114 protein-coding genes, 1 riboswitch and 1 other annotated feature are annotated in these 98,378 nt (G+C 56.1%); of the genes, 105 read left to right on the top strand and 9 right to left on the bottom strand.

Annotated features, from left to right (window positions below):
• Positions 1–154: 154 nt before the first annotated feature.
• The 5 genes from FX155_RS08105 to FX155_RS08085 all read left to right on the top strand — a co-directional run bounded on the left by FX155_RS08105 (position 155) and on the right by FX155_RS08085 (position 4,139).
• Positions 155–340 carry a Flp family type IVb pilin gene (locus FX155_RS08105; protein WP_195839638.1) on the top strand — a complete coding sequence of 62 codons (186 nt, stop codon included), beginning with the start codon at positions 155–157 and terminating at the stop codon, positions 338–340.
• Between the two features lie 117 nt (positions 341–457).
• Positions 458–889 (top strand): TadE/TadG family type IV pilus assembly protein, encoded by a 432-nt coding sequence (locus FX155_RS08100; RefSeq protein ID WP_154488373.1) that lies wholly within the window; start codon positions 458–460, stop codon positions 887–889.
• 51 nt (positions 890–940) lie between these two features.
• Positions 941–2,341: a CpaF family protein gene (locus FX155_RS08095; protein ID WP_022487376.1), complete on the top strand. Its 1,401-nt coding sequence runs from the start codon at positions 941–943 to the stop codon at positions 2,339–2,341.
• Between the two features lie 2 nt (positions 2,342–2,343).
• Positions 2,344–3,273, top strand: coding sequence for a type II secretion system F family protein (locus tag FX155_RS08090; RefSeq protein ID WP_154488372.1), 930 nt, complete (start codon positions 2,344–2,346; stop codon positions 3,271–3,273).
• Between the two features lie 497 nt (positions 3,274–3,770).
• Positions 3,771–4,139 (top strand): DUF192 domain-containing protein, encoded by a 369-nt coding sequence (locus FX155_RS08085; protein ID WP_154488371.1) that lies wholly within the window; start codon positions 3,771–3,773, stop codon positions 4,137–4,139.
• Between the two features lie 241 nt (positions 4,140–4,380).
• Here the strand turns inward: FX155_RS08085 and FX155_RS08080 are convergent, their stop codons facing one another.
• Positions 4,381–5,043, bottom strand: a complete 663-nt coding sequence (locus FX155_RS08080; RefSeq protein ID WP_154488370.1) for a methionine ABC transporter permease — start codon at positions 5,041–5,043, stop codon at positions 4,381–4,383.
• Positions 5,033–6,070, bottom strand: a complete 1,038-nt coding sequence (locus tag FX155_RS08075; protein ID WP_154488369.1) for a methionine ABC transporter ATP-binding protein — start codon at positions 6,068–6,070, stop codon at positions 5,033–5,035. The genes FX155_RS08080 and FX155_RS08075 overlap by 11 nt, the downstream gene beginning before the upstream one ends.
• A 72-nt stretch (positions 6,071–6,142) precedes the next feature.
• Positions 6,143–6,253: riboswitch (SAM riboswitch) on the bottom strand.
• Positions 6,254–6,450: 197 nt separating this feature from the next.
• Here FX155_RS08075 and FX155_RS08070 point away from each other — a divergent pair.
• The 28 genes from FX155_RS08070 (at position 6,451) to FX155_RS07935 (ending at position 37,149) form a co-directional block, all read left to right on the top strand.
• Positions 6,451–7,314, top strand: a complete 864-nt coding sequence (locus FX155_RS08070) for a LysR family transcriptional regulator (RefSeq protein WP_154488368.1) — start codon at positions 6,451–6,453, stop codon at positions 7,312–7,314.
• Between the two features lie 115 nt (positions 7,315–7,429).
• Positions 7,430–9,376: an FAD-dependent oxidoreductase gene (locus FX155_RS08065; RefSeq protein WP_154488367.1), complete on the top strand. Its 1,947-nt coding sequence runs from the start codon at positions 7,430–7,432 to the stop codon at positions 9,374–9,376.
• Between the two features lie 238 nt (positions 9,377–9,614).
• The gene (locus FX155_RS08060) at positions 9,615–9,917 is read left to right on the top strand and encodes a YerC/YecD family TrpR-related protein (protein ID WP_022487858.1); all 303 of its coding nucleotides are present in this window, start codon (positions 9,615–9,617) and stop codon (positions 9,915–9,917) included.
• A complete protein-coding gene (gene hisZ, locus FX155_RS08055) occupies positions 9,914–11,089 on the top strand; it encodes an ATP phosphoribosyltransferase regulatory subunit (protein ID WP_154488366.1) in 1,176 nt (391 codons plus the stop codon). Before FX155_RS08060 ends, hisZ begins: the two co-directional genes overlap by 4 nt.
• A 12-nt stretch (positions 11,090–11,101) precedes the next feature.
• A complete protein-coding gene (gene hisG / locus FX155_RS08050) occupies positions 11,102–11,752 on the top strand; it encodes an ATP phosphoribosyltransferase (protein ID WP_022487856.1) in 651 nt (216 codons plus the stop codon).
• Positions 11,749–13,098, top strand: coding sequence for a histidinol dehydrogenase (gene hisD, locus FX155_RS08045; protein WP_154488365.1), 1,350 nt, complete (start codon positions 11,749–11,751; stop codon positions 13,096–13,098). The genes hisG and hisD overlap by 4 nt, the downstream gene beginning before the upstream one ends.
• Before the next feature lie 206 nt (positions 13,099–13,304).
• Entirely contained in the window at positions 13,305–14,456 is a 1,152-nt protein-coding gene (locus tag FX155_RS08040; RefSeq protein WP_154488364.1) for a pyridoxal phosphate-dependent aminotransferase, read from the top strand.
• A gap of 17 nt (positions 14,457–14,473) precedes the next feature.
• A complete protein-coding gene (hisB, locus tag FX155_RS08035) occupies positions 14,474–15,061 on the top strand; it encodes an imidazoleglycerol-phosphate dehydratase HisB (RefSeq protein WP_154488363.1) in 588 nt (195 codons plus the stop codon).
• A 1-nt stretch (position 15,062) separates the two neighbouring features.
• Positions 15,063–15,677, top strand: coding sequence for an imidazole glycerol phosphate synthase subunit HisH (gene hisH, locus FX155_RS08030; RefSeq protein WP_154488362.1), 615 nt, complete (start codon positions 15,063–15,065; stop codon positions 15,675–15,677).
• Positions 15,674–16,402 (top strand): 1-(5-phosphoribosyl)-5-[(5-phosphoribosylamino)methylideneamino]imidazole-4-carboxamide isomerase, encoded by a 729-nt coding sequence (gene hisA, locus FX155_RS08025; RefSeq protein ID WP_154488361.1) that lies wholly within the window; start codon positions 15,674–15,676, stop codon positions 16,400–16,402. Before hisH ends, hisA begins: the two co-directional genes overlap by 4 nt.
• A 3-nt stretch (positions 16,403–16,405) precedes the next feature.
• Complete coding sequence (gene hisF / locus FX155_RS08020) at positions 16,406–17,164, top strand: imidazole glycerol phosphate synthase subunit HisF (protein ID WP_022487850.1); 759 nt, start codon at positions 16,406–16,408, stop codon at positions 17,162–17,164.
• A complete protein-coding gene (hisIE, locus tag FX155_RS08015; protein ID WP_022487849.1) occupies positions 17,161–17,811 on the top strand; it encodes a bifunctional phosphoribosyl-AMP cyclohydrolase/phosphoribosyl-ATP diphosphatase HisIE in 651 nt (216 codons plus the stop codon). Before hisF ends, hisIE begins: the two co-directional genes overlap by 4 nt.
• A gap of 34 nt (positions 17,812–17,845) precedes the next feature.
• Positions 17,846–19,189 (top strand): phosphoglucosamine mutase, encoded by a 1,344-nt coding sequence (glmM, locus tag FX155_RS08010; protein ID WP_154488360.1) that lies wholly within the window; start codon positions 17,846–17,848, stop codon positions 19,187–19,189.
• 382 nt (positions 19,190–19,571) lie between these two features.
• The gene (gene glmS / locus FX155_RS08005) at positions 19,572–21,401 is read left to right on the top strand and encodes a glutamine--fructose-6-phosphate transaminase (isomerizing) (protein WP_154488359.1); all 1,830 of its coding nucleotides are present in this window, start codon (positions 19,572–19,574) and stop codon (positions 21,399–21,401) included.
• Positions 21,402–21,601: 200 nt separating this feature from the next.
• Positions 21,602–22,507, top strand: a complete 906-nt coding sequence (gene nadA, locus FX155_RS08000) for a quinolinate synthase NadA (RefSeq protein WP_154488358.1) — start codon at positions 21,602–21,604, stop codon at positions 22,505–22,507.
• 118 nt (positions 22,508–22,625) lie between these two features.
• Positions 22,626–24,245, top strand: a complete 1,620-nt coding sequence (nadB, locus tag FX155_RS07995) for an L-aspartate oxidase (RefSeq protein WP_022486798.1) — start codon at positions 22,626–22,628, stop codon at positions 24,243–24,245.
• The gene (gene nadC, locus FX155_RS07990) at positions 24,223–25,062 is read left to right on the top strand and encodes a carboxylating nicotinate-nucleotide diphosphorylase (protein WP_022486799.1); all 840 of its coding nucleotides are present in this window, start codon (positions 24,223–24,225) and stop codon (positions 25,060–25,062) included. Before nadB ends, nadC begins: the two co-directional genes overlap by 23 nt.
• A gap of 125 nt (positions 25,063–25,187) precedes the next feature.
• Positions 25,188–26,249 (top strand): sugar-binding transcriptional regulator, encoded by a 1,062-nt coding sequence (locus FX155_RS07985; protein ID WP_022486800.1) that lies wholly within the window; start codon positions 25,188–25,190, stop codon positions 26,247–26,249.
• A gap of 21 nt (positions 26,250–26,270) precedes the next feature.
• Complete coding sequence (gene gap / locus FX155_RS07980; protein WP_154488357.1) at positions 26,271–27,275, top strand: type I glyceraldehyde-3-phosphate dehydrogenase; 1,005 nt, start codon at positions 26,271–26,273, stop codon at positions 27,273–27,275.
• A 24-nt stretch (positions 27,276–27,299) separates the two neighbouring features.
• Entirely contained in the window at positions 27,300–29,225 is a 1,926-nt protein-coding gene (gene tpiA / locus FX155_RS07975; RefSeq protein WP_154488356.1) for a triose-phosphate isomerase, read from the top strand.
• A gap of 8 nt (positions 29,226–29,233) precedes the next feature.
• Positions 29,234–30,763, top strand: a complete 1,530-nt coding sequence (gene gpmI / locus FX155_RS07970) for a 2,3-bisphosphoglycerate-independent phosphoglycerate mutase (RefSeq protein WP_154488355.1) — start codon at positions 29,234–29,236, stop codon at positions 30,761–30,763.
• A gap of 105 nt (positions 30,764–30,868) precedes the next feature.
• Entirely contained in the window at positions 30,869–32,152 is a 1,284-nt protein-coding gene (eno, locus tag FX155_RS07965) for a phosphopyruvate hydratase (protein WP_154488354.1), read from the top strand.
• Between the two features lie 98 nt (positions 32,153–32,250).
• Complete coding sequence (locus tag FX155_RS07960) at positions 32,251–33,018, top strand: HD domain-containing protein (RefSeq protein ID WP_195839637.1); 768 nt, start codon at positions 32,251–32,253, stop codon at positions 33,016–33,018.
• Between the two features lie 134 nt (positions 33,019–33,152).
• On the top strand, positions 33,153–33,764 hold the full coding sequence (locus FX155_RS07955) for a GTP pyrophosphokinase (protein ID WP_154488380.1): 612 nt from the start codon (positions 33,153–33,155) through the stop codon (positions 33,762–33,764).
• A gap of 34 nt (positions 33,765–33,798) precedes the next feature.
• A complete protein-coding gene (locus FX155_RS07950) occupies positions 33,799–34,479 on the top strand; it encodes a response regulator transcription factor (protein WP_154488352.1) in 681 nt (226 codons plus the stop codon).
• A gap of 12 nt (positions 34,480–34,491) precedes the next feature.
• Positions 34,492–35,751: a sensor histidine kinase gene (locus FX155_RS07945; RefSeq protein ID WP_154488351.1), complete on the top strand. Its 1,260-nt coding sequence runs from the start codon at positions 34,492–34,494 to the stop codon at positions 35,749–35,751.
• Positions 35,752–35,772: 21 nt separating this feature from the next.
• A complete protein-coding gene (locus FX155_RS07940; protein ID WP_154488350.1) occupies positions 35,773–36,786 on the top strand; it encodes a Gfo/Idh/MocA family protein in 1,014 nt (337 codons plus the stop codon).
• A gap of 216 nt (positions 36,787–37,002) precedes the next feature.
• A complete protein-coding gene (locus FX155_RS07935; RefSeq protein WP_022486810.1) occupies positions 37,003–37,149 on the top strand; it encodes a hypothetical protein in 147 nt (48 codons plus the stop codon).
• Between the two features lie 690 nt (positions 37,150–37,839).
• On the opposite strand, the gene FX155_RS07930 is transcribed toward FX155_RS07935, so the two are convergent.
• From FX155_RS07930 to FX155_RS07915, 4 genes are all read right to left on the bottom strand, one after another.
• Positions 37,840–38,913 (bottom strand): tyrosine-type recombinase/integrase, encoded by a 1,074-nt coding sequence (locus FX155_RS07930; protein WP_154488349.1) that lies wholly within the window; start codon positions 38,911–38,913, stop codon positions 37,840–37,842.
• A 146-nt stretch (positions 38,914–39,059) separates the two neighbouring features.
• Entirely contained in the window at positions 39,060–40,067 is a 1,008-nt protein-coding gene (locus FX155_RS07925) for an Abi family protein (protein WP_154488348.1), read from the bottom strand.
• Between the two features lie 128 nt (positions 40,068–40,195).
• Positions 40,196–40,573, bottom strand: coding sequence for a hypothetical protein (locus FX155_RS07920; protein ID WP_154488347.1), 378 nt, complete (start codon positions 40,571–40,573; stop codon positions 40,196–40,198).
• A gap of 84 nt (positions 40,574–40,657) precedes the next feature.
• The gene (locus tag FX155_RS07915; RefSeq protein WP_154488346.1) at positions 40,658–41,335 is read right to left on the bottom strand and encodes a helix-turn-helix domain-containing protein; all 678 of its coding nucleotides are present in this window, start codon (positions 41,333–41,335) and stop codon (positions 40,658–40,660) included.
• Between the two features lie 121 nt (positions 41,336–41,456).
• On the opposite strand from FX155_RS07915, the gene FX155_RS07910 reads away from it, so the two are divergent.
• The 65 genes from FX155_RS07910 (at position 41,457) to FX155_RS07595 (ending at position 87,151) form a co-directional block, all read left to right on the top strand.
• Positions 41,457–41,660, top strand: a complete 204-nt coding sequence (locus FX155_RS07910) for a helix-turn-helix transcriptional regulator (RefSeq protein ID WP_154488345.1) — start codon at positions 41,457–41,459, stop codon at positions 41,658–41,660.
• A gap of 34 nt (positions 41,661–41,694) precedes the next feature.
• Complete coding sequence (locus FX155_RS07905; protein WP_154488344.1) at positions 41,695–41,949, top strand: hypothetical protein; 255 nt, start codon at positions 41,695–41,697, stop codon at positions 41,947–41,949.
• 14 nt (positions 41,950–41,963) lie between these two features.
• Positions 41,964–42,287, top strand: coding sequence for a helix-turn-helix domain-containing protein (locus FX155_RS07900; RefSeq protein WP_014128517.1), 324 nt, complete (start codon positions 41,964–41,966; stop codon positions 42,285–42,287).
• A complete protein-coding gene (locus tag FX155_RS07895; protein ID WP_014128516.1) occupies positions 42,268–42,444 on the top strand; it encodes a hypothetical protein in 177 nt (58 codons plus the stop codon). The genes FX155_RS07900 and FX155_RS07895 overlap by 20 nt, the downstream gene beginning before the upstream one ends.
• Positions 42,445–42,449: 5 nt before the next feature.
• Positions 42,450–42,866, top strand: a complete 417-nt coding sequence (locus FX155_RS07890) for an XRE family transcriptional regulator (protein WP_229778494.1) — start codon at positions 42,450–42,452, stop codon at positions 42,864–42,866.
• A gap of 37 nt (positions 42,867–42,903) precedes the next feature.
• A complete protein-coding gene (locus FX155_RS07885) occupies positions 42,904–43,182 on the top strand; it encodes a LysM peptidoglycan-binding domain-containing protein (protein WP_229778493.1) in 279 nt (92 codons plus the stop codon).
• 79 nt (positions 43,183–43,261) lie between these two features.
• A complete protein-coding gene (locus tag FX155_RS07880) occupies positions 43,262–44,251 on the top strand; it encodes a YqaJ viral recombinase family protein (protein ID WP_154488342.1) in 990 nt (329 codons plus the stop codon).
• Positions 44,238–45,110 carry a recombinase RecT gene (locus FX155_RS07875; protein WP_154488341.1) on the top strand — a complete coding sequence of 291 codons (873 nt, stop codon included), beginning with the start codon at positions 44,238–44,240 and terminating at the stop codon, positions 45,108–45,110. Before FX155_RS07880 ends, FX155_RS07875 begins: the two co-directional genes overlap by 14 nt.
• 21 nt (positions 45,111–45,131) lie before the next feature.
• Positions 45,132–46,004, top strand: a complete 873-nt coding sequence (locus tag FX155_RS07870; RefSeq protein WP_326831127.1) for a DnaD domain protein — start codon at positions 45,132–45,134, stop codon at positions 46,002–46,004.
• Positions 45,991–46,608 carry a hypothetical protein gene (locus tag FX155_RS07865; RefSeq protein ID WP_229778491.1) on the top strand — a complete coding sequence of 206 codons (618 nt, stop codon included), beginning with the start codon at positions 45,991–45,993 and terminating at the stop codon, positions 46,606–46,608. Before FX155_RS07870 ends, FX155_RS07865 begins: the two co-directional genes overlap by 14 nt.
• The gene (locus tag FX155_RS07860; protein WP_154488339.1) at positions 46,556–46,843 is read left to right on the top strand and encodes a hypothetical protein; all 288 of its coding nucleotides are present in this window, start codon (positions 46,556–46,558) and stop codon (positions 46,841–46,843) included. Before FX155_RS07865 ends, FX155_RS07860 begins: the two co-directional genes overlap by 53 nt.
• Positions 46,840–47,145 carry a RusA family crossover junction endodeoxyribonuclease gene (locus tag FX155_RS07855; protein ID WP_154488338.1) on the top strand — a complete coding sequence of 102 codons (306 nt, stop codon included), beginning with the start codon at positions 46,840–46,842 and terminating at the stop codon, positions 47,143–47,145. The genes FX155_RS07860 and FX155_RS07855 overlap by 4 nt, the downstream gene beginning before the upstream one ends.
• On the top strand, positions 47,142–47,585 hold the full coding sequence (locus tag FX155_RS07850; RefSeq protein WP_154488337.1) for a hypothetical protein: 444 nt from the start codon (positions 47,142–47,144) through the stop codon (positions 47,583–47,585). Before FX155_RS07855 ends, FX155_RS07850 begins: the two co-directional genes overlap by 4 nt.
• Entirely contained in the window at positions 47,582–47,779 is a 198-nt protein-coding gene (locus FX155_RS07845; protein WP_106787535.1) for a hypothetical protein, read from the top strand. Before FX155_RS07850 ends, FX155_RS07845 begins: the two co-directional genes overlap by 4 nt.
• Positions 47,757–47,939 carry a hypothetical protein gene (locus FX155_RS07840; protein ID WP_106787534.1) on the top strand — a complete coding sequence of 61 codons (183 nt, stop codon included), beginning with the start codon at positions 47,757–47,759 and terminating at the stop codon, positions 47,937–47,939. The genes FX155_RS07845 and FX155_RS07840 overlap by 23 nt, the downstream gene beginning before the upstream one ends.
• A gap of 18 nt (positions 47,940–47,957) precedes the next feature.
• Entirely contained in the window at positions 47,958–48,398 is a 441-nt protein-coding gene (locus tag FX155_RS07835) for a hypothetical protein (protein WP_154488336.1), read from the top strand.
• Entirely contained in the window at positions 48,395–48,550 is a 156-nt protein-coding gene (locus tag FX155_RS07830; protein ID WP_154488335.1) for a hypothetical protein, read from the top strand. Before FX155_RS07835 ends, FX155_RS07830 begins: the two co-directional genes overlap by 4 nt.
• A 6-nt stretch (positions 48,551–48,556) precedes the next feature.
• Positions 48,557–48,775: a hypothetical protein gene (locus tag FX155_RS07825; RefSeq protein ID WP_154488334.1), complete on the top strand. Its 219-nt coding sequence runs from the start codon at positions 48,557–48,559 to the stop codon at positions 48,773–48,775.
• A gap of 233 nt (positions 48,776–49,008) precedes the next feature.
• Positions 49,009–49,131 carry a hypothetical protein gene (locus FX155_RS11635; RefSeq protein ID WP_267895112.1) on the top strand — a complete coding sequence of 41 codons (123 nt, stop codon included), beginning with the start codon at positions 49,009–49,011 and terminating at the stop codon, positions 49,129–49,131.
• Positions 49,132–49,158: 27 nt separating this feature from the next.
• Entirely contained in the window at positions 49,159–49,671 is a 513-nt protein-coding gene (locus FX155_RS07820) for a DUF722 domain-containing protein (RefSeq protein WP_154488333.1), read from the top strand.
• Positions 49,672–49,952: 281 nt separating this feature from the next.
• The gene (locus tag FX155_RS07815) at positions 49,953–50,408 is read left to right on the top strand and encodes a hypothetical protein (RefSeq protein WP_154488332.1); all 456 of its coding nucleotides are present in this window, start codon (positions 49,953–49,955) and stop codon (positions 50,406–50,408) included.
• A gap of 1 nt (position 50,409) precedes the next feature.
• Complete coding sequence (locus tag FX155_RS07810; RefSeq protein WP_154488331.1) at positions 50,410–51,666, top strand: PBSX family phage terminase large subunit; 1,257 nt, start codon at positions 50,410–50,412, stop codon at positions 51,664–51,666.
• An 8-nt stretch (positions 51,667–51,674) separates the two neighbouring features.
• Positions 51,675–53,078 (top strand): hypothetical protein, encoded by a 1,404-nt coding sequence (locus FX155_RS07805; protein WP_154488330.1) that lies wholly within the window; start codon positions 51,675–51,677, stop codon positions 53,076–53,078.
• A 7-nt stretch (positions 53,079–53,085) separates the two neighbouring features.
• Positions 53,086–54,618, top strand: a complete 1,533-nt coding sequence (locus FX155_RS11550; protein ID WP_229778490.1) for a hypothetical protein — start codon at positions 53,086–53,088, stop codon at positions 54,616–54,618.
• Positions 54,615–54,851, top strand: a complete 237-nt coding sequence (locus FX155_RS07795; protein WP_154488329.1) for a hypothetical protein — start codon at positions 54,615–54,617, stop codon at positions 54,849–54,851. Before FX155_RS11550 ends, FX155_RS07795 begins: the two co-directional genes overlap by 4 nt.
• Positions 54,852–54,957: 106 nt before the next feature.
• Positions 54,958–55,236 (top strand): hypothetical protein, encoded by a 279-nt coding sequence (locus FX155_RS07790; RefSeq protein ID WP_154488328.1) that lies wholly within the window; start codon positions 54,958–54,960, stop codon positions 55,234–55,236.
• 114 nt (positions 55,237–55,350) lie between these two features.
• Positions 55,351–56,031, top strand: a complete 681-nt coding sequence (locus FX155_RS07785) for a hypothetical protein (RefSeq protein WP_154488327.1) — start codon at positions 55,351–55,353, stop codon at positions 56,029–56,031.
• A 6-nt stretch (positions 56,032–56,037) separates the two neighbouring features.
• Positions 56,038–56,886, top strand: coding sequence for a P22 phage major capsid protein family protein (locus tag FX155_RS07780; protein ID WP_154488326.1), 849 nt, complete (start codon positions 56,038–56,040; stop codon positions 56,884–56,886).
• A gap of 89 nt (positions 56,887–56,975) precedes the next feature.
• On the top strand, positions 56,976–57,341 hold the full coding sequence (locus FX155_RS07775; protein WP_229778489.1) for a hypothetical protein: 366 nt from the start codon (positions 56,976–56,978) through the stop codon (positions 57,339–57,341).
• A gap of 4 nt (positions 57,342–57,345) precedes the next feature.
• Entirely contained in the window at positions 57,346–57,741 is a 396-nt protein-coding gene (locus FX155_RS07770; protein ID WP_154488324.1) for a hypothetical protein, read from the top strand.
• A complete protein-coding gene (locus tag FX155_RS07765; protein ID WP_154488323.1) occupies positions 57,708–58,109 on the top strand; it encodes a hypothetical protein in 402 nt (133 codons plus the stop codon). Before FX155_RS07770 ends, FX155_RS07765 begins: the two co-directional genes overlap by 34 nt.
• A gap of 12 nt (positions 58,110–58,121) precedes the next feature.
• Entirely contained in the window at positions 58,122–58,649 is a 528-nt protein-coding gene (locus FX155_RS07760; RefSeq protein WP_229778488.1) for a phage tail tube protein, read from the top strand.
• Positions 58,650–58,660: 11 nt separating this feature from the next.
• Positions 58,661–59,092 carry a hypothetical protein gene (locus FX155_RS07755; protein ID WP_106787900.1) on the top strand — a complete coding sequence of 144 codons (432 nt, stop codon included), beginning with the start codon at positions 58,661–58,663 and terminating at the stop codon, positions 59,090–59,092.
• 38 nt (positions 59,093–59,130) lie between these two features.
• A complete protein-coding gene (locus FX155_RS07750; protein ID WP_326831126.1) occupies positions 59,131–59,451 on the top strand; it encodes a hypothetical protein in 321 nt (106 codons plus the stop codon).
• A gap of 208 nt (positions 59,452–59,659) precedes the next feature.
• Positions 59,660–62,551 (top strand): tape measure protein, encoded by a 2,892-nt coding sequence (locus tag FX155_RS07745; RefSeq protein WP_229778487.1) that lies wholly within the window; start codon positions 59,660–59,662, stop codon positions 62,549–62,551.
• Positions 62,551–63,345, top strand: a complete 795-nt coding sequence (locus tag FX155_RS07740; protein ID WP_154488319.1) for a phage distal tail protein — start codon at positions 62,551–62,553, stop codon at positions 63,343–63,345. The genes FX155_RS07745 and FX155_RS07740 overlap by 1 nt, the downstream gene beginning before the upstream one ends.
• Positions 63,342–64,571 (top strand): XkdQ/YqbQ family protein, encoded by a 1,230-nt coding sequence (locus FX155_RS07735; RefSeq protein WP_071142625.1) that lies wholly within the window; start codon positions 63,342–63,344, stop codon positions 64,569–64,571. The genes FX155_RS07740 and FX155_RS07735 overlap by 4 nt, the downstream gene beginning before the upstream one ends.
• A gap of 12 nt (positions 64,572–64,583) precedes the next feature.
• Positions 64,584–65,228 (top strand): hypothetical protein, encoded by a 645-nt coding sequence (locus FX155_RS07730; RefSeq protein ID WP_154488318.1) that lies wholly within the window; start codon positions 64,584–64,586, stop codon positions 65,226–65,228.
• A gap of 12 nt (positions 65,229–65,240) precedes the next feature.
• A complete protein-coding gene (locus FX155_RS07725; RefSeq protein ID WP_154488317.1) occupies positions 65,241–65,579 on the top strand; it encodes a hypothetical protein in 339 nt (112 codons plus the stop codon).
• Entirely contained in the window at positions 65,569–67,902 is a 2,334-nt protein-coding gene (locus tag FX155_RS07720; RefSeq protein ID WP_154488316.1) for a hypothetical protein, read from the top strand. The genes FX155_RS07725 and FX155_RS07720 overlap by 11 nt, the downstream gene beginning before the upstream one ends.
• 3 nt (positions 67,903–67,905) lie before the next feature.
• On the top strand, positions 67,906–69,015 hold the full coding sequence (locus FX155_RS07715; RefSeq protein ID WP_154488315.1) for a radical SAM/SPASM domain-containing protein: 1,110 nt from the start codon (positions 67,906–67,908) through the stop codon (positions 69,013–69,015).
• A complete protein-coding gene (locus tag FX155_RS07710; RefSeq protein WP_154488314.1) occupies positions 69,008–69,325 on the top strand; it encodes a hypothetical protein in 318 nt (105 codons plus the stop codon). Before FX155_RS07715 ends, FX155_RS07710 begins: the two co-directional genes overlap by 8 nt.
• A gap of 11 nt (positions 69,326–69,336) precedes the next feature.
• On the top strand, positions 69,337–69,750 hold the full coding sequence (locus FX155_RS07705; RefSeq protein ID WP_154488313.1) for a hypothetical protein: 414 nt from the start codon (positions 69,337–69,339) through the stop codon (positions 69,748–69,750).
• Positions 69,751–69,768: 18 nt separating this feature from the next.
• Positions 69,769–70,173 (top strand): hypothetical protein, encoded by a 405-nt coding sequence (locus tag FX155_RS07700; protein ID WP_154488312.1) that lies wholly within the window; start codon positions 69,769–69,771, stop codon positions 70,171–70,173.
• Positions 70,166–71,008 carry a hypothetical protein gene (locus tag FX155_RS07695; protein WP_326831125.1) on the top strand — a complete coding sequence of 281 codons (843 nt, stop codon included), beginning with the start codon at positions 70,166–70,168 and terminating at the stop codon, positions 71,006–71,008. Before FX155_RS07700 ends, FX155_RS07695 begins: the two co-directional genes overlap by 8 nt.
• Positions 71,005–71,982, top strand: a complete 978-nt coding sequence (locus FX155_RS07690) for a radical SAM protein (RefSeq protein ID WP_154488311.1) — start codon at positions 71,005–71,007, stop codon at positions 71,980–71,982. Before FX155_RS07695 ends, FX155_RS07690 begins: the two co-directional genes overlap by 4 nt.
• Complete coding sequence (locus tag FX155_RS07685) at positions 71,969–72,640, top strand: hypothetical protein (RefSeq protein WP_154488310.1); 672 nt, start codon at positions 71,969–71,971, stop codon at positions 72,638–72,640. The genes FX155_RS07690 and FX155_RS07685 overlap by 14 nt, the downstream gene beginning before the upstream one ends.
• A complete protein-coding gene (locus FX155_RS07680; RefSeq protein ID WP_009014687.1) occupies positions 72,637–72,933 on the top strand; it encodes a hypothetical protein in 297 nt (98 codons plus the stop codon). Before FX155_RS07685 ends, FX155_RS07680 begins: the two co-directional genes overlap by 4 nt.
• Positions 72,930–73,268, top strand: coding sequence for a hypothetical protein (locus FX155_RS07675; protein WP_154488309.1), 339 nt, complete (start codon positions 72,930–72,932; stop codon positions 73,266–73,268). Before FX155_RS07680 ends, FX155_RS07675 begins: the two co-directional genes overlap by 4 nt.
• Positions 73,240–73,818: an N-acetylmuramoyl-L-alanine amidase family protein gene (locus tag FX155_RS07670; RefSeq protein ID WP_154488308.1), complete on the top strand. Its 579-nt coding sequence runs from the start codon at positions 73,240–73,242 to the stop codon at positions 73,816–73,818. The genes FX155_RS07675 and FX155_RS07670 overlap by 29 nt, the downstream gene beginning before the upstream one ends.
• Positions 73,819–73,948: 130 nt before the next feature.
• Complete coding sequence (locus FX155_RS07665; RefSeq protein WP_154488307.1) at positions 73,949–74,518, top strand: hypothetical protein; 570 nt, start codon at positions 73,949–73,951, stop codon at positions 74,516–74,518.
• Positions 74,519–74,954: 436 nt separating this feature from the next.
• A complete protein-coding gene (locus FX155_RS07660) occupies positions 74,955–75,170 on the top strand; it encodes a hypothetical protein (RefSeq protein WP_154488306.1) in 216 nt (71 codons plus the stop codon).
• 155 nt (positions 75,171–75,325) lie between these two features.
• A complete protein-coding gene (secG, locus tag FX155_RS07655; protein ID WP_022488090.1) occupies positions 75,326–75,550 on the top strand; it encodes a preprotein translocase subunit SecG in 225 nt (74 codons plus the stop codon).
• Between the two features lie 85 nt (positions 75,551–75,635).
• Positions 75,636–76,370: an alpha/beta hydrolase gene (locus FX155_RS07650; RefSeq protein WP_154488305.1), complete on the top strand. Its 735-nt coding sequence runs from the start codon at positions 75,636–75,638 to the stop codon at positions 76,368–76,370.
• A gap of 3 nt (positions 76,371–76,373) precedes the next feature.
• A complete protein-coding gene (locus tag FX155_RS07645) occupies positions 76,374–76,775 on the top strand; it encodes a PaaI family thioesterase (RefSeq protein ID WP_022488088.1) in 402 nt (133 codons plus the stop codon).
• The gene (gene rnr / locus FX155_RS07640) at positions 76,772–79,246 is read left to right on the top strand and encodes a ribonuclease R (RefSeq protein ID WP_154488304.1); all 2,475 of its coding nucleotides are present in this window, start codon (positions 76,772–76,774) and stop codon (positions 79,244–79,246) included. Before FX155_RS07645 ends, rnr begins: the two co-directional genes overlap by 4 nt.
• Positions 79,197–79,661, top strand: coding sequence for an SsrA-binding protein SmpB (smpB, locus tag FX155_RS07635; protein WP_022488086.1), 465 nt, complete (start codon positions 79,197–79,199; stop codon positions 79,659–79,661). Before rnr ends, smpB begins: the two co-directional genes overlap by 50 nt.
• A gap of 394 nt (positions 79,662–80,055) precedes the next feature.
• Complete coding sequence (locus FX155_RS07630) at positions 80,056–81,051, top strand: 2-hydroxyacid dehydrogenase (protein WP_022488085.1); 996 nt, start codon at positions 80,056–80,058, stop codon at positions 81,049–81,051.
• 94 nt (positions 81,052–81,145) lie between these two features.
• Positions 81,146–82,618, top strand: coding sequence for a phosphate--AMP phosphotransferase (locus tag FX155_RS07625; protein ID WP_154488303.1), 1,473 nt, complete (start codon positions 81,146–81,148; stop codon positions 82,616–82,618).
• A 101-nt stretch (positions 82,619–82,719) separates the two neighbouring features.
• On the top strand, positions 82,720–83,523 hold the full coding sequence (gene pgeF / locus FX155_RS07620; protein ID WP_195839636.1) for a peptidoglycan editing factor PgeF: 804 nt from the start codon (positions 82,720–82,722) through the stop codon (positions 83,521–83,523).
• Between the two features lie 17 nt (positions 83,524–83,540).
• Complete coding sequence (locus FX155_RS07615; RefSeq protein ID WP_022488082.1) at positions 83,541–84,245, top strand: YggS family pyridoxal phosphate-dependent enzyme; 705 nt, start codon at positions 83,541–83,543, stop codon at positions 84,243–84,245.
• An 18-nt stretch (positions 84,246–84,263) separates the two neighbouring features.
• Positions 84,264–84,869 carry a cell division protein SepF gene (locus FX155_RS07610; protein WP_154488301.1) on the top strand — a complete coding sequence of 202 codons (606 nt, stop codon included), beginning with the start codon at positions 84,264–84,266 and terminating at the stop codon, positions 84,867–84,869.
• On the top strand, positions 84,857–85,678 hold the full coding sequence (gene proC / locus FX155_RS07605) for a pyrroline-5-carboxylate reductase (RefSeq protein ID WP_022488080.1): 822 nt from the start codon (positions 84,857–84,859) through the stop codon (positions 85,676–85,678). The genes FX155_RS07610 and proC overlap by 13 nt, the downstream gene beginning before the upstream one ends.
• A gap of 1 nt (position 85,679) precedes the next feature.
• Positions 85,680–86,477 (top strand): RNA-binding protein, encoded by a 798-nt coding sequence (locus FX155_RS07600; RefSeq protein ID WP_022488079.1) that lies wholly within the window; start codon positions 85,680–85,682, stop codon positions 86,475–86,477.
• Between the two features lie 14 nt (positions 86,478–86,491).
• Positions 86,492–87,151: a histidine phosphatase family protein gene (locus FX155_RS07595; RefSeq protein WP_154488300.1), complete on the top strand. Its 660-nt coding sequence runs from the start codon at positions 86,492–86,494 to the stop codon at positions 87,149–87,151.
• Positions 87,152–87,200: 49 nt separating this feature from the next.
• Here FX155_RS07595 and FX155_RS07590 read toward each other — a convergent pair whose 3' ends face one another.
• The gene (locus FX155_RS07590) at positions 87,201–88,424 is read right to left on the bottom strand and encodes a hypothetical protein (protein ID WP_154488299.1); all 1,224 of its coding nucleotides are present in this window, start codon (positions 88,422–88,424) and stop codon (positions 87,201–87,203) included.
• Positions 88,425–88,493: 69 nt separating this feature from the next.
• Positions 88,494–88,735 (bottom strand) — a binding site (T-box leader).
• A gap of 219 nt (positions 88,736–88,954) precedes the next feature.
• On the opposite strand from FX155_RS07590, the gene FX155_RS07585 reads away from it, so the two are divergent.
• The 7 genes from FX155_RS07585 to thrS all read left to right on the top strand — a co-directional run bounded on the left by FX155_RS07585 (position 88,955) and on the right by thrS (position 95,463).
• The gene (locus FX155_RS07585) at positions 88,955–90,127 is read left to right on the top strand and encodes a class I SAM-dependent methyltransferase (protein WP_368509223.1); all 1,173 of its coding nucleotides are present in this window, start codon (positions 88,955–88,957) and stop codon (positions 90,125–90,127) included.
• A 95-nt stretch (positions 90,128–90,222) separates the two neighbouring features.
• Positions 90,223–91,005, top strand: a complete 783-nt coding sequence (locus FX155_RS07580) for an electron transfer flavoprotein subunit beta/FixA family protein (protein ID WP_154488298.1) — start codon at positions 90,223–90,225, stop codon at positions 91,003–91,005.
• A 12-nt stretch (positions 91,006–91,017) separates the two neighbouring features.
• The gene (locus FX155_RS07575; RefSeq protein WP_154488297.1) at positions 91,018–92,013 is read left to right on the top strand and encodes an electron transfer flavoprotein subunit alpha/FixB family protein; all 996 of its coding nucleotides are present in this window, start codon (positions 91,018–91,020) and stop codon (positions 92,011–92,013) included.
• An 85-nt stretch (positions 92,014–92,098) separates the two neighbouring features.
• Positions 92,099–92,359 (top strand): heavy-metal-associated domain-containing protein, encoded by a 261-nt coding sequence (locus FX155_RS07570; protein ID WP_154488296.1) that lies wholly within the window; start codon positions 92,099–92,101, stop codon positions 92,357–92,359.
• Positions 92,360–92,371: 12 nt separating this feature from the next.
• Entirely contained in the window at positions 92,372–93,043 is a 672-nt protein-coding gene (locus FX155_RS07565) for a PolC-type DNA polymerase III (protein ID WP_154488295.1), read from the top strand.
• A gap of 23 nt (positions 93,044–93,066) precedes the next feature.
• On the top strand, positions 93,067–93,222 hold the full coding sequence (locus FX155_RS07560) for a hypothetical protein (RefSeq protein WP_022488071.1): 156 nt from the start codon (positions 93,067–93,069) through the stop codon (positions 93,220–93,222).
• A 330-nt stretch (positions 93,223–93,552) separates the two neighbouring features.
• Positions 93,553–95,463, top strand: a complete 1,911-nt coding sequence (gene thrS, locus FX155_RS07555; protein ID WP_022488070.1) for a threonine--tRNA ligase — start codon at positions 93,553–93,555, stop codon at positions 95,461–95,463.
• 159 nt (positions 95,464–95,622) lie between these two features.
• Here the strand turns inward: thrS and FX155_RS07550 are convergent, their stop codons facing one another.
• On the bottom strand, positions 95,623–96,609 hold the full coding sequence (locus FX155_RS07550) for a diaminopimelate dehydrogenase (RefSeq protein WP_154488294.1): 987 nt from the start codon (positions 96,607–96,609) through the stop codon (positions 95,623–95,625).
• 129 nt (positions 96,610–96,738) lie between these two features.
• Entirely contained in the window at positions 96,739–98,019 is a 1,281-nt protein-coding gene (locus FX155_RS07545) for an SGNH/GDSL hydrolase family protein (protein ID WP_326831128.1), read from the bottom strand.
• Positions 98,020–98,378 lie beyond the last annotated feature (359 nt).

Below are 98,378 nucleotides of genomic sequence, written 5' to 3'. Positions count from 1 at the left end.
CACGGCAAACCTCCTGTCCTGTGAGGGAGAATTTCTGTCCGATAATTAATTTCGTACTATCCGTACAGTATACACCGTATGTCCAAAAATTACCCCCTCCGTGTCCAATTTTAGTTTACCACTTCAGATTACCATGGCAAAGATGATGTACGACATGTACATTAAACCCCGTCTGGGTGAAAAAGGCCAGGACATGGTGGAATATGCCCTGATGCTGGCCATCATCGTTGGGATCGGCTGGTTGATTTATCAGCAGAGTGGTATTGCTAAAAACATCAACGCAGTGTTCACAAACGCTGGAAGTCTGATGAACGCAGCTAATACTGCTAAAACTAATTGATTTTGTTGTTATGCTGAAAGAACTCCTGCCTTCGCAGGAGTTCTTTCGAAAGGGCATCAGCTTCCGGTTGGTGCCTTTTCGAAAGAACTGAAAAACTACAGGAAAGGGGGAACCATCATGAAACGGCAAAAGGGACAGGATATTGTGGAATTTGCCATTCTGGTCCCTCTTTTTTTTCTCATCCTGATTGCCATGTGCGCTTTCGGGATGTTCTTCAGCGATTATATCACCTTCAACAACGTGGCCCGGTCCGTGGCCCGGGAGGCGGTGGTCCGGGAGCCCGGGGACAGCTGGGATAATGTGAAGACCCGGAACTTCAATGAGTACAAAACTGCGGGGAATCTGTACAAACTGACCAATGAGAACAACATCACCATCGAGCAGACTACGGTGGACGGGTCTCCTTCGGTGACGGTGACGGTGCAGGCTCCCATGAAGACCCAGGGGGTCTTCTTCTCCAATCTGAGCTGGGCAGGGCTGCTCCAGGGGAGTGACCTGAAGACCATGCGGGCCACCTACACCATGTATGATGAGAATCAGCAAAAATAAGGAAAACCTGCCAGATCCGGGGACCTGGCAGGATACAAGGGGGATACGGCGTTGAAACTGCTGGAACGGCTGGGACGGAAAACTGAAAAAGGCAAGCCCGAGGTCCGGGAGAATCCCATATTCAATGGACGGGCGGCGGACGCCCGGGAAGAAGAGTACCAGAATCTGAAGGTGAGCGTCCACCGGGCCATTGTGGATGAAATGAGTGCGGAACAGCAGAAGGTGCTGGATTCTGCCACCCACAGCCGGCAGGATATCGAAAATGTAATCTCCGGTTATGTCCAGCGGGTGCTGGAGCACAACCCCTTTGTGGTGCCCCGGGGAGAACGGGCCCGGCTGGTATCCGACATCTGTGACGAAATCCTGGGGCTGGGGCCCATCGAACCGTTCCTGAAGGACGACAGCGTCACCGAAGTGATGGTGAACGGTCCCAAGAAGATCTATGTGGAACGGATGGGAAAACTCCACCTGACGGGAGCCCAGTTCCACGACAACAACCATCTGATGGCCATCATCGACAAGATCGTCACCCCCATCGGCCGGCACGTGGATGAAGCCTCCCCTCTGGTGGATGCCCGTCTCCAGGACGGCAGCCGGGTGAACGTGGTGATCCCTCCTCTGTCCCTGATTGGGCCCTGTGTGACCATCCGGAAATTCTCCCGGACACCACTGTCGGTGGAGAATCTGATTTCTTTTGGCACCTTGTCGGAAGAAATGGCCATTTTCCTCCGGGCCTGTGTCAACGCCAAACTGAACATTATGATCAGCGGTGGTACCGGTTCCGGTAAAACCACCTCCCTGAACGTACTCAGTTCCTTCATCCCCCATGATGAACGGATCGTGACCATCGAAGATGCGGCGGAACTGCGGCTGGAACAGCCCCATGTGGTGACCCTGGAAGCCCGCCCTGCCAATATCGAAGGAAAAGGGGCGGTCACCATCCGTGACCTGGTGAAGAACTCCCTGCGTATGCGGCCGGACCGGATCATCGTCGGGGAAGTCCGCGGAGGCGAAGCCCTGGACATGCTCCAGGCCATGAATACGGGCCATGAAGGGTCTCTGACCACCGCCCACGCCAACAGCCCCCGGGATGTACTGTCCCGCCTGGAAACCATGGTGCTCATGAGCGGCCTGGACCTGCCGGTGCGGGCCATCCGGGACCAGATTTCTTCGGCTCTGGACCTGATCATCCATCAGGAACGGATCCAGGACGGTTCCCGGAAGATCACCTATATTACGGAAGTACAGAAAATGGAAGGGGACGTAATCGTCCTCCAGGACCTGTTCCGGTATGTCCAGACCGGGTTCGACGAAAACGGCAAGGCTCAGGGAGAATTCCGTCCCACCGGGCTGCAGCCTCAGTTCCTGAACAAGTTCAAATCCCACAATGTGGAATATCCGGCCTTTATGCAGAAGGCACGGCCGGGGATCGACTGGGAAGAAGGTGACTGACCATGCTGGCACTGTCTCTTTCCATTGCCCTGGCGTTGTTCTTCTATCTGGTCCTTTCGGTCATGGCCCTGAAGAAGATCCAGGGGGAAGAAGTGAAGCGCCGGTTGGAAACCTTCCGGGAAGAAGAGAAAGTCCAGGAAGAGGAGACCAACCCCGACGACCTGAAGAAGATCCCCCTGTACCAGCGGACCATCGGCCGGCTGCTGAACCAGGCCATGGACTTTTTCTCCAAGTTTGCCCCTTCGGCACTGCCTCAGATGATGGAGCAGCGGATCATCCTGGCCGGGAAGCAGGGAATCTGGAAGCCAAGGACCCTGGTGGGCATCTGGTTCGTTTCCATGGTGTTCTGGGGAGTCCAGGGGTTCCGGTATACCGCCAGCCATCCCATGGGCACCTTCGGGGGCCTGTTGCTGATCTGGGGATTCCTGCTGTTCGGGGCCATGCTGCCTTTCGGGGTGCTGAACCATATCATCCGGGACCGGCAGACAAAGATCATCCGGCAGCTGCCTGATGTGCTGGACCTGCTGTCCATTTCCGTACAGGCGGGCCTTTCCCTGGACGGTGCCATGCGGAAAGTGGTGGAACGGATGGAAGGACCCCTGATCGACGAATTCCGCCGGATGCTCCGGGATATCCGGATGGGCATGACCCGGCGACGGTCCATGCAGCTGATGGCCAAACGGTGTGATGTGCAGGACGTGTACCTGTTCGTCATGTCCGTGGTCCAGTCGGAACGGCTGGGGGCCTCCATGTCCGATACCCTGGTGATCCAGGCGGACAACATGCGGGACCTGCGGAGACAAAGGGCCAGGACCCAGGCCATGAAGGCACCGGTGAAGATGATCTTCCCCCTGGTGTTCTGCATTTTCCCCGCCATATTCGTAGTGGTCCTCCTGCCGTCGCTGATTTCTCTGATGCAGGGGATGAAATGAGGGGGCTGAAGCAGAAGGAGGGAACCCGCGGCAGGCGGGTTCCTATGAAGAAAAACGCAGCGGGGGCTGCTAACCCACCACCAGCCTGCGGCTGGTCCCCCGCCCTTGAAAAGGGCGGATATAAACTTGGGACGTAAAGTCCCTCGTTTTAAGGCTCACAGGTTTCGTACTGGTGGCCAACAAAAGCAATGGGCGTCAGCCCGAGCGTATATCCGCCCTTTACAAGGGCGGATAAAAACTTGGGATATAAAGTCCCTCGTTTTAAGGCACACAGGTTTTGTACTGGTGGCCAAAAGCAATGGGCGTCAGCCCGAGCGTATATCCGCCCTTTACAAGGGCGGGGGACCGTTGCGCTTGCGCAATGGTGGTGGGTTAGCAGCCGTACGGCTGCGTTTTTGTTCAAAAGCATCTGCCTTTGGCAGATGGTATCTTTTTTTTGCTGACTATTGACTGCAAGCTGGACGCTGCTTTCAGCAGCCTCCCAAGGAGAATCCAAATTGTCCAATCATGAAACCTGGTCCTTCGGGGACCGTTCCCAAATACAAATTGATGTGGAAATCGCCGACACCTGGTGGGGACGGTTCCGGGGGCTGATGCTGCGGAAGCCCCTGCCTCCGGCCGCCGGCCTGTGGCTGAACCCCACCAACAGCATCCATATGTGCTTCATGAGATTTGCCATCGATGCAGTGTATTTCAACAAAAATATGGAAATCGTGAAAATCGTCCGGAACCTTCATCCCTGGCTGGGCCTTTCCGCTTGTTTGAAAGCCAGTTCCGTACTGGAACTGAAAGCAGGAGAGGCAGAGCGGCTGGGTTTGAAAGTGGGGATGATAAAAGGGACTGTTGCATGCGCAACAGCCCCTTAGTCGGAAGTCGGGAGTCTGAAGTCGGAAGCCTCAGGACAGGATCCGTCTGGCTGGACGGATCCTTTTGATTCTGTAGAACCAGAATCGCAATTAATCTGAGAAATCATTTCGTTCAACGGTTCTACACATTCAAAAAATTTGCCTGCAAATTTAACCTTCGGCTCCAGACTTCTGACTCCGGACTTGAGCCGCTATGCGGCTCTACAGCTAAGGGGGTGTGAATTTTTTCACACCCCCTCTTTTATTTGATCTTCGTCTTGTTCAGCTTCGCCGAAATCTTGTTCCCTATGGTCTGGACCAACTGGACCAGGGCAATCAGGACGATGACCGTGGCCACCATGGTATCCGCCTGGAACCGCTGGTACCCGTAACGGATGGCCAGGTCACCCAGGCCGCCGCCCCCCAGGGCACCGGCCATGGCGCTGGAACCGATCAGGCTGATCACCGCCAGGGTGATGCCCAGCACAATGGAATGCATGGCTTCCGGCAGCAGCACCTTCCAGATGATCTGGAGAGGGGAGGCCCCCATGCTCTGGGCCGCTTCGATGACCCCGGGATCCACTTCCAGCAGGGAGGATTCAATGATCCGGGAAATGAACGGAGTGCAGGAAATGGTCAGAGGCACGATGGCGGCGGTGGTGCCGATGGAAGACCCCACGATGATCCGGGTGATAGGGATAATGGCCACCATCAGGATGATGAAGGGCACGGACCGGAGAGCGTTCACAATGGAGCCCAGGGTCTTGTGGAGAGCCGCATTTTCCTTGATGTGGCCTTTGCCGGTAATGGTCAGGATGACCCCCAGGGGAATCCCGAACAGAGAAGCAATGGCGGCGGACAGGGCTACCATGTAGAGGGTTTCGCCCAGGGCCTTGATCAGCAGATGGATCATATTAGGAGACATAACCGATCACCTCGTCTTTCACTTTTCTTTCGTGGAGGTAATCCAGGGCTTTTTTCAAATGGTCCTCGTCCCCTTCCACTTCAATGAGCAGGGTCCCGAAGGGGGTATCCTGCAGGGTTTCAATGTTGGCCGTCAGGATGTTCACATTGGTGTCGTATTCCTTGATCAGCACGGATACAATGGGTTCGCCGGCGCTGTCCCCGATGAAGCTCAGGCTCACCAGGGCCTTATCCCCGGCTTTGTAGTCCTTGTGGATGTCCAGCTTCCTGACGAAATCAGGCAGGTCGTTGTGCTGGATGCTGGCCACGAATTCTTTGGTGGTGGCTTTCTGGGGGTTGGTGAAAATGTCCACCATGGACCCCTGTTCGATGATTTCCCCGTTTTCGATCACGGCCACCCGGTCGCAGATTTCCTTTACCACGTTCATCTGGTGGGTGATCATGACGATGGTGATGTGGAGCCGTTTGTTGATGTCCCGAAGCAGGTTCAGGATGCTTTCGGTGGTCTGGGGATCCAGAGCGGAAGTGGCTTCATCGCAGAGCAGCACCTTGGGGTCGCTGGCCAGGGCACGGGCAATGCCCACCCGCTGTTTCTGGCCCCCGGACAGCTGGCTGGGGTAGTGGTCCGCCCGGTCCTTCAGGCCCACCAGGTCCAGCAGGGGTTCCACCTTCTTTTGGATGGCGGCTTTGTCCATGCCCTGGATTTCCAGAGGGAAGGCGATGTTGCCGAATACGGTGCGGCTGGACAGCAGGTTGAAATGCTGGAAAATCATGCCGATGTTCTGCCGGGCCTTCCGCAGCTGTTCCTCGCCCAGGGCGGTCATTTCCTGGCCGTCCACCATGACTTTGCCGCTGGTGGGCTTTTCCAGCATGTTAATGCACCGGACCAGGGTGCTTTTGCCAGCCCCGGACAGGCCGATGATGCCGAAGATCTCGCCTTCGTTGATGGTCAGATTGATATCCTTCAGGGCATGCAGGTCCCCTGAAGCCGTATGATAGACTTTGTCAATGTGCTGGAGTTCTATCAAGGGGGTTCACCTCCGTAAAAAATAAAAATTCCTCTTCATCAGCAATGAAGAGGAATCAGATTGGCTCACTCATCTTCATCTTTCAGGCCACGCCTGATGGACTTAGCACCGTTCAGCCGGCCAAAGCCGCTGATGGTTGCCGTAACTTCATAGGGCCAGTCCCTCCGTTACTCTGGATGAATTCTGTGCGTATTAAATGATACCGTATAAAGTACAGTTTGTCAATGGGAATTGGGGCATAAGTGCAGAGTAAAGAGTGCAGAGTGCGGGGACGGCAATCATCGAATGATCAACCACTTAACCACTTAACCACTCCTATCCTACATCCGTTGACACCCTCTTCCACCCGTGTTACAATCCTCCCAAAGGAGGGGATTGCCATGGATACCCGGGCTATCCGGTGTTTTCTGCAGGTTTATGAGAAACGGAGCATCCACCAGGCGGCGAAGGTGCTGTTTTTGACGCCCCAGGGGGTGAGCCGGATCATCGGGGTGCTGGAAGGGGAGCTCCAGGCCCGGCTGTTTGTCCGTACTCCCAAAGGGGTGGTGCCTACCCGGGAGGGGGATTATTTCTATGAATACAGCCGTTCCTTCTCCGCCCAGCTGCTCCGGCTCCAGCTGGGGATCCAGGAACTGAAGCGCCAGCAGCAGGGGCTCCGGGTGGGATTTGCCTGCGGGGTGCTCCATGTGATTTCCATCGAGAAACTCCAGAGCGCAGCGGCCCGGCACCCGGAATTCCGGCTGGAATGGGCGGAGGATTTCAACGAAAACATCCTTGAGCTGCTCCAGGAAGGGACCCTGTCCTGCGGATTCTGTGTAGGGTCCCGGGCTCCGGAAGGTTTCTTCCGCCGGGAACTGTTCCAGGCGCCGGTGGAAGCGGTGGTGTACCCGGGGCATCCCCTTTATGACCGGGACAGCCTGTCCCTGGAAGACCTGAAGGGGGAGCCTCTTTTGTGTCTGAACGAGCATTTTTCCATTTACCACAATGTGGTGGAACGGTGCGGGGATTTTGGCTTTACCCCACATTTTGCAGTGAAGACCATGGAAAGCAGCCTGATTTACCAGTTCTGCCAGGAAGGCCGGGGCATCGGCATCGACGCGGCCATCCATCCGGTGGAGGCTCCTCTCCGGCAGATTCCCCTCCGGGAGACCTCCCCCTGGCAGGTGTCCTTTGTGTGCCCCCAAAACCGGGCGGAAGAACCCCTGTTTCAGGAACTGCTGGCGGTGTGCCCCCAGGGGAAATAGTCCTATCAATGATTTATTTATATCTACTGCTGTTTCTTTGCTGGACGGCAGCTTCTTTTTTATGGTAGGGTGAAAGGCGGAAAAAACTGGAAAATATTTTAGGAGGCACTATACCATGCTGCGCAAATTTCCCCATCTGTCCACCCCCATCACCATCGGCCGCACCACCTTCCGGAACCGGATCTTTTCCGCTCCCATGGGCGGTACCGATATTACCAACGACGGGTGCATCGGCCCCAAATCCACGGCTTTTTACGAACTCCGGGCCAAAGGCGGGGCCGGGGCGGTGACCGTCTCGGAACTGATGGTCCATCCGGCCACCGACGGTTCCCACGCCTATCATCTGGATGAAAGCATCCTGAATTCCCTGGCCTGCGCCACCTATACCGCCGACGCCATCCGCCGGCACGGAGCCATCCCTTCCATCGAACTGTCCCATTCCGGCCAGTTTGCCGGCACCTACATGACGGACAAGACCAAACAGCACAATCTCCACCAGTGGGGCCCCAGCGACGGGGTCCGGGCCGACGGGGTGCCGGTACGGGCTCTGACCAAAGATCTGATCGACGACATTGTGGCAGCCTACGGCCATGCAGCCAGCCTGGCCAAACGGGCGGGTTTTGAAATGGTGATGATCCACGGGGGCCACGGGTGGCTGATCAACCAGTTCCTGTCCCCGCTGTTCAACCACCGGACGGACGAATACGGGGGATCCCTGGAAAACAGGACCCGGTTTGCAGTGGAAGTGCTGAAATCGGTGCGGGCTGCGGTAGGGCCCTTTTTCCCCATCGAATTCCGGATGAGCGGGGCGGAATTTGCGGAAGGAGGCTACGGACTGGACGAAGGGGTGAAGATTGCCCAGGCCATCGAACCTTATGCGGACCTGATCCATGTTTCCGCCGGCACCTACCAGAAGACCTTCGGGATCACCCATCCCTCTATGTTCGAGGACCACGGCCGGAACGTGTACCTGGCGGCGGAAATCAAAAAGCATGTGTCCAAACCGGTGGCCACCATCGGAGGCCTGACGGATCCGGCCATGATGGAGGAAATCATCGCTTCTGGGAAGGCGGATGTGGTGTACATGGCCCGGCAGCTGCTGGCGGACCCGGAAACGTCCCGGAAAATCGAGGAAGGCCGGGATGAAGAAATCGTCCACTGTCTCCGGTGCTTCACCTGTATGGCGGAACGGGCGGCCACCAGCACCCGCCGGTGCACGGTGAATCCCCTGATTGGCCGGGAGCTGGACGGGACAGAAGTCCAGCCGGCATCGGTGAAGAAGAAAGTGGTTGTGGTGGGCGGAGGCCCTGGGGGCCTGTACGCTGCCTATACTGCTGCCCGCCGGGGCCACCGGGTGATCCTGATGGAAAAAGAAGGAGAAGTGGGGGGCATCCTGAAAAGTGAGCAGGCCATTCCCTTCAAACGGGAGATGTACGAACTGGCCCATACCTACGAGCTGCTGGCCCGGAAGGCAGGGGCGGAGATCCGGCTGAACACGGAAGCCACCCCGGAAACCGTGGAGGCGGAAAAGCCCGATGCCCTGATCATCGCCGCCGGTTCCCGGCCCCTGGTGCCGCCCATCAAGGGCCTGGACGGGGACAATGTGGTGATCGTGAACAACTACTACAGGGAAAAGGACAAGGTGGGAGACCATGTGGTGGTGTTCGGCGGCGGCCTGGCCGGGTGTGAATGTGCCATCCACCTGGGACGGGAAGGAAAAAAGGTGGAAATCGTGGAAATGCGGCCCACCCTGGCTCCGGACGCCAATGTGCGCCATCGTCCCCTGCTGCTGGCGGAGATTGCCGAAACCGCCAGGGTCCATACGGGCTACAAAGGGGTGGAAGTGACCAAAGAGGGGATCCTGTGCACGGATCCCTCCGGGGCCCAGGTGCTGGTGCCCGGGGATACGGTGATCTGCGCTCTGGGCCAGCGCTCCCGGACGGATGTGGTGGAGGCTTTGCGGGACTGTGCCCCCTTCGTAAGAGTCATCGGAGACGCCGCCAAAGTATCCACCATCACCAATGCAGTGTACTGGGGACACTGGGCGGGGATGGATATTTAAAGGCGGTCAGCTGTCAACGGTCAGCGGCCTATGGAAAAGACCTGGTTTTTGCCAGGTCTTTTTTTAATGGAGAAAACCGGAGGCCGGGACGGGCTGGCCGGCCAAAAAAATTTTCACAAATTCAAAAAAACTACTTGCATTTATCGCATCATCGTAGTAAAGTATTAAATCAGTAAAGCGGTTGTGCCGGAACACCGGCACCGCATGGATTCCTATGATACAGAAAGGGGTTACGATCATGGTAGCCGGATTGAACGAACGGGAACTGAAACAGCTTGCCAAGGCTTTCACTCTGCTGAAGGATGTGGACGGGAGCCTGGCCTTCCTGGAAGACATCTGCACCCCCAACGAGCTGAAGGCTCTGAGCCAGCGGCTGGAAGTGGCGGTGCGTCTTCACCGGGGCGAAAACTATGCAAAGATCGTCAAAGATACGGGCGCCAGCAGCACTACGGTATCCCGGGTAAATCGCTGTCTGAACTATGGAGCAGGTGGATACCGAACCCTGATCCCCATTTTGACTGAAGGAGCTAAAGAGAAATGAGCAACAGTACTGCACTGCGGATCCCTTACGGGACCAAAGATATCCTGCCGGGGGATGCACGGCTGAAACGGGAACTGGAAGACCGGGTGGCCGGGAACTTCCTTTCCTGGGGCTATGACGAAGCCATCACCCCCACCTTTGAATACGCCGACACCTTCGCTTTGAGCGGCGCCGGCATCAGCGACGAAAGCATGCGGTTCATGGACCGGAACAACCGGACAGTGATGCTCCGGAGCGAAATGACCACCCCCCTGGCCCGGATGGTTGCCACCCGGCTGAAGAACGACAAGGGTGTGAAACGGCTGTTCTACATTGCCAATGTGTTCCGCCATGAACAGACCCAGGCCGGCCGGCAGTGCGAATTTTCCCAGGCGGGGATCGAAATGATCGGAGCGGAAGCGCCCATGGCGGATGCGGAAGTGCTGGCCCTGGCAGTCAGCAGCCTGAAAGCTGCCGGGCTCCAGGATTTCCTGATCAGCGTAGGCCACAGCGCCTTCCTGGCCGGGCTTATGGAAGAAGCCCGGCTGACGGAAAAACAGGCGGACTTCGTAAAGACCATGATCCTCACCCACAACGCGGTGGGGCTGGAAGAAGCTGCTGACCGGTTCATCCCCAAAGAGCTGAAGGACCTGTTCCGGGAGCTCTTGTACCTCCAGGGCGGCCGGGACCTGCTGGATACTCTGGAAGGCCGGGTGAAGAACCAGAAGAGCCTGGACGCCCTGAAGAACCTGAAAGCCATCTACAAGCTGACGGAAGCCTACGGAGTGGCCCAGTATCTGTCCTTCGACCTGTCCCTGATCCGGAATTTCGACTATTACACCGGTATGGTGTTCGAAGCCTATGCCCCTCAGATCGGGTTCAACATCTGCGGCGGCGGCCGGTACGACCATATGATGGAAGCCTTCGGGGATCCGGAGCCGGCTACGGGCTTTGCCCTGGGCATCGACCGGATCATCCTGTCCCTGCGCCGGGACGGCCGGTTCAACCGGGAATCCAAATGGGACATTTACGTGGCCTGGGCTCCGGGATGCCAGGAAAAAGCCATCCGGAAAGCCTTGGAACTGCGGAACGGCGGCAAGAACGTGAAGGTGGCCACCAACGCCCTGACCCCGGAAGAAGCGGCCAAGGCCTGTGCAGCCAACCGGTGTGAAGCCGTAGCATATGTAGGATAGGAGAGAACGGGAATGGATTATTTGACAATTGCCCTGCCCAAGGGAAAACTTTTCGCCAAGTCTGTGGAACTGCTGGCCAAGGTGGGCTACGCCGCGGACAATGTGGTGGAGGATTCCCGGAAGCTGGTTATCACCAATGAAGAGACCAAAGTGAAGTTCATCATCGTAAAGACCGTGGACCTGCCCACCTATGTGGAATACGGGGCGGCGGACATCGGGATCATCGGCAAGGATGTGCTCAACGAGGAACGGAAGGACATCTACGAACTGCTGGATATGGGCTACGGGGGCTGCCATCTGATGATGGCGGTGCCGGAAGCCAAAGTGCTGCCGGAAATCACCGATTACGCCCATATGCGGGTGGCCACCAAGTATCCCAAATGCGCCGCGGATTTCTTCGACAAACTGGGGATGCAGATGGAAATCATCAAACTGAACGGCTCCATCGAACTGGGGCCCATTGTGGGGCTCAGCGAAATGATCGTGGATATTGTCCAGACAGGCCGTACCCTGAGAGAAAATCATCTGAAGGAAGTGGCCACGGTGTTCCCGTCCACTGCCCGTCTCATTGCCAATAAAGTCAGCTTCAAGATGCAGTACGACCGGATCCGGAAGCTGGTGGAAGATCTGAAAGTGGTCCTGAAGGAGGAAAAACCGGAATGAAAGTCTATGATGAAAGAAAAAGCACGGCAGAAGAAATCAGCCGTCTCCTGGAAAAGAAATCTTTTGATGAAGTGAAGCTGTCTCCGAAAGTGGCGGCGGCTGTGGAAAAAATGTTCGGCCGGCCCCTTACGGCTGCGGAAGAAGTGGACATTATCGTCAACGACATCCGTGCCAAGGGGGATGAAGCCCTGTTCGAATATACCAAAAAGCTGGATGGGGCGGACCTGACCCCGGCCACCATCCGGGTGACGGAAGAGGAATTTGCGGAAGCGGAAAAGGCCGTGGATGAAAAGACCATGGGGGCCATCCGCCGGGCCATTGCCAATGTGCGGAAGTTCCATGAAGAACAGCTGCCCAAGACCTGGCTGACGCCCCGGGCCTACGGGTCCTTCCTGGGCCAGAAGATGACCCCGGTGGACAGCGTGGGGATCTACGTCCCCGGCGGTACTGCCGCCTATCCCTCCAGCGTGATCATGAACGCGGTGCCTGCCAAAGTGGCCGGGGTGCCCCGGATCGCCATGGCTGCCCCTGCCGGCCGGGACGGGAAGATGAATCCCTATGTGCTGGCCACCGCCAGGGAAATCGGCATCACTGAAATCTACAAAATGGGCGGGGCCCAAGCCATTGCCGCTCTGGCTTTTGGTACGGAAACCATTCCCAAAGTGGAAAAGATCACCGGCCCCGGGAATATTTTCGTGACCCTGGCCAAGAAGGCGGTTTACGGACATGTGGACATCGACATGCTGGCCGGCCCCAGTGAAATCCTCATTGTGGCGGACAAAACGGCGGATTACCAGTACCTGGCGGCGGACCTGCTGAGCCAGGCGGAACATGATCCTCTGGCCTGCGCCATCCTGATCACCGATGATGAAACCCTGGCCAACAAGGTGGCGGACGAAGTGGAAGTCCAGCTCCAGAAGCTGCCCCGGAAGGAAATCGCCGCCCAGTCCCTGGCAGTGCAGGGGAAAATCATCCTGGCCAAGGACATGGATACGGTGGTGGACATGGCCAACATTTCCGCTCCGGAACACATGGAAATCAACACCCGGGAACCTTTTGCCCTGGTGCCCAAGATCCGGAACGCCGGTGCCATTTTCCTGGGAGCCTATTCTCCGGAACCTCTGGGGGACTATTACGCCGGCCCCAACCACATCCTGCCAACCGGCGGTACCGCCCGGTTCTATTCCGTGCTGAATGTGGAAACCTTTATGAAGAAGACCAGCATCATCTCCTATACCAGGGAAGCCCTGGCGGAAGCAGCCGATGACATCATCGCCATGGCGGAAGCGGAAGGGCTCCAGGCACACGCCAATGCCATCCGGATCCGGAAGGAGAAGCAGCTGTAACAAGACTGTCAATGGTCAATTGTCAACGGTCAACGGCCGTTGGATAAAATTTGCCTGCAAATTTTTCTGAATGTGTATATCGTTTCCGTAGGGGCGGCAGGCCCGGCCGCCCGCCAAATCAACGTTTGTCCGTGCCTGTGGCGGGGCGCCGGGCCTGTCGCCCCCTACGGTTTTACGCTGCAATCTGTCAATGAGGGGGCGCTGTTATGAGCGATTTGCTTGCCCGGGAGAGTCTGGCCCGGATCGAAGACTATCAGGTGGAAACCGTACCTGATGCAGACATTGTTGTCAATGCCAATGAAACCAACTGGGATATGACCCCGGAAATCCGTCTGGAACTGGGGACCCGTCTGGCGGAACATGCCTTTAACCGGTATCCCTCCATGCACGGGGAAGACCTGTGCCAGGCCATTGCTGACCGGCTGGGGTTCGATCCTTCCCAGGTGGCCATCGGGAACGGGTCCAGCGAACTGCTGGAAAAGGCCTGCTTTGCCTTCGGAGGCGCCGGGAGGAAGATCGCTTCCGCCAATCCCTCTTTTTCCATGTACCAGACCTACGCCATCCTGGCGGACAGCCAGCCGGTGCTGTTCCCGCTGACCGCGGACGGGTTCGTGGATCCGGAGGGGGTCATCAGTTTCTGCAAGGAAGAAAAACCGGCCCTTCTGATCATCTGCAATCCCAACAACCCCACCGGCAACTTCAATCCCAAAGCTTCCATGGAAAAAATCATCCGCAGTGTGGACTGTCCGGTGATCATGGACGAAGCCTACATGGAATTTGCCGTAGAAGAGGGGAAAGAGGAAGAGGTGACCACCCTGGACCTGGTGAACCAGGTGGATAACCTGCTGGTGCTGAGGACCTTTTCCAAAGCCTACGGCCTGGCCAATCTCCGGATCGGCTACGGCATCGGCAGTGCTCCTCTCATGAAGATCCTGAAGAAGGTGCTGCTGCCCTACACGGTGAACGGGGTGTCCATCCTGGCGGCGGAACTGATGTACAGCAAGCCGGAAGTGCTCCGGCAGCGGGTGGAAGCCGTGGTCTCCGGCCGGAGATACCTGCGGGATCACCTGGAAGCCCTGGGATTCCGGGTGCTGCCCAGCGCCACCAACTTCCTGCTGGCTCTGCCGGCGGGAAAGGCCCTGGAAAGACTGGCGGAAAAAGCCGGTGCCGGGGATCTGCCCAGCAGTGAAAAAGCCATGGCTGCCGGGGGATACCTGTTCCAGGAACTGCTGGACCGGAAGATCCTGGTGCGGAACTATTCCCGGAATCCCCGGCTGCCCGGGGGCCTGCGGATCACCGTGGGCAAAGCGGAAGAGAATCCCCAGATCATCGGGGCCATCCGGGACATCATCCAATAAACAAGGGAGGCATGGTTATGCGGCAAGGGAAAGTGGAACGGAATACGAAAGAAACTCAGATTGCTGTGGAACTGGATCTGGACGGCACCGGCAAGGCGGATATTTCCACCGGGGTGGGCTTCCTGGATCACATGCTGACCCTGCTGGCGGTCCATTCCTTCATGGACCTGAAGGTCCGGGCCAAAGGGGATCTGGAAGTGGATTGCCACCATACGGTGGAAGATGTGGGCATTGCCCTGGGACAGGCCATTGCCCAGGCGCTGGGTGACAAAAAAGGCATCCACCGGTACGGCAGCTTCCTGCTGCCCATGGATGAGGCCCTGGCGGAAATCGCCCTGGACTTTTCCGGACGGCCTTACCTGGTGTGGAATGCGGACCTCATCCCCCGGGTGACCCTGGGGAACTTCGATACGGAAATGGGAGAAGATTTCTTCCGGGCCCTGGCCATGAACTGCGGCCTGACCCTCCACATCAACGTACCCTACGGGAAGAATACCCACCACATGCTGGAAGCCATCTTCAAGGGTGTGGCACGGGCCATGAGCCAGGCGGTGGCCCTGGATCCCCGGGTACACGGGGTCATGAGCAGCAAGGGGGCACTGTAATATGGACAAAGACACCATTGTGATCATCGACTACGGCCGGGGGAACCTGCACTCTGTGTACAACGGTCTTTTGAAGGTGGGGGCCAATCCGGTGATTTCCGGAGACCCTAAGGTCATCGAAGCGGCCCCCCGGGTGATCCTGCCGGGGGTGGGGTCCTTCGGGGACTGCATGGACACCATGCGGAGCCGGGGGCTGGAAGAAGCGGTCCAGGAGGCTCTCCACAGCGGCAAACCCTTCCTGGGCATCTGTCTGGGAGAACAGCTGCTCTTTGAAGGCAGCGAAGAAGCACCGGGAGTAAAGGGCCTGGGATACTTCAAGGGCCAGGTGAAAAAAATCGTCACCGACTATAAGATTCCCCACATGGGGTGGAACCGGATTACCACCGTGAATCCCTCTCCTTTGATGAAGGAGGCGGACGGGAAGTATGTGTACTTCGTCCACAGCTTCCATGCGGTGCCGGAAGATCCCTCCATTATTACCTCCGTCTGCGATTACGGAACCCAGATTACGGCCAGTGTGGGCCAGGGCAGCGTCCAGGGCTTCCAGTTCCATCCGGAAAAGTCCTCTTTCGCCGGCCTGGCCATGCTGAAAGCCTTCAAGGAGTGGAAACTATGAACATCTATCCTGCCATCGACCTGCGGGGAGGCAACTGCGTCCGGCTGGTGAAGGGCGATTTTTCCAGAGAAACAGTATACAGCACCGATCCCGGTGCCATGGCGAAAAAATGGGCCGATGAGGGGGCCAGCTGCATCCATGTGGTGGATCTGGACGGGGCGGTTGCCGGGGAAAGCCGGAACCTGCTGTCTATCGACGCCATCCTGAAACAGGGAAACATCCCCATTGAAGTGGGTGGCGGCATCCGGACTATGGAACACATTGCCCGGCTGCTGGACCGGGGGGTCCACCAGGTGATCCTGGGGTCCGCGGCGGTGAAGAATCCGGAACTGGTGAAGGAAGCCTGCGACAGGTATCCCGGCCGGATCGTGGTGGGCATCGACGCCAAGAACGGGGACGTGGCAGTGGAAGGCTGGGAAGCCAGCGGCCACATCCAGGCGGAAGACCTGGCCCGGAAAATGGCAGAGGCAGGCGTCCGGCGGATCATCTTTACGGACATTGCCCGGGACGGCATGCTCAGCGGGGTGAATGTGGAAGCCACGGTGAACGTGGCACGGGCTTCCGGTCTTGCGGTCACCGCCAGCGGCGGGGTGGCCAGCCTGGAAGATTTGAAAATTTTGAAAAAAAGAGAAACAGACGGCATCGAAGGGTGTATTATAGGTAAGGCGCTGTATACCGGCGCCATTGACCTTCGCCAGGCTGTCAGGATTGCGAAGGAGGCGTGAGCCATGCTGGCAAAACGGATCATTCCCTGTCTGGACGTAAAGGACGGACGGGTGGTAAAGGGAACCAATTTCGTCAGCCTCCGGGATGCCGGAGACCCGGTGGAACTGGCTTCCCTCTATGAAAAGGAACAGGCCGACGAGCTGGTGTTCCTGGATATCACCGCTTCTCTGGAAAAGCGCAAGTCCATGGTGGACACCATCGAACGGACCGCCCGGGAAGTGTTCATGCCCCTGACTGTAGGGGGCGGCATTTCCTCCCTTGAGGACATGCGGGCGGTGCTCCTGGCCGGGGCGGACAAAACCAGCCTGAACACTGCGGCGGTCAAGGATCCCACCCTGATCACCCGGGGAGCGGAAGCTTTCGGGAACCAGTGTGTGGTATTGGCCGTGGATGCCAAACGCCGGGGAGAGGATTCCTGGGAAGTGTACATCAACGGGGGCCACACTCCCACCGGGCTGGATGCCCTGGAATGGGTGAAAAAGGCCGTATCCCTGGGGGCGGGGGAAATCCTCCTGACCAGTATGGATGCGGATGGCACCAAGGACGGGTTCGACATTCCTCTGACCCGGAAAGTGGCGGAAGCCGTTCCCGTACCGGTGATTGCCTCCGGGGGCGCCGGCTCCCTGGAAGACTTCTACGAAGTCCTTACCGCCGGAAAAGCTGACGCGGCTCTGGCCGCTTCCGTATTCCATTACAGGAAATTCACGATCCGCCAGGTGAAGGAATACTTGCGGAGCAAAGGAGTGGACGTACGGTTATGAAAATCGATATCAGCAAGCTGAAGTTTGACGACAGGGGCCTGATCCCTGCCATTGTCCAGGATGTGAAGACGGACAAGGTGCTGATGCTGGCTTACATGAACGGCACCAGCCTGGCCCGTACGGTGGAAACCGGCTATACCTGGTTCTGGAGCCGGAGCCGCCAGGAACTGTGGAACAAGGGAGCCACCAGTGGCCACACCCAGAAGGTGTACAGCATCACCTACGACTGCGACGGGGATGCCCTGCTGGTGAAAGTGGAACAGAAAGGGGCTGCCTGCCACACGGGCAACTATTCCTGTTTCTTCAACCCGCTGTGGAACAGTGCTTCCGGAGAAAGCCTGCCTGTGGCGGACAACCGGCTGCCCCAGGTGATCAACGAACTGTACAAACAGATCGTCTGCTATCAGGAAAAACAGAAAGAGACCCGGAAGCTGCTGCCATCTCCCAGCCAGGACAAGCTGCTGACGGAAATGGGCGCCAATACCACCCGGACCATCCTGGCTTCCAAAAACAGCGATGCGGACCAGGTTGTTTACGAGATGGGGGATTTATGGTATCATTGCTTAGTGCTGTTGGCTTACCATAACATCACCCCCGGCGAAATGCTGGTGGAAATGGCAGGCCGGAAAGTGGAAGAAGAAAAATAAGCAGCAAATACCTGTAACAACCTGGAGGGCTCTGATGGCTAGAATGTTTGGAACGGACGGCGTCCGCGGCGTCGCCAATGGTCCTGTACTCAATGTGGAACTGGCATACAAGCTGGGCCGCGCTGCGGCTCTGTATTTTGGACGGGAAGTGAAGACTCCCAAGATTTTGATCGGGCGGGATACCCGTCTTTCCGGCACCATGCTGGAAAGCGCCCTGGCCGCCGGCATCTGCAGCGCCGGGGGCAATGCCCATCTTCTGGGCGTGATCCCCACACCGGCGGTTTCCTTCCTGACGGAAAAGCTGGAAGCCAATGCAGGGGTGGTAATTTCCGCCTCCCACAATCCCTTTGAAGACAACGGGATCAAGTTCTTTGCCCGGACCGGCTACAAACTGCCGGATGCGGTGGAGAACGAAATCGAAGCCATCGTGAACCAGCCGGTGGATTATGCCAACACGGTGACCGGGTCCAACCTGGGCCGGGTGATCCAGGAACCGGACATGGGCATGGTGTATGTAAAGCACATTGTAGACAGCGCCGACGTGAAGCTGAACGGGCTGAAAGTGGTCATGGACTGCGCCAACGGGGCCAACAGTGAAATCGCTCCGGCCATCCTCCGGACCCTGGGGGCCCATGTGATCCCCATTTTCCATGAACCCAACGGGATCAACATCAACAACGGCTGCGGCTCCACCCACCTGGAAGCACTCCAGGCCAAGGTGAAGGAAGTGGGAGCCGACTGCGGCCTGGCCAACGACGGGGATGCGGACCGTCTGCTGGCTGTGGACGAAAACGGGGACGTGCTGGACGGAGACCAGATCATGCTGATCTGTGCCCTGGACCTGATGAAGGCCGGCAAGCTGAAGGACAATGTGCTGGTGACCACGGTGATGAGCAACGTGGGGCTGGCCAAAGCCATGAAGGAACATGGTGGCTCCACGGTGAAGACTGCCGTAGGGGACCGGTATGTGCTGGAAGAAATGCTGAAACACGACTACAAACTGGGTGGCGAACAGTCCGGCCACATCATCTTCGGAGACCTGGTGCGCACCGGGGACGGGATGATGACCGGGGTGAAGCTTTTGGGCAGCCTGGTCCGCCACAACCAGACCCTGTCCCAGCTGGGGGCACTGATGGTGAAGTATCCCCAGACCCTGCTGAACGTGCGGGTAAAGGACAAGAACGGCTGGCAGGAAAACCAGGCCATTGCCGATGTGGTACGGAAGTACACGGAAGAACTGGGGGACGACGGCCAGGTACTGGTCCGTGCCAGCGGCACCGAACCCCTGATCCGGATCATGGCCCAGGGCCCCAACCAGGTGGAACTGGACAACATCACCGAAGCCATTGCAGAAGTGGTGCGGAAAGAATTGGCATAAGGAAAAAGACGCTGCTGAGGCAGCGCCTTTTTTTTGTCAGCTGACCGCTGACGGGGATGCTGCGCAGGCAGCACCCCCTTTCCTGTTGACCCCATGGCAAAAACATAGTATCATAAAGTATCTGTGGAAACATGCTCTCCGGGGATACCGGACTGGAGGGCCGCCTGTTTTTGAGGGGGAACGGGCAATGGGATTTCTGCAAATCTGGAGCGCAGGTGCCGGGCTTTGCCCGGCCGACGAGGAAGAGGTTCATCGATCAGTCAGCGGATGCCTCTCGGTAAGCTGCACACCGTAAGCTGTCCTACAAATCCCTCCGGCAACGGAGGCATACAGAAGGGGCGGCGGCAGACGGTAACTACCATATGCAGGAGGGCACAACAACATGTGCGGAATCGTAGGATATATTGGACGTCATCAGGCTACTCCCTTTCTCATGGAAGGGCTGAGCAAGCTGGAATACAGAGGATATGACTCTGCAGGCATTGCCGTGTACAACGACGGGAAAATCGACGTGGAAAAATGCGTGGGCCGTCTGGACGCTCTGCGCCAGAAAATCGTGGGCCACGAACCGGTGGGCACCCTGGGCATCGGCCACACCCGGTGGGCCACCCATGGGAAACCCAGCGATATCAATGCCCATCCCCATACGGACGAAAGCGGCCAGTTCGCCGTGGTCCACAACGGGATCATTGAAAACTACATGCCTCTGAAGCAGGCTCTGCTGAAAAAAGGCCATCATTTCCGCTCTGATACGGATACGGAAGTGGTGCCGCATCTGATGGCAGATCTGTGGGACGGGGATTTTGAAAGCACCGTCCGGAAAGTGCTCCACACCATCAAAGGGTCCTATTCCCTGGTGTTCCTTTGCGCCAAGGATCCCAGCAAGCTGATCTGCGCCAAAAAGAACAACCCGCTGGTCATCGGCCTGGGCAAAGGGGAAAACTACATTGCCTCCGATATCCCGGCCATCATCAGCAAGACCCGGGACACCTACATCCTCAGCGATGGGGAAATGGCCGTGGTGGAACCGGACAAAGTGGTGGTAAAGGACCTGGAAGGGCACAAGATCGATAAAAAAGTGTTCCGGGTGAACTGGGATGCGGAAGCGGCAGAAAAAGGCGGCTTCGAACATTTCATGCTGAAGGAAATCTACGAACAGCCCAAAGCCGTCCGGGATACCCTCCGGGGCCGGGTGGACAAAGGCAGCGACAAGGTGGTCTTCAACGAACTGAACTGGACCCCGGAAACCCTGAAGGACATCCGGAAGATCTTCATCGTGGCCTGCGGCACCGCCTACCATGCAGGCATCGTAGGCAAGTACTACATTGAAAAAATGGCCCGGATCCCGGTGGAAGTGGACATCGCTTCCGAATTCCGGTACCGGAACCCCATTATCGACGAAAGCTGCCTGTGCATCGTGATCAGCCAGTCCGGGGAAACCAGCGATACCCTGGAAGCCCTGAAGGAAGCCAAACGCCGGGGGGCCAAGACCATGGCCGTCACCAACGTGGTAGGCTCCTCCATCGCCCGGGAAGCGGACCATGTGGTCTACACCTATGCGGGCCCGGAAATCGCCGTAGCCTCCACCAAGGCCTACACCACCCAGCTGATCGTCATGCTGCTGCTGAGCCTGTACATCTCCAACCTGAAAGGGAAGATCAGCGACGAACGGCTCCATGAACTGATCCAGAGCGTGCTGGAAGTGCCGGAACAGATGCATGAGATCCTGGACCATGTGGACCAGATCAAGGTGTACGCCACCAACTATGCCAACCGGGAAGATGCCTTCTTCCTGGGCCGGAGCCTGGACTATGCCGTGGCTCTGGAAGGGGCTCTGAAGCTGAAGGAAATCTCCTACATCCATGCGGAAGCCTATGCGGCAGGGGAACTGAAGCACGGGACCCTGGCCCTCATTACGGAAGGGGTGCCGGTGATCGTCCTGGCCACCCAGTCCAACATCTATGACAAGACCATCAGCAACCTCCAGGAAGTGAAGACCCGGGGTGCCATCGTGATTGGCATCGGCATGGAAGGGGATACGGAACTGGCCAAACACGCCAACAACGTAATCATCATCCCCAAAGCCGACGAAGACCTGGCTCCCATCCTGGCAGTGATCCCTCTCCAGCTGCTGGCTTACTACGCAGCTCTGGCCAGAGGCTGCGACGTGGACAAACCCCGGAACCTGGCCAAGAGCGTGACGGTGGAATAAATCCATAAGGATAAAATGCTCCCTGCGGGGAGCATTTTTTTATCCGCCTTGCACTTTCCCCAAAAATCAGCTACAATGGACTCATTGCATTATCTGTTGACATCCGCTGACATGACAATGAAAGAAAAATCGTGTATAATGTACACAAAATACGAAAGGGGAACGGAGAGTTCCCCTTTTCCCAAAAGGAGTCCTGATCCATGGAAGACTTGTTCGATGCCATCACCCGCTTGAAAAAGGAACGGAATGCGGTGATCCTGGCCCATGTATACCAACCGGAGGAAATCCAGGAAATCGCTGATTTCTGCGGGGATTCGTTTGCCCTGTCCCAGCAGGCGGCCCAGACCGATGCGGATGTGATCGTGTTCTGCGGAGTCCGGTTCATGGCAGAAACCGCCAACATCCTGTCTCCGGACAAAATCACCCTGCTGCCGGCCATCGATGCCGGGTGCCGGATGTTCGACGACACCCTGGAGTCCCGGGTGAAAGCCTTTCTGGCAGAGCATCCGGAATACAAGGTGGTGTCCTATGTGAACACCCCGGCCAGCGTCAAGGCCCTCAGCGAAATCTGCTGCACCTCTTCCAACGCGGTGAAGGTGATCGAAAGCCTGCCGGCGGACCAGCCCATCCTGTTCGTACCGGACCAGAACCTGGCCACCTTTACGGCGGAGAAGACCCATCACACCATCCTGCCCTGGCGGGGAGCCTGTCCCACCCATCACGCCCTTTCGGTGGAAGAAGTGACGGCAGTCAAAAAAGCCCATCCCGGCGCCAAAGTGCTGATGCACCCGGAATGCCGGCCGGAAGTCCGGGCCCTGGCGGATTATGTGGGCAGCACCATGGGGATCATCCATTATGCCCAGCAGAGCCCGGACCAGGAATTCATCATTGCCACGGAATGCGGAGTACTGACCCAGCTGGAATGGAAATGCCCCCACAAGAAGTTTTATATGGCAGGAGGCAACCTGCTGTGCCCCAACATGAAAAAGACCACCCTGGAGCTGGTAAAGCGGTCCCTGGAGACCCTGGAACCCAGGATCGTGGTGCCGGAAGAGATCCGGAACAAGGCCCGGAGGGCTCTGGAACGGATGCTGGAAGTGAAGTAATCGGGTTGTCAATGGTCAATGGCGGAAGGAAGCTGTTAATGGGGTTCCTTCCCTTTTCCCTACGACCTGTAACCGGCTGCTGCTCAGGCGGCAGCTTCTTGTAAAAGGAGGATTCCTTATGGAAACCTGTTGGACGAATTTTGATACGGCGGAAACGCCTGAAATACAAACGGATATCCTGGTAGTCGGGTCCGGAGCGGCCGGGCTCCAGACGGCCTGGTCCCTGGCAGAGGCGGGCCGGCAGGTGCTGGTGGCGGTCCGGGATGAACTCCAGGACAGCAACACCTCCAAGGCCCAGGGGGGCATTGCGGCGGCCCTGGGGAGGGACGACGACCCCAGCCTCCATTACCAGGACACCCTGGTGGCCGGAGCCGGGCTCACCGACGAAACCATGGCCAAAATCGTGGTCACCGAAGGGCCCAAGGCGGTGCTGGACCTGCTTCATCACGGAGCCCGGTTTGACAAAAATCCCGACGGCACCCTGGCCCTGGGCCGGGAAGGATGCCACAGCCGGAACCGGATCGTCCACGCCAACGGAGACAGCACCGGGGAGGAAGTGTCCCGGGCCCTCCGGTCCATTACCGGCAGGGAAAGCCGGATCTCCACCCTGGAACACTGCTATGTAACGGATCTGCTGCTCCAGGAAGGCCGGTGCGCAGGAGCTATGGCTCTCCACGAAGGCCGGATGGTCCGCTTTTCCGCCAACGCCGTGGTGCTGGCCACCGGTGGGGTAGGACGGCTGTTTGCCCACACCACCAACCCGGAAGGAGCCACGGGCAGCGGCCTGGCACTGGCCTGCCGGGCCGGTGCGGAACTGATGGATATGGAATTCGTCCAGTTCCATCCCACGGCCCTGGCCCTTCCGGGAAAGCCCAGTTTCCTGGTTTCGGAAGCGGTCCGGGGTGCCGGCGCCCTGTTGTACAACACCCGGGGAGAACGGTTCATGCCCGGGTACCATCCCATGCTGGAACTGGCTCCCCGGGATGTGGTGGCCCGGGCCATTGCCACGGAAATGAAGCACTGCGCCACGAACCATGTGCTGCTGGACGCCACGGTGATTGACCGGGTGGAGGAAAAATTCCCCATGATCTTCCGGACTCTCCTGGACTATGGAGTGGATATGCGGAAGGAACGGATCCCCATTGCTCCTGCGGCCCACTACATGATGGGAGGCATCCGCACCGACAGCTGGGGCCACACTACGGTGCCCGGCCTGTATGCCTGCGGAGAAGCGGCCTGCACCGGTCTCCAGGGCGCCAACCGGCTGGCCAGCAATTCCCTCCTGGAAGGGCTGGTGTTCGGACGCCGGGCGGCCCGTGCCCTGTGCCGGGAAATCCCTGTTGAGGGGCAGAAGGAAAAAGGCGGCCGTTGGCAGTCCGTCCTGGAACCCTGGAAAGTTTCCCAGGGGGAAACCGCCGCTGACCGGCAGCAGCTCCGGGAACTGATGAGCCGGCAGCTGGGGATTGCCCGGGACCGGGAAGATCTCCGCCAGGCCCTGGAAGAACTGGGGGCCGTGGAAGCCAAATATGCCGGACAGGCAGCGGAAACCCCGGAGCAGCTGGATCTGAAATCCCAGATCCTGGTATCCCGGCTCATTGCCCAGGCGGCTCTCCAGCGGGAAGAAAGCCGGGGGGCCCATTACCGGCTGGATTTCCCCAAGCCCCGGGACTGCTGGAAGCATCATACTATCGAAGAGGAAGAAGGAGGCAGCATCCATGTACAGCAGAATGTTGGATAAACAGCTGGAGGAATGGCTGGCGGAAGACGTGGGCAGCGGGGACCTGACCAGTGAGGCCCTGCTGCCGGAAGGGGCGGTGACTGCCGGGATCATCCACGCCAAGGATACAGGGATCCTGTGCGGGGTGGAAGTGGCCCGGCAGGTGTTCCGGGTGCTGGATCCCAGCCTGACCTTCGAGGCCCTGGCCAAAGACGGGGACAAACTGGAACCGGGGACCCTCATTGCCAAAGTCACCGGATCGGCCCGGAGTGTCCTGACGGGAGAACGGCTGGCCCTCAACCTGCTCCAGCACCTGTCCGGCATTGCCACCCGGACCAAAAAGCTGGCGGACCTGGCCAAACCCTACGGCACCCGGGTGGTGGATACCCGGAAGACCACGCCGGGGCTGCGGCTCCTGGAAAAATACGCTGTCCGCACCGGCGGGGGCCACAACCACCGGCTGGGGCTCTACGACGCCATCCTGATCAAGGACAACCACATTGCCGTGGCCGGAGGGGTGAAGGAAGCCCTGGCCCGGGCCAAAGCCTACGCCAGCCACATGACCAGGATCGAGATCGAAGTGGAAAGCCTGGCCCAGGCCAAAGAAGCCCTGGAAGGGGGCGCCGACGTGATCATGCTGGACAACATGGCTCCGGAGGCCATGAAGGAATGTGTAAGGATGATCGGTCACCGGGCGGTGGTGGAAGCCTCCGGGGGCATCGACGAGCACAATCTGGAAGCCGCAGCAGCCGCCGGGGTGGACGTAATCAGCATAGGAGCCCTGACCCACAGCGTAAAAGCCCTGGACATCAGTCTGGATGTGGGGGAGATTAAATAACGGGCAGGGCAAAAAAAGGAAGGGTGTCCCCCTTCCTTTTTTTCTTATCTATGCTATAATGAAGACGTAGTAAATTTATTTTTTTTCGAACAGGGTGGGACATAAAAAGTACCACGAGGGACAAAATGTGCAACATCAGCTTGGATCGAATCATCAACCTGCAGAATAAACTGGTTCCGGAAATGGTGGACCTGCTTACCGAGCGCTATAAGGTGCTCCGGCAGATCAGCCACGATCAGCCCATCGGCCGCCGGACCCTGGCCAAAAAGCTGGGGCTCAGCGAGCGGATCCTCCGTTCCCATGTGGATTTCCTCAAGGAAGCGGGGCTGCTGGATTTCACCCTCACCGGCATGAGCATTACGGAAGAGGGGGCGGTGCTCCTCCAGGAGCTCCGGGACTATGTGAACCGGCTCCAGAAGCTTTCCAGCCTGGAACGCATCCTCCAGGACAAGCTCCATCTCCAGAAGGTGGTGGTGCTGCCCGGCAATGCGGACCAGGACAAAGTGGTCACCCGGGAAATCGGGCGTGTGGCGGCCGGTATCCTGCTGCGCCTTCTGGCGGACCACAAAAAGCACATTGTGGCGGTAACCGGGGGCACCACTGTGGCGGCCATGGCGGAAAACACCTTTGGCAATGAACCGGAGACCGTGGTGGTCCCGGCCCGGGGCGGTCTGGGGGACAAAATGGAACTCCAGGCCAACACCATTGCCACGGTGCTGGCCGGCCGGCTGAAGACCCGGTACCTGCAGCTGTATGTGCCGGACAGTGTCAGCGAGGACGTGCTCCGCAAGATCCTGGAAGAGGATGCCCGGGTGAAACAGGTGGTGGAAACCATCAAAAGCGCGGATATCCTGGTCCATGGCATGGGGCAGGCCCTGGTGATGGCCGAAAAGCGGGGGATGGACCCCAAACTGATGGACCGCCTGGCAAAGGCCGGTGCCGTAGGGGAAGCCCTGGGGCAGTATTTCGACCTGAACGGCCGGGTGGTGTACAGCACAGACACCCTGGGACTCATGGTCAACGATCTGGAAAAGATCCACACGGTCATGGGCATTGCCGGCGGACAGTCCAAGGGAAGGGCCATCCTTTCCATGCTCCGCAGCGGCCAGGACGATATCCTGGTCACCGACGAGGCGGCTGCCCGGGAAATCATCGATTGTTTGCAAACTGATCCCAATCATCAGTAAAAAACTTAGGAGGAATGCAAAATGGTAAAAATCGGTATCAATGGTTTTGGTCGTATTGGACGCTGCGCTCTGCGTATCGCTGTAAAGAACCCTGAAGTGGAAGTTGTGGCGGTCAATGCCCGTTCCGGCATCGATACCTATGCCCACCTGCTGAAATACGATTCCATCCACGGCACCTTTGATGAAGATGTGTCCGTTGATGGAGACGTAATGCATGTAGGGGACAAAGCCATCAAATTCACCCGGTACACTGATCCGAAGGAAATCCCCTGGGGCGATATGGGCGTGGATGTAGTGCTGGAAACCACCGGCAAATTCAAGACCCGTGAAACCGTACAGCCTCATCTGGACAACGGCGCCAAAAAGGTGCTGATCGCCTGCCCGGCCAAAGGGGAAGACATCACCATCGTCCTGGGCGTCAACGAAGACAAGTACGATCCCAAGAAAGACCACATCATCTCCAACGCATCCTGCACCACCAACTGCCTGGCTCCCTTCACCAAAGTGCTGGAAGACAACTTCGGCATTGAAAGCGGCATGATGACCACCGTCCATTCCTACACCAACGACCAGAAGATCCTGGATGCAGCCCACAAAGACCTGCGCCGTGCCCGTGCCGGTGCCTGCTCCATCATCCCCACCACCACCGGTGCCGCCAAAGCCATCGGTCTGGTACTGCCTGAACTGGAAGGCAAACTGAAAGGCATGGCCATCCGTGTCCCGACTCCGGATGTTTCCCTCACCGACCTGGTAGTGAACCTGAAGAAAGACACCACCAAAGAAGAAATCAACGAAGCCATGAAAGTGGCCTCTGAAACCACCATGAAAGGGATCCTGGGCTACAATGAACTGCCTCTGGTATCCAAAGACTACAGCGGCTGCCCTCTGAGCTCTATTGTGGATGGGCTGTCCACCATGATGGTGGGTCCCCGTGTGGCCAAAGTGGTTTCCTGGTACGACAATGAATGGGGTTATTCCAACCGTCTGGTGGAACTGGCTCTGTTCGTGGCCAAAAAGGGCCTGTAAGAGAAAGGCAGGGAGTACCGAGCCATGGAGAAAAGAACCGTCAAAGATATTCAGCTGACAGGGAAACGGGTGCTGGTCCGGGTGGACTACAACGTTCCCATGAATGACAAAGGGGAAATCACCGATGTTATCCGCATCGAGGCCTCTCTGCCCACCCTTCATTACCTGCTGGACCAGGGAGCCGCGGTGATCCTGATGGCTCACCTGGGCCGTCCCAAAGGCAAGGTGAACATGAAGTACACCCTGAAGCCGGTGGCGGAAGCCCTGAGCCAGCTGATCCACCGTCCGGTGCAGTTCTGCCCGGACTGCATCGGCAAGGAAGCCCAGGCTGCAGCCGCTCAGCTGCGGAATGGGGATATCCTGCTGCTGGAAAACCTCCGGTTCCATCCGGAAGAAGAAAAGAATGATCCTCATTTTGCCCAGGAACTGGCGGCTCTGGGGGATGTGTACGTGAACGACGGGTTCGGGGTTTCCCACCGGGCCCATGCTTCCGTGGAAGCCATTACCCACTACCTGCCTGCGGTGGCTGGTTTCCTGCTGGAAAAGGAAATCGCCTACCTGGGCAATGCAGTGGACAAACCCCAGCGTCCTTTTGCCGCCATTATCGGCGGGGCCAAAGTGGCGGACAAGATCGCCGTGATCCGCAGCCTGATCAAGAAAGCCGATGTGATCCTGATCGGCGGCGGCATGGCCAATACCTTCCTGGCTGCCAAAGGCTATGACCTGGGCAAATCCCTGGTGGAAAAGGAAAGCCTGGGGATCGCCAAGGACCTGCTGGCGGAAGCTGCTGCCCAGAAGACCAAAATGCTCCTGCCGGTGGACCTGATCATGGCCGCCAGCTTCTCCAATGACGCGGAACATGAAGCTGAAGACCTGGATGCCCTGAATCCGGAGTACATGGCCCTGGATATCGGCCCCAAGACGGCGGAACTGTATGCCCAGACCCTGGCCGGCATGAAGACCATTGTGTGGAACGGCCCCATGGGCGTCTTTGAAATGCCCAACTATGCAGAAGGGACCCGGCGGGTGGCGGAAGCCATGGCTGCTTCTGACGGCATCACCATCGTAGGCGGCGGCGACAGTGCTGCAGCTGTGAAACAGATGGGCCTGGCCGACAAGATGAGCCATGTATCCACCGGCGGCGGTGCCTCCCTGGAATACCTGGAAGGGAAAGTGCTGCCAGGCTTGGCGGCTCTGGATGATCTCCGGACTCCCATTGTGGCCGGCAACTGGAAATGCCATAAAACTGTGGAAGAAGCCATGGAACTGGCTCACCAGATCGCTCACGGCACGGAAATGGCCCGGGCGGAAGTGGTGCTGTTCCCGCCTTTCACTGCTCTGGAAAGCGTAGCAGCCATGGTGGATGAAGACGGCATCGGCTATGGTGCCCAGGACCTGTTCTATGAAGACGAAGGGTCCTACACCGGCGCCGTATCCGGCCCCATGATTGCGGAAATCGGTTCCCGGTACGTGCTGGTGGGCCACAGCGAACGGCGGAAGTTCTTCCACGAAACCAACGACATCGTGGTGAAGAAAGTCCTGGCTGCCTTCCGGAACGATCTGGACCCGGTGCTGTGCGTGGGAGAAGACGCGGACGAACATGAAAACGGCTCCACCAAAGACAAGATCCTGAGCCAGCTGACTCCGGTGCTGAATGTGCTCACCGACAGCCAGATCCAGCATCTGCTGGTTGCCTATGAACCGGTCTGGGCCATTGGCAGCGGCAAGAGTGCGGAAGTGCGGGATGCAGTGGCGGCTGCGGATCTGATCCGGAAAGCCATTGCAGAAAAATTCGGCAAAGAAGCAGCCCGCCGGGTGCGGATCCTTTACGGGGGCAGCGTGACCAGTGAAAACGCCCATGCCTTCCATGAAGACGGCATCGACGGGGTCCTGGTAGGCGGGGCCAGTCTGTCCGCCCAGGAATTCTGCGCCATTGCCAATACCTTCTGAGGCGCTTCATGAAAAAGAAACCTGTTATGCTGATGATCCTGGACGGGTGGGGAATCGCTCCTCCCAGTTCCACCAATGCGGTGACCCGCGCCAGGACTCCTCATCTTGATTTTTACTTCAACCGGTATCCCCACAGCCAGCTCCGGTGCTCCGGAGAGGCAGTGGGCCTGCCGGAAGGGCAGATGGGCAACTCGGAAGTGGGCCATCTGTCCATCGGCTCCGGCCGGATCATCTACCAGAGCCTGACCCGGATCAGCCGGGCGGTGAAGGACGGCAGTCTGGAAACCAACCCGGTGCTGGTAAAGGCCATGGAGGAAGCCCGGGACACCGGAAAGAAACTCCATCTCCTGGGGCTCCTCAGCGACGGCGGGGTCCACAGCCATATCGACCATCTCTTGGGTCTTCTGGCCATGGCCAAAAAGCTGGGGGTGGAAAAGGTCTGTATCCATGCCTTCCTGGATGGACGGGATACTCCGCCCCAGAGCGCCGGCCCCTTCCTGGACCAGGTGGAAAAAGCCTGCAGGGAGCTGGGGGTGGGACAGATTGCCACCGTATCCGGCCGGTATTATGCCATGGACCGGGACAAACGGTGGGAACGGATCCAGAAGGTCTACGACTGCATGAGCGGCGGAGAGGCCCAGGAAGCACCCAGTGCTGCAGAAGGACTGGAAGCCGCCTACGCTGCCGGCCAGACCGATGAATTCGTGGTGCCGTTCCGGGTATCCGGCGTGGAAGGGAATGTGGAAAAAGGCGATAGCCTGATTTTCTTCAACTTCCGTCCGGACCGGGCCCGGGAACTGACCCATGTCTTTACGGACAGGGAGTTCCAGGGATTTGCCCGGAAGGAAGACCAGCTGCCCGTCCATTTCGTCACCATGACGGAATATGAAAAGGGTATTGATGCGCCGGTGGCTTTCCCTCCGGAAGAGATCCGGGATACCCTGGCGGAAGTGGTGTCCCAGGCGGGACTCCATCAGCTCCACATTGCGGAAACGGAAAAATACGCCCATGTGACCTTCTTCTTGAATGGCGGACGGGAACAGCCCTTCCCCAACGAAGACCGGATCCTGGTGCCTTCTCCCAAAGTGGCCACCTATGACCTGCAGCCGGAGATGAGCGCCTACCTGGTGACGGAAAAACTCCAGGAAGCCCTGGACAAGGACCTGTACGACCTGGTGATCTTGAACTTCGCCAACCCGGATATGGTAGGCCATACCGGCTCCCTGGAGGCGGCAGTGAAGGCCCTGGAGGCCGTGGACGAATGTGTGGGCAGCCTGGTGGAAAAGGTGCTGAAAAAAGGCGGTGCCCTGTGCATCACCGCGGACCATGGGAACCTGGAAGAAATGGAAGACCCGGTGACCCATGAGCCTATGACGGCCCATACCACCAATCCGGTGCCTTTCCTGGTGGTGGGTGCTGAACCCGGGACCCAGGTGGAAGACGGAGGACTCTCCGATATCGCTCCCACCCTGCTGGACCTGCTGGATCTCCCCAAACCGGAAGCCATGACCGGCCATTCCCTGCTGGTACGCAAGTAAAAGGTAAATTCGTGGCCAGCAAAAGCTGGCTTCCATCGGCCATTGACCATTGACCAGCAAGGGAAATCATTTTCCCTTGCTGCCCAAAATAACGAGGTGAAAACAATGCCAATCATTGAAAATGTGTGCGCAAGAGAAATCCTGGATTCCCGGGGCAATCCCACGGTAGAAGTGGATGTGCTGCTGGATGACGGCACGGTAGGCCGTGCGGCTGTTCCTTCCGGTGCTTCCACCGGGGTCCACGAAGCCGTGGAACTGCGGGATGGGGACAAGGACCGTTTCGGAGGCAAAGGGGTCTCCAAGGCTGTGGACAATGTGAATGACACCATTGCCGACGCCATCATCGGTCTGGATCCCACCCGTCAGGTGGAAATCGACGAAGCCATGATCCGTCTGGACGGCACCCCCAACAAGGGCCGTCTGGGTGCCAACGCCATCCTGGGTGTATCCCTGGCTGTGGCCAAGGCTGCGGCTCTGTCCATCGGCCTGCCTCTGTACCAGTATCTGGGCGGGGTCAACGCCAAGGAACTGCCTGTTCCCATGATGAACATCCTGAACGGCGGTGCCCATGCGGACAACAACGTGGACATCCAGGAATTCATGATCATGCCCGTAGGGGCTGACAGCTTCGCCGAAGCCCTGCGGATCAACGCGGAAATCTACCAGGCCCTGAAGAAAGTCCTGAAGGGCAAAGGCCTGGCTACGGCCGTAGGGGATGAAGGGGGCTTTGCACCCAACCTGGAAAGCAACGAAGAAGCCCTCCAGGTGATTGTGGAAGCCATCGAAAAAGCCGGCTACAAACCCGGTGAACAGGTACGGCTGGCCGTCGATACTGCGGCCAGCGAACTGTTCGAAGACGGCAAGTACAACCTGAAAGGGGAAGGGGTCGTGAAGACTTCTGCCGAAATGGTGGAATGGTACGCTTCCCTGTGCGAAAAATACCCCATCGTTTCCATTGAAGACGGCCTGGCCGAAGATGACTGGGACGGCTGGAAACAGCTTACCGATGCCCTGGGCAAAAAAGTCCAGCTGGTTGGGGACGACCTGTTCGTCACCAATGTGGAACGGCTGAAGAAGGGTATTGAAATGGGCGTGGCCAACGCCATCCTGATCAAACTGAACCAGATCGGTACCCTCACCGAAACCCTGGATGCCATTGAAATGGCCAAACGGGCCGGTTATACCGCCATCGTCTCTCACCGGAGCGGTGAAACGGAAGACACCACCATTGCTGATGTGGTGGTGGGAACCAACGCCGGACAGATCAAATCCGGGGCACCCTGCCGGACCGACCGGGTGGCCAAGTACAACCAGCTGCTGCGGATCGAAGAAGATCTGGGAGCCGCCGCCCAGTACAACGGGATGGATGTGTTCTACAACATCAGATAAAAACGGTCAACGGTCAGCTGGCAACGGTCAGCGGCCGGATGGCAAAAAGGTGTGCTGCATGGAGCGTGCAGCACACCTTTTTTACGAAAGGAAAAACAATGATGGACAAACAAGCTGTTTCTGCGGCTTTTGACCGGTATGTCTCTCTTTTTGATCCGGATACTCCGGGGATTTTGAGCAAACAGCGCCATTCCCGGATTGTCTGCGGCCTGTGCGGCACCCTGGCCCGGGCGCTGGGGTGGTCCCGGGCGGACCAGGACCTGGCCTGGGTGCTGGGGCTGCTCCATGACATCGGCCGGTTCGAACAGGCCCGGCGGTTCCATACCTTCATCGACTACAAATCCATGGACCATGCCCGGTACGGGGTATGGTACCTGTTCGAACAGGGCCATATCCGGGACTTTCTGCCGGAACCGGAGCCGGAACGGGATAAAATCCTGGAGCTGGCCATCCTGTGGCACAACGCCTATGCCGTCCCTGGTGGGGTCACCGGCCGGGCCAGGGATTTTGCCCTTTTGATCCGGGATGCGGACAAGATCGACTTGTTCCGGGTTTACGCCGGGTACCTTGACCATCCGGAACAGGTGTGGCAGATGTCCCTGAAAGATCTGGGCCGACAGGAAATTTCCCCCAAAGTCCTGGCAGAAGCCCTGGAGAAAAAACTGGTCCACACAGAAGTGAAAAAGAATGCCCTGGACTTTTTCACCGGCTGTCTGTGCCAGATCTTTGATTTTACCTATGCCCCCAGCCTGGCCCTGGTCCGGCAGCAGGGCTATTACCAGAAACTGCTGGATTTCCAGCCGGGGAATCCTCAAAGTGCCCAGCAGCTGGACCGGGTAAAAGAAAAAATCCATGAGGTGATATGATTTCCAGCGGCTGCTGACCGTTGACAGCAGGCCCTCTTTTTCTTCATACAAATTCCATATTCCTATGATACAATAAGTATACAATAAACTCTGAAAAAGCCTTTGCAAAAGGAGGAATCACCTTGAACCAACCCATGGACAGCAGCTATGAAGCATGGCGTCCGGTGCTGGAGAAGGTGCTGGATCAACTGGTCCGGGACATTAAGGTCTACAACCAGAAAGAGAAGGACGAAACCGGCGAAAACGCCTATGAGCATCTGATCTACCGGGTGAAGAGTACCGCCAGCATGGAAGAAAAATGCCAGCGGAAAGGGCTGCCGGTGACGGCCAAAGCGGCTCTTCATGATATCCACGATGCCATCGGCCTGCGGATCGTCTGCCGGTTCCTCAGCGACATCGACCGGAATCTCCGGCTGATCCGGGCCATCCCCGGCTGCACCATCATCCAGGAAAAAGACTACATACACAATGTGAAACCCAACGGCTACCGGTCCTACCACCTGATCCTCCGGCTGGAGGAACCCTTCCCGGATGTGGAAGGAAACACCCCGGGAATCTTCTATGCAGAGGTCCAGCTCCGGACCATCGCCATGGATTCCTGGGCCAGCCTGGAACACGAAATGAAATACAAAAAAAACATCCGGAACCCGGAACTGATCGGACAGGAATTGAAGCGGTGTGCGGACGAACTGGCCGCCTGTGATCTGTCCATGGAAACCATCCGGAAACTGATCCGGCAAAACTGAACCCACTTGATCCAGGAAAGGAGATAACCCGTAGATGAAAATTTTGCTTGCAGAAGATGAAAAAGCCATGTCCATGGCCCTGTGCGCCGTGCTGGAACATTCCGGCTATGAAGTGGATCCGGTGTACGACGGACAGGCCGCCGTGGACAAAGCCCGGGAAACGGTGTATGATGCCATGATCTTCGACATTATGATGCCGGTGAAGGACGGGATCACAGCTCTGACGGAACTCCGGAAAGAAGGGGACCGGACCCCGGTGATCATGCTCACTGCCAAAGCGGAAGTGGACGACCGGATCACCGGCCTGGATGCAGGAGCCGACGACTACCTGACCAAACCCTTTGCCATGGGGGAACTGCTGGCCCGTCTCCGGAGCCTGACCCGGCGCCAGGAAGACTTCAACCGGGATACCCTCCAGGCCGGTACCGTGACCCTCAACTGTGCGGAAGGAGAGCTGTCCAGCAAGAGCAGCGTCCGGCTGTCCCCCAAGGAAACCCAGCTGATGAAGTACTTCATGCAGCACCCGGGGAAACCCTGCGAAACCCGGATGCTTTTTGACCGGATCTGGCAGGATGAGCAGCAGGAAGACCAGGGCATCGTATGGATCTATGTGTCCTACCTGCGGGAAAAGCTCAAGGCCATCGGGGGCAATCTCACCATCGACGGCCATCAGGACGGATCTTTTGTGCTCCAGACGCCGGCCCTGGCCAATTAAGGAGAATTTATCATGGATATGATCCATCGTCTGCGCCGGAAATTCCTGATCCTGGCCTTTGCTGCCGTGGTACTGATCCTGGCCGGGGCCCTGGGACTGATCAACGGCATTACCTATATGAAAATGCGGTCGGAAGTGAACACCCTCCTGACGGCCATTGTCCAGAACGATGGAATCATGCCCTCCCATCAGCCGGGTACCAGCACCGAAAGCTGGCTCAGTGATCCGGAATGGTACAATGAAACCCCGGAATTTGCCCATCAGACCCGGTATTTCAGCGTTATTATGGATGAAAGCGGAGAAATCCGCCGGCTGAATCTGTCCAACATCTCCGCCTTCAACGAACTCCAGGCCCTGGAAATTGCCCGTTCCCTGGCGGACAGCACCCAGAGCCAGGGACTGTTCAAGAACAAACGGGCCAGCTACTGCTACAGCGTAACCCCCCGGAATGACGGAGGCAAACTGGTGGTGGTCATGGACTGCACCCGGGATGTGGGGGCCGTGGATGCCTTTATGCGCTATTCCCTCCGGTTCGGCTTGGTCTGTGTGCTGCTGTACATGCTGGTGCTCATGTTCCTGAGCAATTACGCCATCCGGCCCTTTGTGGAAAACGTGGCCAGCCAGAAACGGTTCATTACCAACGCCGGCCATGAACTGAAGACCCCCATTGCCATTATTTCCGCCAACGCGGAAGCTCTGGAACTGATCAGCGGCAAAAGCCAGTGGACGGACAACATCCTGTTCCAGGTGAAGCGGGTGACCCGGCTGATCAACGAACTGATCATGCTGGCCAAAATGGGAGAAAAGAATGAGCGGGAACTGAAAAAGGAAACCATGGACATCAGCCACACATTTGCGGAAGTGGTCCAGTCCTTTGCTCCGGTGGTGGAAGGGGAGAAGAAAAAGCTGGTGACGGAGATCCAGCCGGACCTCCTGGCGGAAACCGACCCCAAGTATCTTTATGAAATCTTCACCATCCTCCTGGACAATGCGGCCAAATACTGTGACGACGGGGGAACCATCCGGGCCCGGCTGGAAACCCACGGGAAACAGGGGTTCCGGGCCCAGGTGTCCAACGACTACAAAAACGGGGTCGGAGTGGATTATTCCCACTTTTTTGAACGGTTCTACCGGGGAGACGAAAGCCACAACAGCAAAAAGGCCGGCTACGGCATCGGGCTTTCCATGGCAGAAGAGGCCACCCGGCTCCTGGGCGGGAAGATCCAGGTGGAATACAAGGATGGGGTCATTACCTTCGGGGTGACCTTTTAAGAAAAAAGGGAGGTCTTTTTCATGAAGGTGGCCATGCTGGGCACCGGCGCCATTGCTCCTGTGGCCCTGGCCGCCATGAATGCGGCAGTCGGCATAAGTGTGGAAGCCCTCTGGTGCCGGCAGCACAGCCGGCAGCGGGGAGAAACCCTGGCCCGGGACTATGGGATTCCCCGGGTATATACGGACTGCCGGGCTCTTTTCCGGGAAGCGGATGTGGATACGGCGTACATCGCTCTGGTGAACCCGGTCCATTTTGCTTATGCCCGGGAGGCCCTGCTGGCCGGAAAGAACGTAATCCTGGAAAAGCCCTTCTGCACCCGGTGGGCCCAGACCCGGGAACTGGCGGACCTGGCCCGGGGAAAAGGGCTTTTTCTCCTGGAAGCCATGCCCCTGTGGCACGGGGCCCTGTTCCGGAAGATCCGGGAGCTGGTACCGGCCCTGGGGCCCATCCGGCTGGTCCAGGGAAACTATTCCCAGTATTCCAGCCGGTATGACCGGTATCGTAAGGGGGAAGTGCTCCCTGCCTTCGACCCGGCACTGGCAGGAGGGGCCCTGTATGACCTGAACGTGTACAACATCGCCTGGACCGCCGGGCTCTGGGGCCTGCCGGAAAAGGTCCTGTATGCCCCCAACCGGGGGTGGAACGGCGTGGATACCTCCGGAGTGCTGCTCCTGGGATACCCCGGGTTCCAGGCATCCCTCTCCGCCGCCAAAGATTCTGACAGCCCCTCCGGGTTCCTGGTCCAGGGAGAAAAAGGCTGGCTGAAAGTGGAAGGGAAGCCCATCCACCCGGAAAAACTGGAGTGGACCCTGATTCAGGGCCCGGACCAGGACCAGTTCAGCACCGCCGCTGTGAAAAAAGCCCAGAACACAAAAACCTGGACCCCGCCGGAACGGGAAAACCGGATGGTGGAAGAGTTCGAGGATTTCACCCGGATCGTGGACGGGAAGAAGAAAGAAGAGGCAGAGAAATTTTTACAGATGACTCTCGCCGCCAGTAAAGTGCTGGAAAGAGCAGCTGGTCATACGATTTGACCGTCCCTGTGGATAGGAAATTTCCGAAAGTTGATGAACGAGTGCCCGACTCCAACGTTGTAGGGGCAGGCCAAAGGCCCCCCCTTCCCGGCCTGCACCTTTTCACCCTTTGTATGGCGGGCGGTCCTGCGGAGCCTTATCGAAAGGTCCGTTTAACCACTGTCCCTTAGTGTAAAGAAGCAGGGACGCCGCTGGAGTTATAGAGGCGGTCGGGCGATGGTCAAGGTGATCAGTGGCCTGAAGAACGCAGACCTGGAGCAGGCCCTGGCAGGAGATTTGTGCGTTATGCCGCTGAAAACCCGGAAAGAGTACCGGAATGCGGTGAGAGAAGTTCTGAAAAGCCGGTATTCGTCCCTCACCTAGATACCCATTCAGTGCAGAATTGCCAATTACGGTCCCAGCAGCAGCCCCATAGGACAGTTGGCAGCAGCACTGAACTGGTGATAAGGATGGTCCCAAAGTCCGCCCTGTGAGGGGCGGGGGACCGTGCGGAGCACGGTGGTGGGGGCATCGGCGACAGCCGATATTTTGCAGGACCGGCCGAAAACAAGGGAGTGTCTGGCAGAAGTAGAAATATGATGAATGCAGTATCCATTGCTGTCTCCTAGGTAGATAGTTTCCATACCACCGTCAAGGTATTCGGTCCTTTCAGAACCTCATGCCCCCACCACCGGGCAAGCCCGGTCCCCCGCCCCTGCAGGGCGGACTTGGCCTTCGGCTTTGCTGGTATTCTGTGCGGGTATACATCGATTTTTCGGGAGCTGGGAGGGCCTTCGCGGGTATATGGGTATAGAAGTTTTGCCCTCTGGGCGGTCGGGACGGGTTTGCCTGCGGCGAACCCCTACATCGTTGGGGTCAGAGACTCGTACATCTGGCGGGCGGCCGGGCCTGCCGCTCCTACGGTTGGTGCACCCAGCCACTTAACCACTATCCCCCGCTCCTTGACCATTTCCCCAACCAATGCTAAAATATAAGAATCTAACAATAAGGTATAAAACCCCGCATTCTTGCGGGGTTTTTCTTGTTGACGGCAGATAGACGGCAAAAATAATTTCAAAAAATATCGTTGACCGCTTTTGCCGCAGCCAACTGGATGTCTTTTGTGTTGTTGGCGTACGTGGTACTGACGGTCTGGATGGTATCGCCCAGCAGGTTGGCCACCAGGTTGATGTCACCGGTTTCATGGAGCATCAGTGTGGCGTAGGTATGCCGGAAAGCATGGAGGGAACGGCCAGGGTAATGCTTATGGATGTAGGAATTGATGTAGACCTGGATGGTGCGCAGCCGCTCGGGAGGGAATACCATACCGTCAATCCGGAACGGCTGGGAGTCCTTCCATTTGCGGAGCGCTGTCAGCACGTTCTTTGGCACTGGTATTGTCCGGTTGCTGTTCTTCGTCTTGCAGGGGGTCAGCCCGTAAGATGTGCGGCTGGTCCTGGCCCACTGCTTGCAGATTTTGAACGTTCCGGCCGCAAAGTTGACACAGTCCCACGTCAGCCCCCGGATCTCTCCGATTCTCATACCCGTCCGGCTGGCAATCAGCACCACGAGGTAATAGAGTGGATCCCGTCCATGCTTCTGGTAGTGATCCAGGATCTGGGCCACTTCCTCCCGGTTGAAGGCCCTGACTGTTTGTTCTCTCCTGTCCTGGACCTGGGGGACATCGAAAGCCGGGTTCGTCTTGATGATCTTGTATGTCATGGCATGGCGGAGTACACGGCCAACAGCTGCCAGGGAGAGGTTCTTCGTTTTGGCGGCAAAGGGCAGGCCATTGATTTCATTCATCAGCACCGGCGGTGTGATGTCCTTGATGGGCAGGTCCAATATGTTTGTCAGCCGTTTGACTCTGTCCTCATAAGCCAGGATAGAGCCATAGGTCAGCCGTCCTTGCATATCACGCTTGAAAATGGCCCAGAACTGGCGCAATGTGATGGCCTTTAGGGTTTTATCGAGCGTAACGCCAATCTCTTTCTGAGCGGCCTCCAGCAGCTCATCCTGGTGCTGCCTGGCTTCTCTTTGTGTTTTGAAGCCCTGCCGAGTCTTCTGCCGCCAGCGGCTGCCGACTTTGTAGGACAAAATCAAACAAACAGAGCCGTTCTTTTCACGGTAGCTGAAATGGTAATCCATAGGTCATACCTCCTTCTATGGATAGGGCAGGGGCTCCTGTGGTACAATATTACAGTAAGCCCCTTTGAGAGGGTGGTTTGCGTTTTCCCTGCTGGTATTTGCGGTACCAGCGGGGATTTTTATTTAATGTTTGAGTTGAAAAAGATTCATAATGGAGCCCCTTTTTGCAGGTGTTGGTAATATTTTGAAAACCGAGATTTTATATCAGTTGGCATTTTAGTAATTTGCGCATATCCATTAAACATTTCTTCATTACGATCTGATGAAATGATCACCAGAAATTCTTGAATAAATAGAGAACGCAAATAAGCATTATCCAGAAAACTGAGAATAGCAAGCATTACACCATATATTCCTTGAAAAGCATCTTTATCCGATTTCGTTACTTTTTTCTTTTCTCTTTGAACCAACGGGCTTTTCATTAAATCCCATAAGATTTCAGAAGGGATTTTGTATTTTCCAGTGATTCGTAGGCTTGTGAAATTTAGGTTATGAGCAACACAATTTCTGAACTCACGAATAGCGTTGAGAGATAAAGTGATGTAGTTGGATTTTTGATCATATTGTAAATTAGAATATGGGATAAGTGCATCAACAACTTGTCTTTTGACTGGGGAGTTCAACAAGCGAAAAAGATTTATAGAATTCCCCAAAGAAATATTTTTAAAAAGAATCCAGGCAGGTATATGATTATGATAACGAGAGTAGTATTTGCTAGGGTTTTTAATGTGATATGGATCAAGTGAATTATTGATTATATCCAAGGTCTCTTTAAAGGTCACGCCATTAGAACTTAACCTTGGTTCATAATGAGATGGATTCAAATAATTATTTTTGTCGACCCCGTATTTTTCAGATAGTACATAAGCGAAACGTGTTTTAAATAGTGTTTCAATCATTCCGCTATATTTTAAAATAAAAGCCTGAACCTTGTGGTCAAATAAGGAGAAAAGGTACAGGTATTCTATAGATATTCCTTGCTTGAAACAATCTTCTGAATCCATAAAATAAATTTTATAGCGGTTAATCAAATCATAATAGGAAATAGTATTCAAAGCATGAATGGCAAAGGCTTCATTTTTGATTATCAAGCCTCTCTCCTTTAGTAATAAAATTTGGTCATGATATGTTAAAAACGGCTTATCATACTTCATTATGTGTCTCCATTAAAAATAAAAGGACCCACTGCCCAATTAAGGGTAGTGGGTCCAGTGCCCAGCAAGAAACTGCTGAAAGCTTTTCACTACCCAAATTATAACACGGAATTAGAGAATGTCAAATATCATTCATTAGTTAATATCGCCAAGTCACCTTTTTTAATAGGAGACGCAGGCGGTAACTCACGGTGTGAAAGTTCATCTTCGTTTACATTCATGGGCCGCAGCAGTCTCATTGTGCGCTCAAATGCAGACAATGGATTAAGGGCATTCTCAGTTTTATAAATTACTTTTCTACAGATAGAAAATTTTTCATAAGGGACATCTATTTCAACAATTTCTTTCACTGCATCCAGTGTGCCATAATCAACACCATCAATGACTACAGGTTTACCCTTCTCAATAATTCGTAGAGTATTGCCTTTTTTTGCACCATCTTTCAATCCAAAATTTATCAGGAGTGAAGATTCGTCAATTACTTCCAATACTTTAAAACTTCTCATCTTCGTTCATCCTTTCAATCCACTTTGTCTCAAAGTGGAACCTGTTGTGGTATTTCTCATTATCAGCGAGGATTTTTCTTTCCCTCAGAACTTCCTTCTCAACTCCACCACCTTGCCGATGATCCGGATGGGGAGGTCCTGTATCTGCTCCCTGGTATAAAAATGGGGACTGTACACGCCGACGTTATGACCAATCAACGTCAGCCCGTCCGGCCCCTCTTTGACTTCCTTCACTGTGGCATCGTTGCCGTTGACCAGCACGATGGCGATTTCTCCGTTTTCCACCTCCGGCTGCTGCCTGACGATGACCACATCGCCCTCGTGGAGCGTCGGCTCCATACTTCGCCCCTTGACCTGCAAGGCGAAATAGGTTCCGCTTTTGGCCATCTGGGCCGGGATCTCTTCGTAGTCGATGATGTCGGTGATGGCCTCGATGGGGATGCCCGCCACCACACGGCCCAGTACGGGGATACGGACGCCACGGGCGGGCTGGGGGCCGTTAACCTTGGGCGGCGCATCATTTACAGTAACCTTTTGAGAACCGTCAATCATTGCAAACAAAGAGTCAAAGTCTGTTCCGGTGCAATCTGCAATTTTTCTGATGGTTTGTATAGTAGGAATGAAGGGCTTTCCTGTTGTCGGGTTTATTCCTTTTTCTAATATTGATATGTATGCTCTGCTTAACCCGCAAACATCACCAAAAGCCTGCATGGACATACCATGAGATTTCCTATATTGCTTAACCCACTCTCCTATAGTCATATTCAAAACCTCCTTATGTATATTCTACTATACATTTTTTACTGGAATATGTCAAATACAGTTGACAAAGATTAAAATATCTAGTACACTAGATGTAGCTTCAAGAAAGGGGGGAGCACAAATGGGAAACCGCTATAAAGGCCTTGAGATTCGAAAACAGCGTGGGCTGACTCAAGATGAACTGTGTGAAAGAGCTGGTCTGTCTCGACAGACTCTTTATGAATTGGAAAAAGGAATCAAGACGGATGTGAAAATGAGCACTTTGACCGCTTTGGCGAGTGCGCTAGAATGTTCTGTCTCTGATTTGTTTGCAGAGAATATCTAGTATACTAGATAAATTGAAAACAGGAGGCTCAACCATGCTAATCCAATTGGCAGACGGAAAGACCATTGAGCCCGGAAAGGGCAGGCGGAACTACGTGGACGCTGACGGAACCCTGTACACCGTATGGGTGAAATGGGTTGGCGGCCAGTGCATCTACCGGCCGCACAAGCGGGTGAATGGCAGCTACCGGGTGGTGCCGGATACCGAATGGCACCAGACCGAACAGGCGGCCCAGGCAGAGCTGGACATTGAGGCCAGCGTGCAGGGGTGGAAGGAAGAAGAAAAGTAGAAAGGAGGTCCGCCATGGAATCGCCGCTGATGAATGTGAAAGAAACGGCAGCGTATCTCCACGTTGGGAAATCCACCGTTTACAAGCTGGAAGCCGATGGGGTGCTGCACCGGGTCAACAGTGCGGGGCACATCCGGTTTTCCAGGGACGAAGTCGAAAAAACCGTCATGGACAAGGTCCACAACGGTTGGAAGAGCTCCCGGGAAAGGGAGCTGGAGCGGGAAATCGCCCGAAAGGATGCCACCATCCAGAACCTGAAAAGCCTGCTGTACAGGCTGGCGTCTGGGGTCATGGATGGGCTGGGAAAGGAAGGACTACTTGAACCAGAAAAACGATGAAACCTACCAGCTCCGATATGTGTGCTGGTATGGGCACATCTTCCACCGCTATGAGGACGCAGTGACAGCCCGGCAGTATAGCCGCTGGCACAGCGACTTTGACCGGATCGTCAAGGTCTGGGGCGGCTGGAAGATCGTGCCGATGGGAAAGGAGTGATGAAAATGGATGCGGAAATGATGGAGAACGTCCGGCAGAACGAAAAGTACTACCGGATGAAAGCAGAAGTATCCGCCAAACAGATTGGCGAAATCACGGGCCATTGTGAATCCTGGATCATCATGTTTGAACACGGGGTGATCAAGACCTTGGGCGAAAAGGATATCCAGAAGATTACAAAGGCCCTGGGCATCAGAATCAAAGACCTGTTGCAGCCTGCAGGCAGCCCCGTCCTCTCAGTTACGAAAGCAGAGCGCAGGAGAGGAATGAAGAACCTGGAAAAGATCCGGAAGCACAAGGGGCTGACGGTGCCGGAGCTCAACATCCGCGCCTGGGGCTGGGCAGAGGGCGGCTGCAGAGGGCAATCAATGGCTATGGGGAGTTTGGAATCAAGACATGGCTGCTTATCGCCGATGCCCTGAACATGGATCTGAAAGTGCTGATAGGGAGGGAATGAAGATGGAGCTGAACAAGATTTGCGCTGCGGCCGTCATCGTCCTGGGCGCACTCACTATGGCATGCCACGCCGGGCAGGCCGTCCAGGAGCGCCGGAACCCCCAGTACACGATGGTATCCCGCCGGGTGATGGCCGGGGAAACCCTTTGGGAAATCTGCAGCAAGGTTAACAGCAGCGAGGACATCCGGGCTATCATCGACCGGGTTCGCCTGGACAACGACATCAAAGACCCGGGAGCCCTGGAACCGGGTCAGATCATCACGATCAGGGTAAAAAAATAATGGCTACCAGCACTGCAATGCTGATAGCCAGGAGATGAAGTTGGAATCTTCCTCTCCAGTATATCAAGGAGGCTTGAAAATGTCAAAAATCAAAGGAACAACAATGATCCTGACGGTGGACCAGAGCAAAGACCATAATGCCTGGCTGGCCGCCAGAAGTAAAGGTATCGGCGGATCCGACGCCGGAACCATCATGGGGAGCGATCCCTGGAAGAGCCCTTACCAGCTGTGGCTGGAGAAGACGGGGCAGGTAGAACCGGAAGACATCAGTCAGAAGGATGCTGTCTACTGGGGCACCGTACTGGAGCCCCTGGTGGCTAAACGCTTCAGCGAGGTGACCGGGAAAAAGGTGGAACGTTGCGGCACGCTGCAGAACAACAAAGCGCCCTGGATGCTGGCCAACATCGACCGCCTGGTCCTGGGTGAGGGCGCAGGCCTTGAAATCAAGACCACCAACGCCTTCCGGTCCGCAGAGTGGGACGGCGATCAGCTGCCGGACAGCTATTACTGGCAGTGTCAGCACTACATGATGACCACCGGCCTGCCGCTGTGGTACATCGCCGTGTTGATCGGTGGCCAGGACTTCCGCTGGAAGGCAATCCCCCGCAACGAAGAGGACATCAAGGAACTTTTCCTCCGGGAAGAGGAATTCTGGAATGTGAACGTGCTGCAGCATGTGATGCCGGGTATCGACGGCAGCGACTGCACCCGTGATGCTCTTAAGGAACAGTATCCGGGTGGCGACCTGGAAGAACTTGAACTGACTGGTGATGCCGATCTCCTGCTATACGAACGCCAGGACTTAATGGAGCATTTGACCGATTACAAAGAGAAGCTGCAGTTCACCGACAACAAGTTGAAAGCCCTGCTGGGTAATCATGAACTGGCCACTACGCCGCAGGGCATCCGGATCACCTACAAGACCCAGGCCGGAAGGACAACCATCGACAGAAAGAAGCTGGAAAAGGAATGGCCGGACATCTACCAGCAGGTAGTCAAGATTGGGAAACCTACCCGGGTATTACGGTTCAGAGCACCGAAGGAGGATGACAGCAATGGCAACGACTAAAGGAGGACTGGCCAAGCGCCAGGCCGGAGTACAGACGAAAGTCCACAGCATCAAGGATTTAATCAGGAGCATGGAGCCGCAGATCAAAGCGGCTCTGCCCAGTATCCTGACCCCGGAGCGGTTCACCCGGATGGTGCTGACGGCCCTGAGCTCTAACCCGAAGCTGCAGGAATGCAGCCCCCAGAGCTTCCTGGGCGCCATGATGCAGGCTGCGCAGCTGGGCGTAGAGCCAAACACCCCGTTGGGCCAGGCCTACCTAATCCCTTACCGCAACCACGGCATCCTGGAATGCCAGTTCCAGCTGGGGTACAAGGGGCTCATTGATCTGGCCTACCGGTCCGGGTCCATCCGTGATATTTCCGCTCACGTGGTCTATAGTGGCGACGGCTTCGAGTTCGAGTACGGGTTCGAACCGAAACTGATCCACAAACCGGCCATGACGGACCGGGGGACGCCCATCGCCTACTATGCGGTCTACCATACCAAGGATGGCGGCGGGAACTTCGTGGTCATGAGCCAGGAGGACATCGAGAAACACCGGAACAAATTCTCCAAGGCTGCCGGTCAGGGCTTCAGCCCCTGGGGCACGAACTTCGAGGAGATGGCCAAGAAAACGGTGCTCAAGAAGCTGCTGAAATACGCACCGCTGAAGACCGAATTCGTCCGGGCGGTGGCCACGGATGAAACCGTGAAGAGTAATATCATGCCGGATATGGCCGACCAGCCCAACGAACTGGATTATGCCGAGGCTGCAGAGGTCCAGGAAGAACCGGTGGCAGCCATCGAGAACAAAGACAGCAGCATCCAGGCACCTGCCCTGGAGCTTCAGACCGAGGACGTCAAAGTCCCGCAGCAGTAACGAAACCTGAAAGGAAAGGGGGTGAACAGATTGCAAATCAACTATGTCTCCGAGATCAACGCCTTCCATATGTGGTTGGCTACGAATCCTACACTTTCGACATCAGCGAGAATATTATGGTTTTCCCTTATGCATTACTGTAACTCTTGCGGATGGAAGGTGGATTTCGCCGTGCCACTATCGGCAATCGAGGCTGATACCGGGCTTAAGAGAGATGCAATCTATGCCGCCAGGAATTCTCTGATCCAGGCCGGGCGCATCAAAGTCACCCAGCGGAAAGGAGGAAAGGCAGCCGTTTACTCCCTGATATTTTTCACTGTGGAAGCTGGGGATGAAAACCCCGTGTCGGGAATGGCGTCGGTTAAACCGACGCGAACCCCGACGCGAACCCCGACACGAACCCCGACACCATCCCCGACACGAACCCCGACATCAACCCCGAATATTCCTAGAGTAGAGAAGAGTAGAGTAGATAAGGGAGGAGGAGCCGCGCGCGCGAGGAGCACCCGGAATCCGGTGAACGATCTGGATTTTGGAGAAGTAGCCCAGGCGTTCAGCGACAACATCAACCCCATCACGCCTTTCCAGGCGGATGATCTCCACGACCTCTACGAGACTTACGGGAAAGACCGGGTAATCTGGGCCATCCGTGAAGGGGCAAGGAACAACGCCAGGAGCATCCGCTACGTGGAGCGTGTACTGGAGCACTGGCGGAGGGGCGATACGGGGAAACCCAGACAGCAGCAGAACCAGACAGCGACGGATCTTTATCAGGGCATGGCCAGTGTAATCTCTGACCAGGGCGATGATCCGGAGAAGATTGCTGCCTGGATGGAAGAGGAAGGTGTGGACATTGATTCTATCGCAAAGAGCGGCGGCCATGGCTCTGATTAAGGCCTGCTATCCCAAGTTCACGGACGTGCAGGGGGAAGCCTATGCCCAGCTGACGGCTGACATCCCAGAGGGAGTACTGGCCCAGGCTGTGAAGAACGTGATCAAGACCAGCCGGTACCAGCCGACGGTAGCGGAAATCCGGGACGAAGCCGCAAGGATCGTCAAGGCAGCCACCGGCACCCGGGCACCCATGGCGGAAGAAGAGTGGGAGAAGGTGCTGCGGGCTGTGGGAAGCGTCGGTCCCTACCGGATCCCTGTCATGAAGGACAAGGAACCCCTGGCAGCCAATGAAGCCCCTGTGTGGGAGAACTGCCTCACAGAAAGCGCCGTGAAGAAAATCGGCTGGATCACCCTGTGCGGAACGGAAACCGCCTCCATGGGTTACCTGCGGGGGCAGTTCATTGCCACCTGGGAGAAGCTGGCTGCACAGGAAAAGGCTCAGCGGCGGATGAAGAACACGCTGCGGGGACAGACCGGCAGGCAGATCGTGGCCAACCTGGCCAAGAAGCTGGGCGCAGGGCAGGAACCCAAACGCCTGGAAGGAGGACAAAATGCGGACGGAGGAAACAAAGGCCAGACGGCAATGCGTCCAGCTGCAGTATAAGCTGGATGCGGCCAATCTGGCCCTGGAAAAGGCAATCAAGGGTAAAGACCGGATGGTAAGCAACCTGAAGGCAGCCCTGCAGGATATGACCCGGCGGTACGAGGAAGAACATCGCCGCCGGATCCACGCTGAGCAGGAGGCCAACCGGCAGCGGCATCTCTACCAGGACATGGCGGAGACCGCAAGGGCCCTCATGGCCGAAAGAGAGCGGCCGGAAGGGACGGGCGCCGCATGATCGAGTTTTGTGTGTTCGGCGACCCCAGAGGCAAGGGCCGCCCCCGATTCAAGGGGCACGCCTATACGGACAGTAAGACCCGGGCCTATGAGCGGATGATCCAGGGCGCTTTCCTCCAGAGCGGGGAAAGCATGTTCCCGGAAAAAGTCCCGGTAGGGGTGGAAGTGGAGTGCTACTTTCGGATTCCCACGAGCTACAGCAAACGGCGGAAAGGGCTGTGCCGGGGAAATCTGGAGCTGCCTTTAAAGAAACCGGATGGGGACAATATCCTCAAAGTCAGGATTTGGGAGGTAAAACCATGAGCGAACAAAGAAAAATCCGGGTTACGAAAATCAAGTGGAATCGGACCAGTCCGGAAATCAGCTACGAAGAGAGCCTGGACAATGCCACCAAAACCATTGGCGGTATGCAGGCCAAGGGAATCATCCCCCATGTGGACTTCATCCAGGCAGTGGAGGATCTGAAAGCAGACTTCCTGGCTATGATGGAGCTGAAGGCAGACGATCCGAAGAAGATTTCTCTTGAAGCGGAAATCTCCTTTGACGCAGCGGCAGGAAAGAAATACAGCACGCCGGACTACACCTTCACCGGCCTGCCAGACAGCACACAGCGGAAGATACGGAGGGTGCTGGAAGAAGCGGCCCTGTATGTGACTGGGAAAAGCGCACAGACGGTGCTGAACTTCGGGGATAGGCAGGAGCCCAAAGCCCTGGAGAGCGGGAGAAAGAAGGTGACAGCATGAACCGCACCTGCGGAACATGGAAAGTCCGCCGGACCGGCCTCCAGGAATGGAGGCTGTTCCGGTACAACCGGCTGGAAGGAAAGGAAGAATTCTACCGGGACCGGTTCGACATGCGGATGTTCGCCACTGAAAAGGCCCGGGAGCTGAACCGGATGGAGAAGGAGAAGAACCGTGGAAAAGTACAGGAAATGTGACGGCTGCGGCCTGACCTTCCGGGACCCGGGAGATCGGGCATGGACATGGACCACCAAGGATTACGCCGGGGAGCATTATTTTTGCTCCCACGGCTGTCTGGTGCACTGGAATTGGAAACAGAAGACCCGGAAGGAAAAGCACCGGGGCTGGAGACGGTAAGGACAAGGAGGAACTAATATGCAACAAGGACTTTATCGCGGGTTTTGCAGAAAATGTGGTGTTTGGGTTGAAGGCAATCTTATCCAGGGATTCCATGGTGAAAAGTACATCTTAGACAATGACCCAGATGATGACTATTATCATGGACTTCATCCAGTTGCCCCTGAGAGTGTTGGGAAATACAGCGGTTTTGATACCCTTGGAGAAACTTTGTATGGTGGGGATATCTGTAAGGATCAGAACGGATACATGGGACTGGTCCTGTATAACAAAGAAAGTGGAACGTGGGTTTGGATACGTGAAGATGGGGAAATCTATCGCCTGGCGGATGTTTTCAACAATCTGGCCTTTTATGACACCCTCTTTGAAGAGTCGGAAGAGGGCCCCACATCAAAACTGATTAAATCGTTGATGGAAAAAGGAATTCTGGAAGATGTCACAGAAGGGGGAGAGCAATGACGGAACAGGTTAAAATCAAACTGATGTCCGGCGGTCACATGCCGGAGAAGAAGAGCGCAGGGGCTGCGGCCTGGGACTGCTATGCACGGATCCATGAAAAGCACATCCCGACGGATCAGCTGGTCATTGCAGGCAGCACAGGAAAGCGGTGATGCAGGATGAAGAATCTTAAATATCCTTGGGTGGTGGCCGACATCGATGACAATTACATCGTGATGCGCAACACGAGAAGAGGAATCCCCATGGTCACAGAGGATTTATTCGGGACAGAGATGGATGCACAGGCGTATGCTGATCATCTTAATGAGATTGCAGGGATTGAGCCAACAAAGCGGGCTGCATTGCTGTGGCCCCGAGACCGAGATGAGGAGGAATGAACAAAAGTGAAGGACAAAGAGACCGAACGCCGGGTGAAGCGGTGCACGGGCTGCCGATGGGTGGAACCAAAAGAATTCGTACAGCATTGGCGGCTGTGGGAATTCTTGACCTGCCGGGTCTGTCGGAAGCAGGTACGGACCCTGGCAGTTTGCCCGGTGACCCGGGACAGGAAACCAGAATGAGAAGGGAGAAGCTAGATGATTATTACAGAACTGGAAAAAAGGGGAACCAAATGAGCCGGCTGTGGAAGTGGGGGCCCATGATCCTGCTGACAGGGCTGGTGATGTTTGCCCTGTGGATCCTGATCATGGAGGTGGCAGCCCTTTATCTGCTGCTGGGAGGACGGATCGGATAGACAAAGAGGAATGAAGGAGGCATCAGGGTGGTTAAGGGACGAGACGTGGAAGATCAGACGAAGAAAAGGGTGCTGTGCCTGCTGGCTCATTATGACGAGCTGCAGGTATGGGTGGAGAACCGGAAAAGTGAAATAGCCATGCTGCAGGAGGAAATCCAGATAGAACCGGCCCCCAAGACTACCCAGTGGAGAGAAAGCCCGGGGGGAGGCGGTTTCGAAAAGCCGTCTTCCGAAGAGGCTGCCCTGGAGCGGAAGGAACGGTTGCTGAAGCTTCTGGCTGAGAAGGAAAATAAGCTCCAGCGACTTATCACGGATAAGGAGAAGCTGGACAGATCATTGAACGGCCTGTGGGAAAGCGAGCGGTATGTGGTGGAAATCTGCACCATCCGGAGGAAGGGCATGACATGGAAGCAGGTGGCGGTAAAGCTGGGGTATAGCCCGGACGCAGAAAGCGCCTGCCGGAGACGGTTCTGGAAAGCCATTGACCATCTGGTTCTGATGTTCAAGGGTGGAAACATCCAGGGAAGCCTGCTGACCTGAAAAGACCGCTTTTTGTGCAGAAAGTGCGCAGAAAACCGACAGAAAACGCCAAAAATGGGCCGCTTTAGACAGGCTTTCTGTTTTATAATATAGATGTGGTTGCGAGAAATCAAAACCATCCCACACCCAATGCCTCCTGAGAGATTCTTAGTCAACCGGAGGAAAGGCGCCCAACTTCGCTCAGGGCGCCTTTTTTCTTTAGGGTGTAATAGCTTATTGAGGGCCTCTGGAAAGAGGCTCTTTTTCTGCAATTTATCCAAGGACGGTGGTGAATATGTAGTATGAAGGGGCACGAGAATCTGATTCCCAACAGCGAACGAAGTCCGGACGAAGTTAGGAAAAACAGTGCCAAAGGCGGTGTGAAAAGCGGAGTTACCCGACGCCGCCGGAAGGCCATCAAAGAGATCCTGGCAGGAGCCTGGAACATCCGGATCTGTGACATTGAAGATCCCGGCATCCGGAAAGCTTTCCAGGCGGCTGCCAAATCCGAGACAGGAGAAATCACCATCGGGGAAGCCATGGCCAACGGAATGGTCCTGGCTATGATGCGGGGCAGTGCCCACATGAGCCAGGTGGTCCTTGACCTGATGCGGGAGACGCCAGAGGTGAAGCTGCGGGAGAAGGAACTGAAGCTGAAGGAACGGGAACTGCGGATCAAAGAGAAGTTGGCGGAAAAAGATCTCCAGGAGGATGAACCTTCTGAGAAGGTGGAATTCACATTTGAACGGGGGAAATGAGATGAAGGTGAACGTGGCAGACAGTATGGGGCCGGCTTTCGACTCAGTATTCTGGGACGCCCAGCAACACGGACATACCTATTACTGGCTAGCCGGCGGGCGGGGCTCCACCAAGTCGTCCTTCGTGGGCATGGAAATCCCCCTGCTGATGCTGCAGCACCCGGAATGCCATGCAGTGGTCCTGCGGAAAGTAGGCGGGACCATCAAGAACAGCGTGTACCCGCAAATCCAGTGGGGCCTAGAACAGCTCCAGGTGCTGGACCGCTTCAAGTACAAGATGACTCCGCCGGAAATGACTTTGAAGCGGACCGGGCAGAAGATCCTGTTCCTGGGCTGCGACGACCCCATGAAGGTGAAATCCATCAAGCTGCCTTTCGGTTATGTAGGCATTGTCTGGCTGGAAGAGCTGGACCAGTTCAGCGGCATGGAGGAAATCCGCAACCTGTGCCAGTCCCTTCTGCGTGGCGGGGCCCAGTACTGGGTGTTCTGCACGTACAATCCGCCCAAGAGCCGGAGCAACTGGGTGAATGAGGAAATCCTGATGGATGATCCTGACCGGCTGGTGCACCGCTCCACCTATCTTCAGGTGCCGCCGGAATGGCTGGGGGAGCAGTTCCTCCAGGAAGCTGGAAAGCTCAAAGAGCGGAACGAAACGGCTTACCGTCATGAGTACCTGGGAGAAGTCACCGGGACCGGCGGGGCGGTCTTCGAAAATGTGGAAGACCTGGCCATGAGCAGCGAGCAGCTGCAGCAGTTCGACCGCCGGCTGTTCGGCCTGGACTTCGGGTTCGCTGTGGATCCGCTGGCCTTTGTGGCCATGCATTACGATGCTAAACACGAAGATTTATATATCTGGGGGGAAGTCTATGAACAAAAACTGACCAATCCCCAGGCAGCCCGAAAAATCTCCCAGGTAATCCTGCCCGGTGAGCTGGTGCGGTGCGATTCTGCAGAACCCAAGTCCATCAAGGAGCTTAAAGGATTGGGGCTGAATGCCATTGGAGCAATGAAAGGTCCAGACAGTGTTGATTATGGAATCAAATGGCTTCAATCACGGGCTCACATCTTTATAGATAAGAATAGGTGCCCTAATACTTATAAAGAATTTGTCTGTTACGAATACGAACAAAATAGGCAAGGACAATACATCAGCGCCTACCCGGACAAAGACAACCATGCCATCGACGCTGTGCGCTATGGGTGCAGCGGCGTAATGCCGGTACGGACAACCATCCGTTCGGCCAGATTTGATTATTGAGGGAGATTATGAGCGAACGAGATTTTTATTTGAGCCCCACCGGCAATATGTACCGGCTTATGCGGGACTCCTACTATGGGGACGGCGGCTACCGGGGTGCGTACCTGATCCCCCACAAGAGGGAAACAGATCAGAATTACCGGGACCGTCAGCAGACGGCCTATTATCTGAACCATTTTTCCCTGATCGTGAACGCCCTGGTGAATCCCATCTTCAAGCGGCGGCCGCTGCGGGACTGGACCGGAACGGCCAGCCCGGTGGCAGAGGCGTTCTTGGAAGATGTGGATGGAGCCGGGAATGACATGGACAGCTTCATGCAGGCTGCGGCCCTGTCGGCAAAGCTGTACGGGGCTGTTTTCATCGTTGTGGAGAATTTCCAGGCCATGGACCTGCCGGCTTCCATGGGAGAAGCATTGGCCCAGCGGAAATTCCCGTATGCGTACACCTTGGACCCGGACCGGGTGGAAGGCGTGAGTATCGACAAGAACGGCCGGGTGCTGTCCATCAAGTTCCGGGATACGGCGGTGAGCAGCACCATGGGCGACGACAAGGAACGGACGGTATACTTCAACACCCGGCGCTGGGCAGTCTATGAGAATGGGCAGATGGTCTCTTCCGGTGATCACAATCTGGGAGAAGTCCCGGTGGTGTGGTTCCCCAGCCAGCACGTGAAGAACGGGGAACTGAATCCCACTCCGGAGCTGTACCCCATCGCCGGGATTGCCTGCAGCCTGTACAATCACTGTTCCTGGCTGACGGAGATCCTGCGGAACCAGACGTTCCCGCTGCTGACATTCCCCAGCAAGGAAGCCTCTGACCTGATCATCGGGAACAACAATGCCCTTTGCTACGACGGGGACACGGTGCGGTTCCAGCCCGGGTTCATTTCCCCGCCCAGCGATCCGGCTGCGCTGATCCAGAACCAGATCAAGAACATGGTGGAAGAGATGTACCGGATTTCCGGCCTGACGTTCTCTACCACGACCAAACAGGAGGCCAGCGGCATCAGCCGGCAGTGGGAGTTCGAACGGACGAACCAGCGCCTTTCCGCTTTTGCCAAGCGGTGTGCGGCAGCGGAAAAGAAGATTCTGGCCCTGGTGGCCAAATGGATGGGTCTGGACCTGGAATACACGGCGACCTACTCCAATGACTTCGGCATCACGGACGTGGCCACAGAGTTGAAGAACGCCCAGGCTGTGCTGGATATGCAGCTGACCAACAAAATCAAGGTGGAAGTGGCCAAACAGGTGCTGACGGCCTATGTGCCGGAGCTGCCTGCTGACCGGTTCGATGCCATCATTGCCGACATTGAAAAGCAGGAGACAGAGCCGGCTTATAACGAGCCGCCACAGCCAGCTGAACCACCGGAGCCGCCTGAACCAGAGGACGAAGAGGAACCACCGGAAGAGTAGGTGAACCATGGACGAACTGCAGCGGCAGCTGAAAGCCTTTTCCAAACGATATGGATTCCAGGGCCAGATGATGAAGGCCCGCATTGAGATTCTCATGAAACAGGGCAAGAGCCCGGAGGAAGCCATCCGCCAGGTATTCAAGGAATACGGCGTGGAGGAATGGCTGCAGGCCAATGTGTCCAGCGTGATTGTTGGCACGGCCCAGGATGCCCTGGGGCAAGAAATGGCCAAAGACCTGCCTGCGGCTGCCCTGCTGGAAGCCCTGTCCAATCCCTGGGACGGCAGCGGGCTGACCCTGTCGGAGAAAATCCATGGAGCCAGCAACACCATGCTGAACGATGTGATCACCACGGTGCGGAAACAGATCCACCTGAACAAGACGGTGAAGGACACCGCCCAGGCCCTCTATGATGGGTACAGAAGCGGTCATGTGGTCCGGCAGCAGGAATTGCCCAAGTACCTGGATGAACTGACCAGGTGGACCCGGAGAAGCCGGGAGAACCTTTCTCAGGAAGAGGTGAAAGACCTCCAGCGGGCCATCCGAAAGGTAAAATACCAGGCGGATGATCTGGTGGATGACAGAGCAACCTACAATCACTTCAGAACCTCCCTCCGGGAGCTCATGGACAAACTGGAACACGGCAGTGAAAAGGCTGCCCAGAGGGCCCTCCAGAACGCCATACAGGAGAAAAGCCGGTATGTGGCCGAACGGATCGCCCGAACAGAAGCCGCCAGGGCCCGGTATGACGCTTTTATTGCTCGCTACGGGGAGAATGACAGCGTTGTGGCCTACCGGTGGAAGCTGGGCAGTCGGCACCCAGCAGAGGACATCTGCGACATGTACGCCCATGCGGATCTGTATGGTCTGGGGGCAGGAGTTTTCCCAAAAGACCAGGCTCCGGTGAACCCGGCCCATCCCCATTGCCTGTGCCACTATGCTCCGGTGTACGCCAGCGAGCTGAAAGGCAAAAAGCGGTCTGACAACGTGGAAGGCCGTGGCAATGCCTGGTTGAAACGGCAGCCGCTGCATATCCGCCAGGCCATCCTGGGAGTGAAAGGAGAACAGGAATGGAAAGCCGGCAGGGCCGGGTGGATGGAGAAGGCAAGGAATATTTCCCCGGTGTTTGAAAAGAAGGAAAGCCGGCTGTATCGACTTCTAAACCGAAAGAAAAATAATATCGAAAATTTTTCTGGACTTGATGTTTTGATGACAATGAAGTCGGTAAAGGCTCTTTGTCGAAAATATAACTTGAAAACTCATGGGATTATTTATAAAATACAAAGAGATAGAGGGCTTGTTCGAAAAAAATATTATGGTTCAGCAGACCCTAGAAATATTGGAAGAATAGATTTGTTCCCGTTGGCTTTTTCTAACGAAACAGAATTATTAAGGACAATAATTCATGAAAATTGTCACGTAATGCAGTTCAAGAAGTACGGGTCTGTTTATGTACAAGACCATAGAGTAGAGATGGAAAAGGTTGCATATCGCTTCGAAGCGTTTTTCTTTAAAATAAAAACTGGAGGGAAAAAATCATGAAATGGGTAGATGAAATGATGGCATTGGAAGAAGGTTGTCATCATGTCCATTGTCCTTCTTGTGGGTCTACTCAGTTGGAGTCAGGATTTGTTTTGATTGATAAAAAGGAAAAAATGGGTTTTAATGCAATATGGTGTAACCATTGTCATAAAGGGAAAATAATTAGCAGATGCAAACAATCAGGAAATATTAAAACCATCGAGAACATTCCTTCGAATATTGATTACTATTAAGCCCCTTGCTCCAGCAGCGGGCTTTTCTTATACCTAAAATTAGATAGCTTTTTTGGCAGACCATCAGGTCTGCTATTTTTATGCATTGAAAAGAGAGGAGAACGAAATGAAGAACCTGAAAGCGATTGCAATGACGATGGCCCTGGTGGCCGGTATTACGGGTACGGCTTTTGCCGCCGACATCCGGGACATTGTGGGAGACCCTGGCACCGAGATCACGGACCGGAACCCCACCTGCTACCAGACCCGGGTATTTAATGGCCACACCCTGGAATCCTACGTGGAAAACGATGTGGCCATCACGAAGGAGGATGGGGAAGTGGTGCTGGAATATGAAATCCAGCGGAGTGACTTTGTCCCCTTCGACTTCGATTCCAACCAATAACCCATACATTACCCTGTGCAGACCTTATGGGCCTGCTTTTTTATTACCCTGATAGCATCGGCCAGGCGCCGGTCTATATAAATCAATTGCCCCAGGCGGGCAGGAGGAACAAACATGGCATACACACTGGAACAAATCTTCGAGTCCCTTGGCAAGGCTGACAACGGGGGTGCTATGGTGGCTGATCTTCAGTCCATTATCAGCACCGCCCGGAATGAAGCCGCAGCCTATCGGGTGGACCGGAACAAGGTGCTGGACGCCCTTGGCATCCGGGAAAGCAAGAATCCGGAGGAATCTTTGCTGAACATGCGGACTCTCTTCGACGAAGTGAGAAAACTGGGGAACCCGGAATCTCTGGGCGGCCAGATCAACACCCTGCAGAACCAGGTGAAGGAGCTGACGGACAAATATGCTGCCTCTGAAGAAAAAGCCAAAGCGGAACACACGAAGCGGATCAACACGGCAATGCATGCTGCACTGCAGGCCGCCCTGGCCAAAGGGAACGCCCTGAATCCGGACGCCTTTGTGAAGCTGCTCTCTGACCAGGTTGTGGTTGGAGATGACGATTCCCTGGGCATGAAGGCCGGGGACAAGACGGTTTCCATTGAAGAGGGCGTGAACGGCTGGCTGGCCGGCAATCCCTGGGCTGTGAAGAACACGGCCGCAGGCGGCGCCGGAAGCGGCAGTGCCGGAAGCCCCAAGAAGGTGTATACCATGGACGATCTGAAAGGCATGACGCCGGCACAGATCAACGAACACTGGAATGAAATCAAAGACAGCATGAAGAAAGGATGATGAATTATGGCAATCAGCACTTTTATCCCTGCCCTGTGGTCTGCCAGACTGCTGGACCACCTGGACAAGAACCTGGTCCTGGGCAACCTGGTGAACCGGGATTATGAAGGGGAAATCAAGAACCTGGGCGACCGGGTGAAGATCAACCAGATCGCTGACGTAACCATCAAAGATTATAAGAAAGGCACTGATCTGGTGTATGACGACACCGACGGAACCCCCACTGAACTGGTCATCGATCAGCAGAAATACTTCGCCCTGAAGGTGAACGACGTGGACGCCGCCCAGGCCAACATCGACCTGATGGACCGGAGCCTGGAACGGGCCTCCTACGCCCTGCGTGATGTAATCGATCAGCGGGTAGCCGGCCACGCCAAGGAAGCCGGCACCATCCTGACCCTGAAGGACATGGAAGCCCCGGAACAGGCTTACGAAACCATCGTGAAGATGGGTACCAAGCTGGACGAAAACAACGTGCCCCGGATCGGCCGCTGGCTGGTGATCCCGCCCTGGCTGTATGGACTGCTGCAGAAGGACCAGCGTTTCGTTGGGACCGGCAGCGCAGCGGCGGAAAGCCGTCTGACCACCGGCAACGTGGGTTCTGCAGCTGGCTTCCAGATCTATGAATCCAACAACCTGGCCTATGTGAAATCCACTGATACCACGTCCGTTATGGCCGGTACCAATGCGGCAATCTCCATGGCCACCCAGATCATCAAGACGGAATCTCTGCGGCTGGAAAAAGACTTCAGCGATGCAGTCCGTGGCCTGCTGGTCTATGGGTCCCTGGTGGTGCAGCCGAAAGCTCTGGTGACCCTGAACACCAACCCCAAGGCTGAAACCGTTACGCCCTGATCATGGTCAGGGTATCGTTCCGGGCTGATGCCTTAAGCAAGAAGCTGAGGCAGGCGCCGGGAGAAGTCCAGAAGCAGCTGCGGGAAGCCATGGACATTTCGGTACGGGATGTGCAGGAACGGGCCCGGGAGGAACATAAGTTCATCTCCCGGACCGGCCAGGCCGAAGGCTCCATCCACACCACTGTGGAAGGAAGCGGCGACCATCTGGCGGGAACGGTCTACACGACCCTGCCCCATGCTGTTTATCAGCACCAGGGCACCCGTTCCCATACCATCGTGCCACGGAGCAAGACGGTGCTGCGCTGGTCCGAGGGCGGGCAGTTCGTGTTCTCAAAGCGCTCCCAGGTGAAAGGTATCCAGGCAGATCCGTTCATTTTCAACGCCTTCGACAAGGAAAAACCGGCCATCATCAGCCGGTTCAAGAAGGCAGCCGAGAAACTGGGGATGGGGTGATTTTATGGATCTGATCAAAGCAGAAGACATTACGGACGCCATCCTGAAAGGACGGGTCACGGCCGGGAACCTGGCACTGGCTAATGAAACAATCGTGCGGCTGGCAGCCACCTACGGGGTGGACGAGGCTGCCATCGTACCCAGCAACCTGCTGAAGCGGTACGGGATTGTGGAAGCCTGCCGGGCCTGCTGCCTGGAACTGGTGGGGACTGACCCCACGGTGCAGATCGGCAGCTATTCCGGCAGCCGGCAGGATGACATCTATGAACGGAAGTACAAGCTGTATGACGATCAGGCCAAGAGCCTCTTGAAAGATCTGACAGCATCGGACTTCAACGGCGGAGAAACGGAAAAAGGAGGCAGCCCATGGACGAAAACGGTGAATATTTACCGGGGATAGACGATTATTCGGCTGCCATCCGTGAGCTATTGGAGGAAGCGGTCCCGGAAATTCCCTGGGTGGAGGAAGTGAAAGGCCCAGCCCTGGGGGCATCTGCCACCGGGACCATTGCAGCGGACAACATCAAATTTAACGGACAGGACAAAGTGGACGAGGAAGGAACCATTGCCTTCAATGTGACCATAATTGTGCCCGATCAGTCAGCCCTGCGGCTGGAAGATTTGACCATGAAGGTCCGGAAGGCCCTTAATGGGACGGACGTCATGGACGGCCATGTGGATACCATCCAATTCGGCATTGCCCAGGGGCAGCGGGGCCGAAACCCCGGTGCTGCCGTCCTTGTCTACAATGTGAAAGCCTGTTTTTAAGGAGGAATGAAAATGGCAGACAAAGTTCGTGCCAAACTGGCGGCGGTACACACCAAGCTGGAAGGCAAATATGTACTTGTATACCTGAATTTCGGGGAAAGTGCTACGGAAGCCTCTCCCAAGTGGGCCATGATCGGTGGCCAGAAATCCGGTGACCTGGATCTGAGCGCTGACTCCATCGACGCCAGCGACAAGACCAGCGGCGGCTGGGGTGAAAAATATCCTGGCATCAAAACGTCTGAACTGAGCGTGGAAGGGAACATCGTCGGCGGGGACGAAGCCTATCAGGCCCTGCGTGATGCCTTCAATGCCGGGGAACCGGTGGATATCTGCCGGTACGACAGCAAGAACAAGACGGCGGACCGGAACTGGTATTCCATCACGGAACTGAGCGACGAAACGCCCCACGATGACATTGCCACCTTCTCTCTGAAGCTGGAAGGCATCGGGGCGCCGAAATACTACGAGAAACTGACCAGCGTGGATTCTGTGGGAACCACGGCTGCGGCTTCTACTACGACCACCGGAACGGGGAAATAAGGTGAACATCCATGGATATTACATATAACAAAGTGACCCGGATTGTCTGGGTCAAAGCCGGCAAGAAAACCTATCATTTCCGTCTGACCATCAACGGCCTCCAGGAGCTGGAGGCTGTTGCTTTTGGCGGGAAATCCTATTTCGACTTCCAGAAGGTCCACAACACCATGCCTCTGGCTGCTCTCATGGAAGCCTACCGGATCATGCTCTTTGCAGCCGGAGATAAGGAAGAATCCAAGGCAGCGGGGAAGGTCATCGAGGCTATTTCCCTGGAAGAAGGCATCCAGCAGGCCGAAGCGGTGTTCTTCATTACCCTGGCGGTTTCCGGCATCTTCGGGGTGAAACAGTCCAATGAGATGCTGAAGACCATGAAGGTGAAGAGCAAGGACCTGGTGGAAGAAAAAGAAGAAGCCAAACAGGAAAAGACCGAAAAAAACGTGTAGAGGGGAAATCAGCCCCCTGGACGTCCTTTGACGAATATGTGGGGCTGATCCTTCCCATCTGCTACGGGGAGCTGGGCATGACCGGGGACGAAATCGGACAGGCCACGCCCTGGGAAATCCAGAGGCGGATTGAAGGCTATGGGGTGCGGATGAAGAACCAGCGGATGTTCACCGCCTCTTTCATCACCATCCCGGTGATCAATGCCGGCTACCGATCCCCGAAACGCCCGGTGACTCCGGCAAAACTCCTCCCGGAGGACTTCAGGACGGCCACGGCCCAGGAGGAACAGGACGAATGGCTGGCCATGGCCAAGGCTGAGGAAGAAAGGAGGGAGAAACTGAAACATGAGCGACCATGAAATTACTGTAACGCTGAAGGCTGATGCCAACGGCTGCCTGAGCGTCATCAAGCAAGTCACCCGGTCTGTGGATGAACTGAGTGGCAAAAAGGTTGGCAATGCAGGCATGCCGGAGCTGGCCAACGGAGCCCAGAGGGCTTCGCAGAGCCTGAAACAGACCAAGGCTGATACAGATGCCCTGGCCAGTGCCATTGGGAAAATCAAGGGCATGATTGCCGGAGCTTTTACCGTTGGCGCCATTACCAGCCTGGGCAAAAAAGCCCTGGAAGCATCGGCGAATATGGAAGTGCTGCGGCAAGGCCTGGATTTCGTCCTGGGCTCTTCCGAGGAAACTGACAAGCTGATCAACGGAATGCGAGCCTTGGGCGAACAGTCTGCCTACGATACCAACGAATTGATTCCTCTGGCCCGTCAATGGGTCAACATGGGAGACAATGCGGAAACGGCTGTCGGGAAGATGACAAAGATTGTGGACCTGGGGTCTGCCTTTGGCCTGACTTCTGAGCAAATCGGCTCTGCTACACTAGCGCTGAGCCAGATGGCGGCAGCCGGGAAAATCAATGGGCAGGATATGCTGCAGTTGACCAATGCCAATATCCCCGCTTGGAAGCTGCTGGCAGATCATATGGGGTTGTCGGTGGCGGAACTCAGGAAGATGTCTGAAGCGGGGCAGCTGGGGGAAGATGCTATTAATGAGCTATGGAATGCAATCGAAGAGAGGACTAAAGGGGCTACAGCCAGAATGAATGGTACCTTGATGGCCGCTTTTTCCAACTTACAGGAAAGCATATCCAACAGCATGGCTGGAATTGGAGATATTATCAGTAAGTCGTTTAATCTTACAGGGATTTTAACCGGTTGGGGAGATGTAATATCTAAATTCCGAGAAGGGCTGGAACAAGTCAAAAAAGACGTCTCTAGCGTCGGGATTGGGCAGGCGATTTTAAACCAAGTGAGCGCTGTCAGCCCCGAGCTTCTGGCTGTTTTTTGGGATTTGGGAAATACAGCAAGAAATGTTTGCGATATTGTGGCATCTGGTTGGAAAAAGATTTGTGATGCTTTTGCAGACCTTGATATTACGGCCATTCTTATAATGGTGAATGACCTTTTGGAACGTATCGGTCCCATAGTTGAAGCAGCTGTGATGGTTGCCGTAGCTGCGCTTACTATGCTTGTCCAAGGTTTTGTAGCCCTGATTAATGTCGTAGCGAATGTTTACAATGCAGTTTCTCCTTATTTTGAAAATATTGGTAAAGACATAAGAAGTGTAATTGGTGGCGCCATCAAGTTTGTAACGGGCTTATGGGAAGGCTTTGTACAGCTTTGCTCTCATCCCATTGATTTTGTGGTAAACAAAATTATTCGAGGCTCTCATGATGCACCTGGTGTTATGCCTGATGGCTATGCCCAGGGCGGTGTCTTCGGCAGTTTTGCCACCGGCGGTGTCGTTGGTGGAAGAATTCCGGCCCTGGCCAATGGCGGCCAGCTGAAACATGGTACTCCAGCCGTTGTCGGGGAAGCAGGACCGGAGGCTGTAATACCTTTGAAAAAAGCTGTGTTGGGGTCTATTGGTCAATCCATTGCAGAATCTGCTAAAATCTCCAGCTTTGTACAAGGGGCTGTGGAAGATGCCGTGAGCATGGATGCCAACAAGAAGAACCCGGTGTACAACACCCGGAAATCCTTCTCTGACACGACCAAACCCAAAGACGTGGACGCCTATACCAAAATCCTGGATGAAACCAAGCAGAAGATCCTGAAAATCAACGAGGCCCAGGCCAAATTCCATGAGGAATGGCAAAAGGCCCAGGAGGATGCGGCCAAGTACACGGAAGGCGGGGAAAAGACCCTGGCCTTCCAGAAACAGATGGCCAGCAATCAGGAAAAGATTGCCAAACTCCAGGAGAAGATCAGTTCTGGGAATGGGGATGCCAAAGACGCCGAAGCGTTGAAAACGCTTCAATTGCAGACCCAGAATCGGATCGCTGAATACGAAAAGGAGAAAGCTGCTGCCATTGCTGCAGCCCAGGAAACCCAGGATGCCATCACCAACATTGACGCTGAGGCAGAAGCAGCCCGGCAGAAGGTCAAACAGCAAGCGGTTGACCAGATGGGCTCTTACGAAACCCAGGTAGCTGAGGCACAATATGCCCAGAAAAAGGCCATGATGGCCACCGAACTGGACGATTTCCTGGCCCAGATGACGGCCAAGGACGAAATTACCGGCCAAAGCTATGCTACGACCCTGGCCAATGAACAATACCTGGCCGAACAGCGCCGGGTGTGGATGGACGAACTGATGCTGGCTTCCGTCAGCTGGGGTGAGTACATGCAGACCATGCTGACCAACATGGCGGTGCAGGTCCAGGACGGGATTGCATCCGGAATTGCCCAGTGCGTGGTGGAGGGTAAGAAGTTCAGCCAAGTCATGAGTAATCTGGCCAAGACCCTCCTGAAACAGCTGATCCAGGGAGTCATCCAGAAGGTGATTTCCGGATGGATCATGGCTATGGGACTGGGGAATAACCGGCACAAGCAGGAAATGAAGAATACGGCAGCTGAAACGGAAGCTGCCGCTGCCAAAGCAACTGTTATGGCCAGCGTGGCCACAGCAGCCGTCATTGCGGCCAACCCGGCAGGGGCGGCTGGAGCAGGTGCTTTAGTTTCCAAACAGATGGGCATAGCCGCTTTCGCTGCTGGAACGATTGCAAAAGCTGCGCAGGCCGTCTTCAAAGGAAAAGAAGGCGGCATTGGGGCAGGTGACACGAATAGCGGCGTTCAGGAAACCACCACCAAAAGCACGGGACCGGCTATTCAAATCGGAGATACCAGCCTTCTGGACAAGCTCCCTGGCATGGCCACGGGCGGTGTGGTCACTGGCCCGACGGCTGCCCTGATCGGGGAAGGCCGGTATGACGAGGCAGTCCTGCCGCTGAAGCCCAGCCTGCTGGACAAACTGTTCGGCGGTGGGGACGACAACCGGCAGAATACCGTGGTGGCCACCCAGAACATCTACGGGAACATCAATTCCCGGGATGATGAAGACGACCTGTTCGGTGGCTTCAATGACATGGTCCTGGCCGGACTGCGAGGTGCGTGATGAAGCAGCTAGCAAGACACGTCCTGAAGGACACCAAACTAAAGATTGTGACCAGTGCCGGTACGGAGTATTCCCTGCCGGCTTTGTGGTCCATTTCGGATGCAGGGGCCTACACCTTCCGGAATAAGCTGGAGGACAAGGCTTTCTCCCACGGCGGCAACGTAGTGGGAGATGGCCGGATTTCCGGCCGTACCATCAAGGTGGAATTCTTCATGCACGGTGCTACGGAGCAGGATCATGACTATGCCCTGAATACGGCCTACACCTACTTCTGCCAGACCAACTATGACCTGTATGTGGGACGGTCCGACCGGAAATTCCGGGTAGCCGGCGTTTCTAAGATCACCCACAAATACCAGAAGGGCTTCCAACAGCGGTGGAGTGAGATTACGGTTTCCCTGCTGTTGGCGGACCCGTTCCGCTATGAAGGGCACACTACGAAGATCACCAAAGTGTTTCCCAGAGCGGTGGAGAATGCGGAAATCTATGTGGACAACCTGGGCAGCGTGGACACGCCATTGACGTTCCGGTTCATCCCGGTGAAGTCCATGGCCAAAATCCACATCTACCACAAACAGGCGAAAGAGGAATTCAGCCTGTCAGATGCCCTGCTGATTGCTCCGGCCACCGTGACAGTGAACGGGGATGCAGGGACCGTATGGCGGGACAAGGCCAATAGCATCAATACGTTCTCTGGGCAGTTCCTGCACGTGAAACCCGGCAAGAACCTGTTCTATTACACAGGGGACGCAGGGACCATTGAAATCAGCTTTACCAACAGGTGGTTCGTATGAGTACGATGTTCGGGAGAAGCCTTTTCGGCCATCTGATTTATGCGGGCCCAGACCAGGGCGGGGCAGGAAGCATTGACACTTCCGTCCCTGACTTTTACCCTGGCCAATTTACTGTGATTGCCTACAATAAGAGCGGTACCAAGACGGCTTATTTCGGGTCCGGGGCAGAGCATAACGCCCTGTCCAAGGTGACGTTCGAAATCGGGGAAACCGGCTGCGGCAACGTGGAACTGACCTTCCATGAGCTGCCCAGCAATGCGGAATTGGATTACATGCAGCGCATTGATATCCACCTGTTCGGGGACCGTTCTCCCTGGTATTCCGGCTATATCATCAACCGGCCGGTGAAAGGGACCACGGATACCACCTACACCTTCAAGGGCTACGGCTACTATAACCAGCTGTCCAGCTACCTGATCTTCAAGACCTACGAGAACATGGACCCGGGTGATATCGTCCGAGACATTGCGGTGGAAGCGGAAAAGCATCTTGATATTGTGTTCAACGATATCAAGATAGAGAAAGCCGGCTATACCTGTACGAAGATCGTGTTCGACGGGGTGACCATCAAGGATGCGCTGAAGACTCTGTCGGAATTTGCCACGGACTTTGTCTATGGGGTGGACGAACGGAGGAACATCTACTTCAAGCCCCGGGTGAAGGAAATCAACGAACAGGCCCGGCTGACTGTCGGCAAGCATATCACCAGCTACAGCCCCACCTGGAACGTGGACAAGGTTGTGAACTGGGTGCGGACTAAGGGCGGCAATGTGGACGACCAGGGCGAGCAATGGCTGTGCGTGGCCAAGGATGATGCCAGTATCCAGAAATATGGGTATCGGATGAAGGTGCTATCCCTGCCGTCTGCTTATGCGGTGGCCGATGCCCAGCGCTACAGTGACAACTACATTGCCCAGTACAAGGATCCCATCAAATCGGCTACGGTGAAAGGCGTCAGCCTGGAATACCCGCTGGTGGACGGGTCCTTCAACGTGCGTCATATGACCACCGAGGGCATGGCAGAGATCCGGACCCTGTCCGGAGATGTCCATGACTACCCTATCACCAAACTGAAATATACCGTTTCCCCGGATAAGGGAATCAGCTGCGACATGACCCTGGGCGAGCCGCCCTTTACCGTTGACCAGTACCTGGCCGGGGTGGAGCGGAACGCCAAGAACCTGGAACAGGCCCAGGCTACGGCCATCAAGCAGCTGCACAAGTAAGGAGGTGAGAGCATGATATACGATTATCGCCTGGACCCCTGGAACAACGTGCTGGACATCCACAATATTAGTGGGGAACGGCACCAGATTCCGACAACCAGCCCGTTTACGGTGCGGCTGTTGGAGGTGCCCCAGAAAACGGAACCAACGTCCCTTTCTGTGACCTGCAATGGGACGGCCATGACGGAAGTGGCTGCAACCCCTGAGCAGGGACAGTTCTTCCCGGATTATCGGGCCAACGTGACCGGCGACCCCAACTGGAACCGGGGTGAGTTGCTGTTCAACGCGGAGGATGCCGGGAAGACCATCACGGTATCCTACAGGGGCATGGGGACGCTGATTGACAGCCGGCTGCCGGACCAGCTGCAGATTCCGTTTACTGGCAGTCAGCAGGCTGACCGGGAAACCAACCTCAGCACGGCACCCAACAGCTGGGACTCCCAGGAGGGGAGCTCGCCCAAGGGGAGCTCCCACAAGAAGAAACCGATTTACGGCGGAAAGTTCCGGAGACACCGGGGTATCCCGGCTGGCACCTATTCCCTGCGGGAAATCCTACAGAAGCTGATCAATCTTTCCAGTTCTACTGAATTCGTGAGGACGGTAAGAGAGTGTGACTGCAACTGCAGCGATGGGTGCAGTGATGATACCGGGCCCTGAGAAGGAGGCAGCATGATTACAATCGACGATGCTCTGAATATCGAGGTATCCCAGGGTGACACCTTTTCTTTAAAGTTCAAATTCAAAAACTACAAGCTGGATACAGATGACAAGGTGGTGTTCTCCATCAAGGCCACCACCAATTCCAATGAAGTGGTCTATACGGACAGCTTCTATAATACGGGGAGCGACTTTGTGACAGTGAAAGTGCCCAAGGGGGCTCTGAATAACCTTCAGCCCGGCACCTACGTCTATGATGTGGCCATCATCAACAGCAAGACGGGCAACATCATCACCTGTTTCTTCCCGGCCAGCTTCATCATCAGAGGGGTGGCGCATAATGTCGAATAATGAGAAGACCCTGGAAATCGAAGTGGTCCAGGGGACAGAAGGAACCATTGCTTCCGGCGAGCTTTATGGGGCCGACCAGGCCCGGGCATACGCAGACAAAGCAGGACAGGCCGCCGACCGGGCTAAAGAATCCCAGAATCTGGCGGAAGCCTGGGCCCACAGTGACCAGGCCCCGGCCGGAGAAGGCACCCGGTCCAGTAAAACCTGGTCCAATGTGTCCCAAGAATGGGCAGAAAGCACTACGGCCCCGGATAATACCACCGGCTCCCGGAGTGCCAAGACCTGGTCCGATGTGGCCCGGCAATGGGCTGAGAGTGACAAGGAACCGGACGGGGTGAAGGACGCCAAGAGTGCCAAGACCTGGGCCGGGGTGGCCAATGACAACGCCAATACCGCCAGCCTGAAAGCCAATGCGGCGGCCGCCAGTGCCAACACGGCAAGCCTGCAGGCCCAGGCTGCAGCCACCAGTGCCCAGACGGCCACCACAAAGGCGGGAGAAGCGTCCACCAGCGCCAACAACGCAGCAGTGAGCGCCAAAACTGCCAGCGACAAGGCTGCGGCATCTGCTAACAGTGCTGGCCAGGCTGCGTCCAGTGCTGCGGCAGCGGCGGCCAGCGCAAAGACAGCCTCTGACAAGGCCACGGCTGCTGCTGCCAGTGCGACAGCTGCGGCAAACAGCACTACGGCAGCGGCGGGCAGTGCCAAAACATCCAGTGACCAGGCCAGTGCGGCAGCGACCAGTGCCCAGGCAGCAGCAAACAGTGCCACGGCGGCTGCAGGGAGTGCGTCTACGGCTAGCACTAAGGCCAGCGAGGCTTCCACCAGTGCAGCCGATGCTGCGTCCAGCGCCAAGGCGGCAGCGGATAAGTATACAGCCCTGGTAAACAATGACCTGCCCAAGAAGGCCAACCTGGCCGGGGCAGATTTCACCGGGAAAGTAACATTTCCGACGGCCCCGGCCGGGACCAATAACACCCAGGGGGCCACTACGGCGTTCGTTGTGGCGGCTATTGCCTCCCTGGTGAATGGCTCTCCGGCTGCCCTGGATACCCTCCAGGAACTGGCTAAAGCCATGGGCAATGACCCCAATTTCGCCACCACCATCACCAATCTGATCGGCACCAAGCTGGACAAATCGGGGACGGCGGTGAAGGCAACAGCAGATGCGGCCGGGAACAATATCCAGAGTACCTACGCCACCAAGGCTGAGATGACCAATGCAGCCAACGACGCCAAGAACGGGGCCTTGACTGGCCAGGTGCAGGCAGACTGGAATGTGACGGACACAAGCAGCAAGGCGTATGTGAAGAACAAGCCAGCGGTTGTGACTTATGAGGCAGGCCAGTACAAGGAAACCAAAGAATGGAAAAGCAACTGCGTTCAATCAATCGCAGAAGGGATGGCAACAGACCATCCAAACGCTTACAACTATGGTACTCAAGTTACTTTGGGCGTAATCGGACAGGGCGGCAATGCTAGAATCTATTTCCCGCATAGTGGTGGGATGTTTTTGAAGAATTTTTGGGGCACTGGCAATTCATCTGGATGGCTTACCATGCTCCATGACCAGAATTTTGGCATTTACGCATTGCCCAAAGATGGCACAGCCGTCAAGGCCACCGCCGACGCCGCCGGGAACAACATTCAGACGACGTATGCCACGAAGAAGGAACTGCCGACGGTGCCCTCCAAAGTCAGTGCTTTCACGAATGATTCCGGTTATGCCAAATCCTCTGACCTGGCTACCGTAGCCACCACAGGAAGCTACACGGACCTTCTGAACCTTCCGGCCATTCCTTCTAAAACATCGGAACTGACCAACGACAGCCGGTATGTTTCTACTGACGAAAACGGCAATGTGGTGCTGACCGGTACCCTGACCGCTACCCAGGTGTTCAACGCTGTTTATAACGACTATGCAGAGTTCTTCCCCAGGGGTGAAGATACGGAACGGGGCGACATTATCGCCTGCGACGAAGCTAGCACCCGGGAACAGTACGTGAAGGCCACGGACAAGAGCCTGTGCGTGGTGGGGGTTCATTCGGAAGAATTTGCCCAGATTATTGGCGGGCTCCAGGTGGAAGAAGGCAAGGGTGTCATGGAAACCAACATCCGGCAATTCATCCCGGTGGCCATGGCCGGCCGTGTCCACGTGAAGTATTTCGGCAAGGCAATCGTGGGGACAAAGGTAGTCCCCTCTGAAATCCCCGGCGTGGGGAGAGCCTGGCAGGAAGGAGACAGCCTGGACCACGTGGTGGGCAGGATCGTGGAACCGGATACACGCCAGGATGTCCGGCTGGTGAAAATCCTGGTAGGGAGGTAATGCATGGGAGACTTTTTGAAGAGAAACATCAACACCATCTTCCTGATGCTGGGGAACGGCTGCAACATGAACTGCCGGTACTGTCTGCAGCATCCCCTGGTGGAAAAGAGCCTGTCCGGCCACGTGAATCCGGACGTGTACCGGTTCATCCGGCAGGTGGTGGAGGAAAACGACGAAAAGACGGAACTGGGGCTGCACTTCTATGGAGGTGAGCCCCTTATCTATTTCCCGCTGATGAAAGAAATCATCGGGAAGCTGAAAGACGTGAAGGGCATCCGGTTCAGCACCATCAGCAACGGCAAGGCCATCACGGATGAAATGGTGGAGCTGTTCAACAGCCTGCCCCTCTACGTGTGCATCAGCTGGGACGGTCACAACGTGCTGCAGACCCGGGGCTATGATGTGTTCGCCAAGGGGAGCAAGACCCGTGAACGACTGCTGAAGCTGGACCACCTGGGAGTAAGCGCTGTGCTTTCCGCCTACAACTACCCCCAGGAGGCCTGCGACGCCTTCCAGGAGCTGAGCAAGGATTATTTCGATATCCACGGGTATCCTCTGTCCTTTAACCACGACACCATCATGGACACTGGCCTGGGGGACAAGTCCCTGCTGGACATGGACTATGACAGGGTGGAACGGGAAGTGGGGACCATGATGGACCGGTACATGAAGTACCGGCTGGGCCAGGGAAAAATGAAATTCGCCGAGCTGGCCTTCATCGAAAGCCGGTTCAATGCTCTGTACAGCTATCTGCGCAAGGATGGGGACTTCTGGAGCCGCCAGTGGTGCCCCTGCAACAACGGCTACAGCGTGCTGAATCTGGACTTGGCCGGGAACCTGTATCCCTGCCACAATACCAGCCATAAGGCTGGGAGCATCTATGATCCCTATTTCAAGTATCTCAACGAGGTGCTGAAGACGGACACCACCTTTGCCCGTCGGCCCCAGTGCCTGGAGTGCCCGGCAGTGGCTTCCTGCAAAGGTGGCTGCAAACTGGTGGCCCCGGAGAACATGGAAAAGGGGTTGTGCCGGTTGCGGCAGGCCATCTTCGTGCCCATCTTGCAGGCTACCCTGGCCTACGGGAAAGAAATCATGGAGGCAGGAAATGGCTAAGAACGGTCCCATCACCAAGACTACCTGGACGGCTATGGCTGCTGGGGATAAGGTGACGGCGGCCAATATTACAGAACTCCAGACGGCCATTGCAGCACTGGAGGGCTACGCCAAGAATGTGGATAACTGCGGTTTCACCAATTTCTGCCAGAAGTGCCAGTCCTGTCAGGGGTGCCAGAGCTGCCAAAGTAAAACCTGCCAGTCTACCAGCTGCCAGGGGTGCCAGAGTCAGCGCTGCCAAAAATGCCAGCTAAACTATGTAAAAAACTGCGACTGCGACTGCAGAAATGGCTGCAGTGATGACAGTTGAAGGAGGTGGCCATGGATAAAGGAAATAAAGTGAAAACCACGGACATGATCGCCCTACAGTCGGACCTGATGACCATCGCCGCCGGTATGAAACGGATGAACCGACTGAAAGAGGCCAACCATCTGGAAATGCGGACCTTTACAGGTAAGATCCTGGCGGCTGATGTGGCTGATATTCGGGCCGCCATTAATGGACTGGAATACAGTGCCTCCAACGACTGCTGTGAATCCAACTGCTGTCAGACCTGTGAGGGTTGTCAGACACAGAGCTGTCAGTCAAGTACCTGTCAGAGTTGCCAGGGCTGTCAAACTTGCCAGTCCTGTCAGGGGTGGAGATACAGTCAGTGCCATTCGATCAACTGTACTCAATGCTCAGTCGTCCAGTGCCATGAAAGACACAGAAGTGATACCGGCGATGGGGGATGACCATAAGGAGGGAAAAACATGATTGTGCAAGGAGACGTATTGACCAACGAAGGCCCGAAGGCCATCGAGGAAATCAAGAAAGGGGATATTGTCATCAATCTGGGGAACCGCCCCTGCCGGGTGGTGAAGGTGGAGAAAGCGGACGTGACGGAGGTCATCCGCTTCCAGAACAATCCGGACCTGCTGGTTTCCCGGGATTCCGGCCTTGCCACCCGGTACGGGATGCTGGAAGGTGAGACCGTCAAGCCCCACGCCAAAGAAGAAATGCTCTACCAGTGCGAAGCTCCCTGCTTTTACGATACCCTGGAACCGGGTACGCTGGACAGTCCGCAGCCGGGCTATGAGCTGACGGTAGACAGCGGGGACGGGGTGTTCGTGGACGGCTACGGCATCTATGTGAAGAAGGAGGGCGAACGTGCTTAGCGTACTGTATAACTCTGATTCGGTGGCCACCCGGGATGACGGGGCGGTCAAGATCACCATCAAAGGGATGTATCTCAAGACCGAAGTGATAGACAAGAACGGGACGGTGGAGGGCTTTGATGTCATCAAGGCCCTGCGGTCCTACAGCTCTTATACCCTGGTCCATCGTTCCGGTTTTGTGAAGGTTTTTCGGAAGATTTCCCAATCAGATTACAAATTCCTGGACCTGAACCGGCTGGGGGTGTCCATTCGGATGGACTTCCAGAACATCTGCCAGCTCTACGGAGATTATGACGTTCTGCAGGTAGACACGGGGCTTATCACCCCCACCAGCCGGGATATCATTATCCGGGTGTTCGAGATCCACAAGGACAACATTCTGGTGGATGCGGACAGTGAATATACCTTTTCTGACTTCAGCACGGCGGCCCTTGAATTCGGGGATCATCCCCGGTTCAATCTCTGGGACAGCTATGCCCTGGTGGTGAATGGCCGGGAGCTGAAGGCCAACCGGAAGGGCACGGTGTACGACGGGGATTTTGCTACGCCCATCGTCTGCCCGGAAGGCCAGGACTACATGGAACTGGAAATCCGGAAGTACAAAGGGAACTTCGACACCACAGCCGGTCCCCTGACCCGGGCGGAGGACTGTGAAGGCGTGATGATCCACGCCAGCGCCGGACTGCTCAACGCCACCCGGGTCCGGCTGGACCATGGTGTGGCCAGGGTACGGTTCTACCCGCTGGGGTACACGGGTGAAATCAAGATCAAGCTGGGCCGGAAATGGTACGAAGTCTGGAACGAGTACAACCTGATTGTGGGTGAGACGAAATGAAGAGCGTGACCATCTACCTGGGCAGCCGGTGCAATATGAACTGTGCCTACTGCCACCGGGAGCCGGACCCGGAGGAAACAAAGGGACTGCCTCCCGAATTTTATGAACGGCTGAAAACCATGGCCCGGGAAGGGCCGCTGACGGTGAAGTTCATGGGCGGGGAGCCCACCCTGTACATGGACACCATCAAAAAGGTGGTGGCGGCTGTGCCTGGTGCCCATTTTGCCGTGGCTACCAACGGCAGGGATCTAGAGAAGTATCTGCCGTTTTTTCGGCAGCATCAGTTCAGAATTGCCCTGAGCTATGACGGTGGGGATGTGGATCTGCGGGGGTTCAACCCGTTGGAGAAGCTGGTGGATTATCCATACCTGAGCATCAGCACCACGATCTTCCATGGAAATACCGATTTCCGGAAGATCCTGGCTCAATTCCGGGAGAAACGGGAAAAAGGAATGAAGATCTCTTTCTTTCCACACCTGGTGCACCACACCAGCCCAGCCAATGCAGCCTATGCCCTGACGAAGGAAGACTACGCCAGCGTGCTGAGGCAATGGAAGGAATTGGTCCTGGAGCTGGTGGAAGGATTCAAAGAAACGGGGAATATCAACTGGGAACTGACAGCCCTGTTCTATGGCCTGTTTCGCCGACTGGAAGCCAACTATCAGTATGGCGAAACATACTGCTTCAACCGGAATCTGTGGAAGGTGGGTCCTACGGGCAAGCTGTTCAGCTGCTTCTACATCCGGGATGTTCCTCTGGACCCGGAAAACTGGCAGGAGCAGCAGGCCGCCCTTCTGGACTACCTGTTCCCCAAATGCAAGGGGTGCAGGGTCTACGGGATGTGCGGCGGAGGCTGTCACAAGAGCCTGGACCATGAGCAGGAATGTGAATTCTACTATGCCCTGTACACCTGGTTCCAGGAATTGGCCGACAAGGAGCCGGCAGTCTGGAGGCTGGGCAATGCTTTACAGTAAGGACAGTGTGTTCGTCGTGTTCCCGGACTGTATCCAGAGCAGCCAGAAGGAAGAACTGTGGGTGGACCTGGTGGGGAGCCGGCTGGAGATCGTCCATAACGGCAACCCCATGACCATCGACCTGGATGCCCTGGCACCCTGCTCCTCTACCCAGGTGGTGACAGGCAGGGCCGGGGACATGGTGCTGTACAACTACCGGGAACTGTTAATGATCTACGGGCTGAAACCCCTGGAGTTCCTGCAAGTTTTCCGGCTGCATGGCTGGGTGCAGGTGGATAAGACCCACCGGGGTGTATTCGTGAAGATCTTCTGCCCCCAGGAACAGCAGGATCCACGGAGCAGCCGGACGGACTGGAGCAGGGTCCAACATGTCGGCCCTGGTGAGCTGCATCCGGTTGATCGGAAAAACTCCTGGGCCTTTACCCTGGAAGATTACCAGATTACCGGCCGGGTGTTGCACGTCACCGGGACGCTGTGGAAATCCCCATTGTGGCAGGATGAAATCCTGTATTTCAACCATGGGGGCCAGGCAATCCCCCTGCAGGAAGGGGAGAACAGCTTCAACCTGCTCTATGTGCCTGGGGAAGATGCTTATATGGGGACGAAGTACAGCCGGTATCCTGGCCGGCGTATCAAGCTGACGGAGGGGAAAAAGTGAAAGATATTGTAATTGAAGGACTGAGTACGCTGGTAAGCCTGCTGCTGGGCGGCCTGGCCGGCTATGTGATTGCGTATGTGACCGGCCTCAGAGCCGTACGGAAAGGGATGCAGCTGATCCTTAGGGCATCGCTCAATGACATGTACGTCCGGTTCCAGGAAACCGCCCCCACAGCCGAAGAAAAACAGGTGTGGCAGGAAATGTATGGCGTGTATGAGCACCTTGCAGATAACGGGGTGATGAACGCCAAGCATGAGGAAGTACTCCACATGGCGGAAATGGTGCGAAAATGAAAGGAGTCCACGGGGCACTGCTGAACCTGCTGGGGGCCATGGGCCGCATGAAGGTCCGGGGTCTGCCCCGGGCCCTGGTCATCGTGCTGATGCTGCTGATTATCGGCAGCATCCTTTTATACTGGGCTGGCTGGATCTGGCTGTGGGCAGCCATGGGGCGGGTGGATCTCCCGGCCCTGAACATGTTGCTCCAGACCTTGACCGGCGTGTCCTTCATCGCAGCCGTAGGCTTCATCGGGAAAAGCTTGGTGGACGATGATGGGGATGGTGTACCAGACGATTGGGAAAAGAAAGAAGGAGAAGAAAATGAAAGTATACATCAACCCAGGCCATGACCTGGAATATGACAGCGGCGCTATCCATACAGATGGAAATGGGGATGTGGACCTGCGGGAGTGCGACGTAGCTGCCCGGATCGGAGCCCTGGCTAAACAGTACCTGGAAGCCGCCGGGTGCCAGGTCCGGATGCTCCAGAGCGACAACTTGTGCAATGATAGCGAGTACTCTGACCGCCCGGTGGCTGTCTGCGACGATGCCAATGGATGGGGCGCCGACGTTTTTGTGTCCATCCACTGCAATGCCTGCGCCGGACATGATGCCCGGGGAACTGAGACCTGGTGCTTTGCAGAGGGTACGGACGGGGCCAGACTGGCCGAAAAAATCCAGGCGCAGATGGTGGCCAGCATCAACACCACAGATAGAGGCGTCAAGGTCATGCCCGGGCTCATGGTGTTAAAGCATACCGACATGCCGGCCTGTCTGGTGGAGACCGCCTTCATTGACAACGATGCAGACGCTGAACTTCTGCGGACCGGGTACGATGATTTCGCTCGGGCCATCGCCAGAGGTGTTACGGACTATCAGCAGACCAAAATGGGCCAATAAAATCATCAAAACAATGAAAACGGCGTATGGGGCTACTGCTGGCCTCATACGCCGTTTTTCTGCTATACGCTACTACGTACTTGCAAAAAAAATAAATCAGCTCAAAACGCAAATTAGGAGGTGGCTTTTCATGGAACAGGAAACAAAATGGAGAATCATCCTGGCCATTGCCGGAGCCTGTGCCCTCTGTATCATCGGGGGTCTGATCTATGGCTGCGGCCGGGAAAAGAAAGAGGAACCCAAGGTCCTGGACTACCAGCAGACCACGGACCCGGCCACCATCCAGAAGAAACTGGACGTGGACCAGGGGACGGCCAGGGAAATCACCAGGGAAATCTATCATGTGCAGCAATCCGATGCCCCACCGGGCATTACCTACTATGTCCAGGCCCCGGACGTGGAAGCCGGAGCCCGGCAGGTGGCCAAAGATATCCAGGCAGGCAAGCCAACCGTCCCCGCTGCAGCAGCGGAAAAGACGGACAGGACTGTGGTCACGGCCGACACCAATCGGCAGAAGGTTGATGTGTATAAAATCAACCTGCGCCGGACCCATAAAGTAAAAGCCGGTATCATGACAGCAGACGGAAAAACCTATGGCGGGATTGGGTACCAGGCTGGTAAATGGGAAGGGATGATCTACACCCGAAGTGGCAGAAAGGTGGATGCTGCGGCTATTACCTATACCCTGGCGGAGTGGTAAAAGAAAACCCGTAAGGCTAGGAAATACCTGGCTTTACGGGTGATTTTTTTGCTTAAAAGCATTGACAAATAAACAAGAAAGTAGTATACTTAAATCATCAAGAGGAAGGGAGGATGAGAAAATGTGTTAGATAAAATAGCAAAAATAATCGCTATCATAGCAGGGGTTCTTGAAATCCTGGACAGATTGCAAAACCTGCTTAGATAGCGACTGACAGCCGAAGGGTGGGGGGATATCCACCCACCCCTTCTAGGGGTATCATATCACGAAAGGGGAATGATATCAATGAAAAGACTTAAATTCACTGATGTGTTTATGACCATTCTGATTATACTCAGCGCTTTACGGTGGTCTTCCATATATGATCATATGATAGCAGGCTGCTTCCTCCTGTATGCTGTCATTCGTGCCATATCTGTTTTGCGGGGGTGATTTAATGACCGATAAAAAGCAATGGGGTGGCCGTCGTCCGAATCAAACCGGACGGCCAAAAGGTACGACTAAACCTGAGGGCGTCCGTCCTCAACACCAGCTCCGTGCCTATGATGATGAATGGGATCTGATTCGGCGTTTTGCCCGTCTGGTAAAGCATGGGAAAATGGAAGCCTGTAAAGCTGCATTGGACCAATTAGAAGCGGCAGACGGCAAATAAACGGCAAAAATTTGACGGGAAATATGGTATATATTGGAAAAAAATACGGTGGCCATTGCGTGGCCACCGTGAATTATACTATGGTTTAGAAACTCTGGACAAAACGCCTCTGTATGGGCTATAATATAAGAATCTGATATGTGGAGGGAATACCTGTGGCTTTAGATATATTGATGGTTCTTGATGTGATCGTGAGCGTCCTGCTGATCGGGTCCATCCTGCTCCAGTCTGGCAAAAGTGCCGGGTTCAGCGGTCTGGGCGGGGGAGAATCCCTGTTTGGGGGCAAACCCACGGACATGGATGAGGCGCTGGCACGGATCACCGTTGTGCTGGGGCTGATTTTCGCTGTTATCAACGTGGCAATTGCCCGCCTGCAGTAAGCAATTAAAGAACGTTCACACATTTCACAGTGGCATTGCCTGGCAGGGTAATGCCATTTTTGCTATGGGGAAGGAGGCGATGGGGATGCTCCAGGGCGCGGAACCGTATTTCTGGCAGGGGCAAAACGGCAAAGGGGTGCTGCTGGTCCACGGCTTTACCGGCAGCCCTTCGGAACTCCGGGAACTGGGGGAGGACCTGCACCGGAAGGGGTATACGGTGGAAGGGCTTCTCCTGGCAGGCCACGGCACGGATCCCCATGATCTGCTGGAGGTAACGGCGGAACAGTGGGAAGCCCAGGTGCGGCAGGGAGTGGCCCATCTTCGGGAAATCTGCGCCCAGGTAACGGTCATCGGCCTTTCCATGGGCGGGCTGCTGACCCTGTATGCCGGAGCAGAGACAAAAGCGGACAAGCTGGTGGTGCTCTCCACCCCCATCTATCTCTACGACTGGCGGGTGTACTTCCTCTGGCTGGCGGACCGGCTGCCCTACTGGGCCATTCCCAAAAATCCCCGGACCATCGACGCTCCTGCCCGGTACAATGTGGCCTACCGGTGCATGCCCATCAAAGCGGTCCACCAGCTGGTGCGGCTGCTGAAGGCGGTGAAGGGAAAATACCTGCCCAAGGTCCGGCAGCCCCTTCTGATCATCCAGTCCCAAACGGACCACACGGTGCGCCCGGAAAGTGCCCTGTACATCCAGGAACATGCCGCCTCAGACCAGAAACAGCTGCTGTGGGTAAAACAGGCCCGGCATGTGATGACATTATACAAAGGCCGGCAGGCCATTTATGCTGCCATCGAGGCCTTTTTGGAGGAATAGAAAATGGAAAATGACAGAGATACCATGTGTTTCGGCTGTGGGAAGGACAACCCGATGGGGCTCCATCTCCACTTCCGCACCGACGAAAACGGCTGCTACACCAGTTTTGTGCCCCAGCCGGTGCACCAGAGCTATGACGGCCGGATGCACGGGGGACTGATCTCCACCCTGCTGGACGAAACCATGGGGAATTACCCTTATATGTATGAACACAAAGTTGCCTATACGGCCCGGCTGGAAGTCCGCTTCCGGCAGCCGGTACGGATTGGGGAACGGATCCATGTGATCACCAAAGTAAAAAGACGAAAGGGACAGCTGCTGGAAATGACCGGCCAGGTAATCCGGGAAGACGGAACCGTGGCGGCCGAAGCGGACGGCAAGCTGATGTATGAGGAGAGAGAATGATCAATACAGAAATGGAAACAAAGATCCTGGGGTACATGAAGGACCATCCCACCGCCCCGCTTTCCGCCGATGAACTGATCCAGGCGCTGGCCTTGAAGGGCGCGGACCTGAAGCTGTTCTGGACGGTGATGGAAGAACTGGAAACCCGGGGCCAGGTGGTGAAGACCCGGTTCAACACCTACGGGCTGCCGGCGGCCATGGGCCTGGTGGTGGGCCGGTGCCAGGTGACCAGCAAGGGCTTTGCCTTTGTGATCCCGGAAGAAAAAACGGAAGACGGGGACCTGTTCATCCCGGCCAGCAGCCTCAGCGGGGCCATGGACGGGGATACGGTCATGGCCCGGGTGATGAAAAGTGTCTTTGACGACCGGCAGGAAGGGAAAATCATCCGGATCCTGAACCGGGCCCATCACAAACTGGTGGGAACCTTCAGCAAATCCGGGGAATTCGGCTTCGTGATCCCGGACAACAAACGGGTGGGCCGGGACATTTACGTGCGCCGGAAGGACTTCAACGGAGCCCGGGACAAGGAAAAGGTGGTGGTGGAAATCACCACCTGGCCGGACGAACGGCGGAACGCGGAAGGAAAAATCGTGGAGATCCTGGGGAAACCCGGGGATATCGGCCTGGAAATCCTTTCCATCATCAAAGACAACGACCTGCCCACCAAATTCCCTGCTCCTGTCCAGGAAGCGGCAGAAAAAGTGGAGCAGAAGATCAAAAAGAAGGAAATCCAGAACCGGCTGGACCGGCGGGACTGGAACATCATCACCATCGACGGGGTGGATTCCAAGGACTTGGACGATGCTGTGTATGTGGAAAAACAGGGGGACAACTACTTCCTGGGGGTCTATATCGCCGATGTAAGCTATTATGTGCAGCCCCACTCCCTGCTGGACCAGGAAGCCTATGAACGGGGCACCAGCGTGTACCTGGTGGACCGGGTGCTGCCCATGCTGCCGGTGGAACTGAGCAACGGCATCTGCAGCCTGAACGAAGGGGAAGACCGGCTGACCATGGCCTGCGAAATGCTCCTTGACGGGAAAACCGGCCGGACCATTTCCTTCACCATTGCGCCCAGTGTGATCAACAACCACCACCGGATGAACTATCCGGATGTACGGGCCATCCTGGTGGACCAGGACGAAGCCCTGCGGAAGAAATATGTGGATATCGTCCCCATGCTGGAAGATATGGGACGGCTCCAGCAGGTACTCCACAAGAAACGGGAACGCCGGGGCGCCATCAACTTTGAACTGCCGGAACAGAAGGTGCTGCTGGATGAGCAGAAGCATCCGGTGGCCATTGTGAAGCGGGAACGGTCCGTGGCGGAAATGATGATCGAAGAATTCATGCTGGCGGCCAACGAAACGGTGGCCGGGTTCATGGCCAAGCACAAACGGCCCTTCATCTATCGGGTCCACGACCTGCCGGATCCGGAAAAGATCCAGAACCTGGCCAAGCTCATGGCTCTCTTCGGAGTCACCCTGAAGGTGGAAGAAAAAATGCGCCCCAAGGATCTCCAGCGGGCCCTGGACAAGGTGGCCGGCAAGCCGGAAGAAAAGCTGATTTCTACAGTGGCTCTCCGGAGCATGCGCCAGGCGGTGTACCAGACGGAAAACATCGGCCATTTTGGCCTGGCAGCCCACTTCTACACCCACTTTACCTCTCCCATCCGCCGGTATCCGGATCTGATGGTCCACCGGCTCCTGCGCCGGCAGCTGGACGGGGAACGGCTGACCCGGCAGCAGGCGGAAGAGCGGACCCAGCGGCTGAGCCTGGTGGCTTCCCACTGTTCCATCCGGGAACGGGGGGCCATCGATGCGGAACGGCAGACGGTGGATCTGAAAATGGCCGAATACATGCTCCAGTTTGTGGGTCAGGAATTCACCGGGACCATTTCCGGGGTGTCCTCCTTCGGGTTCTTTGTGGAACTGGACAACGGGGTGGAAGGCCTGGTCCATGTATCCAGCCTGACGGACGACTATTATGACTATATCGAGGGTCAGTACGCCCTGATCGGCCAGCATCTGGGGAACCGGTACCGTCTGGGCGACCAGGTGAAGATCCAGGTGCTCCAGGTGGATGTGGCGGAACGGAAAATCGACTTCGTCCTGGCCGGCCTGAGCCCGGAGGCGGCGGACCAGATGCGCCGGGAACTGGGACGGCAGAAAAAGACCAAGACCGGTATCGCTACCGGGAAGCTTCGGAATGACACCACCGGCCGGAAATCCGGAGACCGGAAGGAATTCGGAAAGAAGAACAGCCGCAGCCGGAACCGGAAAAAGAAAAAGAACACGGCCCAAAAAGGCCAAGAAACCTCTTTGAGTCAGCTGGTGCCCCAGGGCACGGAAAATGCTGGGAACAGCAGCTCCACCAAAAAGAAAAACAACCGCCGGCGGCGGAGAAGAAGGGATCGGAAACATGGAAAAGCCAGTGAAGGTAATCGCAGAAAACCGGAAAGCCAGGCATGACTACAACATCCACGAAACCTATGAAACCGGCATCGTGCTCACCGGCACGGAGGTGAAATCCCTCCGTCAGGGCAAGGCCAACCTGAAGGATTCCTATGCGGCAGTGACCAAAACCAGCGAGGTGTACCTGTACAACCTCCACATCAGTCCCTATGAACACGGGAACCGGTTCAACGTGGATCCTCTCCGGGACCGGAAGCTGCTGATGCACAAACGGGAAATCCAGAAACTGATCGGGAAGACCAAGGAAAAGGGCTTTACCCTGGTGCCTTTGCAGTTGTATTTCAGCCACGGGCTGGTAAAGTGCAAGCTGGCCCTGGCCACCGGGAAGAAGCTCTATGACAAGCGCCAGGCCATGGCCGACCGGGCTGCCAAACGGGATATCGACCGGGCTATGAAGGAAAGGAACCGGTGATAAGGGGCTGCGGAGGCAGCCCCGTCAACGGTCAGCGGCCGAAGGAATGAACCCGCCTTTACAAGACGGGTTCGTTAGAGACGAATACGACGCAGAAAATCTGGCAGTATGGGGCCTACCTTTCTCAGACGGATTACCGCATTGGCAGGAATCTGCAGAAAAAGTGGCAGGTGAATGTGGGAGTAAATTATCAGTTTTAAGGGAAAAGTAACGGGCAGGAGGCTGCTGCAGAAGCAGCAGCCTTTTTGTTTCCACAAAATATTCACGCAATTTGTATACAAAATACGAAAAACATTGGAAAATTTTTTTTTCCATGCTACAATGTAATCAGCGGGCAGACGGAACCATTCCGGGTTGCCCAAATTGTGTGTTTCCCATTATAGGAGGTATTGATATGAAGGTTTTATGTTATGGTGTAAGAGATGTAGAACTGCCGATTTTTGAGGCCTGCAACAAGGAATTCGGTTACGACATCAAATGTGTCCCTGATTATCTGAATACGAAAGAAACTGCCGAAATGGCTGCTGGCTTTGACGCAGTAATCCTGCGGGGCAACTGCTTCGCCAATAAACAGAACCTGGACATCTACAAGAAACTGGGCGTAAAATACATCCTGACCCGTACCGCCGGCACGGATCATATCGATAAGGAATATGCCAAGGAACTGGGCTTCCCCATGGCTTTCGTTCCCCGTTATTCCCCCAACGCCATTGCTGAACTGGCTGTAACCCAGGCTATGATGCTGCTGCGTCATACCGCTTACACCACTTCCCGTACTTCCAAGAAGAACTTCAAGGTCGATGCCTTCATGTTCTCCAAAGAAGTCCGGAACTGCACCGTGGGTGTTGTTGGCCTGGGCCGGATTGGCCGTGTGGCTGCTCAGATCTTCCACGGCATGGGCGCTACCGTTATCGGGGAAGACGTTTTCGAAATCAAAGGGATCGAAGACTACTGCACCCAGGTTTCCCTGGATGAAGTCCTGGAGAAATCCGACATCATCACCATCCATGCTCCGTACATCAAAGAAAACGGCGCTGTGGTTACCCGCGACTTCCTGAAGAAGATGAAAGACGGCGCCATCCTGGTCAACTGTGCACGCGGCCAGCTGGTGGATACCGAAGCTGTCATCGAAGCTGTGGAAAGCGGCAAACTGGGCGGCTACGGCTGCGACGTTCTGGATGGGGAAGCCAGCGTATTCGGGAAAGACCTGGAAGGCCAGAAACTGGAAAACCCGCTGTTCGAAAAGCTGGTTGACCTGTATCCCAGAGTCCTGATTACTCCGCATCTGGGCTCCTACACCGATGAAGCCGTAAAGAACATGGTGGAAGTTTCCTACCAGAACCTGAAGGATCTGGCTGAAACCGGCGACTGCCCCAACAAGATCAAATAATTTTGCTTCTTCCCAAGGGTGCTGCAATCTGTTGCAGCACCCTTTTCGTGTTATAATAAGGGAAATATGGAATTTCGGGAAAGAAGGGGTCCCTATGCTGGACAAAATCGATCTGAAAACGAAAATTTCCAAAGAAGCATACGCAGAAAAAATAGCAGAGGAAGAAAACCGTCTGGGATTCCTCCAGCGGACAGTCCGGGATGCCAAGATCCCGGTGATCGTGCTGTTTGAAGGGTTCCGGGCCTCCTGGCGGAGCCAGCTGATCAGCAAGGTGATCCATGCCCTGGACCCCCGGGGGTTCCGGGTGTATTCTGCCTCCAAGACCACGGAAAAACAGAAGGAGAGCCCGTTCTTCCTCCAGTTCTGGAAGGAGCTGCCACCGGCCGGGCAGATCTGCATCCATCACCGGGCCTGGTATTTCCTGCGGAACGAACATGCAGTGGGGGATCCGGACGAGGCTTCCGAATGGTACAATGTAAGTTTTGACGAAATCAACAGTTTCGAAAAGGAACTGGTCCAGGGGGGCTATGTGCTGGTGAAGATCTTCACCCACATTTCCAAGAAAAAACAGAAGGAAAACATGGAAAAGGGCCAGGAAACCATGGGCAGCCGGTGGGAAAAACTGGCACCGGGAGGCATCGAAGGAGTCGACTACGACAAATACCGGGATGTGTACGAAGACATGCTGGCGGCCACCAATACGGATCTGGCCCCCTGGCACATCGTCCCCATGGAAGACAAACGGACCGGTACGGAAGCGGTCTTCCGGGTGCTGATCACCGCCCTGGAAGAAGCCCTGAAGGACCGGGAGCGTCCGGTGGATCCGGAAAAAGGCCCGGCCAGGGAACTGACCATTCCGGATATCCTGTCCGGGTACACGCCCTACCAGCCCATGGAACAGGAAGAATACAGCAAAAAGCTGAAAAAATACCAGAAACGGCTGGGGGAACTCCAGTTTGAACTGGCCAAACGGAAAATCAGTACCATTGTGGCCTTTGAAGGCCAGGATGCCGGGGGCAAAGGGGGCGCCATCAAACGGCTGTCCGAATCCTTCGACCCTCTGGGCTACCGGGTGAACCCGGTGAGTGCACCCAACGAATGGGAAAAGCAGTTCCATTATCTCTGGCGGTTCTGGACCAGACTGCCGGCTCCGGGAGAAATTGCCATTTTCGACCGGACCTGGTACGGCCGGGTGTTGGTGGAACGGGTGGAAGGCTTTGCCAAAATCAGCGAATGGCGCCGGGCTTATGAAGAAATCAACGATATGGAAGCCCAGTGGGTGAAGCAGGGGATCATCGTCCAGAAGTTCTGGATGCAGATCGATTCGGAAGAACAGCTGAAACGGTTCCAGGCCCGAGAGAACGACCCCAACAAAACCTGGAAGATCACCCCGGAAGACTGGCGGAACCGGGACAAATGGGATGCCTATGTGGATGCGGTGAACGAAATGCTCTATCGGACCGATACCAAAGGCGCACCCTGGACTGTGGTGGAAGCCAACAATAAACTGTTTGCCCGGCTGAAAGTCCTGGAAACCATGATCCAAAGGATGGAAGCTGTGCTTTAACGTTTACAAACCAGTAAAAAAACAGTACAATGAGGGTTGCTGGAAGTTCTTTCCAGGGTTTCCTGCTGTGCAGGAAAAATTTGACCAATGAGGTGGGAAAGATGGCTGATTTTGCCTTTGCAGAAGCGAAAGGTGTGGAATGGGGCTGTTTTCCTGCCTGGAAACAGTGGGGTGTGGTCCACGGATTCCTTTGCCGGACAGGGGGCTGCAGTTCCCTGTTCCCAGGTGGACTGAACCTGAGTTACAACGTGGGAGATGACCGGGAGAAGGTACTGGCCAACCGGCAGAAAATGGCGGCGGCCCTGGATTTTCCCCTGGAACGGGCAGTGGCCTGTCAGCAGGTCCACAGCACCCATGTGGCGGTGGTGACGGAACAGGATGCAGGGAAAGGCACCCTGACTCTGGCTGATGCCATCCCGGAAACCGACGGGATGGTCACGGACTGTCACCGGCTGCCTCTGTTGATTTCCTATGCGGACTGTGTGCCCATTTTGCTGGCGGATACCCGGACCGGGGCGGTGGGAGCCGTCCACGGCGGTTGGCGGGGCAGTGTAGGGAAAATCGTCCCCCATGCCCTGAATGTGATGAAAGAAGCCTTTGGCACAGAGCCTGGGGATGTGGTGGCGGGCATCGGCCCTTCCATCGGTCCCTGCTGCTATGAAGTGGGCCAGGAAGTGGCGGACCGGGCGGCGGAATATCCCTCCTGCCTGACCCCTCACGGACCCGGCCACTACATGCTGGATCTGTGGCAGCTGAACACCCTGGAACTGCTGGAAGCAGGGGTGCCCCGGGAACAGATTTACCGGGCGGACTGCTGCACCAGCTGTCACAAGGACCGGTTCTTCTCCTACCGGGCGGAAAAGGGGAAAACAGGCCGCCTGTATGCGGTGATCTATCGAAAATAAAGGAGATGGGGATACCCATGTTGAAGGATAATATTGCGGCCGTGGAAGCCAGGATCCAGGAAGCCCTGGGCAAGCGGACAGAACCCAAGGCCACCGGGGACAAAGTGACCATCCTGGCGGTGACCAAGAACCATCCGGCGGAAATCGTCACGGAAACTCTGGCAGCCGGTCTTACGGAGATTGGGGAAAACCGGGTCCAGGAAGCCATGCACAAACAGGCGGTGCTGCCGCCGGGAGGCAACTGGCACCTGATCGGCCATCTCCAGACCAACAAGGCCAAACACGCGGTGGAGCATTTCTGCCTCATTGAAAGCGTGGACAGCCTGAAGCTGCTGAACCATCTGGAAAAAGCGGCGGCGGAACTGGACAAGATCCAGGATGTGCTGCTCCAGATCAACGAAGCGGGAGAAGAACAGAAAAGCGGCTTTGCTCCGGAAGATTTCCGGGCGGCGGTGCCGGAACTGAAGAATTACCCTCACATCCGGATCCGGGGGGTCATGGTGATCGCCCAGGCCACGGACCAGGTGGAAGAGACCCGTCCGGTGTTTGCTGCCGGTTACCGGGATTTCCTGTTCCTGAAGGATGCCCTGCCGGATTCTCCGGTGGATATCCTGTCCATGGGCATGACCCACGACTACTGGATCGCCGTGGAAGAAGGGGCCAACGAAGTACGGGTGGGTTCCGCTCTCTTTGGAGCCAGGGACTACTCTTTAAAATTTTAAACAGAAATGGTGGATCGTATGAAAAAAATCAGCAAGCTCTTGGAATATTTTGGCCTGGTCAACGGAGAAGACAAGCAGGAAACGGACGAAACCATGGAAACCCAGCAGCAGGATGAGGGGAAAGTGGTCCCCATGTTCGGCAGCGGCTCGGCAGGCACCTGGCGGGACAAAAGTTCCGACCGGGAGTACGACAAATATGACAGACCCTACGAAAAGACCTATGAAAAACCTTACGACAAAGTGTTCGACAAGGACTACGACAGCACGGCGGACTCTTCCCGGGAGGAAACGTCTTCCAGCCGGACCGGGGACAAGGTGCTGTCCATGCCGGTGAACCGGAATCCGGTGAGCGTGGTGGTCATCGAACCCATCGACTTCAATGATTCCCAGAAAATGGCGGACTACCTGTGCAAGAACCAGCCGGTGGTGATCAATTTCGAGGATACGGATGCGGACGTGCGGAAACGGATCATCGACTTTATCAGCGGCACCATCTATGCGTTGGACGGGACCCTGCGGAAAATCGGCCGGAATCTGCTGGTATGCGCGCCTCCCAATGTGGATATCGACACGGAAAACACCAATTTTGGATCGGAAGGGAGCAATGATCCATGGCAACGATAAACGGTATCAGTAAAATCACTTTCATCGGCTGCGGCGCTATGGGGGAAGCCATCCTGAAGGGCATCCTCCAGGGAGGCCTGGTCCGGAAGGAACAGGTGACCGCTGCTGTGCCCACTGCCAAACGGCAGGCTTATCTGAAAGAAACCTACGGGATCCCGGTTACCGGGGACAACAGTGCCGCGGCTGCAGATGCGGATCTGGTGATTTTGGCGGTGAAGCCCCAGATGGCCAAAGAAGCGGTAACTGCTGACCTGGTGGCAGCCCTGCCGGAGAAGGCCACTATCCTGTCCATTATGGGCAGCTATGACCTGGCCATGCTCCACGCCCTGGTGCCCGGCCATCCTGTAATCCGTTCCATGCCCAACACCCCTCTGTCTGTAGGGATGGGGATGACGGCCCTGACGGCGGACGGAAAGGTGGCTCCAGAAGTGATGGACGCTGCGGAAGCCATTTTCCAGTCCTGTGGGGAAACGGTCCGGGTGGACGAAAAGGCCATGGAAGCCATTACCGCCATCAGCGGCTGCGGCCCCGGGTATTTCTTTGTGGTCATGGATGCCCTGGCAGATGCCGGTGTCATGGCTGGCCTGCCCCGGGCACTTGCCATCAAACTGGCGGCCCAGACCATGGCCGGCAGCGGCGTCATGGGCCTGAAGACCGGGCTCCATCCTGCCCAGCTCCGGGACCAGGTGACCAGCCCCGGAGGCACTACCATTGCAGGGATCAAGGCCCTGGAAAACCACGGAGTGAGAGGAGCGTTTTACGATGCGGTGCAGGCGGTCCTGGACCGGAGTGCCGCATTGAAGAAATAACATGGCAAACACCACACAACAACGGGAAACAGTATTACGGTATTTCAAGGCCAGCGGGGATGCGGAACTGGCAGCCCAGCTGCTGGATCTGGCGGAAGGGGCCCGGAAAAGCCGGCGGGCCAGGGTATCCGGGTTCCTGGATCCCCACGGCCAGAATGTGGCGGAAATCGTTGCCGCCAACTATCCCCAGGTACGGTATGAAATGAACGGAGGCTTCCAGAATGCCGAACGGCAGAAGGTGGCCTTCATTGCGGACGAATTCTACGGCCAGCCTGATTTTGCCATTACGGCCCTGGAAATCCTCTGGGACAAACGGTATTATGACATCGGCCACCGGGATGTGCTGGGAGCCTTCATGGGCCTGGGCTGCAAACGGGAAATCCTGGGGGATATTGTGTTCATCGACGAGGGGGCCCAGCTGGTGGTGGATACCCCCATGGTGGATTTCATCCTGAGCAACCTGACCAAAATCGGGGCAGCCACGGTGGAAGTGAAAGAAATCCCCCTGACGGACCTGAAGGAAAAGGAACAGAAGATCAAACTGATTTCCGCCACGGTGGCGGCCCTGCGGCTGGATGCGGTGGCGGCCAGCGGCTATGGGGTATCCCGGAGCCGGATGGCGGATGAGATCAAGGGCCAGAACGTGAAGCTGAACTGGCAGGACGCCAAAAGTCCTTCCCAGACGGTGAAGGAGGGGGATGTGATCTCCTTCCGGTCCCGGGGCCGGGTGGAACTGGCGGAAGTCCGGGGGACCACCAAAAAGGGACGGTATGCCATTACCCTGAAACGGTACATCTAAGGAAGGATGTCATTATGATTTTACTGATTCGGCACGGGGAAGCGGATCATCATGTGAAGGAACTGACCGGGGGCTGGACGGATTCGGCTCTCACAGTGCTGGGACAGAAGCAGTTCCAGCAGCTGGCGGACTGCCTGGCCTGGGACTTTTCCGGCCGCAGCCTGCCCCGGATCGTATCCAGCGACCTGCAGCGGGCCCGGACGGGAGCGGAAATCATTGCCCGGAAGCTGGGAGCAGAACCGGTGGAATGTTTTTCCTTCCTCCGGGAAAAGAACAACGGAAAGGCAGCGGGGCTGAACAAAAAAGAGGCCCTGGCCTTTTACCACCCGCCGGAAACCGGCCGGGAGCTGGATCATGTGAACTATGACGGAGGAGAGACCCGGCGGACCTTCTATGAACGGACCATTCAGGGGTTCCGGGAACTGGAAAAGGAAGGCCGGGACCTGATCATCGTGTCCCACAAGGGAACCATCCAGAACATCCTGTTTGCCTGGCTGGGGCTGAGCATCGAAGAAGTGGCGGAAAAACAGATATCCTTCGACATCCGGCCCGCTTCGGTGACAGTGCTGGGCATGAACAAGTGGGGAGAGCATGCGGTATTCGCCCTGAACGACACCTCGTACCAGTGGAAAAAAGGACCTGTAGGGATTTTCAACTTCCCCTTTGGGGCATAAAAAAGGAGATGTTGCACGTGAAAAATATGCGTGCAACATCTCCTTTTTTTTATGCTTCCTCCACTTCCGCTTCTTCCATTCCCGGATACTGGTTCATGGCGTCGATCCGTTCCCGGTATTCCTGGTCAGCGGCGTAGCGCTTGTTTTTGGCCCGGCCGATGGTCAGGAAGGGGACGATGATGATGGCAATGGCCAGGTAGCCGCAGTAGCCATACCCGTATTTGATGATGTTGGTCAGACCCACCATGGAAACCGTCATGGACAGGCAGATAATGAACAGGGTCACCAGAGCGGACCGCTTTACGGCGCTGCCGGTGATCTTTTTCAGGCAGTCCATTTCAGAGAAACGGGCGGTGAATCCGAACACCGTGGTCACCCCGGTGGAGATCAGGCAGAGCATGAGGGTTACGGAATAGAGAAGGGTCAGCCAGGGCATGCCCATGGCTTTCAGGCTCATGAGAGTGGGCAGGGGCGTCCTGCCGTAGACCCCGGTCCAGCCCAGGAGCATGCACACGGCCATGGTGAGGGCGGTGGCGTTCATGGCAAAGGACATCCACATGGAATCTGCACAGTTCTTCCGGGTCACCAGGGGAGTGCCCACCACGATCATGGTGGGGATCACCACGCACTGGAAACCGGAATAGGTGAAAGCGTGGAGAATGGCGGTGGGCAGTTTGGCCAAGCCGTTAACGGCAAAATCCTGGGCCATGGCATCCAGGAAGAACCGGGTGCCTTCCACCTGGCCGCCCATGGCGATGCCCACGGAGAAAATGGTAATGGCCATGGCCAGGATGGCAATGCCCATGTAGGTGGTGGCCCGGCGGACCAGGTCAGCCCCGAAAATGGTCAGTACAAAGATTACGGCGCCCACCACACCGATGCCGGTATAGTAGTTGAGGCCCGTCTGGGCGGCCAGGGCGGAGGCGGCCCCGGAAATGGTGGCGGATACGGCCATGAGCACCATGATGTAGAAGAACCCTTCAAAAAGGAATTCAATGCCGGGTACCGGCCGGTACAGATTCTGGAAAAGCTGCCGGTAGCTGGTGAGGTGCCGGCTGTTGTACATGTTCATGGCCTCTTTGATGGTGAGGGTGAACAGGAGCATGGTTACAATGGCGGTAATGGGGCCCAGCCAGCCCAGGCTGATGAAGTAGACGTTTTCCTGGTTGCCGGTGGCGAATCCGCCTCCCGCATGAGAGCTGAACAGCACCGCTCCCACCGAAAAGCACAGGGAGAGGGAGGCCCCTTTGATGGCAGATGTTCCGTTGATCATGATTGTTTCCTCCTTGGAATGACAGTTTCCAGAGAAACGAAAACGCCTTCCGTCTCTCTGCATTGGCAGCAAAGAGACGAAAGGCGTTGGATCCTTCCGCGGTACCACTCTGTTTCGTCCTGGGGACGCGCTCTCGGATACGGCCGGTGGCGATATCCATGCTCTGTAACGGGAGTTCCCGGAGGGACCTACTGCAGGTTCGGTCCAGCCGCTCAGCAGGCAGTTCGGCCCGTCCCATCCACTGCCTCGCAGCAACCGGCAGCTCTCTGGAGCAGGGATTCAGGCGTACTAGTCTGCGTCATCACGTTTCGGCGTTTGTTGACTATGGATGAAATGATACCATGGATACAGTATACTGTCAATGGGGTTACGAAAGAAAAATTATATCAATCCTTTTCGCATATTATTGTTATCAGCGTTCCTTTTCACTTAACCACTTAGCCACTTAGTCTCTTGTCCGCTTAAAAGTGTTATAATATATGGTAAACAATGAATATTTCCATATTGCAGAAGGGAGTCCTGTTGTCATGCTGCTTCATAAAATGATGGATCATTTTCTCCTTTATTATCTGGGGCATTTTGACAAGCACTGTTTCAATGTCCAGATCCATGGAGAGGAGTATACCATTGGTGAGGGGAAGCCGGAATTCACCCTGATCATCCACAAAGACATTCCCAAAAAGGCCCTGCTGGAGTCCACGGAACTGGCTCTGGGGGAGGCCTACATGCGGGGAGACATCGAAGTGAAGGGGGACCTGTTCCACATGCTCTGCACCCTTCTGGAACAGGCGGACCGGTTCTCCCTGGACCGGAACAGTCTCCGGAACATCCTGTACATGTCGGAAAAGAAACAGGACCAGGCCAAAGAAGTGTCCTCCCACTACGATCTGGGGAATGACTTCTACAAACTGTGGCTGGATCCCACCATGAGCTATTCCTGTGCCTATTTCAAGTCCGACAAAGATACCCTGGAACAGGCCCAACGGAACAAGGTGGACTACATCCTCCAGAAGCTGTACCTGAAGCCGGGGATGACCCTGCTGGACATTGGCTGCGGCTGGGGCTTCCTGCTGCTGGAGGCGGCCAAAAAGTACGGAGTGAAGGGCTATGGCTGTACCCTCAGCAAAGAACAGTGGAAAAAGAGCCAGGAACGGATCAAGGCCCTGGGCCTGGAGGGCCAGGTGACCATCGAACTGACGGACTACCGGGACCTGGAGGCCAAGGATCTCCAGTTCGACCGGGTGGTCAGCGTGGGGATGATGGAACATGTGGGCCGTTCCAACTATTCCACCTATATGGAAACAGTGAACCATCTGCTGAAACAGGGGGGAATCTTCCTGCTCCATACCATTACCGGCCACGATGAAGTGGTGTCCGATCCCTGGATCCGGAAATACATCTTCCCGGGGGGCACCCTGCCTTCCCTTCGGGAACTGATCCACCATGCCTATGATGCGGATTTCCGGGTGCTGGATGTGGAAAGTCTCCGCCGCCATTACTGCAGGACCCTTCTGTGCTGGTACAAGAACTTCTGCAAGGTCCACGAACAGGTGGCCCGGTGGAAGGATCCTTCCTTTGTACGGATGTGGGATCTGTACCTGTGCGGCTGTGCAGCGGCCTTTCAGATTGGCTACATCGACATCCACCAGGTGCTCATGACCAAAGGGAACAACAATAGCCTGCCCATGACCCGGTGGTACTGAATCAATAATAATTATCAGTTGCGATAACTTCGAATTCATAGTATAATCACTATAGACTGATAAAACAATATTTTTTTCATAAAGGAGGCTGCATTATGAATATCGCTGTATTGGTGAAACAGGTACCTGCCGTTTCGGATATCCAGCTGTCCGGGGACAACAACCTGGTCCGTGTGGGGGCACCTTCCATGCTGAACCCTGTTGACCTCCACGCCATCGAGGCGGCCCTGGCCCTGAAGGACCAGGAAGGGGGCACGGTAACCCTTGTGACCATGGGCACTGCCCTGGCCAGTGACATCCTCCGGGAAGGGATCGCTCTGGGGGCGGACAAGGGGATCCTGCTGTCCGATGAACGGATGGCCGGGTCCGATACCCTGGCTACCGGCCAGATCCTGGCAGCGGCCCTGGCCAAACTGGGACCGTTGGACCTGGTGCTGGCCGGGAAGCGTTCCACGGACGGGGACACCGGGCAAATCCCTCCGGCCCTGGCCCAGCGGCTTGGCATGACCCTGCTTTCTTATGCAGATGAACTGGAAGTAAAGGACGGCCAGGCCACCATCCGCCGGCTGAACCGGGGCGGGGTGGAAACCCTCCAGGCGGCTCTGCCGGCAGTGATCTCCGTAACGGAAAAATGCGGGAATCCCCGGACTCCCGGCATCCGGGGCAAAATGGCCGCGAAAAAGGCCGTGTTCCCGGTATGGCGTCTGGAAGACATCGACCTGGCTCCGGAAAAAGCCGGGAAGGCCGGCTCCGCCACCAAGGTTACGGAACTGTTCGCTCCGGAACCTCAGCCGGTGGGCACCATGATCCAGGGAGCCACCCCGGTGGAAGCTGCCGCCAATCTGGTGGACGAACTGCGGAAGAAGAACCTGCTGTAAGGAGGCGTTATCATGGAATGGAAAAACAATATCGGAGTCTATCTGGAAACCTCTGACGGCAGGCTCACCTCCCTCAGTGTGGAACTTTTGGGGAAAGCCCGCCAGCTGGCGGCCGCCCGTCCCAATCAGGTGCTGGGCATCCTGGCCGGGGACAATCTGGAAGAAGCGGCCCGGGAAGCCATTGCCTACGGAGCCGATGGGGTGGCCCTGCTCCAGGCCCCCAGTCTGGCCGCCTTTGATGGAGCCCTTTATACGGAAGCGGTGGCCAAAGCCCTGAGCCTGTATACTCCCAGTGTGCTGTTCATCGGTGCATCCCCCAATGGCCGTGACCTGGGCGGCCGGCTGTCTGCCCGGCTGGAGGCAGGGCTGGTGGCGGACTGCATCGATGTGCGGTACGAAGGGGAGGATGATACCCTCACCTGGATCCGTCCCGCCTACACCGGCAAACTGTTCGTGAAGATCCAGACCACCACCCGGCCCCAGCTGGGTACGGTCAGCGACAAGATCTTCCACGGCAACCCCAAGGATGAAACCCGGAAAGGGGAAATCTTCCCGGTTCCCCTGGACAATGCTGAAGCCAGTCCCGCTGTGAAGGTGCTGGATTTCACGTCTCTGGAACAGCTGAAGGAAGTGCTGGACCTGGATACGGCGGATATGGTGGTAGGGGCTGGCCGGGGCGTCCAGAACGAAGAAGGGATGCGGGAAGTCCAGACCTTTGCCAAACGGATCGGCGCCGCTTTCGGGGTTTCCAAACCGCTGGTGGACGCAGGCTGGGCACCCTATGAATGGCAGGTGGGGGTCACTGGCAAGAAAATCGCCCCCAAGATCTACATCGCCCTGGGGATTTCCGGGGCCATCCAGCACAAACTGGGGATCCAGGACGCCGGGCTGATCATTGCCGTAAACAAGAGTCCTGATGCCCCTATTTTCCAGTTTGCCCATTACGGCATTGTGGGGGATCTGTTCGATGTGATGCAGGAACTGGAAAAACTGCTGAAGAAGGACTGACCCTTGACAAATCCTACAAAACTTCTATAATTAACCCTGCGGAATACCCATACGAGGTATAGGGTGTTCCAGCAGGAGGTCTATTATGGTAAAAATGATTGTTGGTGTCGAAGGCATGGCCTGCGGCATGTGTGAATCCCATATCAACGAAGCCATCCGGAATGCGTTCCCGGTGGATTCCGTCTCTTCCTCCCGTTCCAAAAAGGAAACGGACATTGTGGCCAAAGAACTTATTCCGGAAGAAAAGATCCGGAAGGTCATTGACCAGACCGGTTACCAGGTCACCAGCTACCGGGTGGAACCGTACGAAAAGAAAAAGGGATTCCTGGCCCGGCTCTTCGGCTGATGCAGGAGACCTATGAGAAAAAAGGACAATTTTGCCGGTACGCTGCCCGGCACCGGGAAGAGTCTGGTGGCTTTTCCCGAAACCTACGTGGTATTGGATCTGGAGACCACCGGCCTGGATCCGGAACGGGACCAGATTATTGAAATCGGTGCCCTGGAAGTGGTCCGGGGGAAGCGAGGGAGGACTTTTTCCACCCTGATCCAGCCCCGGACTCCTTTGTCCGGCCATTACGTTTCTCCCTTCATCACCCAGCTCACCGGCATCACTGACGATATGCTGGCAGCTGCGCCCCAGCCCCGGCAGGCCCTGGAAGCCTTTGGAAAATTCCTGGGCAGCCGGGTGGCGGTGGGTTACAATGTGGGCTTTGACATGGGGTTTCTCCAGCAGCAGTTCCAGACCCAGCTGTACCGGCCTCTGGCCAACGACTGGGTGGATGTGCTGCCCATGGCCCAGACCCTGTTCCCCCTGTGGGACCATCACCGGCTGAACAATCTGGCCGCCTGGTACAAGGTGGAGAACAAGGAAGCCCACCGGGCTCTCAGCGACGTGGAGACCACGGAAACCTGTTTCCGGAAACTGAAAGAAGACGCTGCCCGCCGGTATCCCTCCCTGGAGGCGTTCCTGGAAAAGGTGCGGCAGAAAATGGAAGGAAAGAACGAAGGCCAGCAGCTGAGCCTGTGGTAAAGCTGCAGTACAAGGAGGAAACCATGGATCAGGGAATCGAAGAACTGGCTTGGGAAATGTCCAAGGACTGGAAGGAAAAAGGCTATAAAGACCGGGAAACCTGCGCCGCCGACATGGTGCAGATCATCGAAGAGGAACAGGACCGGTTCAACCATCGGGAAGCCCAGGAAGAATATTAAAATTTCCTTGACAAACTTTTCCCCGGTGGTATAATGTAAACAATTTCAAAAAGCCAATGGCAATGACGAGGACAACCTGTCAGGGCAACAGTACAGAGAAGCCCGGAAGCTGAGAAGGGCGCGGAAACAAATGACAGTCAACCACCTGGGAGCCATCTGCTGAACAAAGTAGGCAAGATCGTATATCCTGCGTTAAAGGATGCCGAGTGGAACTGGCCACGGTCAGTTCAATAAGGGTGGAACCGCGAGCTTATGGCCCGTCCCTGTGAGGGACGGGTCTTTTTGTATGTCCGTCCTGATCTTGCTGGTACTATCAAGGAGGAAATCAATATGTCCAACATTAAAGTAAGCCTGCCGGATGGCAGCGTAAAAGAATTTGAAGCCGGCAGCTCCCTGCTGTCCATCGCCAAGAGCCTGAACCAGAAACTGGGGAAGACCGCTCTCCTGGCCAAGGTGGATGGGGAAAACAAGGACCTGAGCGATACCCTGGATCATGATGCCAAGGTGGAATTCATTACCCCGGACAGTGAAGAAGGGCTCCATGCCATCCGTCACACCGCTTCCCATGTAATGGCCCAGGCCATCCAGCACCTGTTCCCGGGCACCAAGTTCGCCATCGGCCCTGCCATTGAAAAAGGTTTCTATTACGACCTGGACAGTGAGCATGTATTCACTCCCGATGACCTGCGTGCCATTGAAAAGGAAATGAGCAAGATCATCAAAGCCAACTATCCTCTGGTCCGGAAAGAACTGCCCAGAGCGGAAGCCCTGGCCAAATTCAAGGCCGAAGATGAACCCTACAAAGTGGAACTGATCGAAGACCTGCCGGAAGATGCCGTGATCAGCACCTATACCCAGGGAGACTTCACCGACCTGTGTGCCGGCCCTCACTGCCCTTCCACCGGCCGGGTAAAAGCCTTCAAGCTCATGAGCATTGCCGGTGCCTACTGGCGTGGGGACGAACACAACAAGATGCTCCAGCGGATCTACGGCACGGCTTTTGCCAGCAAGGAAGATCTGGAAGCCTACCTGCACATGATGGAAGAAGCTGAAAAGCGTGACCACCGGAAACTGGGCAAACAGCTGGGTCTGTTCATGCTCAGCGAGTACGGCCCCGGGTTCCCCTTCTTCCTGCCCAACGGCATGATCATCCGGAACACCCTGATCGACTACTGGAGAGAAGTGCACCGCAAATACGGCTACCAGGAAGTCATGACCCCCATGATCATGAACCGGCAGCTGTGGGAAACCTCTGGCCACTGGGATCATTACAAGGAAAACATGTACTTCACCAAAATCGATGGGGAAGACTACGCCATTAAACCCATGAACTGCCCCGGCGGCATGCTGGTCTATGCCAACGAACCTCATTCCTACAAGGAACTGCCTCTGCGGGTTGGCGAACTGGGCCTGGTGCACCGGCATGAACTGTCCGGCGCTCTCCACGGTCTGTTCCGTGTACGCTGCTTCACTCAGGACGATGCCCACATCTTCATGATGCCCAACCAGATCGAAGACGTGATCCAGGAAACCATCCGTCTGTTCGACGAAGTGTACGCCACTTTCGGCCTGACCTACCACGCTGAACTGTCCACCCGTCCGGACAACTCCATGGGTGACGACGCCACCTGGGAAATGACCACCAATGCCCTGCGGAAAGCCATGGATGACTTCGGCTTGAAGTATTCCATCAACGAAGGGGACGGCGCCTTCTACGGCCCGAAGATCGACTTCCATCTGAAGGATTCCATCGGCCGTACCTGGCAGTGCGGCACCATCCAGCTGGATATGCTGCTGCCGGAAAAATTCAACCTGACCTACACCGGGGAAGACGGCCAGAAACACCGTCCTGTTATGATCCACCGGGTGGTGTACGGATCCATTGAACGGTTCATCGGTATCCTGATCGAAAACTACGCCGGTGCCTTCCCGGCCTGGCTGGCTCCGGAACAGGTACGGGTAATGCCCATTACCGACAAGTTCAACGAATACGCCAAACAGATTGTGGACAAACTGGAAAGCCAGAAAATCCGGGCCCATCTGGATGACCGGAACGAAAAAGTCGGCTACAAGATCCGGGAAGCCCAGGTCAAGAAAGTGCCGTATATGCTGATTGTGGGCGAAAAGGAGCTGGAAAGCGGTACTGTTTCCGTCCGCAGCCGGGACAACGGCGAACAGGGAGCCATGGCCGTGGACGAATTCATCGCCAAGCTCCAGGACGAAATCAAGAATCGGAAGTAAGCATAAAAAAAGAGGGTTGCTGCAAAAAAAACGAGCAGCAACCTTCTTTTTTCGTCAGTGGTCAACGGTCAGCAGCCGGATGAAAATAGGTGGTATCACGGAACTTCCGTCCCAAGGGGGATGGAAGTTCTTTTTTAGTTTAAGGTGACGAGCAATTTCTTACAGCATATGGGCCCGCAGGTACCCGCCGTCTTCCGGCATCAGATAGGCCGGAGCCACGTCGAATACCGTAAGGCAGCCGGTACGGCCTTCCTGGTGGAGCCGGTGGGCGGCCCGGGCGTAGGCCACCAGTACGCTGGTGGTGAATTCCGGATTGGAATCCAGTTTCAGGCTGAATTCGATTACATGCTTGTGTTCATCCTGGTGCCCGGTGACCCCGCTGCGGATCACAAAGCCCCCGTGGGCCAGACCGCTGTGGTTCTTCTTCAGTTCTTCCTCACTGATGAAGTGGACGGTGGTGTCATAATCAGAGAAATAGTTGGGCATGGTCACAATGGCCTGTTCCACCGCCTTGGGGTCGGCCCCTTCTTCCAGCACCACATAACATTCCCGGGTGTGCTTCTGCCGGGTGGTCAGTTCCGGCTGGCTTCCGCTGCGCACCGCTTCCAGGGCTGCTTCCACCGGCACCGTATACTGCTTGGCGTCTTTGACACCGGGAATCCGGCGGATGGCGTCGCTGTGGCCCTGGCTGACCCCTTTGCCCCAGAAGGTATAATCCTTTCCTTCAGGCAGGATGGCGTTGCTGTACAGCCGGGCCAGGGAAAACAGGCCGGGATCCCAGCCTACGGAAATGATTCCCAAATGGCCGGAAGCCCTGGCCGCCTTGTCCACTGCTGCAAAATGTTCCGGGATCCGGGCATGGGTGTCGAAGCTGTCGATTACGTTGAACATCCTGGCCATTTCCGGAGTCTGCACCGGCAGATCCGTAGCGCTGCCGCCGCAGAGGATCAGCACATCGATGCTGTTCTTCCAGTCGGCCATATCCTTTACATTGACCACCGGCACATTGGCCGTGGCGATTTTCACCTGGGCAGGATCCCGGCGGGTGAACACCGCTGCCAGTTCCATATCCGGCGCCTTCTCCAGAGCACATTCCACACCCCGTCCCAGATTGCCATATCCCAGGATCCCAATTCGAATGGTCATAAACAAAATCTCCCCTCATTATAATGCAGCAGAAAACTGTATACAGTATTTTATTTTTACAATGCTGCATAAGTAGAATATGTTTCATATTCTATCATAAAGTACGGAGAATTGTAAAGGTAGTACCCTTTATTCTTCGTCCTCCTGATCCTGTTCCCGGGCCATCCGGATTTTGGCCATGATCCCGTCCCATTGTTCCGTAATGGCTTTGGCCATGAGCCGCTTGCCCCGGAAGTTCAGATGCAGTCCGTCCAGGGCGTACCGGGTGGGCAGGTCTTCATTTTCGTCAAACTGGGTCCCCAGGTCGATGAACCAGGGCAGGCTCCGGATCCACTGGTTCACTTTGGCCATTTCCGCACGCCATCCTTCGGCGGTGGGTTCGTCAAAGGCCCGTTTGATGTTGGCCGGATTCACCGGAGGCAGGGTCATGAAAATGGGGGTGATCCCGTTGTCCTCACATTTTTCCCGGATCCCCTTCAGGTCGTTGATGACGCTTTCCCCGCTGACCCAGCCCCGGAGACTGTTGCTGCCGGTCATGATGATCAGATATTTGGGGTGGAAGGGGACCACATCCTTGTCGAACCGGTCCAGGGTAGCCTCGCTGGTGTCCCCGCTTTCCGCCAGGTTGATGCTGTCAAAGGGCAGGTAATACTGGTAGCTATAGGCAAAATCGCTGGGAGAATAGGAAAGATCCCCGCCCCCGTGGGAAATGCTGTCCCCCAGGGTCCCCACCTGCCAGTTGTCTTCCGGATCCACCTTCATGGGCTGGGGCGGGCAGAACTGACTGACCGGATTCCCGGCTTCGTCAATACCCCGTACCCGCCAGTACATGGTGTAGGGAGCGTAGTGGGATTCGTCGTCATACCAGTCGAATCCGGTGGATTTGCCCCGTTCCAGCAGCTGGTCCGGCGCTGCTTCCCGGGTGGGGGAGACGGCATTGGTTTTCAGCACCTCCACCTCATAATGCCGCACCCCGTTGAGAGGCACCCAGTTGTACACCGGGTACAGCAGAGTGGTACCGTTGCCGCTGTTGAATTGGCTGATGGGGTCCGGATACAGGGCCGTCTTCCGTTCCGGATCAACATGGACCTTTTCCACCGGAGAAAGGGCAGAAACCGGTTTTTCGTCCAGGTCGAAAGACTGGATCTGCACCGATACATCCCCCCGGGTGCCCGCAGGCAAAGCCAGGTTGTATCCGGCCACATAGGTCCGGTCATCGGGCAGGGAGCTCCCGTTGGGCAGCTGTACCTTTACATTGTAATACACCGTCCCCAGGATGGGTTTCCAGCGGAGAGTGGGGTGGAGAGAAGCAGGGTGGGCTGCCGTGTAATGGGTGGTAAACTGTGGCACCGGCTGCCGCCGCAGCACAGGAGAAACCGGTTTGGCCGCCGCAGACCCCGGTTTCTGCACAGGAGGCAAAGCCGGAGCCCCCCAGACCGGCCCAGCCAAAAGACCGGCCCCCAGACATCCCAAAAGCACAGCACGGCAAAGAGTATGAGAAATCGCACGCATAAAATAAGACCTCGTTTCCGGATTGGTAGTTACAGGGGATATTGTAGCATATTTGAGGGGTGAGGGGGAGGTTGTTAAGTGGTTAAGTGGTCGGGGGGGGGGCAGTCCCGGTAGAGGTTCCAGGCCGGTTTGAAGTGGTAAACTAAAATTGGACACGGAGGGGGTAATTTTTGGACATACGGTGTATACTGTACGGATAGTACGAAATTAATTATCGGACAGAAATTCTCCCTCACAGGACAGGAGGTTTGCCGTGA

Source organism: Acidaminococcus fermentans, assembly GCF_009696675.1.
In the GTDB taxonomy this organism is placed as follows: Bacteria; Bacillota; Negativicutes; order Acidaminococcales; family Acidaminococcaceae; genus Acidaminococcus.
Note: the sequence above shows the minus strand (reverse complement) of the source record. Positions and strands in the feature narration are given on the sequence as shown.

What these genes read in the sequence shown, in the direction of transcription:
- FX155_RS08105 (WP_195839638.1), top strand. Translation starts at nt 155, where the DNA reads ATGTACATTAAACCCCGTCTGGGTGAAAAAGGCCAGGACATGGTGGAA.
- FX155_RS08100 (WP_154488373.1), top strand. Translation starts at nt 458, where the DNA reads ATGAAACGGCAAAAGGGACAGGATATTGTGGAATTTGCCATTCTGGTC.
- FX155_RS08090 (WP_154488372.1), top strand. Translation starts at nt 2,344, where the DNA reads ATGCTGGCACTGTCTCTTTCCATTGCCCTGGCGTTGTTCTTCTATCTG.
- FX155_RS08080 (WP_154488370.1), bottom strand. Translation starts at nt 5,043, where the DNA reads ATGTCTCCTAATATGATCCATCTGCTGATCAAGGCCCTGGGCGAAACC.
- FX155_RS08070 (WP_154488368.1), top strand. Translation starts at nt 6,451, where the DNA reads ATGGATACCCGGGCTATCCGGTGTTTTCTGCAGGTTTATGAGAAACGG.
- FX155_RS08065 (WP_154488367.1), top strand. Translation starts at nt 7,430, where the DNA reads ATGCTGCGCAAATTTCCCCATCTGTCCACCCCCATCACCATCGGCCGC.
- FX155_RS08060 (WP_022487858.1), top strand. Translation starts at nt 9,615, where the DNA reads ATGGTAGCCGGATTGAACGAACGGGAACTGAAACAGCTTGCCAAGGCT.
- hisZ (WP_154488366.1), top strand. Translation starts at nt 9,914, where the DNA reads ATGAGCAACAGTACTGCACTGCGGATCCCTTACGGGACCAAAGATATC.
- hisG (WP_022487856.1), top strand. Translation starts at nt 11,102, where the DNA reads ATGGATTATTTGACAATTGCCCTGCCCAAGGGAAAACTTTTCGCCAAG.
- hisD (WP_154488365.1), top strand. Translation starts at nt 11,749, where the DNA reads ATGAAAGTCTATGATGAAAGAAAAAGCACGGCAGAAGAAATCAGCCGT.
- FX155_RS08040 (WP_154488364.1), top strand. Translation starts at nt 13,305, where the DNA reads ATGAGCGATTTGCTTGCCCGGGAGAGTCTGGCCCGGATCGAAGACTAT.
- hisB (WP_154488363.1), top strand. Translation starts at nt 14,474, where the DNA reads ATGCGGCAAGGGAAAGTGGAACGGAATACGAAAGAAACTCAGATTGCT.
- hisH (WP_154488362.1), top strand. Translation starts at nt 15,063, where the DNA reads ATGGACAAAGACACCATTGTGATCATCGACTACGGCCGGGGGAACCTG.
- hisA (WP_154488361.1), top strand. Translation starts at nt 15,674, where the DNA reads ATGAACATCTATCCTGCCATCGACCTGCGGGGAGGCAACTGCGTCCGG.
- hisF (WP_022487850.1), top strand. Translation starts at nt 16,406, where the DNA reads ATGCTGGCAAAACGGATCATTCCCTGTCTGGACGTAAAGGACGGACGG.
- hisIE (WP_022487849.1), top strand. Translation starts at nt 17,161, where the DNA reads ATGAAAATCGATATCAGCAAGCTGAAGTTTGACGACAGGGGCCTGATC.
- glmM (WP_154488360.1), top strand. Translation starts at nt 17,846, where the DNA reads ATGGCTAGAATGTTTGGAACGGACGGCGTCCGCGGCGTCGCCAATGGT.
- glmS (WP_154488359.1), top strand. Translation starts at nt 19,572, where the DNA reads ATGTGCGGAATCGTAGGATATATTGGACGTCATCAGGCTACTCCCTTT.
- nadA (WP_154488358.1), top strand. Translation starts at nt 21,602, where the DNA reads ATGGAAGACTTGTTCGATGCCATCACCCGCTTGAAAAAGGAACGGAAT.
- nadB (WP_022486798.1), top strand. Translation starts at nt 22,626, where the DNA reads ATGGAAACCTGTTGGACGAATTTTGATACGGCGGAAACGCCTGAAATA.
- nadC (WP_022486799.1), top strand. Translation starts at nt 24,223, where the DNA reads ATGTACAGCAGAATGTTGGATAAACAGCTGGAGGAATGGCTGGCGGAA.
- FX155_RS07985 (WP_022486800.1), top strand. Translation starts at nt 25,188, where the DNA reads ATGTGCAACATCAGCTTGGATCGAATCATCAACCTGCAGAATAAACTG.
- gap (WP_154488357.1), top strand. Translation starts at nt 26,271, where the DNA reads ATGGTAAAAATCGGTATCAATGGTTTTGGTCGTATTGGACGCTGCGCT.
- tpiA (WP_154488356.1), top strand. Translation starts at nt 27,300, where the DNA reads ATGGAGAAAAGAACCGTCAAAGATATTCAGCTGACAGGGAAACGGGTG.
- gpmI (WP_154488355.1), top strand. Translation starts at nt 29,234, where the DNA reads ATGAAAAAGAAACCTGTTATGCTGATGATCCTGGACGGGTGGGGAATC.
- eno (WP_154488354.1), top strand. Translation starts at nt 30,869, where the DNA reads ATGCCAATCATTGAAAATGTGTGCGCAAGAGAAATCCTGGATTCCCGG.
- FX155_RS07960 (WP_195839637.1), top strand. Translation starts at nt 32,251, where the DNA reads ATGATGGACAAACAAGCTGTTTCTGCGGCTTTTGACCGGTATGTCTCT.
- FX155_RS07955 (WP_154488380.1), top strand. Translation starts at nt 33,153, where the DNA reads ATGGACAGCAGCTATGAAGCATGGCGTCCGGTGCTGGAGAAGGTGCTG.
- FX155_RS07950 (WP_154488352.1), top strand. Translation starts at nt 33,799, where the DNA reads ATGAAAATTTTGCTTGCAGAAGATGAAAAAGCCATGTCCATGGCCCTG.
- FX155_RS07945 (WP_154488351.1), top strand. Translation starts at nt 34,492, where the DNA reads ATGGATATGATCCATCGTCTGCGCCGGAAATTCCTGATCCTGGCCTTT.
- FX155_RS07940 (WP_154488350.1), top strand. Translation starts at nt 35,773, where the DNA reads ATGAAGGTGGCCATGCTGGGCACCGGCGCCATTGCTCCTGTGGCCCTG.
- FX155_RS07935 (WP_022486810.1), top strand. Translation starts at nt 37,003, where the DNA reads ATGGTCAAGGTGATCAGTGGCCTGAAGAACGCAGACCTGGAGCAGGCC.
- FX155_RS07930 (WP_154488349.1), bottom strand. Translation starts at nt 38,913, where the DNA reads ATGGATTACCATTTCAGCTACCGTGAAAAGAACGGCTCTGTTTGTTTG.
- FX155_RS07925 (WP_154488348.1), bottom strand. Translation starts at nt 40,067, where the DNA reads ATGAAGTATGATAAGCCGTTTTTAACATATCATGACCAAATTTTATTA.
- FX155_RS07920 (WP_154488347.1), bottom strand. Translation starts at nt 40,573, where the DNA reads ATGAGAAGTTTTAAAGTATTGGAAGTAATTGACGAATCTTCACTCCTG.
- FX155_RS07915 (WP_154488346.1), bottom strand. Translation starts at nt 41,335, where the DNA reads ATGACTATAGGAGAGTGGGTTAAGCAATATAGGAAATCTCATGGTATG.
- FX155_RS07910 (WP_154488345.1), top strand. Translation starts at nt 41,457, where the DNA reads ATGGGAAACCGCTATAAAGGCCTTGAGATTCGAAAACAGCGTGGGCTG.
- FX155_RS07905 (WP_154488344.1), top strand. Translation starts at nt 41,695, where the DNA reads ATGCTAATCCAATTGGCAGACGGAAAGACCATTGAGCCCGGAAAGGGC.
- FX155_RS07900 (WP_014128517.1), top strand. Translation starts at nt 41,964, where the DNA reads ATGGAATCGCCGCTGATGAATGTGAAAGAAACGGCAGCGTATCTCCAC.
- FX155_RS07890 (WP_229778494.1), top strand. Translation starts at nt 42,450, where the DNA reads ATGGATGCGGAAATGATGGAGAACGTCCGGCAGAACGAAAAGTACTAC.
- FX155_RS07885 (WP_229778493.1), top strand. Translation starts at nt 42,904, where the DNA reads ATGGAGCTGAACAAGATTTGCGCTGCGGCCGTCATCGTCCTGGGCGCA.
- FX155_RS07880 (WP_154488342.1), top strand. Translation starts at nt 43,262, where the DNA reads ATGTCAAAAATCAAAGGAACAACAATGATCCTGACGGTGGACCAGAGC.
- FX155_RS07875 (WP_154488341.1), top strand. Translation starts at nt 44,238, where the DNA reads ATGGCAACGACTAAAGGAGGACTGGCCAAGCGCCAGGCCGGAGTACAG.
- FX155_RS07865 (WP_229778491.1), top strand. Translation starts at nt 45,991, where the DNA reads ATGGCTCTGATTAAGGCCTGCTATCCCAAGTTCACGGACGTGCAGGGG.
- FX155_RS07860 (WP_154488339.1), top strand. Translation starts at nt 46,556, where the DNA reads ATGCGGACGGAGGAAACAAAGGCCAGACGGCAATGCGTCCAGCTGCAG.
- FX155_RS07855 (WP_154488338.1), top strand. Translation starts at nt 46,840, where the DNA reads ATGATCGAGTTTTGTGTGTTCGGCGACCCCAGAGGCAAGGGCCGCCCC.
- FX155_RS07850 (WP_154488337.1), top strand. Translation starts at nt 47,142, where the DNA reads ATGAGCGAACAAAGAAAAATCCGGGTTACGAAAATCAAGTGGAATCGG.
- FX155_RS07845 (WP_106787535.1), top strand. Translation starts at nt 47,582, where the DNA reads ATGAACCGCACCTGCGGAACATGGAAAGTCCGCCGGACCGGCCTCCAG.
- FX155_RS07835 (WP_154488336.1), top strand. Translation starts at nt 47,958, where the DNA reads ATGCAACAAGGACTTTATCGCGGGTTTTGCAGAAAATGTGGTGTTTGG.
- FX155_RS07830 (WP_154488335.1), top strand. Translation starts at nt 48,395, where the DNA reads ATGACGGAACAGGTTAAAATCAAACTGATGTCCGGCGGTCACATGCCG.
- FX155_RS07825 (WP_154488334.1), top strand. Translation starts at nt 48,557, where the DNA reads ATGAAGAATCTTAAATATCCTTGGGTGGTGGCCGACATCGATGACAAT.
- FX155_RS11635 (WP_267895112.1), top strand. Translation starts at nt 49,009, where the DNA reads ATGAGCCGGCTGTGGAAGTGGGGGCCCATGATCCTGCTGACAGGGCTG.
- FX155_RS07815 (WP_154488332.1), top strand. Translation starts at nt 49,953, where the DNA reads ATGAAGGGGCACGAGAATCTGATTCCCAACAGCGAACGAAGTCCGGAC.
- FX155_RS07810 (WP_154488331.1), top strand. Translation starts at nt 50,410, where the DNA reads ATGAAGGTGAACGTGGCAGACAGTATGGGGCCGGCTTTCGACTCAGTA.
- FX155_RS07805 (WP_154488330.1), top strand. Translation starts at nt 51,675, where the DNA reads ATGAGCGAACGAGATTTTTATTTGAGCCCCACCGGCAATATGTACCGG.
- FX155_RS11550 (WP_229778490.1), top strand. Translation starts at nt 53,086, where the DNA reads ATGGACGAACTGCAGCGGCAGCTGAAAGCCTTTTCCAAACGATATGGA.
- FX155_RS07795 (WP_154488329.1), top strand. Translation starts at nt 54,615, where the DNA reads ATGAAATGGGTAGATGAAATGATGGCATTGGAAGAAGGTTGTCATCAT.
- FX155_RS07790 (WP_154488328.1), top strand. Translation starts at nt 54,958, where the DNA reads ATGAAGAACCTGAAAGCGATTGCAATGACGATGGCCCTGGTGGCCGGT.
- FX155_RS07785 (WP_154488327.1), top strand. Translation starts at nt 55,351, where the DNA reads ATGGCATACACACTGGAACAAATCTTCGAGTCCCTTGGCAAGGCTGAC.
- FX155_RS07780 (WP_154488326.1), top strand. Translation starts at nt 56,038, where the DNA reads ATGGCAATCAGCACTTTTATCCCTGCCCTGTGGTCTGCCAGACTGCTG.
- FX155_RS07775 (WP_229778489.1), top strand. Translation starts at nt 56,976, where the DNA reads ATGGACATTTCGGTACGGGATGTGCAGGAACGGGCCCGGGAGGAACAT.
- FX155_RS07770 (WP_154488324.1), top strand. Translation starts at nt 57,346, where the DNA reads ATGGATCTGATCAAAGCAGAAGACATTACGGACGCCATCCTGAAAGGA.
- FX155_RS07765 (WP_154488323.1), top strand. Translation starts at nt 57,708, where the DNA reads ATGGACGAAAACGGTGAATATTTACCGGGGATAGACGATTATTCGGCT.
- FX155_RS07760 (WP_229778488.1), top strand. Translation starts at nt 58,122, where the DNA reads ATGGCAGACAAAGTTCGTGCCAAACTGGCGGCGGTACACACCAAGCTG.
- FX155_RS07755 (WP_106787900.1), top strand. Translation starts at nt 58,661, where the DNA reads ATGGATATTACATATAACAAAGTGACCCGGATTGTCTGGGTCAAAGCC.
- FX155_RS07745 (WP_229778487.1), top strand. Translation starts at nt 59,660, where the DNA reads ATGATTGCCGGAGCTTTTACCGTTGGCGCCATTACCAGCCTGGGCAAA.
- FX155_RS07740 (WP_154488319.1), top strand. Translation starts at nt 62,551, where the DNA reads ATGAAGCAGCTAGCAAGACACGTCCTGAAGGACACCAAACTAAAGATT.
- FX155_RS07735 (WP_071142625.1), top strand. Translation starts at nt 63,342, where the DNA reads ATGAGTACGATGTTCGGGAGAAGCCTTTTCGGCCATCTGATTTATGCG.
- FX155_RS07730 (WP_154488318.1), top strand. Translation starts at nt 64,584, where the DNA reads ATGATATACGATTATCGCCTGGACCCCTGGAACAACGTGCTGGACATC.
- FX155_RS07725 (WP_154488317.1), top strand. Translation starts at nt 65,241, where the DNA reads ATGATTACAATCGACGATGCTCTGAATATCGAGGTATCCCAGGGTGAC.
- FX155_RS07720 (WP_154488316.1), top strand. Translation starts at nt 65,569, where the DNA reads ATGTCGAATAATGAGAAGACCCTGGAAATCGAAGTGGTCCAGGGGACA.
- FX155_RS07715 (WP_154488315.1), top strand. Translation starts at nt 67,906, where the DNA reads ATGGGAGACTTTTTGAAGAGAAACATCAACACCATCTTCCTGATGCTG.
- FX155_RS07710 (WP_154488314.1), top strand. Translation starts at nt 69,008, where the DNA reads ATGGCTAAGAACGGTCCCATCACCAAGACTACCTGGACGGCTATGGCT.
- FX155_RS07705 (WP_154488313.1), top strand. Translation starts at nt 69,337, where the DNA reads ATGGATAAAGGAAATAAAGTGAAAACCACGGACATGATCGCCCTACAG.
- FX155_RS07700 (WP_154488312.1), top strand. Translation starts at nt 69,769, where the DNA reads ATGATTGTGCAAGGAGACGTATTGACCAACGAAGGCCCGAAGGCCATC.
- FX155_RS07690 (WP_154488311.1), top strand. Translation starts at nt 71,005, where the DNA reads ATGAAGAGCGTGACCATCTACCTGGGCAGCCGGTGCAATATGAACTGT.
- FX155_RS07685 (WP_154488310.1), top strand. Translation starts at nt 71,969, where the DNA reads ATGCTTTACAGTAAGGACAGTGTGTTCGTCGTGTTCCCGGACTGTATC.
- FX155_RS07675 (WP_154488309.1), top strand. Translation starts at nt 72,930, where the DNA reads ATGAAAGGAGTCCACGGGGCACTGCTGAACCTGCTGGGGGCCATGGGC.
- FX155_RS07670 (WP_154488308.1), top strand. Translation starts at nt 73,240, where the DNA reads ATGAAAGTATACATCAACCCAGGCCATGACCTGGAATATGACAGCGGC.
- FX155_RS07665 (WP_154488307.1), top strand. Translation starts at nt 73,949, where the DNA reads ATGGAACAGGAAACAAAATGGAGAATCATCCTGGCCATTGCCGGAGCC.
- FX155_RS07660 (WP_154488306.1), top strand. Translation starts at nt 74,955, where the DNA reads ATGACCGATAAAAAGCAATGGGGTGGCCGTCGTCCGAATCAAACCGGA.
- FX155_RS07650 (WP_154488305.1), top strand. Translation starts at nt 75,636, where the DNA reads ATGCTCCAGGGCGCGGAACCGTATTTCTGGCAGGGGCAAAACGGCAAA.
- FX155_RS07645 (WP_022488088.1), top strand. Translation starts at nt 76,374, where the DNA reads ATGGAAAATGACAGAGATACCATGTGTTTCGGCTGTGGGAAGGACAAC.
- rnr (WP_154488304.1), top strand. Translation starts at nt 76,772, where the DNA reads ATGATCAATACAGAAATGGAAACAAAGATCCTGGGGTACATGAAGGAC.
- smpB (WP_022488086.1), top strand. Translation starts at nt 79,197, where the DNA reads ATGGAAAAGCCAGTGAAGGTAATCGCAGAAAACCGGAAAGCCAGGCAT.
- FX155_RS07630 (WP_022488085.1), top strand. Translation starts at nt 80,056, where the DNA reads ATGAAGGTTTTATGTTATGGTGTAAGAGATGTAGAACTGCCGATTTTT.
- FX155_RS07625 (WP_154488303.1), top strand. Translation starts at nt 81,146, where the DNA reads ATGCTGGACAAAATCGATCTGAAAACGAAAATTTCCAAAGAAGCATAC.
- pgeF (WP_195839636.1), top strand. Translation starts at nt 82,720, where the DNA reads ATGGCTGATTTTGCCTTTGCAGAAGCGAAAGGTGTGGAATGGGGCTGT.
- FX155_RS07615 (WP_022488082.1), top strand. Translation starts at nt 83,541, where the DNA reads ATGTTGAAGGATAATATTGCGGCCGTGGAAGCCAGGATCCAGGAAGCC.
- FX155_RS07610 (WP_154488301.1), top strand. Translation starts at nt 84,264, where the DNA reads ATGAAAAAAATCAGCAAGCTCTTGGAATATTTTGGCCTGGTCAACGGA.
- proC (WP_022488080.1), top strand. Translation starts at nt 84,857, where the DNA reads ATGGCAACGATAAACGGTATCAGTAAAATCACTTTCATCGGCTGCGGC.
- FX155_RS07600 (WP_022488079.1), top strand. Translation starts at nt 85,680, where the DNA reads ATGGCAAACACCACACAACAACGGGAAACAGTATTACGGTATTTCAAG.
- FX155_RS07595 (WP_154488300.1), top strand. Translation starts at nt 86,492, where the DNA reads ATGATTTTACTGATTCGGCACGGGGAAGCGGATCATCATGTGAAGGAA.
- FX155_RS07590 (WP_154488299.1), bottom strand. Translation starts at nt 88,424, where the DNA reads ATGATCAACGGAACATCTGCCATCAAAGGGGCCTCCCTCTCCCTGTGC.
- FX155_RS07580 (WP_154488298.1), top strand. Translation starts at nt 90,223, where the DNA reads ATGAATATCGCTGTATTGGTGAAACAGGTACCTGCCGTTTCGGATATC.
- FX155_RS07575 (WP_154488297.1), top strand. Translation starts at nt 91,018, where the DNA reads ATGGAATGGAAAAACAATATCGGAGTCTATCTGGAAACCTCTGACGGC.
- FX155_RS07570 (WP_154488296.1), top strand. Translation starts at nt 92,099, where the DNA reads ATGGTAAAAATGATTGTTGGTGTCGAAGGCATGGCCTGCGGCATGTGT.
- FX155_RS07565 (WP_154488295.1), top strand. Translation starts at nt 92,372, where the DNA reads ATGAGAAAAAAGGACAATTTTGCCGGTACGCTGCCCGGCACCGGGAAG.
- FX155_RS07560 (WP_022488071.1), top strand. Translation starts at nt 93,067, where the DNA reads ATGGATCAGGGAATCGAAGAACTGGCTTGGGAAATGTCCAAGGACTGG.
- thrS (WP_022488070.1), top strand. Translation starts at nt 93,553, where the DNA reads ATGTCCAACATTAAAGTAAGCCTGCCGGATGGCAGCGTAAAAGAATTT.
- FX155_RS07550 (WP_154488294.1), bottom strand. Translation starts at nt 96,609, where the DNA reads ATGACCATTCGAATTGGGATCCTGGGATATGGCAATCTGGGACGGGGT.